108 protein-coding genes (1 of these 108 running past the window's edge) are annotated in these 114,263 nt (G+C 66.9%); 49 read left to right on the top strand and 59 right to left on the bottom strand.

Annotation, left to right across the window (positions count from 1 at the left end):
- Positions 1-159: 159 nt before the first annotated feature.
- Entirely contained in the window at positions 160-1,356 is a 1,197-nt protein-coding gene (locus ACIHA7_RS37175) for an FAD-dependent oxidoreductase (protein WP_397296354.1), read from the bottom strand.
- A 155-nt stretch (positions 1,357-1,511) separates the two neighbouring features.
- On the opposite strand from ACIHA7_RS37175, the gene ACIHA7_RS37180 reads away from it, so the two are divergent.
- A complete protein-coding gene (locus ACIHA7_RS37180) occupies positions 1,512-2,117 on the top strand; it encodes a TetR/AcrR family transcriptional regulator (protein WP_397296356.1) in 606 nt (201 codons plus the stop codon).
- Positions 2,118-2,430: 313 nt separating this feature from the next.
- Here the strand turns inward: ACIHA7_RS37180 and ACIHA7_RS37185 are convergent, their stop codons facing one another.
- A complete protein-coding gene (locus ACIHA7_RS37185) occupies positions 2,431-2,799 on the bottom strand; it encodes a zinc-binding dehydrogenase (protein ID WP_397296358.1) in 369 nt (122 codons plus the stop codon).
- A gap of 141 nt (positions 2,800-2,940) precedes the next feature.
- Between ACIHA7_RS37185 and ACIHA7_RS37190 the strand changes: the two genes are divergently transcribed.
- From ACIHA7_RS37190 to ACIHA7_RS37200, 3 genes are all read left to right on the top strand, one after another.
- Entirely contained in the window at positions 2,941-3,069 is a 129-nt protein-coding gene (locus ACIHA7_RS37190; RefSeq protein WP_397296360.1) for a hypothetical protein, read from the top strand.
- A 556-nt stretch (positions 3,070-3,625) separates the two neighbouring features.
- Positions 3,626-4,396 (top strand): oxidoreductase, encoded by a 771-nt coding sequence (locus ACIHA7_RS37195; RefSeq protein ID WP_397296361.1) that lies wholly within the window; start codon positions 3,626-3,628, stop codon positions 4,394-4,396.
- 55 nt (positions 4,397-4,451) lie between these two features.
- On the top strand, positions 4,452-5,171 hold the full coding sequence (locus ACIHA7_RS37200; protein ID WP_397296362.1) for an SDR family oxidoreductase: 720 nt from the start codon (positions 4,452-4,454) through the stop codon (positions 5,169-5,171).
- On the opposite strand, the gene ACIHA7_RS37205 is transcribed toward ACIHA7_RS37200, so the two are convergent.
- The 3 genes from ACIHA7_RS37205 to ACIHA7_RS37215 all read right to left on the bottom strand — a co-directional run bounded on the left by ACIHA7_RS37205 (position 5,120) and on the right by ACIHA7_RS37215 (position 8,026).
- Positions 5,120-6,046 carry a LysR family transcriptional regulator gene (locus ACIHA7_RS37205; protein ID WP_397296364.1) on the bottom strand — a complete coding sequence of 309 codons (927 nt, stop codon included), beginning with the start codon at positions 6,044-6,046 and terminating at the stop codon, positions 5,120-5,122. The two genes, ACIHA7_RS37200 and ACIHA7_RS37205, sit on opposite strands and share 52 nt — an antisense overlap.
- Before the next feature lie 207 nt (positions 6,047-6,253).
- Complete coding sequence (locus ACIHA7_RS37210; RefSeq protein WP_397296366.1) at positions 6,254-6,433, bottom strand: hypothetical protein; 180 nt, start codon at positions 6,431-6,433, stop codon at positions 6,254-6,256.
- Between the two features lie 354 nt (positions 6,434-6,787).
- Positions 6,788-8,026: an MFS transporter gene (locus ACIHA7_RS37215; protein ID WP_397296368.1), complete on the bottom strand. Its 1,239-nt coding sequence runs from the start codon at positions 8,024-8,026 to the stop codon at positions 6,788-6,790.
- A 965-nt stretch (positions 8,027-8,991) separates the two neighbouring features.
- On the opposite strand from ACIHA7_RS37215, the gene ACIHA7_RS37220 reads away from it, so the two are divergent.
- A complete protein-coding gene (locus tag ACIHA7_RS37220) occupies positions 8,992-9,198 on the top strand; it encodes a sigma factor-like helix-turn-helix DNA-binding protein (protein ID WP_397296370.1) in 207 nt (68 codons plus the stop codon).
- A gap of 412 nt (positions 9,199-9,610) precedes the next feature.
- On the opposite strand, the gene ACIHA7_RS37225 is transcribed toward ACIHA7_RS37220, so the two are convergent.
- Together ACIHA7_RS37225 and fabG1 are read right to left on the bottom strand one after the other, a co-directional pair.
- A complete protein-coding gene (locus ACIHA7_RS37225; RefSeq protein WP_397296372.1) occupies positions 9,611-10,393 on the bottom strand; it encodes a hypothetical protein in 783 nt (260 codons plus the stop codon).
- 311 nt (positions 10,394-10,704) lie between these two features.
- Positions 10,705-11,424, bottom strand: coding sequence for a 3-oxoacyl-ACP reductase FabG1 (gene fabG1 / locus ACIHA7_RS37230; protein ID WP_397296374.1), 720 nt, complete (start codon positions 11,422-11,424; stop codon positions 10,705-10,707).
- Between the two features lie 338 nt (positions 11,425-11,762).
- Here fabG1 and ACIHA7_RS37235 point away from each other — a divergent pair, with 338 nt between their 5' ends.
- Together ACIHA7_RS37235 and ACIHA7_RS37240 are read left to right on the top strand one after the other, a co-directional pair.
- Entirely contained in the window at positions 11,763-12,659 is an 897-nt protein-coding gene (locus ACIHA7_RS37235; RefSeq protein WP_397296376.1) for a TIGR03621 family F420-dependent LLM class oxidoreductase, read from the top strand.
- Between the two features lie 467 nt (positions 12,660-13,126).
- Positions 13,127-13,525: a hypothetical protein gene (locus ACIHA7_RS37240; protein ID WP_397296378.1), complete on the top strand. Its 399-nt coding sequence runs from the start codon at positions 13,127-13,129 to the stop codon at positions 13,523-13,525.
- Positions 13,526-13,902: 377 nt separating this feature from the next.
- On the opposite strand, the gene ACIHA7_RS37245 is transcribed toward ACIHA7_RS37240, so the two are convergent.
- From ACIHA7_RS37245 to ACIHA7_RS37280, 8 genes are all read right to left on the bottom strand, one after another.
- A complete protein-coding gene (locus tag ACIHA7_RS37245; RefSeq protein WP_397296380.1) occupies positions 13,903-14,052 on the bottom strand; it encodes a hypothetical protein in 150 nt (49 codons plus the stop codon).
- 718 nt (positions 14,053-14,770) lie between these two features.
- On the bottom strand, positions 14,771-15,238 hold the full coding sequence (locus tag ACIHA7_RS37250) for a PPOX class F420-dependent oxidoreductase (RefSeq protein WP_397296381.1): 468 nt from the start codon (positions 15,236-15,238) through the stop codon (positions 14,771-14,773).
- Positions 15,239-15,754: 516 nt separating this feature from the next.
- On the bottom strand, positions 15,755-16,366 hold the full coding sequence (locus tag ACIHA7_RS37255; protein ID WP_397296383.1) for a hypothetical protein: 612 nt from the start codon (positions 16,364-16,366) through the stop codon (positions 15,755-15,757).
- A gap of 458 nt (positions 16,367-16,824) precedes the next feature.
- Positions 16,825-16,962 (bottom strand): hypothetical protein, encoded by a 138-nt coding sequence (locus tag ACIHA7_RS37260; protein WP_397296385.1) that lies wholly within the window; start codon positions 16,960-16,962, stop codon positions 16,825-16,827.
- A gap of 89 nt (positions 16,963-17,051) precedes the next feature.
- A complete protein-coding gene (locus ACIHA7_RS37265; RefSeq protein ID WP_397296387.1) occupies positions 17,052-18,266 on the bottom strand; it encodes a hypothetical protein in 1,215 nt (404 codons plus the stop codon).
- A 138-nt stretch (positions 18,267-18,404) separates the two neighbouring features.
- Positions 18,405-18,965: a carboxymuconolactone decarboxylase family protein gene (locus ACIHA7_RS37270; RefSeq protein ID WP_397296389.1), complete on the bottom strand. Its 561-nt coding sequence runs from the start codon at positions 18,963-18,965 to the stop codon at positions 18,405-18,407.
- A gap of 75 nt (positions 18,966-19,040) precedes the next feature.
- Positions 19,041-19,631 (bottom strand): nuclear transport factor 2 family protein, encoded by a 591-nt coding sequence (locus tag ACIHA7_RS37275; RefSeq protein ID WP_397296390.1) that lies wholly within the window; start codon positions 19,629-19,631, stop codon positions 19,041-19,043.
- 215 nt (positions 19,632-19,846) lie between these two features.
- Complete coding sequence (locus tag ACIHA7_RS37280) at positions 19,847-20,437, bottom strand: nuclear transport factor 2 family protein (protein ID WP_397296392.1); 591 nt, start codon at positions 20,435-20,437, stop codon at positions 19,847-19,849.
- Between the two features lie 183 nt (positions 20,438-20,620).
- Between ACIHA7_RS37280 and ACIHA7_RS37285 the strand changes: the two genes are divergently transcribed.
- Positions 20,621-21,073, top strand: a complete 453-nt coding sequence (locus tag ACIHA7_RS37285; RefSeq protein WP_397296393.1) for a MarR family winged helix-turn-helix transcriptional regulator — start codon at positions 20,621-20,623, stop codon at positions 21,071-21,073.
- A gap of 337 nt (positions 21,074-21,410) precedes the next feature.
- Entirely contained in the window at positions 21,411-23,120 is a 1,710-nt protein-coding gene (locus tag ACIHA7_RS37290; protein ID WP_397296395.1) for an SMI1/KNR4 family protein, read from the top strand.
- Positions 23,121-23,202: 82 nt separating this feature from the next.
- Here the strand turns inward: ACIHA7_RS37290 and ACIHA7_RS37295 are convergent, their stop codons facing one another.
- Both ACIHA7_RS37295 and ACIHA7_RS37300 read right to left on the bottom strand, forming a co-directional pair.
- Positions 23,203-24,708 (bottom strand): alpha/beta hydrolase, encoded by a 1,506-nt coding sequence (locus ACIHA7_RS37295; protein WP_397296396.1) that lies wholly within the window; start codon positions 24,706-24,708, stop codon positions 23,203-23,205.
- A 203-nt stretch (positions 24,709-24,911) separates the two neighbouring features.
- Positions 24,912-25,589: a hypothetical protein gene (locus ACIHA7_RS37300; RefSeq protein WP_397296397.1), complete on the bottom strand. Its 678-nt coding sequence runs from the start codon at positions 25,587-25,589 to the stop codon at positions 24,912-24,914.
- A 33-nt stretch (positions 25,590-25,622) separates the two neighbouring features.
- Here ACIHA7_RS37300 and ACIHA7_RS37305 point away from each other — a divergent pair, with 33 nt between their 5' ends.
- Both ACIHA7_RS37305 and ACIHA7_RS37310 read left to right on the top strand, forming a co-directional pair.
- Positions 25,623-26,606, top strand: a complete 984-nt coding sequence (locus ACIHA7_RS37305; RefSeq protein WP_397296399.1) for an alpha/beta hydrolase — start codon at positions 25,623-25,625, stop codon at positions 26,604-26,606.
- Positions 26,603-28,021, top strand: a complete 1,419-nt coding sequence (locus ACIHA7_RS37310) for an MFS transporter (protein ID WP_397296401.1) — start codon at positions 26,603-26,605, stop codon at positions 28,019-28,021. The genes ACIHA7_RS37305 and ACIHA7_RS37310 overlap by 4 nt, the downstream gene beginning before the upstream one ends.
- A 9-nt stretch (positions 28,022-28,030) precedes the next feature.
- Here ACIHA7_RS37310 and ACIHA7_RS37315 read toward each other — a convergent pair whose 3' ends face one another.
- On the bottom strand, positions 28,031-30,259 hold the full coding sequence (locus ACIHA7_RS37315) for an MMPL family transporter (RefSeq protein ID WP_397296403.1): 2,229 nt from the start codon (positions 30,257-30,259) through the stop codon (positions 28,031-28,033).
- A 262-nt stretch (positions 30,260-30,521) separates the two neighbouring features.
- On the opposite strand from ACIHA7_RS37315, the gene ACIHA7_RS37320 reads away from it, so the two are divergent.
- The 3 genes from ACIHA7_RS37320 to ACIHA7_RS37330 are packed head-to-tail and all read left to right on the top strand — an operon-like array spanning position 30,522 to position 39,038.
- Positions 30,522-36,923, top strand: coding sequence for a type I polyketide synthase (locus ACIHA7_RS37320; protein WP_397296405.1), 6,402 nt, complete (start codon positions 30,522-30,524; stop codon positions 36,921-36,923).
- 28 nt (positions 36,924-36,951) lie between these two features.
- Positions 36,952-38,355 carry a condensation domain-containing protein gene (locus tag ACIHA7_RS37325; RefSeq protein WP_397296407.1) on the top strand — a complete coding sequence of 468 codons (1,404 nt, stop codon included), beginning with the start codon at positions 36,952-36,954 and terminating at the stop codon, positions 38,353-38,355.
- Entirely contained in the window at positions 38,352-39,038 is a 687-nt protein-coding gene (locus ACIHA7_RS37330) for a hypothetical protein (RefSeq protein ID WP_397296409.1), read from the top strand. The genes ACIHA7_RS37325 and ACIHA7_RS37330 overlap by 4 nt, the downstream gene beginning before the upstream one ends.
- A 359-nt stretch (positions 39,039-39,397) precedes the next feature.
- On the opposite strand, the gene ACIHA7_RS37335 is transcribed toward ACIHA7_RS37330, so the two are convergent.
- Positions 39,398-40,198, bottom strand: a complete 801-nt coding sequence (locus tag ACIHA7_RS37335) for an alpha/beta fold hydrolase (RefSeq protein ID WP_397296411.1) — start codon at positions 40,196-40,198, stop codon at positions 39,398-39,400.
- Between the two features lie 84 nt (positions 40,199-40,282).
- Here ACIHA7_RS37335 and ACIHA7_RS37340 point away from each other — a divergent pair, with 84 nt between their 5' ends.
- Complete coding sequence (locus tag ACIHA7_RS37340) at positions 40,283-40,957, top strand: winged helix-turn-helix transcriptional regulator (protein ID WP_397296413.1); 675 nt, start codon at positions 40,283-40,285, stop codon at positions 40,955-40,957.
- 221 nt (positions 40,958-41,178) lie between these two features.
- On the opposite strand, the gene ACIHA7_RS37345 is transcribed toward ACIHA7_RS37340, so the two are convergent.
- The 3 genes from ACIHA7_RS37345 to ACIHA7_RS37355 form a co-directional block, all read right to left on the bottom strand.
- Positions 41,179-41,436 carry a hypothetical protein gene (locus ACIHA7_RS37345; protein WP_397296414.1) on the bottom strand — a complete coding sequence of 86 codons (258 nt, stop codon included), beginning with the start codon at positions 41,434-41,436 and terminating at the stop codon, positions 41,179-41,181.
- Positions 41,437-41,567: 131 nt separating this feature from the next.
- Entirely contained in the window at positions 41,568-42,710 is a 1,143-nt protein-coding gene (locus tag ACIHA7_RS37350; protein WP_397296416.1) for an FAD-dependent oxidoreductase, read from the bottom strand.
- A gap of 205 nt (positions 42,711-42,915) precedes the next feature.
- Positions 42,916-43,059: a carotenoid oxygenase family protein gene (locus ACIHA7_RS37355; RefSeq protein ID WP_397296418.1), complete on the bottom strand. Its 144-nt coding sequence runs from the start codon at positions 43,057-43,059 to the stop codon at positions 42,916-42,918.
- Positions 43,060-43,291: 232 nt separating this feature from the next.
- Here ACIHA7_RS37355 and ACIHA7_RS37360 point away from each other — a divergent pair, with 232 nt between their 5' ends.
- Together ACIHA7_RS37360 and ACIHA7_RS37365 are read left to right on the top strand one after the other, a co-directional pair.
- Positions 43,292-43,696 (top strand): hypothetical protein, encoded by a 405-nt coding sequence (locus ACIHA7_RS37360; RefSeq protein ID WP_397296420.1) that lies wholly within the window; start codon positions 43,292-43,294, stop codon positions 43,694-43,696.
- 212 nt (positions 43,697-43,908) lie between these two features.
- The gene (locus ACIHA7_RS37365) at positions 43,909-44,400 is read left to right on the top strand and encodes a MerR family transcriptional regulator (RefSeq protein WP_397296422.1); all 492 of its coding nucleotides are present in this window, start codon (positions 43,909-43,911) and stop codon (positions 44,398-44,400) included.
- Here ACIHA7_RS37365 and ACIHA7_RS37370 read toward each other — a convergent pair whose 3' ends face one another.
- Together ACIHA7_RS37370 and ACIHA7_RS37375 are read right to left on the bottom strand one after the other, a co-directional pair.
- Positions 44,401-45,606: an FAD-dependent monooxygenase gene (locus tag ACIHA7_RS37370; protein ID WP_397296423.1), complete on the bottom strand. Its 1,206-nt coding sequence runs from the start codon at positions 45,604-45,606 to the stop codon at positions 44,401-44,403. It lies immediately after the preceding gene.
- 143 nt (positions 45,607-45,749) lie between these two features.
- On the bottom strand, positions 45,750-46,445 hold the full coding sequence (locus tag ACIHA7_RS37375; RefSeq protein WP_397296424.1) for a DUF2993 domain-containing protein: 696 nt from the start codon (positions 46,443-46,445) through the stop codon (positions 45,750-45,752).
- Between the two features lie 221 nt (positions 46,446-46,666).
- Between ACIHA7_RS37375 and ACIHA7_RS37380 the strand changes: the two genes are divergently transcribed.
- On the top strand, positions 46,667-47,458 hold the full coding sequence (locus ACIHA7_RS37380) for a L,D-transpeptidase family protein (RefSeq protein WP_397296426.1): 792 nt from the start codon (positions 46,667-46,669) through the stop codon (positions 47,456-47,458).
- A gap of 35 nt (positions 47,459-47,493) precedes the next feature.
- Here ACIHA7_RS37380 and ACIHA7_RS37385 read toward each other — a convergent pair whose 3' ends face one another.
- Entirely contained in the window at positions 47,494-48,321 is an 828-nt protein-coding gene (locus ACIHA7_RS37385) for an LLM class F420-dependent oxidoreductase (RefSeq protein ID WP_397296428.1), read from the bottom strand.
- A 239-nt stretch (positions 48,322-48,560) separates the two neighbouring features.
- On the opposite strand from ACIHA7_RS37385, the gene ACIHA7_RS37390 reads away from it, so the two are divergent.
- Together ACIHA7_RS37390 and bla are read left to right on the top strand one after the other, a co-directional pair.
- On the top strand, positions 48,561-49,286 hold the full coding sequence (locus ACIHA7_RS37390) for a LuxR C-terminal-related transcriptional regulator (protein ID WP_397296430.1): 726 nt from the start codon (positions 48,561-48,563) through the stop codon (positions 49,284-49,286).
- 133 nt (positions 49,287-49,419) lie between these two features.
- Positions 49,420-50,319 carry a class A beta-lactamase gene (gene bla, locus ACIHA7_RS37395; RefSeq protein ID WP_397296432.1) on the top strand — a complete coding sequence of 300 codons (900 nt, stop codon included), beginning with the start codon at positions 49,420-49,422 and terminating at the stop codon, positions 50,317-50,319.
- A 20-nt stretch (positions 50,320-50,339) separates the two neighbouring features.
- Here bla and ACIHA7_RS37400 read toward each other — a convergent pair whose 3' ends face one another.
- Positions 50,340-50,909 carry a CGNR zinc finger domain-containing protein gene (locus tag ACIHA7_RS37400; protein WP_397296434.1) on the bottom strand — a complete coding sequence of 190 codons (570 nt, stop codon included), beginning with the start codon at positions 50,907-50,909 and terminating at the stop codon, positions 50,340-50,342.
- A 104-nt stretch (positions 50,910-51,013) separates the two neighbouring features.
- Between ACIHA7_RS37400 and ACIHA7_RS37405 the strand changes: the two genes are divergently transcribed.
- Positions 51,014-52,186 carry an epoxide hydrolase family protein gene (locus tag ACIHA7_RS37405; RefSeq protein ID WP_397296436.1) on the top strand — a complete coding sequence of 391 codons (1,173 nt, stop codon included), beginning with the start codon at positions 51,014-51,016 and terminating at the stop codon, positions 52,184-52,186.
- Positions 52,187-52,236: 50 nt separating this feature from the next.
- Here ACIHA7_RS37405 and ACIHA7_RS37410 read toward each other — a convergent pair whose 3' ends face one another.
- Complete coding sequence (locus ACIHA7_RS37410; RefSeq protein WP_397296691.1) at positions 52,237-52,434, bottom strand: hypothetical protein; 198 nt, start codon at positions 52,432-52,434, stop codon at positions 52,237-52,239.
- A gap of 224 nt (positions 52,435-52,658) precedes the next feature.
- On the opposite strand from ACIHA7_RS37410, the gene ACIHA7_RS37415 reads away from it, so the two are divergent.
- Entirely contained in the window at positions 52,659-53,342 is a 684-nt protein-coding gene (locus ACIHA7_RS37415; RefSeq protein WP_397296438.1) for a TetR family transcriptional regulator, read from the top strand.
- A gap of 16 nt (positions 53,343-53,358) precedes the next feature.
- Here the strand turns inward: ACIHA7_RS37415 and ACIHA7_RS37420 are convergent, their stop codons facing one another.
- Together ACIHA7_RS37420 and ACIHA7_RS37425 are read right to left on the bottom strand one after the other, a co-directional pair.
- Positions 53,359-54,303 (bottom strand): alpha/beta fold hydrolase, encoded by a 945-nt coding sequence (locus ACIHA7_RS37420; protein ID WP_397296439.1) that lies wholly within the window; start codon positions 54,301-54,303, stop codon positions 53,359-53,361.
- A gap of 90 nt (positions 54,304-54,393) precedes the next feature.
- Positions 54,394-55,281: an alpha/beta hydrolase gene (locus tag ACIHA7_RS37425; RefSeq protein WP_397296440.1), complete on the bottom strand. Its 888-nt coding sequence runs from the start codon at positions 55,279-55,281 to the stop codon at positions 54,394-54,396.
- A 472-nt stretch (positions 55,282-55,753) separates the two neighbouring features.
- On the opposite strand from ACIHA7_RS37425, the gene ACIHA7_RS37430 reads away from it, so the two are divergent.
- Positions 55,754-56,083, top strand: coding sequence for a hypothetical protein (locus tag ACIHA7_RS37430; RefSeq protein ID WP_397296442.1), 330 nt, complete (start codon positions 55,754-55,756; stop codon positions 56,081-56,083).
- A gap of 100 nt (positions 56,084-56,183) precedes the next feature.
- Here the strand turns inward: ACIHA7_RS37430 and ACIHA7_RS37435 are convergent, their stop codons facing one another.
- The gene (locus ACIHA7_RS37435) at positions 56,184-56,519 is read right to left on the bottom strand and encodes an Lsr2 family protein (protein WP_397296444.1); all 336 of its coding nucleotides are present in this window, start codon (positions 56,517-56,519) and stop codon (positions 56,184-56,186) included.
- 133 nt (positions 56,520-56,652) lie between these two features.
- On the opposite strand from ACIHA7_RS37435, the gene ACIHA7_RS37440 reads away from it, so the two are divergent.
- Positions 56,653-57,729 carry a threonine aldolase family protein gene (locus tag ACIHA7_RS37440; protein WP_397296446.1) on the top strand — a complete coding sequence of 359 codons (1,077 nt, stop codon included), beginning with the start codon at positions 56,653-56,655 and terminating at the stop codon, positions 57,727-57,729.
- A 1-nt stretch (position 57,730) separates the two neighbouring features.
- Here ACIHA7_RS37440 and ACIHA7_RS37445 read toward each other — a convergent pair whose 3' ends face one another.
- The 4 genes from ACIHA7_RS37445 to ACIHA7_RS37460 all read right to left on the bottom strand — a co-directional run bounded on the left by ACIHA7_RS37445 (position 57,731) and on the right by ACIHA7_RS37460 (position 61,109).
- On the bottom strand, positions 57,731-58,207 hold the full coding sequence (locus tag ACIHA7_RS37445) for a DoxX family protein (RefSeq protein WP_397296448.1): 477 nt from the start codon (positions 58,205-58,207) through the stop codon (positions 57,731-57,733).
- A gap of 271 nt (positions 58,208-58,478) precedes the next feature.
- A complete protein-coding gene (locus ACIHA7_RS37450; RefSeq protein ID WP_397296449.1) occupies positions 58,479-58,826 on the bottom strand; it encodes a hypothetical protein in 348 nt (115 codons plus the stop codon).
- Positions 58,827-59,050: 224 nt separating this feature from the next.
- A complete protein-coding gene (locus tag ACIHA7_RS37455; RefSeq protein WP_397296451.1) occupies positions 59,051-60,169 on the bottom strand; it encodes a serine hydrolase domain-containing protein in 1,119 nt (372 codons plus the stop codon).
- An 82-nt stretch (positions 60,170-60,251) separates the two neighbouring features.
- Positions 60,252-61,109, bottom strand: a complete 858-nt coding sequence (locus tag ACIHA7_RS37460; protein ID WP_397296453.1) for a helix-turn-helix domain-containing protein — start codon at positions 61,107-61,109, stop codon at positions 60,252-60,254.
- A 109-nt stretch (positions 61,110-61,218) separates the two neighbouring features.
- Here ACIHA7_RS37460 and ACIHA7_RS37465 point away from each other — a divergent pair, with 109 nt between their 5' ends.
- The gene (locus ACIHA7_RS37465; protein WP_397296455.1) at positions 61,219-61,704 is read left to right on the top strand and encodes a GNAT family N-acetyltransferase; all 486 of its coding nucleotides are present in this window, start codon (positions 61,219-61,221) and stop codon (positions 61,702-61,704) included.
- 37 nt (positions 61,705-61,741) lie between these two features.
- On the opposite strand, the gene ACIHA7_RS37470 is transcribed toward ACIHA7_RS37465, so the two are convergent.
- The 3 genes from ACIHA7_RS37470 to ACIHA7_RS37480 form a co-directional block, all read right to left on the bottom strand.
- Positions 61,742-62,161 carry a GtrA family protein gene (locus tag ACIHA7_RS37470; RefSeq protein WP_397296457.1) on the bottom strand — a complete coding sequence of 140 codons (420 nt, stop codon included), beginning with the start codon at positions 62,159-62,161 and terminating at the stop codon, positions 61,742-61,744.
- 280 nt (positions 62,162-62,441) lie between these two features.
- Complete coding sequence (locus tag ACIHA7_RS37475) at positions 62,442-63,245, bottom strand: MBL fold metallo-hydrolase (RefSeq protein WP_397296459.1); 804 nt, start codon at positions 63,243-63,245, stop codon at positions 62,442-62,444.
- Positions 63,242-63,811 (bottom strand): ester cyclase, encoded by a 570-nt coding sequence (locus ACIHA7_RS37480; RefSeq protein WP_397296461.1) that lies wholly within the window; start codon positions 63,809-63,811, stop codon positions 63,242-63,244. Before ACIHA7_RS37480 ends, ACIHA7_RS37475 begins: the two co-directional genes overlap by 4 nt.
- 53 nt (positions 63,812-63,864) lie before the next feature.
- Here ACIHA7_RS37480 and ACIHA7_RS37485 point away from each other — a divergent pair, with 53 nt between their 5' ends.
- Positions 63,865-64,560 carry a TetR/AcrR family transcriptional regulator C-terminal domain-containing protein gene (locus ACIHA7_RS37485; RefSeq protein ID WP_397296463.1) on the top strand — a complete coding sequence of 232 codons (696 nt, stop codon included), beginning with the start codon at positions 63,865-63,867 and terminating at the stop codon, positions 64,558-64,560.
- A 413-nt stretch (positions 64,561-64,973) separates the two neighbouring features.
- Here ACIHA7_RS37485 and ACIHA7_RS37490 read toward each other — a convergent pair whose 3' ends face one another.
- A complete protein-coding gene (locus ACIHA7_RS37490; RefSeq protein WP_397296465.1) occupies positions 64,974-65,261 on the bottom strand; it encodes a DUF1330 domain-containing protein in 288 nt (95 codons plus the stop codon).
- A gap of 3 nt (positions 65,262-65,264) precedes the next feature.
- On the opposite strand from ACIHA7_RS37490, the gene ACIHA7_RS37495 reads away from it, so the two are divergent.
- Positions 65,265-66,242, top strand: coding sequence for an AraC family transcriptional regulator (locus tag ACIHA7_RS37495; RefSeq protein ID WP_397296467.1), 978 nt, complete (start codon positions 65,265-65,267; stop codon positions 66,240-66,242).
- On the opposite strand, the gene ACIHA7_RS37500 is transcribed toward ACIHA7_RS37495, so the two are convergent.
- The gene (locus tag ACIHA7_RS37500) at positions 66,229-67,116 is read right to left on the bottom strand and encodes an NAD(P)-dependent oxidoreductase (protein WP_397296469.1); all 888 of its coding nucleotides are present in this window, start codon (positions 67,114-67,116) and stop codon (positions 66,229-66,231) included. The two genes, ACIHA7_RS37495 and ACIHA7_RS37500, sit on opposite strands and share 14 nt — an antisense overlap.
- A 346-nt stretch (positions 67,117-67,462) precedes the next feature.
- Between ACIHA7_RS37500 and ACIHA7_RS37505 the strand changes: the two genes are divergently transcribed.
- Positions 67,463-68,431 (top strand): fatty acid desaturase family protein, encoded by a 969-nt coding sequence (locus ACIHA7_RS37505; protein ID WP_397296471.1) that lies wholly within the window; start codon positions 67,463-67,465, stop codon positions 68,429-68,431.
- Positions 68,432-68,486: 55 nt separating this feature from the next.
- On the opposite strand, the gene ACIHA7_RS37510 is transcribed toward ACIHA7_RS37505, so the two are convergent.
- From ACIHA7_RS37510 to ACIHA7_RS37525, 4 genes are all read right to left on the bottom strand, one after another.
- Positions 68,487-68,891, bottom strand: a complete 405-nt coding sequence (locus tag ACIHA7_RS37510) for an arsenate reductase ArsC (protein ID WP_397296472.1) — start codon at positions 68,889-68,891, stop codon at positions 68,487-68,489.
- Positions 68,888-69,994 (bottom strand): ACR3 family arsenite efflux transporter, encoded by a 1,107-nt coding sequence (gene arsB, locus ACIHA7_RS37515; protein ID WP_397296474.1) that lies wholly within the window; start codon positions 69,992-69,994, stop codon positions 68,888-68,890. Before arsB ends, ACIHA7_RS37510 begins: the two co-directional genes overlap by 4 nt.
- Complete coding sequence (locus ACIHA7_RS37520) at positions 69,991-70,365, bottom strand: ArsR/SmtB family transcription factor (protein ID WP_397296476.1); 375 nt, start codon at positions 70,363-70,365, stop codon at positions 69,991-69,993. Before ACIHA7_RS37520 ends, arsB begins: the two co-directional genes overlap by 4 nt.
- A gap of 79 nt (positions 70,366-70,444) precedes the next feature.
- Complete coding sequence (locus ACIHA7_RS37525) at positions 70,445-70,960, bottom strand: ArsI/CadI family heavy metal resistance metalloenzyme (RefSeq protein WP_397296478.1); 516 nt, start codon at positions 70,958-70,960, stop codon at positions 70,445-70,447.
- Between the two features lie 102 nt (positions 70,961-71,062).
- Here ACIHA7_RS37525 and ACIHA7_RS37530 point away from each other — a divergent pair, with 102 nt between their 5' ends.
- Entirely contained in the window at positions 71,063-71,422 is a 360-nt protein-coding gene (locus ACIHA7_RS37530; protein ID WP_397296479.1) for an Rv2640c family ArsR-like transcriptional regulator, read from the top strand.
- Positions 71,423-71,427: 5 nt separating this feature from the next.
- Here ACIHA7_RS37530 and ACIHA7_RS37535 read toward each other — a convergent pair whose 3' ends face one another.
- Positions 71,428-71,655, bottom strand: coding sequence for a VOC family protein (locus tag ACIHA7_RS37535; protein WP_397296480.1), 228 nt, complete (start codon positions 71,653-71,655; stop codon positions 71,428-71,430).
- Positions 71,656-71,844: 189 nt separating this feature from the next.
- On the opposite strand from ACIHA7_RS37535, the gene ACIHA7_RS37540 reads away from it, so the two are divergent.
- The 4 genes from ACIHA7_RS37540 (at position 71,845) to ACIHA7_RS37555 (ending at position 76,006) form a co-directional block, all read left to right on the top strand.
- Positions 71,845-72,234, top strand: a complete 390-nt coding sequence (locus ACIHA7_RS37540) for a VOC family protein (protein WP_397296482.1) — start codon at positions 71,845-71,847, stop codon at positions 72,232-72,234.
- Complete coding sequence (locus tag ACIHA7_RS37545) at positions 72,231-73,106, top strand: sigma-70 family RNA polymerase sigma factor (protein ID WP_397296484.1); 876 nt, start codon at positions 72,231-72,233, stop codon at positions 73,104-73,106. Before ACIHA7_RS37540 ends, ACIHA7_RS37545 begins: the two co-directional genes overlap by 4 nt.
- Before the next feature lie 176 nt (positions 73,107-73,282).
- Positions 73,283-73,768 (top strand): fluoride efflux transporter CrcB, encoded by a 486-nt coding sequence (gene crcB, locus ACIHA7_RS37550; RefSeq protein ID WP_397296486.1) that lies wholly within the window; start codon positions 73,283-73,285, stop codon positions 73,766-73,768.
- Between the two features lie 183 nt (positions 73,769-73,951).
- Complete coding sequence (locus tag ACIHA7_RS37555) at positions 73,952-76,006, top strand: phosphocholine-specific phospholipase C (protein WP_397296487.1); 2,055 nt, start codon at positions 73,952-73,954, stop codon at positions 76,004-76,006.
- Positions 76,007-76,018: 12 nt separating this feature from the next.
- On the opposite strand, the gene ACIHA7_RS37560 is transcribed toward ACIHA7_RS37555, so the two are convergent.
- Positions 76,019-76,213 carry a hypothetical protein gene (locus ACIHA7_RS37560; protein ID WP_397296489.1) on the bottom strand — a complete coding sequence of 65 codons (195 nt, stop codon included), beginning with the start codon at positions 76,211-76,213 and terminating at the stop codon, positions 76,019-76,021.
- A gap of 174 nt (positions 76,214-76,387) precedes the next feature.
- The gene (locus ACIHA7_RS37565; protein WP_107655522.1) at positions 76,388-76,591 is read right to left on the bottom strand and encodes a cold-shock protein; all 204 of its coding nucleotides are present in this window, start codon (positions 76,589-76,591) and stop codon (positions 76,388-76,390) included.
- 851 nt (positions 76,592-77,442) lie between these two features.
- Between ACIHA7_RS37565 and ACIHA7_RS37570 the strand changes: the two genes are divergently transcribed.
- On the top strand, positions 77,443-79,512 hold the full coding sequence (locus ACIHA7_RS37570; protein WP_397296491.1) for a LuxR C-terminal-related transcriptional regulator: 2,070 nt from the start codon (positions 77,443-77,445) through the stop codon (positions 79,510-79,512).
- 227 nt (positions 79,513-79,739) lie between these two features.
- On the opposite strand, the gene ACIHA7_RS37575 is transcribed toward ACIHA7_RS37570, so the two are convergent.
- Positions 79,740-80,951, bottom strand: a complete 1,212-nt coding sequence (locus tag ACIHA7_RS37575) for an MFS transporter (RefSeq protein WP_397296493.1) — start codon at positions 80,949-80,951, stop codon at positions 79,740-79,742.
- A gap of 74 nt (positions 80,952-81,025) precedes the next feature.
- On the opposite strand from ACIHA7_RS37575, the gene ACIHA7_RS37580 reads away from it, so the two are divergent.
- Complete coding sequence (locus ACIHA7_RS37580) at positions 81,026-81,784, top strand: DeoR/GlpR family DNA-binding transcription regulator (RefSeq protein WP_397296495.1); 759 nt, start codon at positions 81,026-81,028, stop codon at positions 81,782-81,784.
- Between the two features lie 6 nt (positions 81,785-81,790).
- On the opposite strand, the gene ACIHA7_RS37585 is transcribed toward ACIHA7_RS37580, so the two are convergent.
- Positions 81,791-82,303, bottom strand: coding sequence for a hypothetical protein (locus tag ACIHA7_RS37585; RefSeq protein WP_397296497.1), 513 nt, complete (start codon positions 82,301-82,303; stop codon positions 81,791-81,793).
- A 90-nt stretch (positions 82,304-82,393) separates the two neighbouring features.
- Here ACIHA7_RS37585 and ACIHA7_RS37590 point away from each other — a divergent pair, with 90 nt between their 5' ends.
- The 3 genes from ACIHA7_RS37590 to ACIHA7_RS37600 all read left to right on the top strand — a co-directional run bounded on the left by ACIHA7_RS37590 (position 82,394) and on the right by ACIHA7_RS37600 (position 88,504).
- Positions 82,394-82,567 (top strand): hypothetical protein, encoded by a 174-nt coding sequence (locus tag ACIHA7_RS37590; RefSeq protein WP_397296499.1) that lies wholly within the window; start codon positions 82,394-82,396, stop codon positions 82,565-82,567.
- Positions 82,568-82,650: 83 nt separating this feature from the next.
- Positions 82,651-84,021, top strand: coding sequence for a DUF5933 domain-containing protein (locus tag ACIHA7_RS37595; RefSeq protein ID WP_397296500.1), 1,371 nt, complete (start codon positions 82,651-82,653; stop codon positions 84,019-84,021).
- 235 nt (positions 84,022-84,256) lie between these two features.
- Positions 84,257-88,504, top strand: a complete 4,248-nt coding sequence (locus tag ACIHA7_RS37600) for a MupA/Atu3671 family FMN-dependent luciferase-like monooxygenase (protein ID WP_397296502.1) — start codon at positions 84,257-84,259, stop codon at positions 88,502-88,504.
- A gap of 37 nt (positions 88,505-88,541) precedes the next feature.
- On the opposite strand, the gene ACIHA7_RS37605 is transcribed toward ACIHA7_RS37600, so the two are convergent.
- From ACIHA7_RS37605 to ACIHA7_RS37650, 10 genes are all read right to left on the bottom strand, one after another.
- The gene (locus ACIHA7_RS37605; protein ID WP_397296503.1) at positions 88,542-90,248 is read right to left on the bottom strand and encodes a DUF885 domain-containing protein; all 1,707 of its coding nucleotides are present in this window, start codon (positions 90,246-90,248) and stop codon (positions 88,542-88,544) included.
- A 38-nt stretch (positions 90,249-90,286) separates the two neighbouring features.
- A complete protein-coding gene (locus tag ACIHA7_RS37610) occupies positions 90,287-91,795 on the bottom strand; it encodes an aldehyde dehydrogenase family protein (RefSeq protein WP_397296505.1) in 1,509 nt (502 codons plus the stop codon).
- A gap of 53 nt (positions 91,796-91,848) precedes the next feature.
- On the bottom strand, positions 91,849-93,555 hold the full coding sequence (gene ilvD / locus ACIHA7_RS37615; RefSeq protein WP_397296507.1) for a dihydroxy-acid dehydratase: 1,707 nt from the start codon (positions 93,553-93,555) through the stop codon (positions 91,849-91,851).
- Between the two features lie 71 nt (positions 93,556-93,626).
- Positions 93,627-95,036: an AMP-binding protein gene (locus ACIHA7_RS37620; protein WP_397296509.1), complete on the bottom strand. Its 1,410-nt coding sequence runs from the start codon at positions 95,034-95,036 to the stop codon at positions 93,627-93,629.
- Entirely contained in the window at positions 95,029-95,631 is a 603-nt protein-coding gene (locus ACIHA7_RS37625) for an energy-coupling factor transporter transmembrane component T family protein (protein WP_397296510.1), read from the bottom strand. The genes ACIHA7_RS37620 and ACIHA7_RS37625 overlap by 8 nt, the downstream gene beginning before the upstream one ends.
- Complete coding sequence (locus ACIHA7_RS37630; protein WP_397296512.1) at positions 95,628-96,308, bottom strand: energy-coupling factor ABC transporter ATP-binding protein; 681 nt, start codon at positions 96,306-96,308, stop codon at positions 95,628-95,630. The genes ACIHA7_RS37625 and ACIHA7_RS37630 overlap by 4 nt, the downstream gene beginning before the upstream one ends.
- Before the next feature lie 43 nt (positions 96,309-96,351).
- Positions 96,352-97,479 (bottom strand): thiolase family protein, encoded by a 1,128-nt coding sequence (locus ACIHA7_RS37635; RefSeq protein ID WP_397296514.1) that lies wholly within the window; start codon positions 97,477-97,479, stop codon positions 96,352-96,354.
- A complete protein-coding gene (locus ACIHA7_RS37640) occupies positions 97,476-98,591 on the bottom strand; it encodes a class I adenylate-forming enzyme family protein (protein ID WP_397296516.1) in 1,116 nt (371 codons plus the stop codon). Before ACIHA7_RS37640 ends, ACIHA7_RS37635 begins: the two co-directional genes overlap by 4 nt.
- On the bottom strand, positions 98,584-99,168 hold the full coding sequence (locus tag ACIHA7_RS37645) for a biotin transporter BioY (protein ID WP_397296518.1): 585 nt from the start codon (positions 99,166-99,168) through the stop codon (positions 98,584-98,586). Before ACIHA7_RS37645 ends, ACIHA7_RS37640 begins: the two co-directional genes overlap by 8 nt.
- 94 nt (positions 99,169-99,262) lie before the next feature.
- Positions 99,263-99,544, bottom strand: coding sequence for a DUF2277 domain-containing protein (locus tag ACIHA7_RS37650; RefSeq protein WP_397296520.1), 282 nt, complete (start codon positions 99,542-99,544; stop codon positions 99,263-99,265).
- Positions 99,545-100,063: 519 nt separating this feature from the next.
- On the opposite strand from ACIHA7_RS37650, the gene ACIHA7_RS37655 reads away from it, so the two are divergent.
- The 8 genes from ACIHA7_RS37655 to ACIHA7_RS37690 all read left to right on the top strand — a co-directional run bounded on the left by ACIHA7_RS37655 (position 100,064) and on the right by ACIHA7_RS37690 (position 109,828).
- The gene (locus ACIHA7_RS37655) at positions 100,064-101,458 is read left to right on the top strand and encodes a family 2B encapsulin nanocompartment shell protein (protein WP_397296521.1); all 1,395 of its coding nucleotides are present in this window, start codon (positions 100,064-100,066) and stop codon (positions 101,456-101,458) included.
- Between the two features lie 125 nt (positions 101,459-101,583).
- Positions 101,584-102,612, top strand: a complete 1,029-nt coding sequence (locus tag ACIHA7_RS37660; RefSeq protein WP_397296523.1) for a polyprenyl synthetase family protein — start codon at positions 101,584-101,586, stop codon at positions 102,610-102,612.
- 29 nt (positions 102,613-102,641) lie between these two features.
- The gene (locus ACIHA7_RS37665) at positions 102,642-104,954 is read left to right on the top strand and encodes a germacradienol/geosmin synthase (RefSeq protein WP_397296524.1); all 2,313 of its coding nucleotides are present in this window, start codon (positions 102,642-102,644) and stop codon (positions 104,952-104,954) included.
- A complete protein-coding gene (gene ispH, locus ACIHA7_RS37670) occupies positions 104,951-105,904 on the top strand; it encodes a 4-hydroxy-3-methylbut-2-enyl diphosphate reductase (RefSeq protein ID WP_397296525.1) in 954 nt (317 codons plus the stop codon). Before ACIHA7_RS37665 ends, ispH begins: the two co-directional genes overlap by 4 nt.
- Before the next feature lie 45 nt (positions 105,905-105,949).
- Positions 105,950-107,074 (top strand): flavodoxin-dependent (E)-4-hydroxy-3-methylbut-2-enyl-diphosphate synthase, encoded by a 1,125-nt coding sequence (ispG, locus tag ACIHA7_RS37675; protein WP_397296527.1) that lies wholly within the window; start codon positions 105,950-105,952, stop codon positions 107,072-107,074.
- Positions 107,071-108,147, top strand: a complete 1,077-nt coding sequence (locus ACIHA7_RS37680) for a polyprenyl synthetase family protein (RefSeq protein WP_397296528.1) — start codon at positions 107,071-107,073, stop codon at positions 108,145-108,147. Before ispG ends, ACIHA7_RS37680 begins: the two co-directional genes overlap by 4 nt.
- Before the next feature lie 12 nt (positions 108,148-108,159).
- On the top strand, positions 108,160-108,933 hold the full coding sequence (locus tag ACIHA7_RS37685) for a DUF4239 domain-containing protein (RefSeq protein ID WP_397296529.1): 774 nt from the start codon (positions 108,160-108,162) through the stop codon (positions 108,931-108,933).
- Positions 108,934-108,979: 46 nt separating this feature from the next.
- Positions 108,980-109,828 carry a hypothetical protein gene (locus ACIHA7_RS37690; RefSeq protein WP_397296531.1) on the top strand — a complete coding sequence of 283 codons (849 nt, stop codon included), beginning with the start codon at positions 108,980-108,982 and terminating at the stop codon, positions 109,826-109,828.
- Here the strand turns inward: ACIHA7_RS37690 and ACIHA7_RS37695 are convergent.
- A complete protein-coding gene (locus ACIHA7_RS37695; RefSeq protein WP_397296533.1) occupies positions 109,825-110,706 on the bottom strand; it encodes a LysR family transcriptional regulator in 882 nt (293 codons plus the stop codon). The genes ACIHA7_RS37690 and ACIHA7_RS37695 overlap by 4 nt on opposite strands.
- A gap of 130 nt (positions 110,707-110,836) precedes the next feature.
- Between ACIHA7_RS37695 and ACIHA7_RS37700 the strand changes: the two genes are divergently transcribed.
- The 3 genes in view from ACIHA7_RS37700 to ACIHA7_RS37710 are tightly spaced (at most 37 nt apart) and all read left to right on the top strand, a layout consistent with a single transcriptional unit that may run on beyond the window.
- A complete protein-coding gene (locus ACIHA7_RS37700) occupies positions 110,837-112,555 on the top strand; it encodes an acetolactate synthase catalytic subunit (RefSeq protein WP_397296535.1) in 1,719 nt (572 codons plus the stop codon).
- Between the two features lie 37 nt (positions 112,556-112,592).
- On the top strand, positions 112,593-113,855 hold the full coding sequence (gene hemA, locus ACIHA7_RS37705; RefSeq protein WP_397296536.1) for a 5-aminolevulinate synthase: 1,263 nt from the start codon (positions 112,593-112,595) through the stop codon (positions 113,853-113,855).
- Positions 113,852-114,263 carry the 5' portion of an MFS transporter gene (locus ACIHA7_RS37710; protein WP_397296538.1) on the top strand. The gene runs 824 nt beyond the window's last position, so the window shows 412 of its 1,236 coding nt (coding positions 1-412); the start codon lies at positions 113,852-113,854; its stop codon lies off the right edge, out of view. The genes hemA and ACIHA7_RS37710 overlap by 4 nt, the downstream gene beginning before the upstream one ends.

Here is a 114,263-nt window from a genome sequence, read left to right on the forward strand (position 1 = left end):
ACACCCACATGCCACCGAGCGCGCGATCCGAGCGGACGGTGGCCGATCTCGGACCAGTCCCCTACCGGCATCCTCGGAACGTCCGCAACTGCCGATTGTGGGCGTTTGGTTGCTTGTTCACGGCATGTCGCCGAAGCCCGGTATCTCGCTGAGGTGTGGCTATGGTTTCTGTTGCCTGCGGCGATATTCGGCGGCCCTGGTCTGGTAGTTCTCGTGTTCGCGCGCGTGGTCTGGGGGGAGGTGGGGTGTGTCGGGGGATGTCGTGGCGAAGAACCGCGTGAGCGCGGTGTTCGAGCTCACGGCGAGTTCGGCGGATCGTGGGAACATCGCTGTCTCGTAGCGTGTGATCGCGTCGTCGAGATTGTTCTCTTTGTGGATGGCGTGCGCGAGTTCTGCGCCATCGAGTAACGCGAGATTGGTGCCGTGGCCGCCGAAGGGTGCCATCAGATGGGCTGCGTCGCCGATCAAGGTGACGCCGGGGACATGGTTCCAGGTCAGCGGAGCGGGCAGGGCCCAGAAGCTGCGTGGCACGTAGTCGCCGTCGATGTCGGTGAGCAGTGGTCGCATGAGCGCGGACCAGTGGCTGAATTCCCGCAGCAGGAAGGATCGGACGGCTTCGCGGTCGGTGATGTCCACGCCGGCGGTGACGTGCCAGTCGAGTTCGGCGCGGAAGGCGACGTAACCGCGGACCACACCGTTGCTGTTGCGCTGGACGATCACCGCGCGGCCGTCGCCGTCGGAGGAGAACATGTGGCCGTCACCGACGATCGCGGCGATTTCGGGGTGTCTGGTGTCCACGTCATCGAATCGGGCGTCGAGAAAGCAGACCCCGAGGTACTGCGGGACCGCGGCGGTGAGCAACCGACGAACCGGCGACCATGCGCCGTCGGCGCCGATGACGAGGTCGGCTTCGGCGCTGGCGCCGTTGGCGAACTCCAGTCGGTGCGTGCCACCGCCTTGCGGGGTCGCGTGCAGGAGTTTGTGCCCCCAGGCGACCGTGCCGGGACGCAGGTGCTCATAGAGCATGGTCCGCAGTTGCCCGCGGTCGATCTCGGGAGCCGCGTCGTCGCCCTCGGCGGGAGTGAACTCGGCCAGGACGGTGCCGTGGTGGTCGCGGCGGCTTTTGGCCTGGCCCTCGACCCGGGCCAAAGCCCGGAAAGCGTCCATCAGCCCGGCGTCCTCCAATGCGATCTGGCCGGCGTCTGCGTGCAGGTCCAGCGTCCCGCCCGGGTCACGGGAGTCCACGGCGGTGTCCGCGTCGTACACCGTGGGCTGGATGTCATACCCCTGCAGGACACGGGCGCACATCAGGCCCGCGGGGCCGCCGCCGACGATAGCGATACGGGGTGTGGTCATCGCGGTGGTTCCTCTCGAACTTGTTGCGGCGGTGTGGTTGTCGCCGCTGAATGCAGGCCGGGTCGACCTCGCTTCACCCAGCTTAAGTGAAACCGTGCCAAAAGTATATCAGTTCTAGTTTTCAATCTGTTCTACCCATTCGCTAAGGTGGGCACATGACGGAACCAGGACGCCGCGAGCGCAAGAAAGCCGCTAACCGTCAAGCCCTGGCGGACGCAGCACTGAGGCTGTTTCTGGAGCGCGGCTACGACGCGGTCGGCGTGCGGGAGATCGCCGACGCCGCTGACGTTTCAGTGGCCACGCTGTTCAAGCACTTCCCCGACGGCAAGGAAGCACTGGTCTTCGACCAGGACGCCGACCGTGAGGAAGCGCTCGTCGCCGCCGTCCGCGAGCGCCCGACCGGCCAGTCCATCCCCCAGGCGCTGCGCACGCTGCTGCACGACGAGCGCTCTCGACAGGTCCGCACCGACCCTCGCTTCCCCGAGTTCCTCCACCTGATCGAGGCCACTCCGGTACTGCGCGAGCGCGCTCGGCGCATATGGCTGCGTCACGAAAACGCCCTGGCCGCAGCGATCGTCGCCGACACCGGACTACCCGAAAACGACCCCGCCGCCCAAGCTCTGGCTCACTTCGCCCTAGAAGCCGTCAGCCTCGTCCACGGACGAGACGACCCCGAGTGGGCACTCGACCGGATCTTCACCCTCCTCGACACCGGATGGACAGCCACGACACAGGAATCCGCTCGGCACGACAGCACCTGACCACACGACCGCGCCGCAGACGACCTTCGCAGGCCCATGCCGCGGAGCGCGCGTTCGGCCACAATGATCACCGCATCCCTCGGTCGACCCACACGGAGCCGCGGAGCGAACCCCCAGGGAACCCGTTGCGAAACCGGCCCGCAGATCAGCAGGGTCTCGGAACTCGTGGCCAAATTTCAGAATGATTGGCCATAGCGTGGCCAGTTCGCCATGATTTTGAGATTCGGCTCCCTGTTCCGGCTGCTTGATGGTTGATGATCTTCGCCAGTTGTGTTCCGGGGCAGGAGGGTTCGGGCTGTCGGGCGGTCATTCCTCACAGGACGAGCATGAGCTTGCCGCCGGGGTGGCGGGATCGGCTGAGTTCGGCCGCTTTCTGGATCTGGTCGAGCGTGTAGGTGCGGGCGACCGGTACGACCAGGATGCCTTCGTCGGCGAGCCGGGCGAACTCGTCCATCTGGTCGTAGCGGATCTCGGTGGTGATCCGGACGCCCAGATCGGCCGCGGCGGCGAAGTCCGAGACGGTGAGGACACGGTCGGGGTCGCCGGTCAGTTCGATCAAGGTCGGCAGTGAGCCACCAGCCGGGCTGGGCCGGTCGGCGCGGTCGATCCGGCCGCCGGTCGGCGCCGTGTCCAGGGCGCGGTCGACGGGACCTTCGGACAGTGCCCTGATACGTTCGGCCATGCCGTCGCCGTACGCGGTTACTCGGGCGCCGATCTGTTCCAGGGCTGCGGCCCGGGTCCGCCCGGCGGTGGCGACGCACTCGTCCCGGCGATCGAACGTCGCGGCGTCGAACCCGGCAAGGCGCGCTTCATAATCGACGTGGTGCTAGCGATCCACCGGCACGCCATGCCCCGCTGGCTGTCCGAGCCGGACACCACCCTTTCCCAGTCCGTGGCCCTTTCCGCGGCTGAGCTCAGCGAGGCGATCATGGCGCTGGGTCCGACCAGTTAGTTCTGACGGCTCAGGAAATGCCAGCGAATTGCGACAACCACTGCTGGTCACACCGTGAGACAACCAAGAAACCAGCGGGTCACGCAGCCACCGGGTGCCACGGATTCTGAGACCCTACCCGGGTGCCATTGCGTTCCGAATATCAACTGGGTGCTTGGTGCATGTCGGCCATGTTCTTACGGTCGTTCGCCGGATCGGTGGCGTCCGGTGTGGCGAGATGGGCGAAGACTCCCTATCGAGCGCGCACCAGTACGGCTCGAACCCATTGAGCTACAACGGGCTTGGCCGATCCGCCGCTACGGATGGATGGAAGCTCTGCGCGAAGTACCGCAGCCGGAGATCAGCGTTTGTCGACACGAGCGAAAGGTTCGGGGCGGCATAGGAATTTCCTATGCCGCCTACTGAATTTTCGTCTTTGCCTGTTGTTCTGTCGCCGACATACCGTGAAACAGCTCGACCAGGTGGGCAATCGCGATTCTCCGAAGATTCGCACCCGGGGCACATCGCGCTCCTTTCCGTCGAGCCGTCAAATACGCCATCGAAAGGGACAGCTGACATGAGTACGGTCGAGAACGGCTCGGGAACAAGAGAACTCGCGGGAAAGCGGGCACTGGTGACCGGCGGTACTCGCGGAATCGGCGCCGCCGTGGTGCGCCAACTCCTGGACGCGGGCGCCGAGGTGCTTGCGACCGCCCGATCGGAAACGAGCACGGTACCGGAGGGGGCCGCTTTCGTGGCGGCCGACGTGCGGACTCGGGCCGGTGCGGAGACGCTCGCCGCAGCCGCACAAGAGATGTTCGGCGGGGTGGACATCCTGGTCCACAACGCGGGCGGGGCGGGTCCCTACCAAGGCGCACTGGCGATCCCGGACGAAGCATGGCAGGACGCGCTGGACTTGAACTTCATGGCATCGGTGCGGCTGGACTCGCTGGTGGCACCAGGGATGCGGGACCGGCGTTCGGGGATGATCGTGCACATCTCCTCGGCCGCGGTCCCCACGGTGGCGCCGCCGTTCCTGCACTACACGACAGCGAAGGCGGCATTGGAGAACTACAGCCGCGGATTGGCTGCGGAGTTGGCGCCGTTCGGAATCCGGGTCAACACCGTATCTCCCGGCAGAACCGCCACCCCTGGCGGCGAGGCGACGCGGGAGCAATGGGCACGCCTGGATGCGGGGCCGGGGCAGGACAACACCACCCCGCCGCTGGGGCGCGATGGCCAGCCCGCCGACATCGCCCACGCGGTGCTTTTCCTCGTCTCGCCGCGGGCAAGCTGGCTGACCGGAAGCAGCATCGTCGTCGACGGCGGCGAATTCCCGAGGGGCTGAACAAGTTCGGAAACAACGGAGGAATCCCGGCATGGATGTATACAACGACAAGAATGTGGTGATCACGGGCGGCGGCAGCGGCTTGGGGTTCGCGCTGGCGAAGCTGCTGGTGAAAGGTGGAGCCCGAGTGGTGATTACCGGCCGCTCGCAGGCCGGCCTCGACACCGCGCGCGAACGACTGGGCAAGAACGCGATTGCCGTCCGAGGCGATGTGTCCGCACTATCCGACCTCGATGCGCTGGCGGAGCGGGTAACGGCCGAACTCGGCACGATCGATGCCCTGTTCGTCAACGCCGGCATCGCCTCCCTCACGCCCTTCGGGTCGACAACGGAGCAGATGTTCGACGAGCTGTTCTCGATAAATGTCAAAGGCGCATTCTTCACAGTGCAGAAGCTCGCCCCCCTGCTCAGTCCGGGCGCAGGCGTTGTCCTCACGACCTCGAATGCGAACGTCCTGGGTTTGCCGGACACCAGTGTCTATGCGGCGGGCAAAGCGGCGCTGCGTTCGATGGCCCGCACCCTGTCCCGCGAACTGCTTCCGCGCGGAATTCGGGTCAACGCAATCAGCCCCGGCCCTATCGACACGGGAATTCTGGAAAACACGATGACCGCGGCGGCCGCCGCACAATTCAAAGCCGAACGGGTCGCGGACAATCCCATGCGGCGTTTCGGCACGCCGGACGAGATTGCCAGGGCGGCAGCATTTCTCGCCTTCGACGCCACCTACGCAGTGGGCACGGAGTTCGTCGCCGACGGAGGTGTCACCCAGCTCTGAGGAGGTGGGTACCAGCTCTGCGCCCGCAGGAGTTCGAGCAGCGCCGCCTCTGCCGGACCTGCGTCGCGGCGGACCACGGCGACGACCGGCTGGGAGACGGCCGGGAACACCGGGCGTGCGAGGTGCTTGTCTCCGCGAGGCACCGCCGAGGCGGGGACCAGGGTCGCTCCCAGGCCATGGGCGGCCCAGCGCACGGCCGTCGCCGTCTGGGATACGCGGGCGGCCGTGGTCGGGGTCAGCTTGTTATCGCGCAGCACGCCGGTCAACACACCATCGAGCGCGCTGTCACGGTCGAACCGCACCCACGATTCCCCCTCCAGCTCGCACAGCTCAACCCGCTCCGAGGCGAGCAGCCGATGCCCGGCGCTCAGCACCACGACGAACTCTTCGTACCCGAGGTGCTGGGCGTCGGCGGGGCCACGCTCGCAGGCCGCCATCAAAGCGAGGTCCAGCACGCCCTGGCGACACAGCCGCTCCAGTTCGGCTGAACTCGGCTCCTCGAAGACAGTGACCTCCAGCCGCGGAAAGCGCCGGCGCAGCGCGCTCAGCACGACCGGCAGCTGCCGAGTACCAAAGCCCATCTGCGCCGCGACCACCAACTCCCCCACCAGCTCCTCGGCACCGCCTCGCGCCGTCGCCCGCGCCCGCCGCGCCGCACTCACCGCCACCTGCGCCTCCCGCAGAAACGCACGACCCACCACGGTGGGCACCAGTCCGGCCGGTGTCCGCGCGAACAGCGTCACGCCCAGTTCTCGCTCCAGGTTGCGGATCTGCTGCGACATCGACGGTTGAGCGACATGCAGCAACTCCGCCGCGGCCGTCACCGACCCCGCTTCGGCCACGGCCAGCGCGTACTCGAACTGACGAAGGCTCATCGGCTCCGCCCCTTTCCGGTTGGACCATCACCCAGCCCGCTGTAATCGCTGCAACAACAGGTGCTACAACACCGGAGGCAGCGCGTTTACTCCACGCCTGCTACGACGTTCCACCTTGAACGAACATCCGCATCGTCGTCTCAGCGTCGGCAACCCGCACCGACTTTCGGGAGCGAACACGATGATCGGCTCCGTGGGCGACGGTCTTCACCACATCAGAAAGATCGCCGCCAGGCCCACGACGTAGCCGATGATCATCGCGGACGCACCACCGAGCACCGCCACAAGCCAGGACTTGCCGCGCCGCCGAAGTGTCACCACCACGAGGGTGGTGAGCACGAGAATTCCGATGAGCAAAGCTACGGCAGGTGCGTGATTGGAGTCCACGGTGGTCGAATCGACTCATCGCCAGTCGATGTTTCACCGAGCTGGGCGGCCAGGAGATCACGGCCGAACTGGCTATGCCCAGCAGAGGTGTGCGCTCATGCCGCAGGGCCCGCGGCCTACGGATGAGATCTACTGTGGCGCAGGGCATCTGACAATGCCTGAGCGCATCCGGTGGGGAGAACACTCTGGCAGCAGCCGACTGCCGCGTCGGTCACGTTCCGGGCTGGGTGCGATTCGGTCGAGCATCGATGATGTCGACATGCTTTGCCTCGGGAGATGCGGGGCTTCACCTGGCAGCTCCACGCCCGGAAGTTTCCGTCCGGGCGCGGAACGGATCCCACGTCGTGGTCGGCGTCAGCGTGCGGGCAATCCCGTTGACTGGTGGGGGTGAGAGGACGCCGCATCGGTACGGCTGGAACGCTTTTCGAGTACGACGAGCGGGACGGTCACCAGCGCCAGGGCGGCACCGATCCAGGGGATGGCGGTGATCGATGCGCCCGCGCCCAAGGCCGATCCGGCCAGTAGGGGGACGAGGCTGATTCCGAGTTGGAACGCTGAGACCGTGGTGGCGCCCGCGAGCGTTGGGGCGTCGGCGGCGAGGGCGAACACGCGGCCGTAGATTGCGGGGTTCAGGACGAATCCGGCGACACCGAGCAGCAGCACGAGGGGAATGACGACGAGTACATTCTCGGCTCCGACGGCCAGAAGTATCGAGGCTGCGGCGATGCCGGTGGCCCCGATGAGCATGGCGCGGTGTGGTAGGCGATCAGAGATCCGCCCACCGACCGCCAAGCCGAGGTAGGAGCCCACGCCGAACAGGACCAGCACCGGTGCCACCCAGATTTCACCGAGTCCGGTGACCGTGATGAGGAGCTCGGCCAGGTAATTGAACGTGACCATGTAGGCGGCGGTGCTCAGCACAGTGATCGCGTAGACGAGCCACAGCCGGGTGTTTCGCAGTGTGGCGAACTCGGTGCCGATGTCGATGTTCTTCGCCGCCGAGGTCGGCGGCATAATCAGACCGACCGCGATCGCCGCGCCGAGCGTGAGCGCGATCACCAGCCAGAATCCGCCCTGCCAGCCGGTCCGGTAACCGATCAGCGTGCCGGCGGGGCCACCGAGGATCATCGCCAACCCGAGTCCGCTGACCACTACGCCCGATGCGCGCGCTGCCCGATCCGCCGGCACGAGGCCGACGGCGGTCGACGCCGCGACCGCGAAGAATCCAGCGTAGGCGAGCCCCGCGGCGAAGCGCGTGACCAACAGTGCCGGATAAGTACCGATGATCAGGCCGATCGCGATGCACGCCGCGAACCCCACCTGCGTCACGACCAGCGCGATGCGCCGGGGCCAGCGGAGACTGAGAATCGCGAACGGCGGACCGCCGACGACCACGCCGATAGCGAAGCTGGTGATCAGCCCGCCCACAGCGGCCACGCTGACATCGATATCGGCAGCGACCGCGGGCAAGACGCCCGCCAGCAGGAACTCCGCGCTACCCATGGCGAAAAGGCCGAACGCCAGCAGGTACACACCGACTGGCAGGAATCTCGTCTTCGCGGCGTTGCCGGCTTCGGATACGTTGACACTCATCGGTTTTCATCGACTTTCACTCGAGCTGAAGGACAGATTCGAGCGTGCGTGACCCACTGCGAATGTGGCAAAAACTGTTGCTGAATCAGGAACAGGTAATCGACTTCGACTTCGGATCGCGGAACCCGGCGGATGTGCGCAGGGGTAGCCAGCCTGCTGGCCGCGGCGACTCTCGTCCGGTCCGGAGGTCTGCGTGTAACCGATACCGCCACCGAGGCTGCGGTTGTGCCGGGATGTTGTGCTGGACTTCCCGAAAGTAGAAGCGGTGCTGGTGGATGCGCCTCACCATCGGAGCCCGCAGCTCTCACTGGCGGGGAACGCACGCACATGCCGATGAGCGTGCGTTCGGTGACAGAATGTGCCATGGGGCGCGATCGGCTACCGCGTCTTCGGCGGCATGGCTCAATTCCTAGCGCCCGCACACCCCCCGATCAGCCCACCGAGCCGTACCGGCATCATCACCGGCACGGGACGGTCGATCACCTCCGCGTTCGCAACTCCCTATTGCCTACCCTTTCTTCCCCCCGGCCTTACCCTTCCCACCCGCGAGCTCCTTCCCGGACTTCGATTCCTTGCCGGTCATACACTCCTTGAACTTGCTGTAGTTCTCCGACGACGTGACGCACTTGGTCGTGGTTGCTTCGGCGTCTGCCGAAGCGTGTCCGCCCTGTAGGACACTCATCAACGTCATTGCCGCGATTCCGGTCAAGACCGTGCCGGTGAACTTCCGGGATATCCGCATTACATACCCTTCTAGTTGATTGAATGTCAGAACCGTTAAGCATCTGTAGTTCGAGGCCGTGTGGTAACCGGATGGGGTACTGACTAATCCGCACATGCGCTCACGATCGGTACAAGGGTGAAGGGCACAGTTGTTCTTGCGGTCGGATGTACGGAGCGGGCCCGGTCCCGGCGGGAATTCGACTACGGCATCACCACTCTGGATCGTGAGTTCGATGAAGTCTGTGAGCAGGTCGAACGTGGCCTGGAACAACAAGCCGTCCTCGCCCGGCCTGAACAGCTTGACCCCTGCCCAGCGCGAAGCGATCAGCCTGGCCTACTACGGCGGGCGAACCTACCTCGAAGTCGCCCACTACCTCGGCATCGGACTGCCCACCGTCAAAGCCCGCATCCGCGACGGACTCCACCGGCTCAAACGCCGCATCCGATAAACCGCCCCCACAGGGCGTGGAGGGTCACCGATCCACGGGGCGGTCGGTGCCGAATCTGGTTGTGGTACTCCTGCTGTGGACGCACGATCCCCATCGGGGTGTGCCTGTTCGGATACGAGCTGCCGAGTAGGTCACCTCCTCGGCAGCGCCCATTCCAAGCCAACCACGCCACGCAAATGTGCCGTGAACGCTGTCCGGGGTAGCACCGACCCGGTGCGGACCGGACAGGGCAGATCCATGGGACGCCAACGCACGAAAATGCCGCTGAGCGCTCGGTCGGCGCGCTCGTAACCGACGCTGCAGCGACGCGCCCTCATGCGATTTCTGGTCGGACGACGTTGGGTGCGAGGGGAAGTCGGGGACGGTCCAGCTATCTGTGCCGAGCGCTTATCATCCTGGCTTCGGTCGGTCATCAGTCTAGGTAGGGCTGGTCACCTTGGTAGAGCGGACGCTGATCACGGCGCTCCAGCGCGGCCATCGCCCACTTCATCTCCGGATGCTCGGCTACGCTAGGGAAATGGTCTCGGACCTCTTCCGCCGTGATCGGTGGTGCGTCCACCCGCGCGATGCGCAGAACGGTCGGGGCGAGTCCTTCGGCATGGTAGGCGGCGAGCTTGTGGTGTCCGTCGAGAACGAAGCCACTCCATAGGTTTTCGGCGCCGGCGCGCAGGGTGATGACCACTGGGCGTGCGCCCTGGCGGATTGCTGTGCGATACCGCTCGACCGTCCCGGTGCCGGTCGGCGGCCACTGCTCGGTCGGTGTCAGCCAGTCCTCCAACGGGTAAACACCGCTCGGTTCGTCGGGCTTGGGTTGGCTAATGCCCCACTTCGTCGAGCTGTACCAAGCCTGGAAGCCTTCGACGATCCGGTTGGTTACCGGTTCGGGGGATCGAAACTCGTAGCGGCCGACGGCCATCAGCGTGAGCAGCGGCGCGAAAATTTCGGCGAAGCTCCCGTTGCTGTAGCCCTCGGTGGTCAGCTCACGCATAGCCTGCAACTCTTCGGGCCGGGGCGCACGCTCCGGCGCTCGCACGAACAATCGGCCGATGCTGCCGGCGAAATCGGCTATATCCAGCCCCGCTGCGGCCCCACCCAAATAGAGCAGGCTTTGACCGTACTGCCCGTGCGATCCGCAATCGCCCCGGACATCGATCACTCCCACACCGTCTGTCACGTCGACTACCTCGATGTTCACCTGCTGGACCGTACCCTCCGACGACTGTCGAAAGGGTCTGAGCCATCGCGGAACTAGAACTTGCGGCGGACCATGAAGGTAGCGACCGCGCGGGCAGATCTCCCGGGACACGTCCGAACTATGGCGAGAACCAATGTCGCACGGCCGCGCTCGCCAATGCCGGTGCGTGTGGCCAGCACCGCGAGATCTTTTGCGCCGCAGTACATCCTCTTCTGCCGCTGGGCGGGCGTTGGTTAGTCGATCAGATCGGTTGGCTGGCAGGGCTTCCCAACGTTCGGTATTGCCGATTGCGCGAGGTATTACAGGTTGTATCAGTGGCCCATGCCCATGCCGCCGTCGACCGGGATGATGGCACCGCTGATGTAGGCGGCTTCGTCGGAGGCAAGGAAGCTGATGGCCGCGGCGACTTCGTCGGGTCGGCCGATACGCGCCGCCGGTATCGCCTTCAAAGCGGCCTCGCGCGCGTCGTCGGATACCTCTTGCTGAGTCATGTCGGTATCAATGAACCCCGGGGCGACCACATTGGCGGTGATGTTTCGTGACCCGATCTCGCGGGTGATCGCGCGAGCCATGCCCACCAATCCCGCTTTGGCGGCCGCGTAGTTCACCTGGCCGGGAATACCGGACTGACCGGCGATCGAGCCCAGGAAGATGATCCGCCCGAACCGAGCCCGCAACATCGCTCGGTTGGCTCGCTTGGCGCAGCGCCATGCACCGGTCAGGTTGGCATCGAGCACGCTGGTGAACTGCTCCTCGCTCATCCGCATCAACAAGGTGTTGTCGACCATGCCGGCATTGGCGACCAGCACCTCGACCGGTCCGTGTGTGGCTTCGACTTCGCTGAACGCCGACTCGACCGAATCGGTGTCGGTGACATCGCATTTCACGCCGAGCAGCCCCTCTGGGACGCCAGATCCCCGGTGGGTGACAGCCACCTTGTGTCCGTCGGCGGCCAACCGTTGCGCGACCGCCAGACCGATACCGCGATTACCGCCGGTAACCAAAACAGACCGAGAGATGAATGTCGACATGCCATCAACCTATCCGGACCACGCGTAGGGTGTTCGAAGCGACGCCGACTGCGGCACAAGCATTCCTCATGAGCCGCTGGGTCACGGCGGACGATCAACTGGGCGGTGGCCATGCGGGCCCGCGCGATCCGGCTGCTCGGGGGGCGGCAGTGCTGGATGTCAGCCGGTCTCACAAACGTCCGCCAATTCCGCTGACCGTACTGGACGAACCTGCCCGGGGGCTGCGGTGGAAGATCAACTGGGAGTAACGGTCCGGGGCTGACAGAACGCCACCCGCGCAAGGTGCATGCAAGATCGACGCAAGCGTCGACAGCGCCGCGGTGGGTAGCGTCGACGGAGTGAAAGATGATCGAGAAAATATGGCACCGCGACCGTTTCGGTTCTCTGTCGGCATCGGCGGGGCTGATTCGCGCGCCGAGTGGCGGAAGAAGGCACAACAGGCCGAAGATCTGGGCTACGACGTGATCACAGTTCCCGACCATCTGGGCATGATCTCGCCGTTCCCCGCGCTAATCACCATGGCGGAGGCGACCGATCGCGTGCGCGTCGGCACCATGGTGCTGGACGGGGCCTTCTACCGATCAGCGTGGCTGGCCCGCGATGTCGCGAGCGTGGCGCAACTGACCGACGGGCGGTTCGAATTCGGGCTCGGTGCCGGACCAGATTTCGCGAAACCCGAATTCGACGCCCTGGGGCTGCCGTTCCCGAGCGGGCGGCGACGTATCGAGCACCTGCACAACCTGATCGTCGAGACCAAGGCGCTGTTCGCAGGCGATCACCAACCGCCGGTGCGTCACCGCATTCCGCTACTGGTGGCCGGAGGCGGCGAGCGCCTGCTGCGGGTGGCCGCCGAACACGCCGACACCATATCGTTGGCAGGGATACCCGTCGATGCCGATATCGACTCCGACGCGATCGGCAACGCCGCGCTCGGCCGCCGCTCCCAGTTCGTCCGTGACGCTGCCGGAACACGTTTCGCCGAAATCGAACTGGGACTGACGGTGCAGGCGGTAGAGGTCGAGGGGCACGGCGAGGTCGATCTGACACTCCCGCGCATGTTTCAGCCCACCTTCTCCGATGCGCAGCTGCGCCACCTGCCCGGGTTCCTCCACGGGTCAGCACGCGGCATCGCCGACACCCTGCGCCGTTACCGTGACGAGTACTCCGTCAGCCATTTCTCGGTCAACGAGGCGCAGATGACCGCGCTGGCGAAGGTGATCGAAGACCTTCGCTGAACGCTGCGACATGGCGCCGGTCGCACTGACCGAACAGGCCAGCCGGAATGTCGGAAGCTTTAACGCCCCGAGACGATCCGGGGCCAGCGAAACATCCTCTCCTGCCGACGAGCGAATGTGCGGAGGGGCCACTGGGGTGGTTACGCGGGCCGGCAACGTCTTTCATTTGGCGGTTATCTAATCATGCGAAAATCCGCTGGTGTGGTCGATGTCAGGCAGTCCGGATGGGTGAGATGTTGTGTAGTAACACAATTCTCGAGAGCTATCGGGTGATCGTCTGTGGCTGCACGTCACCTTCGCGCTAACGAATAAGGGCTCGTGGATAACCTTTCAGGGAATCGTGAAGCACCGACGCAGTGCCGCATGTCGTTTTATACTCAAGAGTTAACGTTTTTCCCACCAACGGTTTTGAAAAAATGGGGGTTACCGTGCGTACACGCAACTTACGATCATCGCAGAGAGCGGCTGTGGTCGTATCGACGCTCGCGGCTGTCGCGGGTTTGACCCTGGCCGTGGCGCCTAACGCGGCCGCCGACGAGACGGCCACGTTCAGACTCGTCTACGGTGCGACCTACTTCATTGGCACGATCGAGTTCTACAACCGGTCGGTTCTCATCGCCGGCAACCTCCGCGGCCTGAGTACCGGTTGCCGCCGGGGATGGGCTTTTGCAGAGAATGGCTCGTGGCTGGACTACAACAGCACAAGCGCCACGTGTACGGGGCCCGTTTATCGGGAGATCCCGCTCAAGATCGACGTGCCGGGTGGTGTCGCGAAAGTCGATGTCCACCTAACGGAGGCCGACGGCAACACCCTTGCGGACTGCACCGTCCTCCGCGGAGAGGAATACTGCTTGCCACTAGAATGACCGATGTGATTTCCGCCGGGCAGCGGGGGCGAAGCAGCCGGATGCCGGATGTCTCGGCCCTTCATACAGGCGGGCGTCTCCGTCGGCACCAGTACAGCGGTCGACTCGGCAAGGAGCGTCGCAGCCACCTGGTCCGCCGAAGTCGGAAGAGTAGTGCAACAAATGAATATGTGCGCTCCCACCGGTTGGACCTCCGACGGCCGATTGAGACACCCCACCTGGCGCGGGCTCCGACCGGACAAATCCGCCTCACCAGTCAAACGGCCGGAATAGCATTCGCTGGCCGAAGGTCAACGGGCAGAGATCATCTCGGCTGGCAGGACGTGCGGTGGTGCCGATTGTCGAGTGTTGAAGTTCAGGCTGGGAATTCGTAGTTCTCAATCGCGAGTCCGCAGGATCTTCACCGAATCCGGTTTACCGACCGCTTCCTTCGACCGTTCGACGGCCCGCTCCTCTTCCTCCGCCGCGCGGTCGGCGACCCTTTCATCCCTGACCTCCCTGGGGCTGTCGCCGTTGGCGTCGGCCATGGCGTCGGCGGCTGCGGAGGCGGCGTCCTTGGCGGCTTCGGTGGCGATTCGGGCGGCGTCGGCGGTGGACGCGGGGCCGGATGCGAGCCCGGCTGGATGAAGTAGCAGTCGATCCGGCCGGCGGGGAGGCTGGTTCTCTCCTCGGTGTCCTGTGTCCGCGCTGGCGGATCGAGCAGGTTTCGCGGTTCTACGCGAGGACGTTTTCAGCAGGCTTGGTCAGCGATTTGGCTGCAAAGGGCCGCAGCCCATCCGTGTGGCGATCGGCACCGAATCTCTTGTGGCACTCCTGATGCGGACGCACGATCCGATCCGGTGCCGTTTCGGATACGAGCTGGCGAGGAGGTGCCTGGTAGGTCACCGCCTCGCCAGCGCCGAACCGAAACCACCAACTCGACGCCTCGCGGCGGACCGACGAACTCTACGGACCCGGCGCGAAATTGCTTCCATCCGCAACTGCGTCCGCGCGGTCGGCGTACTGGCGCACCGTGCCGCTGGGCGCGCGTTCTGCGCCGGAGATCCACTGCGGCGCTGAACGTCCGGTATTGCCGATTACGTGTTGTCGCCGCACGGGGCCTGGCAGGTAGGTAGCCCTTCGAACTGCGGTGCGGGCGTTGGTTGATGGCGGCGATCAGACATGGTCGGCGACGACCTAGTCACCATCGGAAATGATTGGTTCCGTCGGCAAGGGTACGTGGTGTCGCCGAGGTCGATCGAAGACTCAGCCTCCGACAACATGATCGGGCTGGATGTGCAGGATCACCCGCTCGACACCCCGCCGCTCCTGGTAGGGGTAGGTGTCCTGACCCAGGTATTTGTGCGCCAGCTGGTCGAGGAACGTCTTTTGTGGATCGAGCTCGATCTCGACTACACGGCCGCGCACTTCCAGATAGCGGTAGGGGTCCTCTGGGTCGAGGATTGAGACCGATACCCGTGGGTCCCGCCGGATGTTGCGGTACTTTTGCCGGTCGGTGCCAGTCGAGATGAGCAGTTGACCGTTCGCGGCGTCGAACCACACTGGATGTGACTGCGGCTCGCCATCCGGCCCGAGCGACGAGAGGTGCGCGAAGCTCTTCTTGTCGAGCAAATCGATGTGGCTGTCGGGGATCTCGGCACGCCGCGTCTTGTTCCCAGTGAGCCGGTTGATGCTGTCGATATCGCTGGCAGCATCCCGGATGATCTCGGCCATTATTTTCTCCCTACCGTTGCGAATATGGGGCCGGTGAACTCAATAACAATGTCGCGCCCCTGAAAACGGACTGTGTTGCCCCGAACAGGCAGAAACCCAGACCCTGGTCATCGGCGCAGGTTTCGATGGTGTGCGGTCATCCAGAGTGGATCCCGTCAACACGATGTCGCCGCGCATGGACGGAGTCTCACACAGACCACCGACAGGCAAGGCGACTCGAGAACCTGCCTGCCCTCAGGCCGGACATCTACCCTCGCAGGCAGGCGCATCGCCCGGACCGGTCCTTCCCCTCGCCCGAAGACGATCCCACGCACATGCCGCGGAGCGCGCGCTGGTCGATCGCTCAGATACGTTGGTCGACAAGGCTTCCCAACGCACGCAAATGCCGATGAGCGCGCTTGCCTGACGTCGGCGTTGCAGTGTCTGCGACTGGAACGGCAAACGCAGGGGTCGTCGCACCCGCAGTGAACTCAGAAGCCCGCGGCGCTAACTCGGGGGCGGGCAGACGCAGAAGCCTCAAACCCGAACATAGATCGCCTGATTGGGATCTACCAGCGTCGGTATCGCGGGCCCGTTGCCGAACAGGATGAACACCGCCGGTTCGGTCGCATCGGGCAGGGCTCCATCGTAATGGGGTGCCCCCGCTCGGCGGATGGCATATTGCCCCGCGGTGACCGGCTGGGTCGAGGCGAGGTCTATCCGAGTACTCGCACCGATGTTCCAGGCTCCCGACACCCCGATCGAATGCCGATCGACCGGGTAGACGTGCGGGGCACTCATCCACCCAGGAAACCAGCGGGCATAGCAGACGTAGAAGCCGGGATCGCTGAACATGCCAATGATCGGCGCGTATTCCCAGCTCTGCGGTGGGGCTCCCGGCGGCGGCCGCCATCCGCCCTCGGCGATGTCGACGATGGTCGTGCCCCATCCCGGTGACCGACCAGGAACGACCGGGTCGGCAGGCGGGCCGAACAGACCGCCGGGATCCAGCGGTCCAGCGGTCGCGTCGGGTGCCGAGAGCCCGGCCAGCACCGGAAGCAGCAGGGCGGGCAGGGTCAACGCGTCACGTCGACGCAGGGACGGTGCTGAAGAATTCGGTTCGGCCTTGCGGTTGTCGGGCGTGGTCATACCGGCCTCCTGCGGGAAGAGGGGGAGGTTTCCGAACTCGGGCAGACGAACACGGATCGACGTCACCGTACGGCTAGATATTCGTCCAACTAGCAGCTCTGGATGGGACGGCGCGCCGCTTCTTCGACAATTCGAGATGTCGACCACCGACTCCGCATCGAGGGCGACACGTTCACTTCTCAGCGATGAGGGCGCATCTCGGGCTGGATAGCTCGTCTTGGCCGCGTCACACGCACAGCCGGTGCCGACACCGCTAAACGTCCGATATTGCCGCGGGGCGCGCTGAGCGATACGGCCAAACCGCGGCAGGCCGAACGCACTCTCCTGCCGAATTACGTGCCGTTCTGCCGAGCCGGATCAATTCGTGCCAGCGCCCTGCGTCAGCGAAGAACGCCCGCCGCGCGCGGGGCGAGGGTTTGGTCCTGCCTCCGTCGCCTGCGCGGACTGTTGGGTTGTGGTCAGTGGAGCCAGGTGAGGGCGGCGGTGGTCATGGCTTTCCCGCCCGCGGTGATCGACGGTTCGACCACCGGGGCGTACCTTGCGGTGTGCAGGCCGGGGATCCCGGTGGTATTGCGCCCATCGGCGTAGTCCTGCATGAACTTTCGTGGGTCGGTGTCGCTGTCGCCGAACAGGGCCGGGTCGAGGACCCCTGAGAACCAGTAGCAGATCGGCCGCCATCGTGCGATCAGGTCAGATTGGTGAGCCCGTCGATAATCCGATCGGTCAATTGCTGTTGGCGCGCCTCGGTGATCCCGTCGACCGGTTGCAGCACACTGATGGTCAATCGGCCGCCGTAGGTGTACACGAGATACATGGCTGCGTTCGTCGGGAAACTGGGGCTTGCCAATCGAATGTCGGTAATCGCAAGCTCCGCAGGCACTTTCAGTTCGGGAATCCGCCCCACATTGCCGATGTAGGAAATCGGCGGAGCAGCGGCCGCCAACTGCGGTGTCGGGAAGAATCCGATACTGGAGTACACGGCCTGGCCGTCGGCCACGCGAGCCCTGATATCGCTGACGACCGTCTCACCCAACCGCAGCGGCGGGTCGTCGGGGCCGACCAACTGGCCGGTGATCACGTTGCCGATGCCGTTGGTGATATCGAGTACCTCGATCGGGAGCGGCAGTAACGCGCGGAAGTCGACCGTGGATCGGACCAGCATCGGCACCGATCCCGTGCGATCGATCAGACTGCGTTCGGCCGCGATCACCGCACCGGCAACGGCCGCGTGCATGGTGGTACCGCGCGCACGTACGGCCTCGATAATCCCCGTCGTCCGGTCCGCGTCCAGCTGCACGGTAGTGAGCCGGGCCAAGCTGGTCGCACCGGTCAGATGCGTTGCGGGACTCTGAAATTCGGTCGGCGGCAGCTGGGGTGGATGCGCGTCGTGCGGATCGAGCAGTTGCTGCGGCCCGAACGGTATCGGCCGCGGCGCGGCCGCGCTCAGTTCGCCGACTTCGACGAGCGCGGTGTAATTCGCCCACACCTCCCACACCAGCGCAGCGGCGGCGTTACCGTCGGCGATCACATGATTGAACGTGAAAGCCACCGCCGCGATGTCACCGCGCCGCACCACCTGAAGCCGAGCTACATGCTCGGACTGGTCGAGCGAATCCACGGGGGCACTGAGGAATTCGTCCGGATCACCGTCACTGATCTCGAACGGCAAGGCGTATGGCTCCTGCGGTTCCAAGTAGTAACGGTCCCCGGCCTGCCCAATCCGCGCGTACAGCACCGGGTTACGGTCGGTCAACGCGAGGAATGCCGCGCGGAGTAGATCGATGTCGAGTCGACCAACCGCCAGCATGCCGTATTTCAAGACCGCTCGCCGTTCGGCGAAGTATTTCTCGAGATCGCCGAGTGAGCGACGCGGCCCGGCCGGTCTCAATATGTCAGTCATTCCATTGCCGCCTTTCACTTCGCGGTGACGGGGCCACGACATCGAACATTCCGCTGCGCGCGGACCATGCCCCATCCGGGTTGCCCACCGCCAGGCAGCGTTGGCGGCGATGGACAACCCACATGGGAAAACTCCGTCTCAGACAGCCCGTCGATGATCGACGGGATCGGGGCGCGTGCGCGTGGTCGTCTCGATGTCGACCTGCAGGGTGTTGAGCAGGATGGCGAGGCCGGAATAGAGCGCGACCACGATCATCAACTCGACCACGGCCCGATCGTCGAGGTAGCGGTGCGCCTGGTCGAAAACTTGGTCGGACACGTCTCCCTGGTTGGCCAATGCGGCGACGACGAGGCCGAGCACGGCACGTTCGGCGTCGGTGAACACCGGATCGGTGAGCCTTCCCGCGGCGAGTGCGTCCCGTTGAGACTGGGTCACGCCGACTTTCTGCACCAAGCCCTCGTGCTGGGCCGCCTCGTAGGCGCAGTGGCAGTGGTGCGCGATGAGCAGGATCACCATTTCCCGCAGTCGGGGGTCGAGTGCGGATTCGGCCAGCATGGCGAACCGGGTTTCGAGCACAGGCCCGACCACGGTGTCCGCGTGCGCCAGCATCCGGTCGATATTCGAATCGCCGAACAGTTTCACCTGCGCCCGGACCTGCGGCGTCAGGGCGGCGAGATCGCCATACGGCAAACGAGCCATCAAAGCCTCCTTGTGATACCAGCGGGTCGCGACCGCTGCGATCGGGCGCCTTCGGCTTACGGTCGTCCGGGGCGGTTACAGTTCGAGCCCGGGCGGGAGCAGCAGAGCGTCGACATCCATGCCGTACAACAGGTTCGAGATGCGCCACAGGCCGTCGCTGGTGCGCTGGAAGCCGAACCGGAGGAACTCGAGGTGGGCGAGCGCGGGCGCGGCGTCGTCGGCGATGACCGACGGCATATAGGCGTAGGCGATGGCCCGGTCCTCGGCCAGGTCGCCCACCACCACGTTGGTGTAGATGTGGCGTGGTTGGCGGGGGAAGTACGGCCACACGGTCGTCAGTTGGTCCACGACCGCGGACAAGCCCTGAACCGAAGGCAGCTCTTTTCCGCCGCGGAACTGTCCGGCATAGACCGATTGAAAGACGACATCGCTGGTCAAACAGTCCGCTAGGGCCTCGCGGTCGCCCTCGTCGAAGGCCCAGCCGTAGCGGGCGATCCGATCGGCGATCATCAGCCGATCCAGCGCATCACCGGGCTTCCCGATGACGGCCGGTGGCAGAGCGACCACCCCCGCGGTGCTGGCCCAACCCATCGGGGCCCCCGCCTCCGGGACTGCACTGCCGTCGCGGGAATCGGTGTGCTCGATATCTTTTGTCGTTTCCGTCATCGGTATTACCTCCGTGGTTGAAATACAGCGATATTTCTCGGAATGGTGAATTCACTGGTGCCACACCGTCTTCTGTGATGTCGGCGGGTTACGACTGCTGCGAGCCGACCACGCGGGTGTAGAGGGTGATGATGCGGTTATTGCCAGGGCTTCCGCGCTGGCCCGAGGGCACCCAATCCGTGTCGACCCGGATCGGGCATCCTCGTTCGGGGCGGTTACAGGTCGACCCCGGGCGGGAGCAGCAGAGCGTCGACATCCATGCCGTAGGTGAGGCTCGAAATGCGCCACAGGCCGTCGCTGGTTCGGCGGAATTCGAACCGCATGAACTCGCAGTAGGCGAGCCGGGGCGCGGCGTCGTCGGCACTGATCGACGGCATATAGGCGTAGGCGGTGGCCCGGTCATCGCCCAAATCGCCCACCACGACGTTGGTGAAGATGTGGCGGGGCTGGCTGGAGAAGGCCGACCACACGGTCGTCACCGTGTCCATGAACGCCCCCACACCCTCGCTCGCGGGCAGCTCCGTTCTGCCGTGGAACTGTCCGGCATAGACCGATTGATACGTGACATCGCTGGTCAAACAGTCCGCCAGCGCCTCACGGTCGCCTTCGTCGAAAGCCCAACCGTAGCGGGCGATCCGATCGGCGATCATCAGCCGATCCAGGGCTTCGCGGGGCTCGCCGACGGTGGCCGGCGGCAGAGCGACCACCCCCGCGGCGCTGGCCCAGCCCATCGGGGCCCCCGTCCGAGGGACAGCGCTGCCGTCACCGTGGTCGGTGCGCTCAGCATCTTCGATCGTTTCCGTCATCGGTCTTACCTCCTTGACTGCGGTGCATGGAAGTTTCCGAGGTTCGATGCAAATTACTTTATAGCCAAAACTGTTTTAGCAATATGTGACCCTCAGTACACTCACCTGCCGTGTGGCGGAAACCGGCATACACCGGCATGATTTATGATCGAAGTACTTTTGCTGCGAAATAAAAGGAGAACGGTGTCACTGCAGGAGACCGCCGATCGGCTCGATCGCGTGCTCGGACCGTTGCGCCGAGTGCTCGGGCGCTACATCCGGCGCACCGGCGAGGTCACGGATGTGTCCGAGAGCCAGGTCGAGCTGTTGCGTGCCCTGCCCGAGCACGGCACGATAGGCCCGCGGCTCGTGGCCGAGCGGATGCGGGTGGCCCCGTCGACGGTCAGCAATCTCGTCAAGGGCCTGGCGAAGGCCGGTCTCGTGGAACGGGTCAGCAACCCCGACGATTTCCGCGCCGTCGGACTGTCGCTCACCCCCGCCTCCCGCGAGATCCTGGATCGCTACAACCAGTTGAGTTCGACCGCTCTGGCCAGGGCGTTGCAGCAACTGAGCGCACGTGAACAGCAGGCCTTGCAGCGGGCGCTGCCCGTGCTGGAGAAACTGGTGGCCGTGCTGGAAGCCGAGAACGGCGCCTAGCCGGGGGATCACGCGAAAATCCTCGCCACGAACGCAACGCTGTCGGGCTTCGGCGGCTACTACCAACAACATCCGATAATCAGCGAAGACGTTCTACAGCAGACGGCTTCGGCTCATCTCAGCCACTGACTTCAGTCGACAAGAGTGCGCGCTCATGCCGCAACCCGCGCGTTTCAAACCTCCAGCGTGATGCGTGAAAGACCCACAGGCTGGGCGATTCTCGACCGGTGGCAGGTCCGGCCAGCGTTGCGCCGATCAGCGCGCCGCCAGGGTGGGGACGGCCGAGTCGGTCTCCGGAGGGGGCAGCGATGTCATAGGTGGATGTGATGATCGGACAATGTCCGTCTCCCCCATCGAAGAATCCCTGCGGCGGATCGACTCCTGGCTCGCCGCGCACGCACCGCGCACCTACGCATCGCTGCGGCCTCCAGCCGCATCGGAGGCCATCAGTGCCGCGGCTGCCGAACTGGGGGTGGAGTTCCCGGCTGATCTGGTCGCGTATCTGCGCCATCACGACGGAGTCTCCTCCGGGGAGGGGAGTTTCAGCTTCCCCGGCTATCAGCCCTACACTCTCGCCGAGATCCTCACCTCGAGCCGGATGCACCACAAAGTGTGGGCCGAGCACGGCGAGGACCCGCCGATCGATGGCTACCGGCACCAGGATTTCGTCACCTTCGCCGGCGACGTCACTGCGGCCGCGTTGGTCGTGGACTGCCATCGAGGCGAGTCGTTCAGCGCAGTGGGTGAGCAGGAGAAGTCCGAGGGCGCGAGCTTCGGAAACTGGGCGAGCCTCGCAGCCTTCCTGGAACAGGTCGCTGACTCTCTGGAGGGCAGAACCGTCATGACCGTGGGGCTACCGTACGTCCCTGTCGCCGACGACGGGATGTTGCTGTGGGAGTTCGCTCCCGAGCCCAGATCCGAGCCCCAGTCCGTGCTCGGCCTCGCCTCCGCCGCTGCCGACCCGGTCGTCGCCGCGCCGCAGCGGCCGATCTCCCGTGCGAAACCGACGAAGAACTGGCCGAGCGGATTCGACTCGTTCTGTCTGACCTTCGCCCAAGGCTTGGACGAGACCGAACTCCTGCGCCGGTTCGGAGCGTTGCCCGAGACCCGGCAGCCGCGGGGGCGAAGTAAGGCCGGGGGTGGGAACAGCGCGCTGCTGCCGGTCGTGCGTGTGGGAACCCACGACGGTTGGGCGTTCGGCTTCCAGGAAGGTTTCCATGGTTTCGAGGGCACGCGTGTCGAGGTGCTGCGCCGTGCGTCGCGTGGCACCCGCGCGATGTCGGTGAGCTACTCGACCCAGACCGGTTCGATCGTGGTGTCCCTCTTCGACAACGGCGAACTGGTGACAACTTACGACACCCGATCGGCCGTCGTGCCCGACGGCACGCGCGACCCGTTCGAGGTCTTCCCCGGCCTGCCGCCGCACGACGAGTGGGCGGCGCGCTGGGATCCGGACCGGGGGTGCGTGTCCAGCCTTATGCCGCCGCTCGGTCAGGAATCCACACCCGAGCAGCGTCGCGAACAGTTGCTGGCGGTGTGTGAGGCGGTCGTTCGCCGCTGTGGCGTCCCACTGCCCCCACCCGGCCTGAACGGGGACCTCGACAGCGCGCAAATCCTGCCCCTGCTCCCCGCCGACGGCAACCAGCGGGTATCCGTGCCTGACCGGTTCGCCGCTTTGGTCGACGCCGCGACACCCGAGCACCTACGCCGCGTACTCGCCACACAGATGACCGCACTGGCCGCCGAGACCGGGCTCGACACCTACGACGAGGTCTCCGCCGCACTCCCCCTGCTGAGAGAGGACGATCGCCCCGGCATCGCCGACGATTCGGCCCTGGAGCTACGTCTGCGCCGCGTGCATGCCGAGTCCCGGGTGATGCGCTCCGTCTACGACGACCAGGTTGTCTGGCAGAACCGCGCCATGGCCGCCCGCGCCATGGCCGACGCGCTCCGCCTACCGGTTCGAGAAGCCCTGGGCTTGGTCGTGGTCCTGCGTCAGGACCCGCATTGGCGGCAGGAGTTTCGAAAGCAGCTGGCCGATAACTGATTTGCTCGGTGGTGATGGGCTCGACATCGACTCCGGCCATCGGTCGAGATTGGCAAGGTGGCCAAATCAGCCCATTTCGAGACTATGAGCTCTTGCGGCAGGTGATATCGCCCGGTGCGGTCAGCTGCTCGAAGTAGGCGAGGACAAGCTTGTCCACGCAGTGGATTCCGCGCAGGAATCCGCTGTGCCCGGGACCATCGTTTGTGATGAGCGAAGCGTTCAGGGCGCGAGCCAGATTCACTCCGCCCTGATAGGGCGCTACCGGATCGCCAGTGGTGGCGACGACGAGAACCTTTGGCAGAGCTTCGATCCCGGATATCTGATGCGGCTTACTGGTCGGTTGCTCCGGCCAGAACGCGCAAACATCCAGTGGCGCTTGACCTTGGAAGCGGCCGGTATCGGCGAACGGCGCCGCGTCGATGCCGAGCTTGATCTCCTCGGCGGCCTTTGCTCGATCCGTCGTACGCGGTTCGTCGAGGCACCGAGTTGCCTGCCCTGCCGAGCGGTCGACCACGCCGCGGAACTGATCCGAGAGTTCGAGCAGGGTATCGCCGTTGCCGCCGGCAAGCTCGCGCAGCCCCGTGGTGACCAGCGGCCACAGCTGGGGGATGTAGAGCGAGTAGATCACTGCGGATAGTCCGTTGAGATAGTTCAGTCCCCGCGAGTCACGGGTCGCCGCGGGCCGATCCAGGAGCGGGTTGATCAGCCTGCGTAGCCGGTCGGTCGCCGCAGCGCTGTCGGTTCCCAGCGGACAGGCGCTCTCCTGGACACAGCTGTCGGCATATGTCTGGAATGCCGATTGCAGCGAGGCATTGGTTTTGACCGGGTCGGACATCCGGGCCGCCGGATCGAGTGAGGCGTCGAGCACCAGGGCGCGCACCTTGTCGGGGAAGCGTTCGGCATAGCTCGAGCCCACTCGCGAACCGTAGGAGACGCCCAGTGCATTGAGCTGGTTCGCACCGAGCGCGGCCCTGATGATATCGAGATCCCGGACTGCCTCGCGGGTGCCGAGATGTCCGAGCAGCTCGGTACCCGTCTTCGCGACGCATTCGGCGACGTAGTCGCGATTGTCCTGCTCGGACCTCGCGACTCCGGTCGGCGACATATCCGTCATCGCCCGCAGCTGTATCGCCTCGAGCCGTTCCTGCGAGACGCAGCGCACCAGCGGGGTGGATGCGCCGAGCCCGCGCGGGTCGAAACTGACGACATCGAATTTCACACCGAGCCCCGACTTCCCGAAGACCGTGGGCACGCCGAGCCCAGGCTGGCCTGGACCGCCTGGGATTACGACCACCGCCCCGATCCGCTTCCCACGCGCGGCCATCCGTGAAACGGCGATCTGCGCGGTATTGCCCTCGGGCTTGTCGTAGTCGATCGGCACCCGCACCCGCCCGCACTGCACCTCGTTACCGGTATCTTCGATGCCCGCGAACCCGGCGCACGACCCCCACTCGACCCGCTGGCTGTAGTACTTGCCGAGGTCCGGTTCCGCACGTGCGCCTTCTGGTGTGGCGGTGCACGCGGCAACCAGTGCGCCGCAACCGAGCACCACCAACAGCCGCATATTGCGCGCGCCAATGAATCTCATCGAAGTCCCCTCCTAATTGTCCGATTATCGCTCGCACCCCAACGATCCGCCCCGGAAAAATGAGTTTTGTCACGAGGCTCCGGCACTAGAGTTTCCGAGCAATGCGTATGGGGTGCAGTTGGATTGGGCGCCGAGCACACGGTGCTCAGGATCTTGCGCCGGCCGGGAACGGCGAAACTGATCTCCGACCACCGGCGAGGACATCACCGGCTTGCCGACGGTTGGCAACTGGCAGCTGGTTCGGATCGCCTGTGGCCGCGGCTATTTGGAGAAGTCAGGTGCCCACCTTCGTCGGTCGAGCCCTCGAAGCCGATGTCCGCGGCTTTGCGGACCACGCTGCTGCCGCCGCCGACCAGGTAGCGAGCGCTGATCTCGGCAGCACCGCCGGGGCTCCTGACGCTCGCCACCACCGCCTTCAGGCCCTGCTCGAAACCGAGCAATTCACACTCGCTTTCGACGGCCCCGGACGGGCCGGGCTGGGTTGCGATGGGGTTCTTCGGCGGAACCGGCAGCAGGGAGCAATTCATGCGCGGCATCTGTGCGCACAGTGACGGCAGGTCGCGGCCGCAGCATTCGACCGCGCCGTCGGGGCGGGTCAGTGCCGCCGTACAACAGATCGACCAGGCGACCCCGATCGAGCGGACCGTGCGCGCATTCGCCCGGACCAGCCAATCACCGAGCTGAAGCAGATGGCTCAGACTCGGAAGTCCATCGGGAAAGGCTCCGAGTTGAAATGCGAATACCCGTCCATCACGCGCGAAACGGTGATCCTGGTGGATGCCTTTGTGGACCCACTCGATGAAGACCCCGCCCTGACTGGTAACGGCCACAAGAATGTTCGGATACCGAGCGTGTCCGCTGTGCATGTTCTTGACTGCCAACCGGAGCCGTCTTATCCCGGGGCAGGAGTGGTCATGGTCGAACAATTGCGGCGAAGGGGCATAGTGCTTGTTGCCGCTTCGTTTTTTCTCGCTTGCGTATCGATGATCGCGCCTGCCCAGGCGGACTCGTCCCGCATCGTGGGCCTTCGCCATGGGCTCGGTAGCCGGATACAGCTCGAGGTGTATTCGGCGGCGATGGAGCGGGTGGTGCGGATGACGTTGTTGCGGGCGGCGGATCCGGAGGCACCCGCGCCGGCCTTGTATCTGCTCAACGGCTCCAGTGGGGGCACGGATGGAAATTGGCTCGACCGTACCGATGTCGCCGAGTTCTTCGCCGACAAGCAGGTAAATGTCGTTGTCCTGCTGGATGGCGCGGGGAGCTATTTCACCGACTGGCGGGCTGATGATCCGATACTGGGGAAGCAGCGCTGGGCTACCTTCCTGACCGCGGAGTTGCCGCCCCTGGTGGACCAAGAATTCCGCGGCACCGGCGCGAACGCCATCGCGGGGGTGTCGATGGCGGGTACCTCGGTGTTCCAATTGGCTTTGGCCGCACCGGGGTTCTATCGGGCGATCGGCTCCTACAGCGGGTGTGTGCAGACCAGCGACCCCAAGGGGCAGGCCATCGTCCAGGCCGTGGTCACCACCCAGCGCGGCAACATCGTCAATATGTGGGGGCCGCCGAGTGATCCGGCCTGGCGGGCGCACGACCCCTATGTGCACGCCGACAAGTTGCGTGGCACCGCCGTCTATGTCGCGGCCGGCACCGGGCTGCCTGGACCGAACGAGACCTTCGAGGGCGCGGGCGGCGACCCCGTGATGCTGCTCTACCAGCTCATGTTCGGGGCACCGATAGAAGTGGTCGCCGCCCTGTGCACCCGCCAGTTGCAAGAGCGGTTGCGTGCGGCGAACGTGTCCGCAACCTTCGATCTGCGACCCACCGGCACCCACTCGTGGGGCTACTGGCAAGACGATCTGCACAAGTCCTGGCCGATGTTCGAGGAGGCGCTCACATGACTCGCGGCGAAGCGGCGGTGGCCCTCGGCTCCTTCGGGGCCTGCCTGATCTCGGTGTTCATGCAGATGATCGACGTCACCATCGTGACCACCGCGCTGCCGGTGATCACGGGAGAGCTCGGCGCGTCGCAGTCCCAGCAGTTGTGGTTGGTGGCGGGATATTCGCTGGCCTTCGCCTGCGTGCTGCTCAGCGCTGCCCGCCTCGGCGCGATCCTCGGTCGTCGCCTGATGTTCCTGTGGTCTGCCGTCGCTTTCACCCTTGCCTCACTCTGGTGTGGAATGTCGGACAGCGCAATGGAACTGGTGGTGGCCCGGGTCGTTCAGGGGGTGGCGGGGGCGGGCATGGCGGCGCAGACGATCGCGGTCATCACGGCCGCTTTCCGACGCGACCATCAGCCCTACGCCTTCGCCGCGTACGGCGCGACGGCCGGGTTCGCGGGCATGCTCGGCCCGATCGTGGCCGGGGCGCTGGTCACCCTGAATCCATTCGGACTGGGCTGGCACGTCATTTTCCTGATGAACCTGCCGCTGGGTGTCCTCGCCATCGGCTTGGCCATGAAGTACCTGCGGATCGGGCCCGCGCCACAGCGGCCACCACTGGATCTGCGCGGCTCCGCCATCGCCACGGCCGCGCTGTTCCTGCTGCTGTTCGCCCTGTCGGACAGCCAACACGGCGGCTGGCGACCGGCGCACGGTGCCTATCTCGTGGCGGCCCTGACGCTCGGCGGGCTGTTCGTGACCTACGAGCGGGCGACCAGGCGGCGCGGCGGCATCGCGCTGGTACGGCTGGATCTGTTCGGCGACAAGGGATTCGCGGTCGGCTCGGTGCTGGTGACCATCTTCTTCGGGTTGTTCACCGCGTTCGTGTTCACCGTGTCGATCCTGCTGCAAGATGTGCTGCACTTCTCCGTGCTGCGGACCGGCGCCGCCATGACACCGTTCGCGATCGGTGCCGGCGTGGGTGCCCTCATCTCGCCGATTCTGGTGCACCGCTTCGGCATTCGGGTGCTCGCCGCGGGTGTCGCGTTCTTCGGCTGCTGGGTCGCGGTGGGGGTCGGCTACCTCTACATCGGCGACGGCGCGGTGAACCTCGCGCTGGTCACCGGCCCGGTGTTTCTGGCGGGCTTCGGGGTCGGGGTCTTCGGTGTTCCGCTGCAACCGATCATGCTCGCTGGCTTGGACGACCGCGATATGGGTGAGGCGTCGGGTCTGCTGCCCACCGTCGAGCAGATCGGCAACTCGGTCGGGCTTGCGGTGCTCAGCGCGCTCTTCTTCCGGGCGCACACGCTGACCGGCAGTATGACCATGCTCTCCGCGATCGCGGTCACGGCTCTCGGGCTCGGTGTGCTGACCCTGGCGTTGCCCGATCGCCGGACTCTCGGGGCGACGCCGTGGAGCCGCAATACCGCCGCCTGATCCGGTGCGCTACCGGCGCGACTCCACGGCGGCCGCCGACTCCGCGGACTCGGCGGCCGGTTCGTCGACGTCGACTCGCGGCGCCGCGGTTTTCGACTCGCTCCCAGCTGATCTGACGTGGCGCAGCGGGCCGGGTGCCCACCAGTAGAACTCACCGAGCAGCCGCATCGTCGCGGGCACCAGCAGCATCCGCAGGACGGTCGCGTCGATGACCAGCGCCGTGACCATGCCGATCGCGATGTACTGCATCATCACCAGATCCGAGAGCGCGAAGGCGCCGCACACCACGACCAGAATCAGCGCGGCGGCGGAGATGATCCACCCGGTACGCGCGATACCGACGCGCACTGCCTCGGTGTTCGCCGCCCCGCCGCTGCGTGCCTCATGGATCCGGGCCAGCAGAAACACCTGATAGTCGGTGGACAGGCCGTAGATCACCGCAATGATCAGCACCAGAACGAGCGCCATGATCGGCTGCGGGGTGAAGTTCAACAGCCCGGCGCCGTTGCCACCGACGAAGATCCAGGTGAGAACGCCGAGGGTGGTGCCGAGCCCGAGCAGGTTCAGCAACCCCGCCTGCAACGGCAGCACCAGCGAACGGAAGGCCAGCACCATGAGCGCCGTGGTCAGCAGGAAGACCAGCACGACAACCCACGGCATCCGGTTCAGTAGTGCGTCCACACTGTCGCGTTCGATGGCGGATTGGCCGCCGACCAGCATGCTCGTACCCGGCGGCAGTGGCATGGCACGCAGGTAGTCGATGGTCGCGTCCGCCGAGCGCGCATCCCGCACGACCGTCGAGGTCGTGAAGACGCCGAGCTGGGACGGCGCGTGCAGCGGCGCGGGGAAGGGCGCTTTCAGGCCGGGCGCCTGGTTCGCGGTGTCCAGCACCGTGTCCATGTCGGTGTCGGCGCGCGTGATCACCACGAGCTCAACCGGATTGATCTGACGCAGCGGGAACAGTTCGTCGAAGTGCTGCTGCGCGAGCCGGGTCGGATGCTCCGGCGGCAGGAAACGCTCGGAGATGCCGCCGAACGCGACATCGCGCACCGGGGCGATGAGCAGCACGAGGATCGTCACCACCGGCACCCCCACCAGGATCGGCCGCCGCATGACCCACCCGGCGATCCGGCCCCACGGGTTGTTCCGCTGGTCGGTATCGGCCCGACGGGCATGAAATCGATTGAAGCCCAGCCAATCCACGCGGCGGCCGAGCACGGCCAGCATGGCAGGCAGCACGGTCACCGAGATCGCCGCCGCGAGCGCGACCGTCGCTATCGCGCCGAGCGCGAACGAGCGCAGGAACCCCTGCGGCAACAGCAGGATCGCGCCCGCCGCGGCCACCACGATGGTCGCGGAGACCACCACCGTGCGACCCGCGGTCGCGACCGTGCGTCGCACCGCGTCGGGTACGTCCCGGCCTGCGGCCAGTTCTTCCCGGAACCGGCTGACGATGAACAGTCCGTAATCGATGGCCAGGCCCAGCCCGATCATCGAAACCACCGGCGAGACGAAGGAGTTGACCTCCATGAAGGTGGTCAGAAACCGAACGATCCCCCACGCGGCGAGCACGGTCAGCCCGCCGACGGCCAGCGGCAGCGCCGCGGCGACGACCCCGCCGAAGAGGAAAAACAGCAGCAGCGCGACCGCCGGGATCGCGATCAGTTCCATGCGGCGCTGGTCGTGGGCCATGGTGTCGTTGAGCGCGAGTGCGACCGGTTGCCCGCCCGCGATCTCCATCTCGACCCCGGGAAGCGTCAGCTCGTCGGCGATCTCGCGGTAGTTGTTCAGCACGGTGGTGTCGTCGTCGCCGCGGACGGCGATCGAGGCGAAGGCGTGCTCGCGGTCCTCGGTGCCGAAGATCTCCGGCACGGCCAGACCGGTCTCGGTTTCCCAGTAGGCGCCGTTGACCGCGATGATTTCGTCCGGGAACCGTTGCGGCAGGCTGTCGAGGTGGGCGGTGACGGTGGCGGCGAAGCCGGGATCGTCGACGGTCGCGCCCGCGGGTGCGTGGAACAGCAGCAACAGGTCGGCGACGTGATCGTTGCCGAACGCGTGGTCTTTGAGTCGCGCGGCTTTCGCCGACTCGGAGCCGGGATCGTCCCAGCCGCTGACGCTGAGGTGGCTGTGCAGTCCGAGGCCGTAGACGCCGAGCGCGAGCAGGCCGCCGACCACCAGGACGAGCACGCTGAACCGCCGCCGGACGAGCAGATCTATCCAGTGGGTGAACTCGCTCAACTTCGCAGCCTTTCCGACCCCGCGATCCTGGCCCGGCACACCGGCCGGTCACGTGAAACATATGCGATCGCAATTGGTTTCACGCCGCGTCCTCGGGCGTGCTCGAAATTCCACAAACTTGTCGCGACCAGATTGTGAGGTGTCCCTGAAACCGAGAGCGCCGCTGTGATGACCGTTAATGTAAGCGCATTGTCAGCTGCGCCTATTCACAGGGTGCCGGAAAATGATTGGTGCTCAGCCCGTTCCGGCCCGGGAGGATGTCATGTCGGATATCGCGATTGTCGGAATCGGTTGCCGTTTCGCGGGCGGGATCGACTCACCGGACACTTTCTGGGAATTCGTCCTCGACAAGCGCGACGGGGTGATCGATATGCCCGGCGATCGCTGGGACTATCGCCGCTATTACGATCCGGAACCGCGCACCCCCGGCCGCAGTTACACCAAGCGCGGCGCGTTTATGACCACCGATCCCTGGGAGTTCGATCCGGACTTCTTCGGCATCTCGCCGCGCGAGGCCACGGTGCTCGACCCGCAACAGCGCCTGATGTTGGAGGTCACGTGGGAGGCGCTCGACGACGCGGGGATCGCGCGGCGCGCCTCAGGCGGCTCGGTCGGGGTCTACGTGGGTGGATTCGTGGTCGACCAATCGGTGATCGGTGTGGTGGGCCCCGCGCTGTTCCACACCGACATGCACACCCCCGCCAGCGCGTCCTACACCATGCTGTCCAACCGGATCGCCTACGCGCTCAACCTGGTCGGGCCCGCGATCACGGTCGACACCGCGTGCTCGTCGTCGCTGGTGGCCTTCCATCTGGCGTGTCAGGCGCTGGCGAACGGTGACTGCGCGGTTGCGCTGGCGGGCGGCGTCAACGTCATGTTGCAGCCGGAGACCTTCGTCCTGATGTGCAAAGGCGGTTTCCTCGCCGCGGACGGGCGCTGCAAATCCTTCGACGCCGGCGCGGACGGCTACGGGCGCGGCGAGGGCGCGGGCATGGTGGCGCTGAAGCGGCTCGACGACGCGGTGCGCGACGGCGACCGGATCTATGCCGTGGTCGAGGCGACCGGCGCCAACCAGGACGGCCGCACCACCGCGATCACCGTCCCGAACGCCGATTCCCAGGAGTCCCTGGCGCGCGCGGTGTGCACGCGGGCCGGGCTGGCACCGGAGTCGATCACCTACGTCGAGGCGCACGGCACCGGCACACTGGTCGGAGATCCGGTCGAATTGCGCGCGCTGGGAAAGGTTTACGGCGTCCCGGACAAACGGACACGCTCGCTGGGCGTCGGCTCGGTGAAGTCCACCATCGGGCACACCGAGGCAGCGGCAGGCGTCGCCAGTGTGATCAAGGCGGCGCTGGCCATCCAGCACCGCACCATCCCGCCGCAGGGCTGGATCGACAAGCCCAACCCCGACATTCCCTTCGACGAGCTCGGCCTGCACGTGCAGACCGAGGCCGAGCCGCTGCCCGCGGACGCCCCGCCGATGACCATCGCGGTGAACGGTTTCGGCTACGGCGGCACCAACGCGCACGCCATCCTGCGGGAATACCAGCCCGCCACCGTGGTCGAGGCCGCGGCGGCGCCCGAACACTATGGCGTGCTGCCGATTTCGGCGCGCAGCACCGCCGCGGCGCGGGCGCTGTCCGGCCGGTTCGCCGATCTGATCACCGCGGGCGTGGAACCGCACCGGCTGGCCGAAGCCGCGTGGACCAGGATGGCGCACCACCAGTTCCGCACCGGCATGCTGCTCGGCGACACCGACGAGCTGGTCCGTGACCTGCGCGCGTTCGCGGGCGGCGAGGGCCGCGACGCGGTGCGCACCATCGTCGCGCGCACCACCGAGCCGGTGTTCGTGTTCTCCGGCATGGGCCCGCAGTGGTGGGGTATGGCCCGCGAACTGCTCTGCGCCGAGGGCGTTTTCGCCGAGACCGCCCGGCAGATCGATGACGAGTTCCGCGCGATCGCGGGCTGGTCGATCATCGAGGAACTGCTGAAGCCCGAAGAGCACTCGCGTGTCACCAGCACCGAGGTCGCGCAGCCCGCGAACTTCCTGGTGCAGGTGGCGCTGGTGCGCGAACTCGCGCGGTACGGCATCGAGCCCGCGGCCATCGTCGGCCACAGTGTCGGCGAGGTGTCCGCGGCCTACGTCAGCGGCATGCTCTCGCTGCGCGACGCGGTCCTGGTCGCCTACCATCGTGCCCGTCTGCAGGCGAGCACCGCCGGGTCCGGCGGCATGCTCGCCGTGGGCCTGTCGCGCGAACAGGCGCACGAACTCGTCGCCGACGATCCTCGGGTCGATATCGCCGCAATCAACAGCGCGAGCTCGCTGACCCTGTCCGGCGACGTCGACCGACTCGACGAGATCGGTGAAAAGCTCACCGAGGAAGGGGTTTTCGCGCGACCGCTGCGGGTCGAGGTGCCGTATCACAGCCGGTTGATGGACCCCATTCTGGCCGAGCTGCGCGACGTGCTCGCCGAGCTCGAACCCCAGGCACCGCACGTGCCACTGGTGTCCTCGGTCACCGGCGAGCAGGTGACCGGACCGGACTGGGACGCGCAGTACTGGTGTGCCAACGTGCGCGAGCCGGTGCGTTTCGCCGACGCCATCGGCACGCTCATCGCCGAGCGCCGGGTCTTTCTCGAGGTCGGTCCGCACCCCGTGCTGTCGGGCAACATCCGCGAGACACTGCTCGGCGCGGACGTCAACGGCACCACAGTGCCGACGCTGGATCGCAAGCAGCGCGACTCCGACAGCATCCGGCGCACCCTCATCGGCCTCTACGGCGCGGGCGTGCTCGACCTCGACGCGCTCTTCCCGCCCGGGCGGGCCGCGACGCCGCACGTGCCGCTGCCGCGCTACCCGTGGCAGCGGACCCGGCTGTACTCGGCGTTGCCGCTGTTCGAACAGGCCAGGCTCGGCACGCCCGGCAGTTACGCCATGCTCGGCGACCCGGACATCGAGGGCAGGCCGGACTGGCTGCTGCAGGTCGGTACCGAATTGCTGCCGTGGCTGGCCGATCACGTCGTCAATGGGGTCAAGATCATGCCGGGCGCGGCGTACCTGGACGCGGCGCTCAGCGCCACCGCGAAACGTCTCGGCGTGGAACGTGTTGCGCTGGAGCAGGTCCGGTTCGTGGCGCCGCTGATCATGGGAGCGCCGGATGTCCCGCTGGTCTCGCTGACCGTGGAGGAGGCCAGCGGTCGCTTCCTGATCCGCTCGCGTTCGGCCACCGGCACCGCGTGGACGCTGCACGCGACCGGCCGCATGCTGACCGGCAGTTACAAGCAGACCCGGGTCGAGGTCCCGGATGTCGGGGCTGGCGTGGACGTCGACCCGAAGCTGTTCTACCGCGGCCTGGCCGCGGCAGGCCTGCAGTACGGTCCGTCGTTCCAGCGCGTGCTGTCCGCGCGGGTCGGCAGGGACGCGGCGACAGCGATCGTGGACGGCGGCATCGCCGCGGGCTCCGGCCATTTCGCCCACCCCGCCGTCGTCGACGCCGCGATGCAGACCGCGGCGCTGTTGTTCGCCGAATCCCGGGTCGACGAGGGCACCCTGGTGCCGGTCGGCGTCGGATCCGTGCGTGTGGTGGCGCCGCTGCCCGAGCGGATCACCGTGGTCGCCCGGCGCGATCCTCGGGCGCGGCTGCGGGCCGACGTGGATCTGCTCGATGAGGAACACAACCTGGTGATGCGGTTGGGCGGTCTGCAGATCGGCGCGCTCACGCCGGGCCAGGATCCGCTGCGCCGGATGGCCGACTTCTTCTACATCGAGACCATGCGGGCCAGGGATCCGCTGGATCCGACCGCGCTGCCGCAGGATTCGGTGAGCACGGTGGTCGTCGCGCTCGGCGACGCCGAGCGCCGGGCGCGCGCACTGACCGAGGCGCTGCCCGGTGCGCGGCTGCACCGTGCCGTGCCCGGCGACGAGCCAGCGGCCGGCCTGACCGAGCTGCTGGCGGCCGCGCGCGCCGAGAACACCCAGCGGTTGCACGTCGTCGTGGTGGCCGACACCGCCGCGGACGACATCGACCAATTGTGGACATTGCAGCGGATCGCCGTGGCGGTCAACGGCTTCGCCTACCCCGAGCAGCCCGAGCAGGCGGCCGAGCGGTTCGCCGACGGCCAGTGCCACGCCACCCTGGTGACCGAACGCGCGTTCGCGATACCGGACGATCCCGCCGTCGCCGACCCGCATCATGCCGCCCTCGCCGGCGCGCACCGAGTGCTGCTCAACGAGCAGACCGCACTGCGCTGGCGGTTGATCGACGTGGCACCCGAGACCGAGACAGCCGACCTGGTCACCGAACTCGCTGTCCCCGGGGCATTCTGGAGCGACAACACCGACGAGGTCGCCCTCCGCTCCGACACCCGGTGGACCCCACTGGTGACCAAGCCGCTGCCCGATCGCCTGGAGGCGCTGGACACCGCTGAACCACTGACCGACCCGCAGGCCAACTTCGCCTTGGAGCTGCCCCGCACTCGCGTGCTGTCGGCGCTGGCCTGGCGGCAGTGCCCGCGCCCGGAACCGGGACCCGGCCGGCTCGAGGTCCGGATGAAGGTCATCGGCCTGAACTACAAGGACCCGCTGAAAGTCATCGGGCTGCTCGGCGAACGCGAGCTGGCACCGACCTACTTCGGCACCGTGCCCGGCATGGAGGGGGTCGGCGAGGTGGTGCGGGTCGGGTCCGGCATCACCGACCTCGCGGTGGGCGATCTGGTCGCCATCGCGACCAAGGGCATGATGCAGCGCTACGTGGTGGTCGAGCGGGCACGGGCCATCCCGCTGCCCGCGGACGCAGACCCCGCGTACTGCACGAGCACCATCGCTTTCGGCACCGCCGAATACGCACTGCACGATCTGGCGCGGCTGGCACCCGGAGAGACGGTGCTGATCCACGGGGCCGCCGGCGGCGTCGGCACGGCCGCCATCCAGGTCGCCAAGGACCGGGGCGCGCGGATCATCGGCACGGCCAGCACCGACGAACGCCGCGCGCACATCCTTTCGCTCGGCGCCGATCACGCGCTCGACTCGCGCTCGCTGAACTTCGTCGACGACGTGCTCGCGCTCACCGGCGGCAAGGGCGTCGAGGTCGTGCTCAGCAGCGCGCCCGGTGAGATCCTGCGCCAGAACTTCAACGCCCTGGCCGAGTTCGGTCGCATCGTCGAGGTCGGCAAGGCCGACATCTACACGGGCGGACTGCTCGAGCTGGCCAACTTCGACAAGAACGTGGCCTACTACTCCATGGATCTGGACCGCTTGGTCGCCGCCGACGCGGAACGGTTGATCGCGCTGCTGCAGCGGGTCTACGAAAAGGTCCTCGCAGGCACCTACACGCCGCTGGCCTACCGGCTGTTCGAGACCGACGACGTGGCGAGCGCGTTCGAGGAGACCATCCGCTCGACCGGCCTGACCCGCATCGCCCTGCGGATGGATTCGGCGCTGCCCGCAGTGCGGCCGCATCTGCCGCAGGTCGACATCCACTCGGACGGAACCTATTTGATCACCGGCGGCTTCGGCGGATTCGGGATGGCCATCGGGCGCTGGCTGTCCCTGCGCGGCGCGCGCAGGCTGGTGCTGGTCGGCCGCGGTGGCGCGCGCACCGAGGAAGCCAGGCGTCAGCTCGCGGCCTGGCACGCCGCCGGTGTCGAGGTGCTGCAAGAGCTGGCCGACGTCACCGATCCGGACGCGATGGCGGCGATCGTCGGCCGGGCCGATGCCCCCGACCGTCCGCTGCGCGGTGTATTCCACGCGGCCGGTTCGGTCGCCGACAACCGCCTGGACGCCATGACTCGGCAGGAACTGGACATCGTGTACCGCCCCAAGGTGCACGGCGCCAGGGTGCTGCACGAAGTGGTGGCCGACGCCGGGATCGACCTGGACATGTTCGTGCTGTGCTCCTCCGGCGGTTCGATGTACGGCATCTACGGTCAGTACAACTACTGCGCGGCCAACGTCGCGGTGGAGACCATGGCCCAGGAGTGGGCCAAGGCGGGCCAGCGGGCACTGTGTGTCGGCTGGGGGCATCTGTCCGGCGCGACCGGCGGCATGGCTGCCGACGAGACCGCGGTCAAGTACCTCGACCTGGTCGGCTTCGACCCGATCGACATGGCCGACGCCACCGCGTACCTGGAACAGACTCTGCGCCTGGGGATTTCGCGGGCAGGCATCATCCCGACCGACTGGGCCAAGCTGACCGGCACCTTCCCGCAGCTGACCCGCACCGGGCGCACCATCGCGCTGGCGCAGGTCTCGGCCAAGGACACCTCGGAGCTGGCCCAGCTGCGTGCCGAGGTGGCCGCGATCGACGAGGGCAAACGCGGCGCTTTCGTGGCCCGCAAGATGGCCGAGGAACTCGCCGTGGTGATGGGCGTGCCGGTCGAATCCATCGATATGACGGTTCCGGTGCCCGAACTCGGCCTGGACTCGCTGATGGCGGTCGAGCTCGGCGCCCGGGTCACCAAGACCCTCGGCATCGACCTGATGTCGCTGCAGATGGGCCGGTCCTTCAGCCTGGAGCAGGCCGGACCGAAGGTGGCCGAGCTGATCCTGGCCGCGGAGTCCGCCAAGGCACAGTCCGCACCGAACCCGGCCGCGCTGATCGGTGACGCGCGTGCCAACGGTGCCGCCGAGGCGGTTCCGGTCCCCGTGGGGGCTCCCGCATGACCGGCCGTCGTCGAAAAGAGGTTGTGGCATGGTCGATTTCGGCCTGATCGATGAATGGGAGCCGGCGCCCGGCCGGTTGACCACCTGGACGGCGTCGCCGGAGTCGGCGGCCCGCGCCCGGCTGGCACCGGTCCACCCGGCCCCGCCCTCGCACCAGCAGGAGCAATACCTGCGACTGGCCCGCAGGCACGCCGCCGCGGAGTTCCGGTACTCCGGGCTGTGCCTGGTGACCGCCGAGATCCCGACCGGCGAGCTGAACCGGCACGCGATGACCCGCGCGGTCAACGCATTCCTGTTGCGGCACGACACCTTCCGGACCTGGTTCCGGATCGGGGCCGACGGCGCGATCGTGCGGCACCTTGTCCCCGAGGCCGACGTCGAGTTCGTGCCGATCGACTGCGGCTGGGTCGACGATCCGGACACGGTCCGCGACCACGTGCAGAAAACGACGCCGGGACCCTTCGACTGGGACTGCTTCACCTTCGGGGTGATCGAGCGGGACGATTCGACGACGCTCTATCTCGCGTTCGACCATCTGCACACCGATGGGTTCGGGCAGTACCTGTCCGGGTTCGATCTCGCCCTGCTCTACGCCCGCGAAGTGTGGGACGAGACCCCGGACCTACTCGCGCCCGCGGCCAGCTATCTCGACTATTGCACGGCCGAGCGGGCATACACGGCAACCATGTCGCTCACCTCGCCCGGCGTGCAGAAATGGCTGGAACTGATCCGGGGCAACGGCGGCAGCCTGCCCGTCTTCCCGCTGGATCTGGGCAAACACACCGGCCCCTATACCCGCAGTGCCCACCGCACGGTGACGCTGTTCGACGAGGACACCGCCGTTCGCTTCGAGCGACGGTGCCGCGCGAACGGCGCCGAATTCGTCGGCGGCATCTTCGCCGCGGCAGCCCTGGCCGAACGCGAACTCACCCACAGTGACTACTACTTCGGCATGACACCGGTGACCACCCGCAGCACCGCCGCCGAGCGGGCCTCGGTCGGCTGGTACGTCACGCTGCTGCCGGTGGCGTTTCCGTTGGGCCTGTCCAGCTCCTTCGACCGGGTCGTGAAGCTGGCCCAGCACGCCTACGAGAACGGGCTGCGCCTCACAACCACCTCCTTCCAACGGGTGATCGAACTACTGCCCGCCGACTCCGATCTGGACCTGAGCCCGGGCTGGGCGTGCCCGATGATCTCCTACGTCGACACCCGCGAACTGCTCGGCAACGAGTTCTTCGACACCGCCTGCTGCGGGCTGTACACCAATCGCGCCGCCTCCGAACAGGTGCTGATCTGGATCAACCGGCTGGCGTCCGAGACCACGCTGAGCGTCATCTACCCGGACACCACCGTGGCCCACGAATCCGTCGAACGCTATGTCACCCGACTCCGGGCGGAATTCGCGACCGCGGCCGGGCAGGAGAACCGATGAGCGCCCTGATCTTTCGCGATCCCGGCATTCCTGACGGGGAGAAATCCGTCTACACCGTCGGGGTCGCTAGCCAGCCCGCCACGCTCGACATCATCAGCGTGATCGGGCACGATCGCGACGAGTACCTGTCCATCATCCAGGCGAACTCCGGCGACGGCGCCTTCGCGATCACCGTCGAGCAGCGGTTCCAGCGGACCGATGACCACATGCGCGCGGCGGGCTACCGGGCCGAAACACGTTCCGGCGCAACCGTAGTCAGCCGCGAAGAAGCGCACTTCATCGACACGACACACCTGCAGCTCGGCGAGGGGATCGCCCCCTTCCCCGCCGAACTCATGCCACTCGCCGGTGGGTTGACGCTGCTGCGCGGCCTCCACTTCACCGAAGGTGCCGAGACGGACGTCGCACTGTGGCTCGCCTTCTCGGTACACATCCCGGTGTGCGTCAAGGTCGAACACCGCACCGTTGTCGACGCTCCGATCGGCCCGATCGATTGCTGGCAGCTCCGCCTGCGGCCCCGGCTCTCCGGCCTGAACCCGATGCTGGAGAAGATGCTCAGCGGATTCCTTCCCGCGGCGACCGTGCACGTCGAGGCGGCGCCGCCACACCGGACGGTCCGGTTCAGCTTCCCGACCGGGCCGAGGCCATGGGATCCCCGCGGGGTGATGGAACTGGTTGCCTGAGAACAACGAACCAACGAGGCCGGAACTCGTCCCTTTCGCCGGCCCTCGGTGCCGCCTTGTCACCACTGCGCGGTGACGTTGCCCTCGATCTCCGGTATGTCAGTGCCCGCGTAGCTATCTCCAGCCCCGAGGGATCCCAACCCATCCATCGGGCGGTCGGCACCGAATTGTGTCGTGGTACGCGGTGACGTCCGATCACGGTGTGCCGGTTCGGATACGAGCTGCCGAGGAGGTGCCGGGTAGGTCACCTTCTCGGCAGCGCCGATCCGGGCCTGGTGAACGACCGCCTGAACCCGCACCGATGTGCGTGTGTTTCGTCGCTGTCGGGACCCGGTGAATCGGTCATCGGTTGCAAAACTTCATTGGGTGAAGAATTCCACCAGGACAGCCGCGAACACCGACGGATCGGCGACGTGCGACTGTCCCTCGATGATTCGACGCTCGGCGTTGGGCAGTGCCGCGGTGATGGTGTCTGCCGCGGCGTCGAAAAAGCCGGGTTGTAGGCCCTGCATGTGCTGGTCAGGGACGCCCCCCGTCGCTACCAGGGCGGGTTGCATCACGCGGGCCAGTCGGGTGACCGGCGGGAGTCCGTCGCCGAGGCAGGCCGCATCGTAGGCGAGGGTGGGAGCCAAGGCTCTCAAACCAGGCGCGAATGGCGAGTTACGTGCGGCGGCCACCTCGTCGTCGGACGAGCCGGCCAGCCGCATGAACAGCTCGACCGCGTCCCAATGCCGCCCCTCGGCCAGTGCGACCGTCAAGTGGTCGACGTAGGTCGACCAGTGCGTGGCCATCATCGCGTCGCTCATGTAGGGCACCTCGTACACCGCGATCCTGTCGATCGCCAAGCCGGCGGCTGCGGCTTCCAGCGCCAGCGCGCCACCGGAAGAGGCGCCGAACACGTGCGCCGAACCACCGGCGGCGCCGATCAGCGCCTGGATGTCGTCGATCTCGCGCGCCACGGAGTAGGGAGGAGTGTCGCCGCTGCCGCCGCGACCTCGGCGTGCGTAGTTGTACACGGTGAAGTGTCGCGCCAGCTCCGCGGCGATCGCCGCGTTCTCCGAGCCATCGTCGAGGCCGCCGCCGACGAGGACGACCGCCGGCCCCGCTCCGCTGCGGTCGTAAGCGATCACCGTGCCGTCGTTCGATCTCACCTGTGCCATCGAACCTCCTACCAGTACCGATCAGTCACTCCTATCTTAGGAGTGGTCGCTGCGAAAAAGCAAGCGCTTCTATAGAATGGCCTGATGCGTGGCTATGACGATCCGTGCGGCATCGCCCGAGCGCTGGGCATCATCGGAGAGCGCTGGGCACTGCTTGTGGTGCGCGAACTACTACTCGGTCCGAAACGGTTCAGCGACCTGCGCCGCGGACTGCCCGGTATCAGCGAAAACGTTCTGTCACAACGCCTGCGCGAGTTGGAACACGCGAACCTGGTGCGCAGGCGCAGGTTCGCACCAAGCAGTACCTCGGCCTACGAACTGACCGACCGTGGTCGTGAACTCGAGCCCGTACTGACGGCACTGCGCAGATGGGGCGAGCATGCCCCCCTCGGCGACACCACCCGGCCGGAACTCGGAGTCGACGCCCTGATCATCGCCTTGACGGGCAGGTTCACCGTTGACGAGGCGGCCCCCCGGGACGCGATCGTCCATCTGCGCCTCGACGATGACCACTTCCGGCTGACGATCAAGGACAGGCAGCTTCTGGCCAAACGTGCCGAGGTCGACGACGCCGACGCCACCATCACCACGACCAGGACGACTCTGCAGTCACTCGTATTCGCCGAACGCACAGTCACCGACGCCGAACGGTCAGGCGACCTGACCATCACCGGCGACCGCGACACCGCCGAGCACCTGCTGCATTCTTCCCAACCCAGCAGTGGAAGCACATCCGGCTTATGGCAACCAGGCAACTGATCGCTCGGCACCCTCGACAACCTTTGCCGGGAACACATGCCGCTGCGCGGACGTCCGGCGCGTCGGGACCGACTGCGGCGCAGAACCGTTCGGTATTGCTGCGCGCAGGTCAGTGAAGCTGGTGAACTTGCTGCGCGATTTGCTCGAGTCCCGACGGGTGGACCGCCAGTCGATCCCGGGCCGGGCGAGTAGCGTCCTGTTCGCCCCGCTCGGACGGATTGTCAGCGCGCGGAACCGCTTTCGATGAATTCACGGATGAAGCAGAGCGGGCAGATGGGGTCGAACGGGGCGGTGATCCGGGTCGGGGTGGGTAGTGCCACCGAAGGACCGTTCGGTGCGGCCGCAGCGAGTGCGGGCTGCATGGCGAGCGCGACAGCAAGCGAACCACCGACAATGACATTCAGCACGGGACGGTACAAGAGATCCTCCACGTTGATGCGATAAGCCGTGAGGGTAGCAAGGCCCGTCGCTGCGGTCATGCCCCCAAACCAGGCGGAGCGCAGCCGGTGCAGCTCTCGCTCCGAGGGAGCTGGAGATGTTGACGAACGAGCCAGAAGATGAGGATGACTGGGACACTTTCTGCGACAACAACTTTCGCACCGCGGTTCCATCACCCGCCCAGGAGCGTGGCGCGGGGGTTATCGAAGAGAGTGACTACGCTCCGCGGTGCGTCCGGGCCGTAGAAGATCTCCAGGTTCCGTGCCGAGTGGCCGGCGACCTCGCTACTGCGCGGGAATAGCCGCGCTTCGTAGGCGGCGAGCGCGACCTCGGTGTCGGGTTGCTCGACCAGCTTGCCTGCCAGGTCGGCACCGTCGTACATGGCGAGGTTCGCGCCCTCGCCGGCAAAGGGTGACATCAGATGCGCGGCGTCGCCGACGAGCGTCACGCCAGGCGTCCTGTCCCATTCGAGCCCGACGGGAAGGGCATAGATGGGTCGGAGTAACGGTTTCGTGTCGCTCGCTGTCACGAAAGCGGTGAGCAGCGGTGACCAGCCGTCGAACTCGTCGCAGACCTCACGGAGGCCGGCGGCAGGGTCGCCGAAGTCGATCGATCTCATCCACCCCTCGGGCTTGTTCAGCACCACGTAGCCGCGCACGAGCCCGTTGGCGTAGCGATGGACGGTGATGCCTTTGCCCGGCCCGGCCGCTATGAGAGTACCGCTGCCGATCGCGGCCACGCTGGCCCGATGGTTCGGATCGCCTGCGGCAAGGGCTATTTCGATGAAGCAGGTTCCGCTGTAGCGAGGCGTGACAGGGGTGAGCAGCGGACGCACCGTCGACCAGGCACCGTCCGCGCCGATGACAATGTCGGCGCGCGCGGCGGAACCGTTCGCGAACGTGAGGTCGCAACCACCTTCCGGACGGTGCCGGATCGAGGCAAGCTTGTGGCCCCACCTGATCGTCTCGGGCGACAGCGAGTCGATGAGCAGGCGCCTGAGCTCGCCACGATCCACCTCCGGACGGGCCGAATCGGGGTCTGCGGGTCGGTCGAAGAGGATCGTGCCGTGGCGGTCGACCACGCGTTTGGCGTCCTCGCCGGGGCGGACCAGAGTGCGGAAATCGTCGTACAGACCGGCTGCGCGAAGCGCGACCTGTCCGGTCTCTTCGTGGATGTCGAGCAGGCCGCCCTGCGCGCGGGTCGTCGCCGAAGTCTCGCTCTCGTAGATCGTCGTGGCGACACCGTGAGCCTGAAGCACCCGGGCTAGCGTCAGCCCGCCCAGTCCCGCTCCGACGATGGCGATGGTCTTCTGCATACTGCGCTCCTCAGTTGTGCGCCGGCACGCGCCGGTGCTGGTCAGCGCCGGGAGCGGACGGGATGCCCGATCTCGGCAAGGAGACGCTCATCGATCATGCATCGATGTATGCGCGATGTTCGGCGGCGGCTGGATCCGCGGAGCATCGTTTTTCGCGACCTTGGCACTCTATCGTGGCATCCGCCTCGCTGGCGACCGGGGACGCCTATGGCGTGAGGGCCTCGGCCGGGATCCAAAAGCCGTGGATGCCGCCGGGGACCCGGCGGGGCAATTGGACAGCGGCGACGGTGCTCAGCTCGTGAGCGTCGCGGACGAGGAGTTCGGAGGCGTCCGCGGGTCGCAGGCCCACGCCGCGTTCCACCACGCACTGCTGACGGGCTGCGCGAACCCGCGCACCCGACCAACCGAATCGGGGCGAATGAATGAAAGCGTCTGCGGCAGTGCCGAACTTGGGGAGCCGGACCCGCACATCGAGAACGTGGGCGGGGTTCGGCAGCTTCTGGTCGTGGCCGGCCTGGCGGCGAACGGCATGCGGCGGTCTACGGCGGCCGACTCCCGAATCGCGGACTACGCTCGCTCGCGTGACCGCCCTGAAACTGCGAGCATCCGACGCGAGCGGACAGACACTGGAGGATCCGACCGACACCCAGGTGCACGACCTTTTCGCGTGCCTGAACGCACGTTGGCCGTTCGCGATCGTGGACAGGCTCGATCGCGAACCGATGGGCCAGTTCTACTTCCAGATTCACCTCGATTACGTCGGCGACCAGAACCCGGACGCCGACGAAGAGGTCGACGTCGATTATGACGTCGAGTTCCGGGACGGTGGCCCGGACAAGCACTACCGAGCCAGGGTCGCCGGGGCGTATCGCGTCGACGGAATGGATCTCGCGTACCTCGTGTACACGGTGTATAGCGCGTGGCGGGCGGAGGACCCCCGACTGGAAGATCTGCTGTCGTGGGAACTGCTGAAATCCGACAGCTGAGCTGATGCGCTGGCGGGCCCCGCCAACCCGGCACTTCAGCCGGACTCGGGGGTCGAGGAACATCTGCCGATTCCGGAGGCGGTCGGTGCCGAATTGTGTTGTGGCACGCAGTGACACACGATCATGGTGTGCCGGTTCGAACGTGAGCTGCCGGGCAGGTCGAGTGCGCGACCAACCCGTAGCCCGCAGGGGTCTTAGTTAAAGTTGACTTCATGTCTAGGTCTGCTCAGGAGCCGGTGACCTTCTCGATCGGCGAGGTGGCCGCGCGGTTCGGCATGGCGGTGTCCGCGTTGCGGTGGTGGGAAAAGCAGGGGCTGCTGATGCCGAGTGCGCGCGCGTCGGGGCGGCGGCGGTACGACGCGGCGCTCGTCCGGCGGATCGCGCTGATCCGGCTGTTGCAGCAGACAGCGCTGATGAGTCTCGAGGAGATCCGAACGGTGCTGAGCGGCGAGGATGACTGGCGGCAGGTTGTCCGGGTGCGACTGGCCGCCTGCGCGGAGCAGCAGCTTCGGTTGCAGGCGGCCCAGGCCTACCTGTCCCACACGTTGACCTGCCGACGCGACGACCCGATCGACGGATGTCCTTACCTCGCTGCGGAGATCGACGGTTATCTGGAGTCTCTCGGCGACCGCGCACCGTCCGGGCGCGGCGTCGACCTCGGCGCTGCGCTGACCGAGCTTCCACCGGACAGGCAGAAGATGTAGTCAGCCGGATCGCCCCAAGGGCCGAGCACCGGTTATCAGGGCACGATCGGCGTCGTATCCATAGAGCCAATCGAACCGGCTGAGGGTGAATCTGCGCATGACCGCGTCGCGAGCGCGCTGCCGGATGCCGTCGGGCAGTTGGAACAGATCGCCGTTGCGGATGGATCGTTGCTGGACGGTGGCGGTACGGGCGTGCCGCGCTCGCTCGTAGCGACGCAGCGCGTCCGGCGCGTCCGCTGCGGTCACTCCTTCGAGGCTGCGGCCCAGCACCCAAGCGTCCTCGATCGCTTGGGCCGCGCCCTGGGCGAAGAAGGGCAACATGGGGTGCGCCGCGTCGCCGAGCAGGGTGATCCGCCCCAATCCGGTCTTCTCGAGCGGCCGCCGATCGAACAGCGGCAGCCGAAGAGTCGTCGTCGCGGCCGAGAGAATAGTGTGCAGAGCGGGATCCCAGCCTGCCGTCGCGGCGGCGAATTCTTCGACCGCGCCCGCACGAGTCCAGGACTCGGTGTCCGCTCCGTCGGCTGGCACTGCTGCCGCCAGGTTGAGCAGACGGCCCGCGGAAATCGGATAGCAGACAACATGTTTGCCCGGTCCGAGCCACATTCGCGTCGTGGGCGGCTCGGCCAGGTGCGCGACAGCCTCGGCGGGAACCAGAACGCGCCAGGCCGCCTTCCTGGAGAAACGCGGAGCGCCGGAATGCAGGAGCCTGCGAAGCTCGGAGCCGAGACCATCGGCGCCGATGACGATGTCGGCACGATGATCGGTACCGTCGGCGAACCGCAGATTCACCCCGTCGTCGTCCTGGTCTACGCCGACACAGCGGTGGCCAGGACGGATGACTCCGTCGGGTACGGCATCGATGAGCGCGCGGTGCAGATCGGCGCGGTGCAACGTGTAGTACGGGGCACCATAGATCTCGGCAAGCCGGCTACCGGCGTCGACTTCCTTGATGATCTTTCCCGTACTCCACCGGCGGATTTGCAGGCGGACCGGTTCGACCGCCACGGCGGCGAGGGCGTGGGACAACCCGAGGCGATGCAATAGACGGGTGGCGTTCGGCCCGATCTGGATTCCGGCTCCCAGCTCGCCGAGCTCACCGGACCGTTCGAAACACACCACCTCGTGCCCGGCCCGCCGCACCGCGAGCGCGGCGCTGACACCACCGATACCCCCGCCGACGATCGCCACTTTCAAGTGCGAAGTCACGACGGTCTACCTCTTTTCGACATGGTAGAGATCCATACCGCGACTTTGTCAGCTGAAGTCGACTTCAGGTCAAGGGCCGCTCTGCGCCGGTCGAACGACCGTACCGAGCAGGTCGGCGAGATCACCTCGCGAGGCGGACCTGCTCACTCCAGGTTGGAGAAGTGCACGTCGTGGGCGGTGGCGGTCACCTGGAGGCCGTCGGCGCTCGGTTGGATGGCCGTCAGCCGCGCACCGAGCGGCAGCCGCTGCAGCGGCACGGTGAAGGTGAGGGCTCGGCGCAGCATCGCCAGGGAAATCGTCGGTCCGCCGGCCGCGTGTTGCACCGAGACCGGAGTGACCTCGATGCCGTTGTCGGTCGGTGCGACCGTGACGATGACCGTCGCGGGCACCCGGATACCCTCCACCGAAAACGTGCCCGCGACGCGCAGGCCGTCGGGGCTGTAGGAGATCGACTCCACTCCCGAAGGCGCGAAACCCCGCACAGCCTCATAGGGCACAACGGCGGTGGCTGTTGCCGCGGCCGCGACAAGGTTCGACGTGCGTTTCTGCAGAAGATCGTTCAGCGGCGCGGACACGTCCGTCAGCTTGACATCGAGGTTGTGGACAGTGAGGCCCTGTCCGGTCCAGTCGCCGACCCGGATGTCGATGTTGCGATAGTTGCCGTCGACAGCCTGCGTCAGGAACGGAAATCCGCCGATGTCGACACTCGGTTGGTGCGCAAGGTGGTAATCGGCGGCGACCTTGCGGCCGATCTCGTTCTGCGCCATGACGACTGCGACCCGGTCGCCGACGACCAGCGCGATCGCCAGCACAACGATCAATATCAGAAATGCGCGCATGCGCTCACCCGCTCGGCCATCCCACCATCATGCTGTGATCGTGGCCGGGCTGCCGCCGACGCCCCCCATCACCGGCGGGTCGACCGCCGCGAACGCGATCTCCACCAGTACCCGGTCGTCGAGTTCGACGGCGGAGGCGCGAAGGTCCGCAGTGCCGCCGCAGACACCGTCGGCGACGGGGTGGAATGGCCGAATCGCCTGAGGCGTGGGCGAGTCGCCGTGTGGAAAGACGATCGGTCACTAGGCTGCTGTTTCGGCGTCCGCTAATCCACCGGCGTTCAGGGAGGTCGAGGACAATTACGGCGCGCCTGCGAAATTCACGTCTCGCGGCGTTTATTTTGTGCGTCGGAGCGGCGCTGACCGTCGCCACTCCCCCGGCCGCTGCCGCAACCAATCCTTGCCAGGCATTGAGTGACGGTCAGTCGCGATATCAGGCTGGGACAGCGCAGACCATCCTGTTCGCGATCGCCGCCGATTACGGCACCGCCGTGGTGGACGTTGTCGCTTGCGTCAAACGTGGCACCGCCTGGCAGCGGATTCTGGTCACCGCCGGGCATATCGGCCGCAATGGCTTTGCCGAACCCAACGCCAAACGCGAAGGCGACGGCAAGTCGCCCACTGGTTCCTACCCGCTGACCGAAGCGTTCGGCGTGGCGAATCCCGGCACCGAGCTGCCCTACCGCACCCTGCGCAACGACGGCGCCTGCTGGGGTTCCACCAGCGGCGACCACCGCTACAACACCTATTACTCGGGCACCTGCCTGCCCGCCGACGAGAACCTCTCCGAGCTCATGCACGCCGGCCCTTACGAACAGGTCGCAGTCATCGACTACAACCGGCCGCCGCACTCGCCGATCGTCCATGGCAACGGCTCGGCGATCTTCCTGCACGCCGGCTCGGGTCCCACCGCCGGATGCGTCGCTCTCGCGCGTCCGGACCTGGAAACCGTCATCAAGACTCTGCGCCCGCACGACCGAATCATCATGGGGCCCAAGCGGGTTCTCTTCCGCTAGCACGGACGCCGGAGTCCCGAACGATACTGAAGGCATCACCGCAGAGTCAGGTACCGATCGACGAGCTTCGCGAAATCATCCAGTGTGCGCAGACTTTCGTCTTCCGGGCGGGTCGGCAGCGAGATCGTGACGCGCTGCACCCCTGCCTCGGCATAGGCGTCGAGGATCGCGGGATCGGGTGCCACACCCACCACCGAGACAGGCAGATCATTACCGTTGAACGGAGCCAACTGCGCCGCAATCGCGGTGGGATCGGTCAGCGCGACGGGGATCCAACCGACACCGTGCCGCACCGCCCGTTTGGCTGCGGCCTCGCCACCACCGATGAAGATCGGCGGGTGCGGTTGCTGGACCGGTTTCGGCCAGGCGTACATCGGGTCGAAATCGATGAAACGGCCATGGTATTCGGCGAGATCCTTGGTCCAGATCTCACGCAGGGCCGCCAATTGCTCATCGAGCAGTGCGCCGCGGGTGCGCGGATCGGTACCGTGATCGGCCATCTCTTCCCGATTCCAGCCGACACCGACGCCGAATACGAAGCGGCCGTTGGAGATTCGGTCGAGTGTGGCGACCTCCTTGGCGGTGTGGATGAGATCGCGCTGGATCAGCAGGGTCACCCCGGAGCCGAGCAGCAACTTCTCGGTCACCGCCGCGACGGCACCGAGGGTGACGAACGGATCCAGCACGCGGTAGTACATCCGGGGCAGCTCGCCACCGCCCGGGTACGGAGATTCCCGGCTGGCGGGGATGTGCGAGTGCTCGGCCAAGAAGAGCGACTCGAACCCCCGCTCTTCCAGCGCCTGGCCGAGCTTCGGACCGCTAATCCCCTCGTCGGTGACGAAGGTGTTGATACCGATCTGCATGCGGCAGTTCAACCGTCACCCCACCGTCGAATATTCCGCGCCCACGCATCCGAGACCCTCGGCAACAGCGCGGCTCCACAATGTGGCCGATGGCCAATTGTCGCAGCCGTTCGCGAAGACGGTGAGCGTGCAGGTTCGGTCAGCGGTCCGAGATCTTCCGCTCCATCGCTGACCGGGCCATTCTCAGGCGGCAGAGCCGGATTCCGTTCGGCGAAACACAGGACTGTGCCAGGGGGTTGATGACAGTGCAGCCCGCTCCCCAGCGGCGAACCTTCGGACCCGAGCTTTCGGTCATCGACGGCATCGGCTCGACCTTGTCCGGGACGCGCCGGTTGACCGTGGTGCTCGCCGATGATCACGCAGTGGTCCGCGCCGGGTTGCGGTCGCTGCTCGGCTCCGTCGACTGGATCACCGTCGTCGCCGAGACCACCGCCGACGGTGCGTTGCGCGAAGCGGTGCTGAACCGCCCGGACGTACTGATCCTCGGCCAATGGCGACAACCCGAAAGTGCTGCTGTCATCGGCGAATTGGCGCGCTCCGCGCCGGACGTCGCGGTGCTCGTGTTCAGCGTCGCCGAGGACGACGAGTCGGTGTTCGCCGCCTTGCGCGCCGGTGCGGGCGGCTATCTGCGCAACGCCGCGGACCGCGACGACATCCTGCGCGCGATCTGCGCGGTCTCCGCCGGGTGGGTGGTGCTCAGTCCGCACATCGGGGCCAGGCTCGCCACCATGCTGGCCAACTCCGGTCAGCGCGTCCGGTCCTTCCCGGAGCTGACCACCAGGGAGTTCGACGTGCTGAGCCTGGTGGCGGCGGGATGGTCGAATGCCTCGATCGCGGCCGAACTCGAACTGGCGCCGAAGACGATCAGCAACTACCTCTCCCGCATCTTCACCAAACTGGGCGTGGCCGATCGGGCCAACGCGATCGTCCGCGCCAGGGACGCGGGACTCGGCCGCAAATCCTGAATCATCTAGCGCACCAATGCCTTACGAACTCACCTTCAGCGCCGCCGCAGAGCCGCACCGACTCGTCCACCACGGACCTGCTATGACTAGTTGTGCCGCAGCCGACGACCCGGAGTCGACAAGTGAGGTGACCATGACCGAGAACATCACGCGCCGAACCCTTCTCACGGCAGCGACGCTGCTGCCTTTGGCGGCCTGTGCGACCACACCCAACACTGCCGAGACCAGAACCACTACCGCACAAGCCCCGGAACCGGACCCCCGCTGCACCGAGCTGGAACAACAATTCGGTGCCCGCCTCGGCATCTATGCCCTGTCGACCGGAACGGGCCGCACGCTGACCCACCGCGCGGATGAACGTTTCGCCTTCTGCTCGACCTTCAAAGCCCTCGCCGCAGCCGCCGTGCTGCACCACAATCCGCTCACCCACCTCGACAAGCCCGTCACCGTCAGCAAGGCCGATATCCGCTCGATCTCACCGGTCACCGAACGACGCGTCGACACCGCGATGACCATCGGCGAACTGTGCGACGCCGCGGTCCGCTACAGCGACGGCACCGCGGGCAATCTGCTGCTCGACGACATCGGCGGGCCCGCCGGACTGACCGGCTACCTGCGCGGACTCGGCGACACCGTCAGCCGCATGGACCAATACGAACCGGAACTGAACCGAGACCCGCCCGGTGACGATCGGGACACCACCACACCGCGCGCCATCGCCGCCGATTACCAGCACCTGATCCTCGGCTCCGCGCTGCCGGAAGACAAACGCGCCATCCTGACCGATTGGCTCGTCCGAAACATGACCGGCGCCAAGCGAATCGCCGCCGCGGCCCCCGCCGGCTGGACCATCGCGGACAAAACGGGCACCGGCGACTACGGCCGAGCCAACGACATCGCCATCGTCTGGCCGACCACCCATCCGCCCCTCGTCCTCGCGATCATGTCCGACCGCTCGGGCGGCTACGACGCCGAACCCAGCAGCGAACTGATCGCCGAAGCCGCACGGCACGTATTCAGCACCCTGGTCTGACGCGGTCGACCGGACCTCAGTCAACCTCCGGCGTTTTTGCGCTGATTGGCATGGAAGCGCGCCTTCTTCTGGCGATTACCGCACGTGTTCATGTCACACCATTTGCGGGTTCGACTTCGGCTGGTGTCGAAGAAGGCGGCTCGGCAGGTCGGCGATGCGCACAACGCCAATTTTCCGTCTCGTTCGCCCGCGATGATGCTGATCGCGTCGGCGGCGATTACGCCTAGGGCATCGGCTACGCGGGAAGGCGAGCTGAGGCGCCACTGGCGCTCGCCTTCGGCCGTCAGGACGGCCGCGGCTCGACCCTGAATGCTGCAGTCATTGATGATCCGGACGGCAGCCGCAGGAAGAGTGTCTTGGTTGGCGGCCGCTGTCGCCGCGGCGTGAATCGCTTCCCGCAGTTCCCGAGCGAGTTCGAGCTGGGTGGTGGTGCAGGACCGCACGGCGAGGCCGTTCACCGCCAGCCAGTCGGCAAGTCGCTGGGGCGTGGGTATGCGCTCCACCGCGTCGCCACGACGCTCCGTCAGCGTCGCCGTGAAGCTGGTCGCCAGCACGCTACCGAGGCGGAAGTCGGGGAACCCAGCAGGCATGGAACCACCTTAGCCGGTTGCATCGGGCCACGGGGAGATGTTAGAACCGTCTTAGCCGGTTCACGGAAGGTGAGAGCCGGCTCCCCCGACGGCCAGGAGATCTCATGCCCCGTCCCACCAGCGACGTGCACGCATTCCAAGCCAACGCCACCGACGCCGACCTCGACGATCTGCGCGCGCGACTAGCCGCGGCACGGCTACCGGAAGCTGAGACGGTCTATCGCGCCGCACCCGACCCGCGCCGATGGGATCAGGGCGTTCCGCTCGCCAACCTCGTCGACGTCGTGCATTACTGGCGCACCGAGTACAACTGGCGGTCGTTCGAAGCGCGCCTCAACCGCATCGGCCAGTTCCGCACGACCATCGATGATCTGGGAATCCACTTTCTGCACCGCCGATCCGCACGCGCGGATGCCACTCCACTCCTCTTGACCCACGGCTGGCCGGACAGCATCGTTCGATTCATCGACGTAATAGCCGAGTTGGCAGATCCGAAAGACGCAGCCGCGCCGGCGTTTCACGTCGTGGTCCCGTCACTGCCGGGCTTCGGATACAGCGACAAGCCGACCACTACTGGGTGGGGAACCGAAAAGATCGCGGCCGCATGGGTGGAACTGATGGGAAGGCTCGGCTACCGCGAGTTCGCCGCCCATGGCGGCGACTGGGGCGGCAATATCACCACGGTGCTCGGCGGCCGGTTCCCGGCGCACGTTCTCGGCATCCACACAACATTCGCGGAGGCGCCGCCCGGATTGTCGATGGACGACCTGACCACGGTCGAACGCGGCTGGATCGAGGAAACCCGCGACTTCTGGCGCCACCGCGCGGCATACGCGAAACAACAGGCCACCCGACCGCAGACCATCGGCTACTCGCTCGTCGACTCACCGATCGGATTGCTCGCCTGGATCCTCGACAAGTTCGCCGAGTGGACGGATACCGAAGACAGCCCGTTCGAAACGATCTCCATAGACAGCGTGCTCGACGATGTCACCCTGTATTGGCTGACGCGGACCGGCGCGTCGGCGGCCCGGATCTACTACGAAAGCCACAATTCGCTGGACCCCGAACTCCGGGTCGACGTCCCGTCGGCACTCACCATGTATCCCCGCGACGTCGAGAAGTGCCCGCGCCCTTGGGCGCAGCAGCGATACCGACAGATCGTCCGATGGAGGACGCCCGAAACCGGCGGCCATTTCCCGTCATTGGAGGCACCCGAGTATTTCGTCAAGGACCTGCAAGAAGGTCTCGCGGCGGTGCTGGCCGCTGATCGGTAGTCAGCCCGGTCGAGCAGGACGTCAGCGTAGATGCGCGAAAGCCCGGCAGGTCAGGGGACTCGGGTGACCTCCGCACCCGTCGCCACCACCTCGAACTCGTCACCCCCGAGGTGTTTCACCTGCTCTCCCGAGGCCAACTCGTAGGTGATGATCGGCGGCGATCCCGGGACAGATACCGCGTGCTGATACTCATTGACCGGAAAGACTCGTCCCTCAGCGTCCCTGACCTGGAACTGCCCGACCAGCATTGCGCTCACTAGCCTGTCCCCAATCGCATTGTCCAACACCAGATTCAATGAAATCTGGGTCAGTACAGCATCTTACGCGTGTCCGCGTCCCCAGCGAAGCGTTGTACGGACATCGGCAGGGGCTCGCATTTTTCTTGCGCAATCGGGAATAGACTGACTGCCGGTAAGCGCAAGACGACTTGCATCGACCACAGGTAAGCAGATTGACGACACCGGAACGAATCTTGACGGCAGCGCGGACGCTGTTCGCCGCCCGCGGCTACCGAGCCACCCCGATGCAGGCCATCGCCGATGAGGTGGGCATAACAAAGGCTGCGCTCTACTACCACTTCGATTCCAAGGACGCGATTCTTCATCAGCTCACAGTGCCGCTGCTCGACGAATTGGAGGCGGTGCTGGCGGCGGCCGAGTCCGCCCCGAGCCCCGCAGAAGTGCGCTGGCGCGCGATCGAAGGCTACGTCGATGTGCACCTGGACCATCGGCACACCCTCACCATGCTGGTCCGGGACATGACCTTGCTGGTCCAGGCGCCTATCGCCGACCGTTTCCGCGCGGCTATCGCACTGGCCAACGAGCTGGTCGCCGGTCCGGGTAGCGGAATCGAGAAGCGGGTGCGCGCCGCCCAGGTGGTCGCCGGCCTGGCCGATCCGGTGGTGTTGTTCCGCGACGAACCGGCCGAGGTGCTGCGACGGTTGATACTCGACGGCGCGCGAGCGCTTTTGGGTGCGCCGGTCGAGCCCCGGCCGCGGGGGCGAGCCAGAGGACGCAACGGCGGGCGGCGCGCGAAGCTCTCCGCCGAGGAGGTCGGTCAGGCGCGCACCCTAGGGGCGGACGGCGTTCGAGTCGAGGAGATCGCCGCCCGGTTCGAGGTGTCGAGGGCAACCATGTACCGGATTCTCAAAAACTAAATGCCGTTCCGGAGACTCAGTGCAGGAACGCGGCCAGCAACGGAATGGTTTGCGCAGGGCAGTCCTCGTGGACGGTGTGCCCGCAGCCCGCGAGGGTGGTTGCCGTGGCATTCGGCATCCGGGCGGCCAGCGCGTCGGCCTGCGAAGCCGGCAGCCAACTGTCCTGTGCGCCCCAAATGACGAGCGTGGGTGCGGTGACATCGGCCAGGCCGGTGTCGGTGAGCCGGAAATCCAGGTTGCGCCACAGCGACAGGAACCCGGCGCGATTCGCGGGCCGGGAGAACGGCGCGTAGAGCTCGTCGATCACCTCCTCGGTGACAAGGTCCTGATTGTGGAAAGTGCCGCGGATGCTCTCGGCGTAGAAGGAACGGGTGGTGAGGTTCGTGGCCAGCTCCCCGAGCAGCGGTGTAGTGAACAACGGTGTGACAGGGGCCTTTTCGGCATCGAGCCCGGGTGAGTCGAGCAGTGCCAGCCGTTCGACCCGGTCGGGATGCTGCTGAGCGAAGTACAGACTCCACGCACCACCCCAGGAGTGGCCGACGATCGCCACCCGGTCCAAGCCCAGGGCGTCGAGGACGGTTTCGATGGCCTGCGACATCGCGGGCAGGGTGTATGCGAAGTCGTCGCGGTGCAGTTCGGTGAAACCCTGGCTGGGCAGATCCACGGCATAGACAGTGTGTTCGGCGGCCAGCGCCGGGATCACCTCACGCCATGAATAGCCCCACAGCCCGCCACCCGCGACAAGCAGCACGGGAGAGCCGGAACCGGTGCGGGTGTAGTGGAATCGGGCCAGATCGGTATCGACATACCGCGACTCCACGCGAGTCAGATACTCGGATCGGTAGTCCGAGGTCGGCGGCCCGCCCCAGGCGTGAGCGACGAGGACCGCGGTGCCCGCGGTGATGCCGAGCAACGCGGCCACCGAGAGAGCCAAACGCCGGAACACCATGCCAGATTTCATGAGGGAACCTTTCGACTAGCAGCTACCGAACAAGACGAGCCAGCAGTCGAGGTTGTGACGGGGTGTGGGGTAGCTCACCGCGTCGGCGTCTCATACCGCTGCCGTGCTCCGGCGATAGAAGTCGATCTGATCGGCGACCACACGGTCGCGCAAGCCCGGGTCGGTGTAGAAGCTGAAGTGGGTGCCCGGGTAGACGGACAGCTCGCCGCGTGGTGCGCGCTCGGCCAGCTCCCGGCTGGTCTCCAGCGGTGTCTCCCGATCGTGTTCGGCGGCACAAACCAACAGCGGACACGCCAGCCGTGCGGCAGCCTCTGCGGGTCGATAACGCATCATCCGCAACAGACCTCGTGGGGCTACGGTATTGCGCCACAGCGTGTTTCGGTCACCGGCCAATGCCTGGATATGCCGATCGGCCTCGGCGCTCGCGGCGACGGCCAACTCGCCTGGGTGGCCCACCATCGGGATGTAGTAGGGAGCCAAGCCGAGGACTCCGCGCAGCGCATCCCAGACGATAGCGGCCAGCAGTTTCACCGTGGCGCCGGTCGAGCGGCCCTCGACCTTCTTCGGGAATCCGTTGAACGGGATCTGTGCCACCACCGCCGCGATCCCGGAATCGGCTGCGGCCACGGTGATTACGTGCGCACCGCCGAGCGAGTTTCCCCACAGCAGCACCCTGCCGGGGTCGACACCGCGGTGTGCGCGCGCGAAGTCGACGGCGGCCGCGATATCGAGGAGTTGGCCGTCGATCTCGGGCAGCTGGCGCGGCTCGCCGTCACTGTCGCCGAAACCTCGGTAGTCGAACACCAGCGCGGCGAAACCCGCGGCGACGAAACGCTCGGCATGGTCGAAGAGGCGGTCCATCGTTCCGCTGTAGCCGTGGCAGAGCACGACGCACGGCGCGGCGGCCGACGCATCGGGCAGGTAGAGATAGCCCCGGCACAGCACCCCGGAAGAAACGAATGACACCTTGGTTCGCATGAGCACCATCCCTGCAATATTCGACCGACTTTCCGTCAGCACTCTAGCGAAGAGACTTACCCATGGTAAGTGATTTCGCAACCTCGAACGCGAATAAGCAGGCAATAGTGGAAGGTTCGATCATCTCGAAAACTAATGATTCTGAGATTTGTTTTTGATACAACCTTTCGCGCACTGCCCGACGCGCGGCCGAGCCGGGCAAACATTCTGCGGCACTACCGAAGTCGGGCAATCGTCCAGCTCGGCTACGCAGCGGTCGGGCAGTTTAACCGGCAGTCTTAGCGTGAACAGCGGAAACGTTTATCTTTACCGCCGCGGCGCGATAGTCTTTGCCCCTCTTGAAGTTCCGCGAGCAAATGCGTGGATCGACCCGCGCCCCGCGCGCATTGCGATGTACAGTTCAACTACTTTTCCCGAGTCCCGAAGCGCGGCTCGCTGCCTCTGGGTGCCGTCTCTGGAGTGATATATGCCGATGAGTAGCGATAAGTCCGATATGCGTTCGGCGCGAAAGCGTACTGATTACGGGCCGAACGCCGCCGCGCCCAGCCTCGGTGGCGGGTCGGGCAAGCCGCCGGATCTGATGGGCCAGTGGGTGAAGTCGGTGACGTCCGGCCGGGCGACCGCTCAGCGGCTGAGCGGAGAATTCCCGACGGTGTCCGCTGAGGTGATCGACGCCGCGGTCGCTCGGGCACGCGCCGAACTGCATCCGTTCCTGGCCGATTCGCTCACCGAAATGACCGAACTCCTTGCGCGCGAACGCATTCGGCGCATCGAACGGGCCACGACCAGCCGTCCCAGATGAGAAAGCCGCGCCCGAAATGGCGCGGCGAATTCGACGGGCGGGCTCGGCAGGGAAGAACAAGGTCCCCACGGCCGAGCCCGACTCGGCGATTCCGATGGACTTACATGCTCGCCTTCTTGTAGGCGTCCACCACCTCGGCCGAAATCCGCCCGCGGCTCGACACATCAATACCCTTCTGGCGTGCCCATTCACGGATGACACCCGTCTGCTCGCGGCCTGCCGTCGGCTGCGAACGGTTGCTCGTACCCCGCGGCGCACGTCCGACCTTGCGGGCCGTCGACGTCCACTCCGCGAACAGACCGCGCAGTTGCTTGGCGTTGACTGCCGACAGATCCATCTCGTACGCCACGCCGTCCAAGGTGAAGTGCACTGTTTCTTCGGCCTGGGACTTGCCGTCGTAGTCGTCGACCAGTGTCACAACGACCTTGCGTGCCATGGAGTTTCCCCTTCGTAGAATGCTGGAATGTGTAGAAGCGACAATCGTAGACCCACGCAACAACCCGTGGTCGCCGCGGTTCCGCGTCATCGCTGTACAGATCGGCACAACCGAACCCGATAGGAAAATATCTGTGGCTGACACCGCCGGCACCGACGCCGTTCGCAGGCATGATCCCGCCGTGCGCGGCTTCGCCAGCGACAACCATGCGGGGATTCACCCCGAAGTGCTCGCGGCGCTGACCCTGGCCAACGGCGGCCATCAAATCGCCTACGGCGGGGACGAGTACACCGCCCATCTCCAGGACATTTTCGCCGGGCACTTCGGCGAGCGAGCCACGTCCTACCCGGTATTCAACGGCTCCGGCGCCAACGTCGTTGCGCTGCAGGCGCTGCTGCCGCGCTGGGGCGCGGTGATCGCGGCGGAGTCCGCGCACATCAACGTCGACGAATGCGGCGCGCCGGAGAAGCTCGCCGGAATCAAGATTCACACCGTCGCCACCCCCGACGGAAAATTGACCCCTGAACTGGTCGACCGGCAGGCATACGGCTGGGGCGACGAGCATCGGGCCCAGCCGTCGGCCGTGTCGCTCACCCAGAGCACCGAGTCCGGCACCGTGTACACCGCCGACGAACTCCGCGCGATCTGCGAACACGCCCACGAGCGGGGCATGCTTGTCCATGTCGACGGCGCCAGGCTGGCCAACGCGGCCGCCTCGCTCGGTGTGCCGTTCCGCGCGATCACCACGGATGTCGGCGTCGATGTGTTGTCGTTCGGCGGCACCAAAAATGGCCTGCTGCTCGGCGAGTGCGTCGTGGTGCTCAATCCGGAAGCCGTCCGGGATATCCGTTATCTGCGCAAGATGTCGCTGCAATTGGCGTCGAAGATGCGTTTCGTCTCGGTGCAGTTCGAGGCGTTGCTCGGCGGCGATCTCTGGCTGCGCGGTGCCGCGCACGCCAATGCGATGGCCCGGCGCCTCGCGGCCGCGGTCGCCGGTATCGACGGTGTGCGGATCGTGCGCCCGGTACAAGCCAACGCCGTCTTCGCGATCCTGCCGCGCGAGGTGACCGAGCGACTGCAGAAGCGCTATCGCTTCTATGTGTGGGACGAACGCACCGGCGAGGTCCGGTGGATGTGCGCCTTCGACACCACCGCCGACGATGTCGACGATTTCGCCGAGGCGATCGCCGACGAGATGAGCCGGGTGTGAGCTAACCGCGCGCGTTCGCGGGGGTTGCGCGGCGCATGGAGCGGCCTGTTCGCCGCAGCAGCACCGTGTCCACCGCGAACGCGCCGGGACCGATCATGGCGATGAGGAAGAACGACCAGCAGAACAGCACAGCGGTCTCGCCGCCGTTCTGAATCGGCAGAATCGCATTCTCCTTCACGTGCACGAGCAGAAATGCGTAAGCCATCGCGCCGGAACAGAGCAGCGCGGCGATGCGGGTGCCGATACCGAGCGCCACCAGCCCACCCGCCCCGATCTCGATCACCGCCGCCCACCAGCTCGGCCAGCTGCCGACCGTCGCGACATGACCGCCGTGCGGCGCCACCGGCCAAGCGAACAGCTTCGAAAGCCCGTGCGCGACGAACGAGAGCCCCACCAGAATCCGAAACAAACCGAGCACAATCGCACCGCGACCACCTGGGCCGGACCCAGCATTCGCATCGGCAGCCAACAGATGCATGACACAACCTCGAATCCGAAACGCGGATGATCGCCAAGTGCCACCCGTATCTGTCACTACGATCCGCAGCGACGAACGGTTCAGCAACTGGGATCCGCCGCACTACTGTCCCCAGTTCGTTCGCGAACGATTGGTCGGACGATCAGGAGGAAATGGTGATGGCATCGTGCGAGAAGCCAACAGCCTCATTTCCTCGTGATCGCCTGTCCAGTTTGATATTTCAGGAAAGCCGCCGGCGCGGTCCAAGCCGGACCGCGCCGGCCGCCTTGTGTCAGCCTCGCGGTTGCGGGACGGCTCGGTATACGAGCACTGTATTTCCGTCCGCCAGCATGACTCCCATGATGCCCCGGGACTGTGCGGTGTCGGCGACGAAGCCGGAGAAGCCGCCGGGCAGCGGACCGCGGCGGATCGAGGAGTCGGAGTCCTCAGCCTCGAAGTCGAGATCGAGGGTGACGTAGATGGCGTTGCCCAGCAACGGATCCAGCAGTTGCGGCAGCGGGGTGTTGGCGAGGGCGGCGGTGTCGGATTGGTTGAGATCCACGCCCATGACGCCCAATTCCGGGTCATGGAACGGTTCGAGTGCCGCCGCGGGCCCGGCTGCGGCACCGACCCCGAACATGGCTAAGCCGAGTGTTGCGACAGCAGTACGAATACGCATCGTCAAGTACTCCAGTTATTCTCTGCGCCAACCGAAATGGTACTGGCCCCAGTCGCGTCACAGATCGACGCGACGGATAGAACATAGCAACGCACACAGTCGAATCGGGTTCCTACACAACACCTCCACAACAGCTACACATTCGTCGGCTTGCCGCCCACCCCAGCTTGCTCGAAGTGCAGCGGTCAACCACGCAGCACGAGCTGGGTGAAAGCGCTGAGGGCGTCATCGATGGGGTGCGGCTGGGGCTGCTGCGAGGCGCCGATTCGGTTCCAGCGCTGCATGTTTACCACGAGGGACATCTGGCGTTTGCCGTCGGCGCTGGTCATGGATAGCGCGCCGCCACCCCAGACCGAGCCGTCGTGACCCCAGTAGATGCCGTGGCCGGGCACCGTTGTCTTGTGCAGGCCGAGACCGTAGTCGATCGTCTTTCCCTCGAACGAGATGACCGGAACGCTACGTTGCATCTGCGCCAGCGACGCGGGGCTGACGATCTCACCGGCCAGCAGCAGGCCGAAAAAGCGGTTCAGGTCCGCGACGGTCGAGATCAGCGAGGCCGACGGACCAACCCAGGACATGTCGAAGACGCTGTAATCGACTGGCGGGTCGATCATTCCGAACCACGCCTCGTAGTGCAGTGAGTGCGGTCCGTTGATGTACGGTCCGTCAGGCAGCTCGGTGTCGCGCAGCCCGGCGCGCTCGATGACGTTGCGGGTGATGCACTTCTCCGCAGAGGTGCCGGTGATCAACTCCAGAAGTTGGCACAGGAGCAGGTAATTGGTGTTCGAGTACACGCCCGGCGTGCCACCGGGAGTTCCGGTAGCAGGTGCCGAGACTCCCATCTGGATCAAGTCGGTCGCGTGAAACTTGGTGAACCGGTGGTCATTCAGGCTCTTCGGTGTCGTTTTCGCCACGACGGGAAAGCCGGCCAGGGACGGGTAGGCGTACGGGAGGTATTCGGCGAGACCGCTGGTGTGGTTGATCAACATCCGGACCGTGATCGCCGCACCGCGTTCGCCGGGAACCCACTGCGGCAGGTAGTGACCGATCGGTGTATCGAGCGCTATCTCACCATTGTCGACCTGTTGCAACACAGCGGCGGCGGTGAATGCCTTGGTGACGCTGCCGACGCGGTGTCGCATGTCGGCCGTGATGGGGCGGCCGGTGGCGACATCGGCGACTCCGGCTGCGCCGCGCCAGATCTCGCCGTCGTCGCGCACCTCGGCGAAGAGTCCGGGCATGCCCGCGTGATACACGGCCGTCAAGGCGGTCTGGAGCTGCGCGGGGTCGAGGGGTCCGGTCACGATAGGTGTCCTCTCACTGTCGATAGGGTCGCCGCTTGCTCGCCGACGCACCCGAGGTGAGCACCCACTATCGACCGACAGGTCACGCTCGGTATTGGATAAAATTTCCCCAGGATTGATACCGCTGCTGGGCGATGGTGGGCAGATAGTGCGTCTTCAGCGCCCCCGGCGTGTGGTTGGAAAATGTCGAGATGTCTCGACACAGGTGGGCCTGATCGGTGTACCCGCAGTCCGCCGCGACATCGCCCGCAGGCCGCCCTGCCAGCAGACCGTCGACGGCGTGCCGGAACCGGACCAGCATCGCCGCCCGCTTGGGCGTCAGGCCGATCTGCGACTCGAACCGCGCCCACAGCCGCTTGTTGCTCCATCCGACCGATGAGGCGAGCGCACCGATCTTCACTTGGCCGCGGGCGGCGAGTATGCGATGCCAACCGGTGAGCACCTCGGCGTCAGGCGTCCGCGTCGGCCTATCGCACTGCGCCAGAAACGCTTTCGTCAACGCGAACCGCTCGTCCCACGCACGGGAAGAGGCGAGTTGCTCGCGTAGTAGCCGAGCCCGCGGTCCCCACAGGTCCGCGAGGTCGACGGCACCCCGGCCCAAATCGGTTGGGGCAACGCCCAACAGCGAGTACGCCTGGATGGGCGACAAACGAACCTCGATGCATTCCGCCCGCTCGCTACGAACGCGCATGGGCTCGATGGGCAGCCCGGCAACGAAACCGTCGAGCGAACGCCGCCCACCAGCGTCGTCGACGATCAGCTCGCGAGCCCCGAATCCGATCACCACCGTGACCGCCGCCGTCCCGGCAACCCGAAGATCCAACCCGTTGCCTGCCACGTCGCGATAGCCGATCATCGCGGCACCCCGCGGCACGGCCTCGGCGGGGCCGGCGAAGTCCCAGGCCGGCTCAGGTTCACGGCCGAAGTCCACAGCTTTCACCCATCCAGGCTACGGCTCTCTGCCCGCACCGGTTGCGGTCGACGCCCAGTCGATGATTCCGCCAGCAAATGAGTGGGAACCAGGCGCGATCCCCGATAGCTTGTGGCTCATGTTCGTTCGCGAGTACACACCCGACGACTGGCCGCAGGTCTGGCCCATCATCCGGGAAATCGTCAGGGCCGGCGAGACGTTTACCTACGACCCGGCGATGACCGAGGAGCAGGCGCGCGAGATCTGGACGGTCGGCCCGCCCGCGATCTGCGTCGTCGCCGTGACCGATGCGGGGGTGGTGGGTACCGCGAATGCGTATGCCAATCGGCCCGGCCCGGGTGCACACGTCTCGACCGCCAGCTTCATGGTCGCCGCCGAGGCCCGTGGCAAGGGTGCCGGAACGGCCTTGGTCCGGTTCGTGCTGGAGTGGGCGAAGGAGCGCGGGTTCGCAGGCATGCAGTTCAACGCCGTAGCGGAGTCCAACCACCGGGCGGTTGATCTTTACCAGCGGCTGGGGTTCGAGATCGTCGGCACCGTGCCAGGAGCGTTCCGCCATCCGACCCTCGGCCGGGTCGGTCTGCACGTCATGTACTGCGAGTTCTGAGTGAACGATTGCCGCGCATCCGCCCGCCGAGTGCACATCAGAAGACGAAGCCGCGCAACACCAGAAACCGCATACCGCCGACCGCCGCCATGACCACGACAACCGCGCCCGACTGTGCGACCTCGCCGAGGCCGGGAGCCCAGAACTCGATGCCCGCCAGCGCCGCGGTGCTGAGCAACAGGCCGATCAGCGCCAGCCCGCCGCCTTCCCACTGCGCGGTGAACCAGCCGACCCGGCCGGTCGCGTGGAAGGTCAGTCGCCGATGCAGTTCGTTGGCGATCACCGTGCTGACCATCGAGCCTGCGACATTGGCCACCAGCGGGCCGCACCCGTTCATCGCCAGGAACAGCAAGACGTACGCGATGTTGCTGACGCCGCCGACCAGCGCGAAGCGGATCAACTGAGCGACGACATGATCACCGCGCAGCACGCGGGAGACTCGGTCGAGCCATTCCACGCGCGGTATCGAGTAGGAACCCGAGCCGATGCCATCGAGGATCGCCGTGTTCCCGTATGCATTCCGAAACCCAGAAGCCGCAATAGCTGTGCTGTTCACTCGACTACCGTGGCCGGCCCGGCTGACACTGACCTGACGTCGAACTGACATACCGACTGACACGGCATAAGGCCTGGTCGAGCCAGCCAAGTGCTACCGCCATCACGCCCGGGCAGTTCGGCTACGGCCGCGCCGTCATATCCTCGAAGACGCCGACCGGGTCCGTACTTCCAGGTTTCGGCTACTGGGCGGGGTTGGTCCGAAGTGCCCGCTCGAACAGCTGCGGGTCGTGCGCGTTGACGAGCAGGACATCCGGCTCGGCGGTGGACCAGAGTTGGCTCAGGTGTTGATGGTTGGCCTGGACCTTGGGCCAGTCGAAAGCCATCATTCGTTCCATCGCGGTCAGGGCTTTGGGTGCGGAGTTGGTGTCGTCGAGTTGGCCGCGGTGGTAGAAGGCGTCTCCGGCGTGCAGCACCCAGCGATCGCCTGCGTCGACGGCGATCGCGGCGTGGCCGCGGGTGTGGCCGGGGAGGCTGATCAGTACGATGCCGTCGGTTATGTCGGTGAGTTCCTTGGCTGCGGCGAATCCGCGCCACGATTCGCTTGCCGCGGGGTCGTGTTCGACGAGCCGGGGTCCGTGGGCGCGGTGTGGGGCCAGGTAGCGCTGTTTTTCGATCAGTGTCGCGGGGTGTTGAACCGCGAGTGCCTCGGTGCGTGTCAGATGCACTTGCGCCCAAGGGAAGTCGGCCAGTCCGCCGACGTGGTCGGCGTCGAAGTGCGTGATGACGATGTGGCGGACGTCGTGCGGGTCGAACCCCATGCGCTGGATCTGGTTGATCGCGGCCTCATTCGGGTCGAATCTCGGACGGACGAAGAAGCGGCCGGGACCGAAGCGTTGGCCCGGGGCTCGAGCGTCGTGCACACCGAGGCCTGAATCCACCAGGACGAGACCGCGTTCGGTTTCGATCAGCAGGACGTGGCAGACGAGTCCGCCGGGGGTGGCGATAGGCCGCATGGTGCCGCAGTTGAGGTGATGGACCTTCATGACGATCGGTCCGACAAGTCGGCGCGTGATGTGTTGATCAGCAACGAGTTCGGATTGCTCGACATCGCCAGCAACCCGCGCAGCGCGCGCACGACCAGCGGCCACTTGCGTGGGTCACGCAGGTTCACTCCGCCGATGAGCTGTTTGAGCATCGACAGCGCGTCGAAGTAGATGCGCTCGACGATCAGGTTCTCGTTCTCGTCGAAGACGAAGTAGGCCGTCATCCTGGTGCGGTGCGTGGCGCCGGTGGGCGGGATGCCGCCCAGCGGGCCCGAATGTGTTCCGAGCAACCAGAATTCGACTATCACCGCGTCGGCGCTGTGCCGCAGCGCGATGATCTCGTGGTCCTGATCGGGGAAGGCGACGCGGGTGTCGTGGTAGTAGCCGCGCACCGCCGCGTCGCCGTCGTGCACGGTGAGCGTGGGAATGATTTCGTAGTGCGGGTGCGGGAAGGTGGCCAGCACGTCGTCCCACTGCTGACGCACCTCGTCGTGGAAGTGATCGAGGACAAGCTTTTCGCGGGCGCGCAGCACCTCGCGAGGCGGGATGGCGAAACGGTCGGTCATGGCGAGAGGTAGATTAAACCCACAGTGTGGAAATAATCAAGAGGTGGTGAGCAATGACCGACGTGACCCCGACTCGCGCAGACCCGCCGCGCCGAGGGCGGCCGCCGAAAGCTCAGGCGCAGTTGTCGCGCGCCGCGATTCGAGACGCAGCACTCCAGGTCATCGACGACGAGGGCAGCGGCGGGCTGACCATGCGCTCGGTCAGTCGCGTGCTCGGCGTGGACGCCAAGAGCCTCTACCACCACGTCGCAGGCAAGGACGATCTGCTCGACGCGGTCGCCGAGCACGTACTGGAGCAACTCCGGATTCCCGCACCGACGGGCTCGATCGAAGCGGACCTGCGGGCCCTGGCGCACGAATTTCGCCGCGTCACCCTCGCCCACCCCGAGGCCGCGACCCTCGTCCTGACCCGCCAACTCTCCTCATCGGGCGGACTCGCACCGGTCGAAGCGCTGCTCACGGTATTGCACAGCGCCGGAGCCACTCCCGAGGACGCCGTCCACCTGCTGCGCACACTGCTGGCCACGCTGATCGGCACCTTACTGCGCGAGGTGTCCGCCGGACCCCTCTTCGGCACCAGCGACCCTGACGAAATCGCCCGACGCCGACACACCCTCGAAAACTCCGGGCTGCCCCAGGTCGCCTCCGCCGCACCACATCTGGCGCGCTACGATCGCGATCGAGAGTTCGACTACACGCTCGACCTCATCATCGACCTCGTCAACGCCCGGCTCGGTCCCCGGAAGTAGACCCGAATACCCCAGCCTCCACATTCGAACCGTGGCCGCACAGCCAGCGCCGGAACCTCGTTGAATCAGCCAGGGAGGTGCTCGCAGCCTTCGCGAGTGCAGTAGAGACTACTGACCGGATTTTCCTGACCGTTGGCGAACAGCGAGACATCGACACGATGAACGCCACCCTCGGCCTTGACGAAGAAGCGATAGGCGATGGGCTCGGTGCGGCCGGGTTTCGCGGTGGTGCAGCCGCCGCCCGCACCGAGTTCGCCCGCACTGCCCGAGTAGCAGATCTTTCCGACGTTGCCGGCTGCCTTGAACCAGCCCGAGGCGTACGCGGAATAGCCTGAGCCCCAGCGCCTCTGATGCCACTACAATATTCGTGAACCCCACCGATGCATCCCCGGTCAGCAAGTGGGGAAGCAGTATCACGCAGTTTCGCCGGCAACGACCTTCACGGTCGAGTACTTCCGCCGAAGCTCCTTGAGCGGCTGATACTCCGGCGAGTCCCAGAACTCCTGAAGTGCGGCTCGGGACGCGAACTGGTGGATGACCAAGGTCGAAGGGCGCCAGTCTCCTTCGAGCACCAGGGCGTTGTCGTCGAGCAGGAGGTTGCGGCCACCGGCCTTGTCGATGAGGGGCGTCACCCCGTCGATGTACTGCCGGAAACCTTCCGGGTCGGCAATGTCGAGATCGATGACGACGTAAGCGGTCACGATGTGTTCAGCGATGTCATCGCGACGATGCGAGCCGGGCAGGCGAAATTCACCCGGACCCGGCGAAACGGTCCGTGGGGCAACCGATTCGGCCCCTACCCGGGTGCCGGATTCCACCTCGTCCTGCGCGGCAGTTGCTGGCTGCTGCCGGTGGACGGCACACCGATCCAGCTCGCCGCAGGCGATGTCGTGTTCCTGCCGCACGGCAGCCTGCACGGCGTCAGCGACCGCCCCGGCCGAGCGGCGGCAACGCTGCCGCTCGGCCCGCAGCCTGGTCCCGGTCTACTCGACGACTTCACCGAAGCCGCCGCCCCCGGTGACACGCTGCTGCTGTGCGGCGCCTACCGGCTCGACCGCGGCCAGGCGCATCCGTTCCTGCGCGCACTGCCGGAGATCGTCCATCTCCCGGCCAGGCCCGGCCGCCACCCGGCGCTGCGCAACGCCGTCGACCTGCTCGCCGCCGAATTGACCGAGCCCCGCCCCGGTTCCGACGCCACCCTGCCCGCTCTGCTCGACCTGCTCCTGGTCTACCTGTTACGCGCCTGGCTGGACGAGGAGGCCGCGCACCGCCCCGACTCCGGCTGGTTGGCGGCGCTCACCGACCCTACGGTGGCCTCGGCACTGAACCACCTGCACCGAGATCCCGCGCGCCCATGGACCGTCCAGGAACTCAGCACAACGATCGGGATGTCGAGAACCGTTTTCGCACAACGGTTCACCGCACTCGTCGGCCAGTCACCGATGGCCTACCTGACTTGGTGGCGACTGAATATCGCGGCTCGCCTGCTGCGCGACGGCGACGCGCCATTGGCCACGATCGCCCAACAGGTCGGCTATACCTCGGAATTCGCCTTCTCGAATGCCTTCAAGCGCCACTTCGGGGTAGCCCCTGGCCGTTTCCGGCGAGCGCAACGCGCTCCTGTCGACCCACCCACACCCGAGGCCGCCCGCGCACCCGTGCGCGCGACTATCGGCGACTGAAGCGTTCCACCAGCCGAGCGTAGCTATCGTGCCCGTGACCCGCCTCCAGTGCCTCGGCGACGAGGTTTCTGGTGTAGGTCGGCAGATCGAGGTCGATTCCGCGCGTTCGACTTTCGGCGATCAGATCCTCCAGCGAGGGCAGATGATGCTGGAGTGCGCCGTACGGTGTGGCGAACTCCGCGCGATCGATTTCGTCGGCGAGCATCGGGAACAGTGATGGCAGCGCCGACAGCGACGGCTCCGCAAGCTTGCCGAAGTCGCCGATCCGCAGACCTGCGTTGCCGAGAAGCGCTGCGGCGTGCAGGAATCCGTTCAGCAGACCCCACATGATGTCGTGGACGGCCATCCCGTACAGCACGGCGACACCCGGGTCGGCCGAGACATGGGTGGCGCGACCGCCGAGGGCCCGGAGCAACGCATCGTATCGGTCGAACACGGGCCGAGGACCGCCGTAGAACACCACCGCATCCGGTGAGCCGACGGCAGGAGCAATGGTCATGATCTGGCCGTGCAGGTAGTCCGCGCCGAACTCGGTCGCCAATTGCCCGGTGGCCCTGGACTCTTCGGACGTGCCGTCGGTCAGATCGACCACAGCTCGCCCCGCCAAGGCCGCGCCTGCCGCACGCAACAGCTCGGCCGCCACCGCGCCACCCTTGACATTGACGATCACTACCTCCGCCGCGCCGACGGCCACCTCCGGCGTCGCCGCCCATCGCGCCCCCTCGGCCACCAGCGGATGAGCTTTGCTCTCCGACCGGTTCCACACGGTGACCGAATGACCGGCCGCCAGCAAAGCGGCGGCCAGCGCCGACCCCATCTCACCCAACCCTAGAACCGCGACCGACACCGCTTCTACGTTCTCATGTTCACTCACGAAACATGACGCTAGAAGCTCAACCCATCTTCAGGTCAAGCGCAGGAATCGATCAATAGCCGGCAAAAGGCGTACGGACCACGCCGGTCCGATCTCACCCCACAGTCCGATCTCATGTCATACCAGGGGATTACGAGTAACGAGGTTCGAGCGGATAGTTTCGGGGTATCGACAGCGGCGCTCCGTCATCGACCGGCCAACGGGGTCGGCACAAGAGGTGGTGTCGCAGGCTCATCTCTCAGGAAGATCTATGACGACACCTGCCTTGGTCCCCGAGTCATCGCCCCGGTCAGCACACCGCGGCGATTACGCCCGTCTGTTGCGTCGGATCTCCGAAGCGGGGCTGATGGACCGACGGCCCGTCTACTACGCCGTGCGGCTCAGTCTCGTGGGGGTCGCGTTCGTGGCCGGGTGGGTGGCCTTCGTCCAGATCGGCGATTCGTGGTGGACGCTGCTGGTGGCGGCGTTCATGGCGGTGGCGTTCGCGCAGATCGCACTCGTCATGCATGACGTCGCACACCGCCAGGTCTTTCGGCTACGGAAGCCGACGGAGCTGGTGGGACGACTCGTCGGCAACGCGGGCATCGGCCTGGGCTACGGCTGGTGGCAGGACAAGCACACGCGCCATCACGCCAACCCGAATCACGAGGAGCTCGACCCCGATGTCGCGCCCGACATCCTGGTCTGGTCACAGCAGCAGGCGAAATCCAGCCGTGGTCTGCCGCGGCTCATCGGAAGGGCGCAGGCGTACCTGTTCTTTCCGCTCCTGTTGCTGGAGGGCCTGAACCTGCATGTGGCCGGTGTGCGTGCGCTCAAGGATCGTTCGGTGAAACACCGCGGCTGGGAGGGCGCACTGCTGTTCGGCCACTTCGCCGTCTATCTGGCCGCATTGTTCGCGGTGCTGCCCGCCGACAAAGCCTTGGCCTTCTTCGCCGTGCACCAAGGCCTTTTCGGCCTGTACATGGGCTGCATCTTCGCCCCGAACCACAAGGGCATGCCGACCCTGACCGGCGACGACCGCCCCGACTACCTGCGCCGCCAGGTGCTGACCTCCCGCAACGTGCGTGGTGGCGCGCTGACCGACTTCGCGCTCGGCGGGCTCAACTATCAGATCGAGCACCACTTGTTCCCGAGCATGCCGACCCCGAATCTGCGGCACGCCCGGTTGATCGTCCTCGACTACTGCAATGAGATCGGCGTGCCTTACCACGAAACGGGCCTGATCGCCTCGTACCGCGAGGCGCTGCGACACCTGCACCACGTCGGCGCGCCCCTGCGCAATCCGGATGCCGAAGGGCCACAACATAATCACTGAAACACAAGCTCGGCATCGAAAAAGCAGGCACTCGCTCCGCAGCGGGTGCCTGCCATCACCGCACAGGTAACAGTTCCTCGATGAGTTTCTCCACACGCCAACGGATTTCGTCGCGGATAGGCCGGACGGCGTCGATGCCTTTGCCCGCCGGGTCGTCGAGCTTCCAATCGCGGTAGTCGACGCCGGGAAAGTAGGGGCAGGCGTCGCCGCAGCCCATGGTGATGACCACGGTGGACGCTTCGACCGTATCGGGGGTAAGGATTTTCGGTGCTTGGCCGGTGATATCGATGCCGACCTCGCGCATGGCCTCGACCGCGGCGGGATTGAGGGTGTCGCGGGGCGCGGACCCGGCGGAACGGACCTCGATCGCGTCGCCGGCGAGATGGGACAGAAAGCCTTGAGCCATCTGGGAGCGTCCGGCGTTGTGCACGCACACGAACAGCACACTGGGCACGGTCATGATCGGGTCACCTGTTCGGTCTCGGCATGTGGGTCCGTGGATACGTTGGAGCGGAAGCGTTTTCGCAGAGCAAGGGACACATAGACCAGGCCGACGAGAACGGGCACCTCGATGAGCGGGCCGACGACCCCGGCCAGCGCTTGCCCGGAGGATGCGCCGTAGGTGGCGATGGCGACGGCGATGGCCAGTTCGAAGTTGTTGCCCGCCGCGGTGAACGCGAGCGTGGTGGTGCGCGCGTAACCCAGGCCGAGCAGCGCGCCGAGGGCGTAGCCGCCGCCCCACATGAGTGCGAAGTAGGCCAGCAGCGGGACGGCGATGCGTACGACATCGAGGGGCTGGGCGGTGATCTGCTTACCCTGCAGGGCGAACAGGATCACGATGGTGAACAGCAGCCCGTAGAGCGCCCACGGCCCGATCGCCGGCAGCAGGCTCGACTCGTACCAGGCGCGGCCCTTGGCTTTCTCGCCGAAGCGGCGGGTCAGGTATCCGGCCAGCAGCGGAATTCCGAGGAAGATCAGTACCGATTGGGCGATCTGCCACGGCGAGGTGTCGATCCGGGTTTGCTCGAGGCCCAGCCAGCCCGGCAGCACCGACAGGTAGAACCAGCCGAGCACCGCGAACATCACCACCTGGAACAGGGAGTTCACCGCGACCAGCACGGCGGCGGCTTCGCGGTCACCGCAGGCCAGATCGTTCCAGATGATCACCATCGCGATGCAGCGCGCCAGCCCCACGATGATCAGCCCGGTGCGATATTCGGGCAGATCCGGCAAGAGCAGCCAGGCCAGGGCGAACATCAGCGCAGGCCCGACCACCCAGTTCAGGATCAGCGAGCCCGCAAGCATGCGCCGGTCGCCGGTGACACTGTCGAGCTGGTCATAGCGCACCTTGGCCAGCACCGGATACATCATCACCAGCAACCCGAGGGCGATCGGCAGCGAGATCCCGTCGATCTCCACCGCGGACAGCGCGTCACCGAGCCCCGGAACCAGCCGGCCGAGCAATAGTCCGGCCACCATGGCCGCACCGATCCAGACCGGCAGGAACCGGTCGAGTGTGGACAGCTTGCCGACGACAGCGGGCGGGTCGGTCGCGGCGCTCACGCGTTTGCCACCAGACCGGCCTCCGCCGCCAGTACATCCGAAAGCCGTTGCAGCGCTTCGGGAACCGCCCGGTAGTACACCCACGACGCGCGACGTTCGCTGGTCAGCAATCCCGCCTCGCGCAGCACTTTCAAGTGATGGGAGATCGTCGGCTGGGTCACGTCGATACCGTCGGACACCTCGCACACGCAGGCCTCGCCGCCGGCTCGGGCCGCGACCGCGGACAACACCCGCAATCGCACCGGATCGGCCAGCGCCTTGAACTGCGCCGCCAGCTCGACGGCGGCCTCAGCGGTCAGCGGCTGACGAGCCTGCGGGGTGGGCGCACACCCGGGTGCGGCCATCGGCAGCGCGGGTCCCTGATTCGACATGCATCGATATTGACGGATATCGAATCAGGAACGCAAGCGAACTTCCGGTGAACTCACCCACCCCGGCGCGAGCTGCCGATCAGCAGCAGCCCGCGCCCGACGCGACCGCCTTGTCCTTCGCCTCGGCGCCGCAGCACGCCCCCTCGGCAGCGGCCTCCTCGGCCGTACCGCAGCACACCGCCGTCGCCTCGGCGTCCGTGGTCGCGAGTTCGGGTGCGGTGCCGAAGGTTTCGCTGTCGGACAGCACCGTGTACACCTCCCACCGCTCGGCATCCGGGGCGGTCACCCACACCTTGTCCTGGGTGGCGAAACAACAGGTCGTGGCGATCTGCTCCTCGGTGAACAGCCCGGCCTGCGACAGTCGCGCGATCTCGCCGTGCACCTGCCCGGAGGATTCGACCTCCACACCGAGGTGGTTGAGACTGCCGCCCGAACCGGGGTTCTCGATGAGCACCAGCTTCAGTGGCGGTTCGGCGACGGCGAAGTTCGCATACCCCGGCTTGCGCTTGGCCGGCTCGGTGTTGAAGAGCGTCGAGTAGAACGCGATCGCTTGATCGAGGTCATCGACGTTGAGTGCGAGCTGAATACGGGACATGGCAGCAACCTCCAGGTTGTGAGACATATATCGAAGAAGTGGTACGACTGAGTCTGCACCACCTTTTCGACATATGTCAATAAGCTCGGTAGAGTTGTCGGCATGCCCAAGGCACTGCCCGTGATCGACATGTCCGCCCCGGTGTGCTGCGCCCCCGTCGCTGCCGGACCGGTCGACGACGCCGCGGCTCTGGAGGTCGCGCTCCGACTGAAAGCCATCGCCGACCCGGTTCGCGTGAAGCTCATGTCACTGCTGCTCACCTCCCCGCACAGCGAGGAGAACACCGGCGATCTCGCAGGCACCGTCGGGCTCGCCGAGTCCACCGTCAGCCACCACCTCACCCAGCTGCGCAACGCCGGACTGATCGTCTCCGAGCGGCGCGGCATGAACACCTACCATCGCGCTCGCCGAGACGCCCTTTCCGCGTTGTGCCTCGTGCTCGATCCGAACTGCTGCCCCTGAGCCGCTTACCCGCGCGAGGAGATCTGCTGCACGCCCCAGCTGTTGCCGTCCGGGTCCTCGAAGAAGAGGAAGCCGACGTTGCCGAGGGGATCCGTTGTGGGCGAAGGGTTTTGGCCGAGCACCTGGATATCGCTGACCGCGACACCGCGCGCCACCAGTTCCCGGTGCGCCTGCTCGATATCGGGCACGACCAGCTGGAGACCTTTGACCGAGCCCGGTTCCATCTTCGGCACCGCGCCTTCGCCGATAACTATGAAGCAGCCGGTCCTTCCGAAGGGGTACAGACCTCAGCGGTAGGGACGGTCCGACGGCGCGAAATTCATCGTCGCGCCCAGCCCTGTTACCTTCGCCCGCCGCCACTCGTCATAGGTGTGTCGGCCCAAATGCACAGGGTCGACGCACCGACGAAACTGGAGAACACGATGCTCACCAACATTATGTACGTGACGATCAACGTCACCGATCAGGATCGCGCGCTGGAGTTCTACACCGCGGGGCTCGGCCTGGAGAAGCGGATCGACTTCACGGGGCCCGAGGGACGTTTCCTCACCGTCGGGGTTCCCGATAGCCCGGTACAGATCATTCTGTGGCGGCATGCGGCGGGTTCGGGGCAGCCGGGCGAAGGGGAACAGTCGGCACCCGGCACGGTCGTCCTCGAATCCGATGACCTGCGAAAGGATTTCGAGATCCTGCGCGAGCGCGGCGTCACGTTCACCCAGCCCGAGCCCGAGGATTACCCGTTCGGGATCCGCGTCGAGGCGAGAGACCCGGACGGCAACCGGATCTCGCTCCGTCAACCGCCGAAGCCGTGACCGCCCACCCCAGCGGCTCGATAGCCGAAGCGTTCGAGGCCCAGCGCGATCGGCTGCGCGCCGTCGCGTACCGCGTGCTCGGCTCGCACGCCGACGCCGAGGACGTGGTGCAGGAAGCCTGGATGCGCCTCGTCCGCCAGGACGCGGCGACCATCGGCAACCTGGCAGGCTGGCTGACCACGGTGGTCGGCCGAATCAGCTTGGACCTCTTGCGCTCTCGCCAGGCCCGCCCCGAAACCCATTACGGGCAGGAGTTTTCGGACTTCGTGGTGACGCCCGACGACGGCCCCGCGCCGGACGAGCAAGTGGCGCTGGCCGACTCGGTCGGCCTCGCCCTGCTCGTGGTGCTCGACTCGCTCACCCCGAGCGAGCGGCTCGCGTTCGTCCTGCATGACATGTTCGCGGTGCCGTTCCACGAAATCGGCCACATCCTGGGCAAATCCGCCGACGCCAGCAAGATGATCGCCAGCCGCGCCCGCCGCAAGGTCCAGTCCACGGACCGGGCGGCGGGCCCCGGCCGCGAACACCACGACGTCGTCCAAGCCTTCCGGGCCGCCGCCCTCGGCGGCGACTTCGAAGCGCTGCTGCGCGTCCTGGACCCGAATGTGCGGCTGACCGTCGACACCGCCGACGGCGTGGTCGTCAGACTCGGCGCCACCGAGGTCGCCGCAGGCGCCCGCATGTTCTCCGGCGAGGCCGCCCGCTATCGCCGGGTGCTGGTCAACGGCGTCCCCGGCCAGATGTCCTGGCGCCCCGACGGAACTCCGCTGTCCGTCATCGTTTTCACGGTCGTCGAAGCCCGGATCACCGCCATCCATATCGTCATCGACCCTGCCAAGCTCAGCTCGATCCACTTGCCTGCCCCGGCCTGAGTCGGTGTCGGCCCGGACACCCGATGCTGTGCGGTAGCGGGGACCGCATAGAATAGGTGGTGCGGCGGTGGGGCTCGCCGCTCCGGGCACCGGATCCGGAACAACCGCGGCATCGCCGGCCAACAGTCCCTACCCCATCACCCCGCTTTCGGGCGGCTATGGAGTAGGAGACAGCTGTGCGCATCGAACCGCCGCCGACCCTTTCGGTCGAGTCCGACATCGACCTGCGTGACGTCGAACAGCAGCACGGGGCTGGGAACCAGCATGGCGCGATACTCGCCGTTGTCGCCGTCGGCGGCGCGCTCGGAAGTGTGTCCCGTTACGGCCTGACGCTGGCCTGGCCCACACCGCCGGGCGGGTTCCCGTGGGCGGTGTTCACCATCAATGTCGTCGGCAGTTTCCTGCTCGGTGTGCTGATGGTGGTGGTCACCGAAGTCCGCCCGGCGCACCCGCTGGTCCGCCCGTTTCTCGGGGTCGGCGTACTCGGTGGTTTCACCACCTTCTCCACCTACACCAACGACATTCACGGGCTGCTCGACCTGCACACGGTCATCGTCGCCGTCGCTTACCTGGTCGCCACGCTGGTGTTGGCGTTGACCGCCACCGCCCTCGCGGTCACTTGTACCCGTGCGGCAGCACGCCTCGCCCGGGCTTCGCGGTGACCAACGCATCCGGCGGGCCGTCGAGAAGTACTCGGCCCGCACCGCTTGGCCCTCGCCCCTTCGGCTCTCCGCTACGGCATGTTTACTACCCATTTGCTTCCGGCCGAAAATATCGGGGATGGTTATAGCAATCGAACATTCTTTACTCTGCACGTCGACACCTGTCGGATCGAGAGGACTGCTGTGCCCGAGGTAGGTCCAGGTTTTCCCAGGCGAAAATTCATCGGTGGGGCGCTCGGTGCGGCGGCGTTGGGCGGGGGATTGCAGGGCTTGCCGTCCGGCATGGCCGAGTCGTTCGCGGCGCCGAGCAGCAAAGGGTCGCTGGACGACGTCGAGCATGTGGTGATCCTGATGCAGGAGAACCGTTCGTTCGACCACTATTTCGGCACGATGCGCGGGGTGCGCGGACTGGGCGACGCCACCGCCGTGATCAAGGCGGACGGCAACAATGTCTACTTCCAGCCGGATCCGGGCCGCCCCGACGGCGGCTACCTGCTGCCGTTCCACGTGGACACCGCGGTGGTCGACGGACAGGACCTCGGCGACCTGCCGCACGGCTGGGACGATCAGCACCGCGCGGTCCGCGGCGGCTGGAGCGACGGCTGGACCGCGGCCAAGGGCGAGATGGCCATGGGCTATTTCACCGAGGCCGATATCCCGTTCCACCGCGCGCTCGCCGACGCGTTCACCGTCTGCGACCACTACTTCTGCTCCGTCCTCGGTCCCACCACACCCAACCGGCTCTATCAGTGGACCGGAACCATCGATGCGGCAGGACAGTACGGCGGGCCCGCGATCAACAACCCGGCCAACTACAAGCCGGTCTATCGCTGGACCACGTATCCGGAACGCCTGTCGGACAAGGGAATCAAGTGGAAGGTCTACGCCAACGACGAGGTGGGTGACGACTCCGGCGGCCACCCCTTCGTCGGCGACTACGGCGACAACCCGCTGTGGCTGTTCCACGCCTACCACGATCCCAAGAACACCGAGCTCGCCGCGCGCGCAAAGGTATTCGGCGAACAGAACTGGAAACCCGATTCGGGGCAGGGCAAGAAGGTCGACCATGTGCTGGCGGACTTCATCGCCGACTGTTCCGGCGGACGCCTCCCTCAGGTCTCCTGGGTTGTCGCCCCCTACGGCTACTCCGAACACCCGGCCGCCCGCCCCGCCGACGGTGCCGCCTACACCCAGGCCGTACTGAAAGCGTTGTGGGGCAATCAGAAACTGTGGAACTCCACCGCCTTGCTCATCAACTTCGACGAGAACGACGGCTTCTTCGACCACGTCCCGCCGCCGATGGCACCACCCGGCACACCCGGCGAATACGTCAACGGACAGCCTATCGGCCTCGGACCCCGGGTACCGATGCTGGTGATCTCACCGTGGAGTCGCGGCGGCTGGGTGAATTCGCAAGTCTACGACCACACTTCGGTGATCCGCTTCCTGGAGAAGTGGACCGGCGTCGAGGAACCCAACATCTCCGCGTGGCGCCGCTCCATCTGCGGTGATCTCACCGGCTGCTTCGACTTCGGCAAGACCGACGCCACCGTGCCGAGGCTGCCCGACGCCGATGCCCTTCGGGCGCAAGCCGATGCGACGCAGAGCAAACTGCCCAAGCCCGCGCCGCCCGCGGTGGGGAGCCAGCGCCCGCCTGAGCAGGAATCGGGCACCAGGCCCGCCCGGCCCCTGCCCTACGCCGCCGTCGCGTACGGAACGCTCACCGCCGCCGGCGCACTGACCACGACCTTCCGCAACACCGGTGCGGCCGACATTCAGCTGGCGGCGTATCGAGCCGATGGGCGCACCGACGGACCGTGGCGCTACGACGTGAAATCGGGTGCGACCGTCACCGATACCTGGAGCGTCCAGAGCTACCCCGACAAGAAGTACGGCATCGCGATCCACGGACCGAATCGCTTTCTCTGGCGGATGAGCGGCACCTCGACCTCGCCGCTGGAGGTGACCGCCGCCTACTCCGCCGACAACAAATTGCAACTGTCGATGACGAACAAGGGCACGGCACCGGCCGTGGTCACGGTCAAGGCGAACAGCTACCGCTCCGACGGGCCATGGACCTTCACGATCGCGCCCGGAAAAACCACCACCGACACCTGGAACGCGCTCAAGTACGGCAACGGCTGGTACGACCTCTCGCTGACCGTGGACATCGACCCGGCCTACCAGCGCCACTTCCGCGGGCACATCGAGAGCGGCAAGCCGAGCGTCACCGGCTGAGCCGTCGCCCCGTCACCGGCGATGCGCCGCGTCGTACCACTGATGCGGAATGGACCAGTCCCAGCACTGCGCCGACGGCCGGGGCACGGGGTTCGCGCGCGCCCATTCGGTGTAGCAGCGGGCCGATCCACCGGCGCACGCGCCGCACAGGACCAGGCCACCCAGCACATGGCGCCACAGCAGGCGGAGTGAGATGCGTCGCCGCATTGCGACCTCCTCGGCGGGAAAGCGGTTCCGAGCAGAGGCATTGCCTCAGGTCCGCCGACGATACCGCCGCGCCGGGCGCTGCGGACGAGAATCGCGGGACCGCTCCCGGAAACGCACGCCGACAACGCAAAAGCCCCGCACCCAGTGGGTGCGGGGCTCTTTACGCTGCGCCGATCAGATTGCGCGGACGTCCTGGGCCTGCGGCCCCTTCTGTCCCTGTCCGACCTCGAACTCCACGCGCTGTCCTTCTTCAAGGGACTTGAATCCCGAGCCGGACACGGCGGAGTAATGGACGAACACGTCAGCGCCGCCACCGTCTTGTGCGATAAAGCCGAAGCCCTTTTCGCTGTTGAACCACTTCACACTGCCTTGAGCCATTGTGTTACTTCATCTTTTCTGTAGATGAGCCAAACGAATCAGGTCGATAAGCTTGATCTCACTGGACTACCATGTCACGGATCGGCGGGAAACCCTACGAAATAGCCCGGTATGTGAGCTAACCGACACTGATCGGCTGTGCGACGGGCTGCCCGTTCGGCCGCGTGGACCGCCCAGTGATGGGTGGCAACATCTTGCGGCCCAAGGCATTTCGATCGGACCCCGGCACGCTGACCTGGTCATACGCTCCTCGCAGAACGTCGGTTGCAGCGCACGCATCACCTTCGGCACTGTCCGACACGCCTCAGGGCTTACTCCGCGCCGCCCGGACCCCTGCCGGTTGGTGTCGCGGTCTGTGATGACGTGCGAGCTCCGCATCGTCGAGGACGCGCGGCCGCATCCGCATTGGAATCAGGGAATACCGGAAAGCAGTACCGACCAGCTTCATCACCGGCACGATATTCGACCCCATTCGGCGCTACACTTTCAATGGAAATCGTGCGCACTTCATCCTGATCCACGGCCGGCCATTGCGCGCACTGTAGAAGTAACCGACCGTCCAGCACCTGGGCCCGCGGGTGGCTCGCGATCACCGCGCACGGCGCCGACCAGCGCGGATTCGAAACTCGTTCATTTTTCCGGAAATATGACAGGGTGTTGCCGATTCGGATGCAGAGTGCCGTGGAATCTTGACAGTCGTGTTCGGCATGGGCTGCACTGTGTGACGCAAGATTGGGTGGGGAATGCTAGCCGATCGAGGTCGACCACGTTCCCGCATTTCCCTGTGGAGCGACCCTCACCTATTTCAGCAGGGCGATCGGCGCGACACGCTGGAGGCACAAGTGAGTCGAATGCATTCCACAAAACATCCGAATTGCGCGGCCGGGTCCGCGCTGCCGCCCGGAGTCGCGCTGCACCGTCCCGAACGCCACGGCTCGAATGGCAACGCTCGCTTACCGATCGGCGATGTCGCCGGGTCGCGGATCGCGCAGGCGATCGCCGTACTCGATGAGTCCGCCACTCCCGCCCGCGTCGCCGCGCTACTCGAGACCGTGGAATCCGCCATCCAGCCCGCCCTCGGTCGCCTGTCCGCAGCAGGCTTGATCGACGCCACGACAACCCGGTTCCATCAACCCGATTTTCGCGAGCGCGTGCTCCGGCACATTGCGGTCGACGCGCGAAAAAGTCTCTTCCATCGGGCCGCCGGACTACTACACCTCGACGACGAGGCTCCGCCAACGGTGGCCGAATTCCTGCTCGGTGCCGGCTACGCGCGCTACCCATGGGCATCGGCGGTGTTGCGCGCCGCCGCCGACGACGCGATGTTGCAGAACCAGATCTACCGCGCGCTCCAGTGCCTGACGCTCGCCTATCGCGTCAGCTCGAGCGCCGCCGACCGCGCGGAACTCTCCGGGCGCGTCTTGTCGATCGAATGGCAGGTCAATCCCTCCCCCGCTACCAGAAGCTACGCGCGAACCACCGTTGCCGCCCGGACCGGCCTGCTCGACAGGCACATGCTGCCCTTCCTGATTCGCTACGAACTGTGGCACGGACAGATCGATGACGCACGGGTCGCCCTCGAGGCACTCGAACGCCCGGCGACCACCGACTCCAACTCCGATGAGGTCGCCTTTCTCCATGCCTGGCTGGCCTATACCTATCCGGATGTGTCGACCCACGGCCCGCGCGAAATCGAACCCGCTCAGGACACCGGAGCCGATGCCGCGTCGGCCGACCGGCAGGGCACGACAGTGCTGTCCGCGATCACCGCGCGAGAATCGTTCGGCCGCATCACGATTGCCGCTCAGGAGCTGTTGACCGAGCATCGGTTGAACCCCGCGACCGTCGAGCCGCTCGCCATCGCGATCGACGGACTGGTGCACGCCGAACGGCTCGACCTCGCCCAGACCTGGTGTGATGTCTTGCTGGCCGAGGCGAATGCCCGCTGCGCGCCCACCTGGCAGTCGGTATTCGCCGGGTTGCGCGCCGAGGTGTCGCTGCGCCGCGGTGACCTGACCGCGGCCGAGCACTACGCGCAGCGCGCGTTGAATCAGGTGGCCGCCAAGAATCTCGGCACCTGGATCGGCAGTCCGGTCGCCACCCTGATCCGCGCGCTGACCGCGGCCGGGCGGTATCGCGAGGCACAGGCACAGCTCGATCGGGCCGTGCCACCGCCGATGTTCGCCTCCCGGTTCGGACTGCGTTATCTGCACGCCCGCGGCCATCTTCATCTGGCGACGCACCGGTTCTACGACGCCATCGAGGATTTCCGCACGTGCGGTGAGCTCATGCAGCGCTGGCAGCTCGACCTGCCCGTGCTGGTGCCGTGGCGAAACGATATGGCGCAGGCGTATTCGACCATGGGTGACATGGACAACGCGCGGACCTACGCGCAGCTGCACATCAGTCGGTTGGGGCGCGCCGACGCCCACCGGACCGGCGGTGTTTCGTTGCGTCTGCTCGCGGCGGCGAGCACGCCGCAGGACGGACTCGCCCTGCTGCACGAGTCGGAGGCGATCGCGCGGGCACACGACGATCAACTCGAAATCGCCGTGGTACTGGAGGATCTGGCGGAGGCGTATCAGCGAATCGGGGAGGCGGATCGTGCCCGCACACTACACCGCAACGCCGACCGCCTGGCCCGCCGGTGCGGCACGAAACCGTTGTCCGGTAGTGCCGCAGCCGAGGGCCCGCCCGTCTCGGTCCGTTCGCCGGCGGAGATCCGGACCGCTCTGAGCCCCGCCGAGCTGCGGGTGGCCACGCTCGCGGTGAACGGCGAACGCAACCGGGACATCGCCGATCAGCTCGGTATCACGATAAGCACCGTCGAACAACACCTCACCCGAGTATTCCGAAAGTTGCAGGTAAGCAGTCGATCCGAGTTGCGCTTCGCGATGCGCACGGATGATCTGCTCAGCTGATCGTCGGCGCGAACCGCACGCCTGCACCGCGGGCAGCGAACTCGCCCATCTTAGTGACGAAGCACAGTCGGGTTGTCCGGTGGTCAGATGCAGCGCGTCGCGGTGGCGCGGGCGTATGCGGGCGCCCACCGCCAGCACGAGTTAGGGCTGTGACCGGCCCGCAGGGCGACAACATGATTCACCACCGCCAACAATGACGACCTCAGGGCAGCACCATGATGATCGCCTTATGGAGCCGGGAGTTTAGTGGGTGGGCTGGTATGGGGTGACGGAAGTGGACTGTGCGGTTGAAGTTGGTTGGGGCGTAGGACGTTGGCGGTGGTTGCGGCCAGGACGCAGAAGGCTACGGGGAGTAGGAGGATGATGTTGAGGGGGGCCAGGTGGGTGAGGGGGCCGATGATGGCGGGGCCGGCTAGGACGCCTAGATAGCCGAGGCCAGCGACGCGGGCTACGTTGGCGCCTGCGGCGGCTCGGTCGGCATGGCCTGCGGCGCTGAAGAGTTGAGGGACGCAGCCGGAGAGGCCGGCGCCGAAGATGGTCCAGCCGAGCAGGGCCAGCGGGATCCAGGGCGAGAGGGCGGCGGCCAGCAGGCCGAGGGCGGCGAGGGCTGAGCCATAGCGCAGGACGGCGACGGGGCCGAAGCGGGTGGCGACGCGGTCGGCGAGGAGTCGGCCGACGGTCATGGCGGTGGCGAAGGCACCGTAGGCCAGGGCGGCGGTGGCGGCGGGTGCGGCGAGCACGTCGCGCAGGTGCAGGGCGCTCCAGTCGTTGGCCACGCCTTCGCACAGCATCAGCAGCAGGGCGAGACCTGCGAGGAACCAGATGCGCCGTGGTGTGGTCCGCCGCTCCCCTACCGCGGAAACCTCGGCGGCGGAAGGCTTTTCGGTTCGCAGCAGGGCGGGTGCCGCCGCTGCGGCACTGAGGAGGCCGAGCAATGCCGCGAGCCCCAGCGCGGTCGCGGGGCTCCAACCCCAGCTGAGCGTGCGGGCACCGACCAGCGCAGCCAGGACACCGCCGAGCGAATAGGTGGCGTGGAACGCGGACATCACGGATCGCCGGTATTCGTGTTCGACCTGGACGGCGTGGGCGTTCATGGCGACGTCCAGGCAGCCGTTGCCGAATCCGAGAGCCAGCAGCGCGGCCCCTAAGGTCCAGGCGTTCGTCGACAGTCCGGGCAGGACCACCGCGGCCGCGCACAGTGCCGCGCTCACCGGGACGACGATGCGGGCACCGAATCGATCGGCGAGCGGACCGACCAGCCGCATGCCGACGAAGGCTCCCGCGCCGAGCAGCAGCAACAGCCAGCCGAGCGTCGCGTGCCCGATCCCGACCCGCTGCTCGACGGCGGGAATGTGGACGACCCAGATCCCGATCAGGAAGCCGTTCAACGCGAAGTAGGCGAACGTGGCCAGTCGAGCGACCCGCAACGATCTCTGCATAGTTTCGAACATAACGCACATGTTTAATGTTCGAAAGATTGATTTTCTAACACGACCAGTGTTCTATAACAGCTGTGGCGAGCGTAGACCGACTGAAACAGATCACCGAAGCCGTGCGCGAGGCGGGCCAGCTCGGGGTGGCCGAACTGGCCGAGCGCACCGGCGCCTCGGAGATGACCATCCGCCGCGATCTGGAGACTCTGGCGAGCCAAGGCGTCCTCGAGCGCTATCGCGGCGGCGCACGCACCCTGCTGCTGCGCGGCGAAGAACCCCCCTTCGCCATGCGCGTGCACGAGGGGCTCGAGCTCAAGCGGCGCATTGCCGCCGAGGTCGCCGGGCTCATCGCCGACGGCGAGTCGGTCGTGCTCGACAGCGGCACCACCTGCCTCGAAGTCGCTCGCGCACTGGCACACCGCCGCCTGACCGTGCTGCCACTGTCGTTGCACGCGGTGAACGCGCTCACCGACGCACCCCAGCTGACACTGCTGGTGCCCGGCGGTAAGCCGCGCCCCGGCGAGCTGGCCTTGACCGGCCCGCTCACCCTGGCGTCGCTGGCCGCCTTGCGTTTCGACACCGCGATCCTCGGCTGCTGCGGCTTGACCGCGGCCGACGGACTCACCGCCTACGACCTCGACGACGCCGCCGTCAAACGCACCGCGATCGCCTCGTCCCGCCGCGTGATCGCGGTCGCGGAGGCCGCGAAGCTCGCTCGCACCGCCCTCGCCTTCGTCGCACCGGCCGCCGCCCTGCACGCCGTCGTCACCGACCACACCGCCGCGCCCGAGGACACCGACGCGCTGGCCGCCGCTGGCGTCACGGTGCGGAGAGTGTGAAAAGCCTCAGACGATTTCGAGGTCGTAGGTGACCTCGACCCAGAAACCACCGGGCTCGTACTCACCGCCGAGGGTGAGGATGTAGTCACCGCGACGGAGATCGTCCAGCCGACACCAGAGCCCCCAGGCGTTCGCCCGGTAGCGGCCCGCCGGACCGAACGGCGCGTCGGGCACCGCGTCGACCAGGAACGGGCTGCGGTTGGCGACTTCCCGCAGCGGCAAGGAGACCCCGTTCAGCTCGGCGTGCCCGCTCGCCGTGGGAATCACCGGAACCCGCCGGGCGAACAGCGACGACTTCTGCAGGATATTGAAGGCGGGGAAGAAGATCGGACGGCCGAACGGCACCGCGCACTTCCTGCTGACCTTGCCGCCGAACGTGCCCGCCAGAAACCAGACGTCCGCGGGCTGCTCCTCACCCGCGAATTCTCCGGTCTCATCACTGACCGGATTCCGATCGGCGGGTATCGCCATGGCCCACTGCCACCATCGAGCCGCGAACTCGATGTCCCTACTCCGCATAGCCACCCACCTTGATCAACAAGCCTTGAACGATGGTCAGGATAGCCAGGTGCCCCGTTTGGGCCCGAGGCCGCCGGGTAGGCGGGGGCCATGACTGTGAGAACGACACATCGCGCCACGAGGCCGCGTTTGGAGCGGGGCACAGCATCACTCGAATCGCTGCTCAACGCGATCGTCACCGCGGGCGTGGTGATCATCAACTCGGTCGGGGCGACCGCGACCGCGAGCCTCGGCATCATCTCCGCTCTTGCCCTGGTGCTATGAGCCGGTAGGTTGCCGCGCCCGCGTGGGCGGCGCGCGTTCACGCGGGCGCATGGTCACGTTCACACCGTGTTTACGATGTCCGAATGCTTATTCACGACGCGCCGGGAAGTTCGCCCCCACCCGCCGAGCAAGCGGGCGCCGCGCGCCTCCCGGAACGTCGCGTTCGGTCGTCGGTCATCTGGTGTGGCATCGCCGCCGCGGTGCTCGTGCTCGTGGCGGGCGAGCTCATCGCCGCGCACATCAACGCGCTCGGCCCGCTGACGAGCCTGTTCCGCGATTACGTGGGCAGGCCGAAGTCCGCGACCACCTCGTGGGCGGGGTTCCTGCTCGCGCTCGTCGGCGTCACGACCCGCGTCCGGGTGACCGCACTGGCCGCGGCGATCGCCATCGACGTGATCTTCGTGGTGATCCGGGCGGTCGAGGGCAGGCTGTTCACCGTCGGCAACGGACCGACCATCGTGCTCACCGCGCTCGCGGTGATCGCCGCGGTGCGCTGGTCCGGCGAGCGACGCCGAACGGCCCTGCGTGCCATCACTTTCGGTGCCCTGCTGATCCTCGCGACCAAGATCGGTGAGATCTGGCTGGACATCACCGCGTGGGTCTGCCCCAGGGTTCTCGATCCCTACGCGCAACTGGCCGACCACGCGCTCGGCAATCCCTCCTGGTTCGTCGGGCATGTGCTCGACATCGCCGGACCGGTGCCGCTGGGTGTGGTGCGCTGGGTGTATTTCGAGCTTCCGGTGGCGGCCATCGTCGTCGCCGTCTGGCAGTTGCGCAACGTGACCACCGGCGAGTGGCCTCGGCACCACCTGGTGCGAACCTTCTTGGCGCTCGGTCTGATCGGGCCGCTCTTCTATGTGCTCTTCCCTGTTGTCGGGCCGATTCTCGCCTTCGGGCCGCAGGGTAACGGCCTGGAGATCGCCGACGTCTGGCCGGATATCGTGCCGCCGCTGCCGTTTTCGGTCGGACCGATGCCGTTCGACGGCATCACGCCGCGCAACTGCATGCCGTCACTGCACACCGCGTGGGCGCTGTCGCTGTTCATCCACTCCCGCCGCGGCCCGCGGTGGTTGCGCTACGGCGGCACCTTCTGGCTGGTCTGCACCCTCATCGCGACCCTGGGGCTCGGTGCCCACTACGGCGTCGATCTCATCGCGGGCGCCGCACTGTGCCTCACCGTCGAGTCCGTCCTGCGCGACCCCGACCGCGGCTGGGACCACTACCGAATCCGCGTGGTCGCCTTGGGTATCGCCACCTTCACGGCCACCCTCCTCGCCACCCGCTACCTGGCCCCCACCATGGCCGCCCACCCCCTCCTCGCCGGCTTCGCCCTGCTGGCCATGCTCGCCGCACTGTCCGCCACCTTCTACGCCACCTGGTTCGCGCCGACCCGGCCCAGGAAAGGGCAAGCGTTGGAAACCGAAGCAGCTGTCGAAAGTTCGGTGCTGCGCTGAGCTAATGCGCTGGCGCGGGCACGGGCACGGGCACGGATCGGTGGCGGAATTCGTCGTGCCGTGGTCCGTGCCGAATTACCCGGTTCTGGTGCCCGATGTTCTGAGGGCTTGTTCGGGTTCGGGGGTGCACGTTCACTGGTCGTGGATTATGTCGAGTCGAGACGAGTGATCGTGAGACCTGTGCGCTGCTGGCCGGTGCGCCGCCTATGCCCACGGTTGCGGGGTTGGAGATGCGGTGGCCGGGCAGCGTGGGACGACTTTGCTGGGGATACTGGGCGATCGGGCGGCGGAAACGCCTGATCGGGCGGCGTATACGTATCTGTCCGATGGCGGTGCGGTGGAAACGCTCACCTATCGCGAGGTGTACACCGCGGCGGCGGATCTTGCGACGAAAGTGCGGTCGGTCGGTGCGCCGGGAGACCGGGTGCTGGTTGTCTCGGTATTCGGGCCGCAGTTTCTGACGTCGTTCTTCGCTTGTATATCGGCAGGGCGAATTCCGGTTCCGATCGCGAATCATCAACCCGGAGCCGTCTTCTCGGATATGTCGGCGTTCGCGGCGTTGGCGGTGGATTGCGCACCGTCGGCGATCCTGGCACCGCGTGCGGTGCTGGATCAGTTGCGGGCGGCGAGCGCGCAGTACCCGCCGCTGGCCCGCCTGGCCTGGCTCAGCAGCGACGAACCATCGGGACACCTCCTCGACCAGACCTACGCACCGGCTCCCGACGAAACCGCTTTCCTGCAATACACATCCGGTTCGACGCGCGCACCGCGCGGAGTGATGGTGAGCCACGCGAACCTGACGCACAATCTCGCCCTGATCGAGGATGCGTTCGGGCACACCCCGGAGAGCAAGGGCGTCATCTGGTTGCCCGCGCACCACGACATGGGGCTCATCGGCGGGCTGTTGGAGCCGCTCTACGCGGGCTTCCCGGTGGTGCTGATGTCGCCGGAGGCCTTCATCCGGGATCCGCTCACCTGGTTGCGCGCCATCTCCGAGCACGGCGGAACCACCAGCGGCGGACCCAATGTCTGCTACGACTACAGCGTCCGCCGGGTGTCTGCCGAGGACGCCGCCGCGCTCGATCTGAGCAGGTGGGAGGTCGCGTTCGTGGCCGCCGAGCCGATCAATCCCCGTGCGCTGCAACGCTTTGCCGACCATTTCGCACCGGCGGGCTTCCGGCCGGAAAGCTTGCTGCCCGGGTACGGTCTGGCCGAGTCGACGCTGTTCGTCAGCGTGACCCCGCGCGGTGCGGGTGTGCGGTCGACGCAGCTCGCCGGGCGTGACGTGGTCAGCTGCGGGGTGGTCTCCGGCGGCAGCGCGATCATCGCGGATCTGGACGGGCACACCCGCCTCGAACCCGGTGCGATCGGCGAGATCTGGCTGGCCGGGCCGAGTGTCGCCGACGGGTATTGGGGCAAGCCGGCGGAGACCGAGGAGGCGTTCCATGCCCGGCTGCCCGGCGATCCGGCCACCTACCTGCGCACCGGCGATCTCGGGTTCCTGCACGACGACGAGCTTTTCGTGACCGGGCGGGTGAAGGAACTGATTATCATCCGTGGCCGCAATATCGCGCCGCAGGACGTCGAATGGTCCATCGAGACGGCGCATCCCGCACTGCGCCGTGGGCGGTGCGCGGCGGTCGGACTCGACGTCGACGGCGATGAAGCGCTCGCAGTGCTGCTGGAGGTCGACGCGGAGAAGCTCGATGTGCGCCTCGAGGAGCTGGAAACCTCTATCCGGCATACGATCTCGCACACCTACGGGCTGGACACCCATCGCGTCGTCTTCCTCTCCCCTGGCGAGTTGCCGAGGACGACGAGCGGCAAGGTGCAGCGACTGAAAGCCAGAGACATGTTTCTCAGCCATCCCGAAAACACGGCGGCAGAGTCTTCTGTGCTCGACCAACTCACCCAGTGGATGGCGGACCAAGTGGGTGTCGAGCCCGCCACCTTGGATGTCGAGAAGCCGATGACCGCGCTCGGGCTGGATTCGGTGAAGGCCAGCGAGTTCGGCGCTTATGTCGAGCGCCAGTTCGGCTATCCGGTCTCCGCCGAGAAGTTGTTCCAAGGGCTGACCGTCGCCGACCTGGCGGCTGAAATCATCGATCAGGTTTCAGGTAGGGAGCCGATGCCCGAAATCGTCACTAGTGTCGAGTCGCCCAGCTCGCCAGTCGAATTCAGTCTGTTCTTCTTCGCCAGCGACGCGGACCCGGAGAACGCGAACCGATACGGCCTGTTCCTCGATTGCGCGACCTTCGCCGACGAGCACGATTTCCGCGCGATCTGGTTGCCTGAGCGGCACTTCCATCGGTTCGGCGGGCTCTTCCCCAATCCGGCGGTACTGGGCGGGGTCCTCGCGCGCACGACGCAGCGGATTCGGATCCGCGCGGGCAGTGTCGTCCTGCCGCTGCACGATCCGGTGCGCGTCGCCGAGGACTGGTCCGTGGTCGACAATCTCTCCGGCGGTCGCGTCGACATCGCGTTCGCCACCGGATGGAATCCCGACGACTTCGTCTTGGCCGCAGCGGATTACCCCGACCGCGAACAGGTGATGCTGTCCGGTGCGGACAAGGTCCGGCGGCTGTGGCGGCGGGAGGCCCTCACCCTGCCCAACGGCGCGGGCGAACAGATCGAGGTTCGCACCTTCCCACCGCCGATCCAACCGGAGTTGCCGATGTGGATCACCTGTAGCGGCGGGATCGGCCGCTTCGAACAGGCCGGGGAGCTCGGCGCCAATGTGCTCACCGCGCTCCTGTTCCAGGATGTCGACGAGTTGCGCACCAAGATCGAGGCCTATCGCAAAGCCCGTGCGGCGCACGGGCACGACCCGCAGGCCGGCCATGTCACCCTGATGCTGCACACCTTCCTCGACCCCGATGAGCAGAGGGCCAGGCAGGTGGTCGAGCAGCCGTTCAAGGACTACCTTCGCGACTCGGTCGACCTGTGGCGGCGGGGCGCGGAACCGTTGAACAACTTGAGCGAGGCCGAGCAGGATCGGGTGCTCGACTACGCGTTCGCTCGGTATTTCCACACCAGCGCTCTGCTGGGCACACCGCAACGTGCTGCGGAACTGATCGACGAGTTGGCCGCGGCAGGCGTGAACGAGATCGCCTGTCTTGTCGATTTCGGGGTCGACCAGGAGCAGGTGCTCGGCGGGCTACGACATCTGGCCGACTTGCGAAAGCTGCGTACCACCAATACAATTCAGCCAATCCGCACGACTGCGCCAACCCGCCCGGCCGCACAGCAGGACCTCGGCGCGTCCATCCGCGACCGGCACGCCTTGGCCCACCGCAACAGCGGCGGCGTCCTGGCCAAGGCCCGCGATTTCGACCTCGCCCGCCGTTTGCGCGCGGCCGACCTGTTGCCGTTCTATCCGGACCTGAGCGCCTCCGACGGCGCCACCTGCCGCTACGAAGGCCGCGAGCTGATCATGCTCGGCTCCAACAACTATCTCGGCCTCACCGCAGACCCACGGGTCAGGCAGGCGACCGCGACCGCGGCACTCCAGGACGGCCCGAGCGTCACCGGTTCCCGCCTGATGAACGGGTCGACCCCGGCGCACGGTGCCCTCGAACGCAAACTCGCCCGCTTCCTCGGCCGCCCGGACGCACTCCTGTTCACCACCGGCTACCAGGCCAATCTCGGCTTCCTGTCGGCCTTCATGGGCGCGGGCACCGTGCTGGTGGTCGACGAGGAGTGTCACGCCTCCATCTATGACGGCGCCGCCATCGGCGGCTGCAGGCTGATCCAGTTCCGGCACAACGACATCGCCGATCTCGACCGCAAGCTCCGCACCGAGCTCGGCGGGCTCCCCGCCATGGTCATGGTCGACGGCGTGTACTCGATGTCCGGCGATATCGCCCGCCTGGCCGAGATTCGAGACGTCTGCGACCGCCACGACGTACCCCTGGCGGTCGACGACGCCCACGGCCTCGGCATGATCGGGCTGACCGGCCGCGGCGTGGAGGAGGAACTCGGCCTCCCCGGCGTCGCGGACATCCTCACCGGCACCTTATCCAAGAGTCTCGCCTCCGTCGGCGGCTGGCTGGCCGGCCCGCACGACCTGATGGACTGGGTGCGCTATTACGGCCGCGCCCAACTCTTCTCGGCATCTATCCCGCCCCCCGCTGTCGCCGCCGCGGCCGCCGCGCTCGACATTCTCGAAGCCGAACCCACCCGCATGACAAAACTGCGCGAGCTCTCCGCCCACTGGCGCAAAGGCCTGTCCGAGTTGGGCTTCGACACCGGAACCTCGCGCACCACGATCGTCCCGGTGTTCATCGGCGACGAACTCCGATGCCTCCGCTTCGCCAAACACCTTCTCGATGAAGGCGTCTACGCCAACTGCGTGCTCGCCCCCGCCGTCCCCGCCCACCGCGCCATGATTCGCACCACGGTCACCGCGGTCCACGAAACCCACCACCTGGACCGCGCTCTCGCGGTCTTCGCCAAGGTCGGCCGCGAGTTGGCGGTCATCTAGCTGGGGGCCGGCGAATTACCGAGCGGTGGAACGGCTCTCAGAGTGCGGCGAGTTCGGTGACGAGATCGTCGAGACCGAGGGAACCTTGGGACAGGGCCGCCATGTGCCAAGCCTTCAGGTCGAAGCTCTCCCCGCGGGCCTCGGCGGCGGCTGCCGCGGCGGCGCGACCGCGTAGCCAGGCGCGTTCGCCGAGTTTGTAGCCGATCGCTTGGCCCGGCCAGCCGAGATAGCGGGTGAATTCGCTGTCGAGGTAGTCCTCGGTTTGCCCGTAGTAGCGGCCGAAGAACTCTCTGGCATTGCCGGGCTCCATCGGCTCGCCGGGGCGGTACGGCGAGTCGGCCGGGTAGTCGAGGCCGACGTGCAGGCCGATGTCCAGGATGACGCGGAGTACGCGCAGCATCTGCACGTTGAGGTAGCCGAGGCGGTGGCCGGAGTCGGTGAGGTAGCCGAGTTCGTCCATCAGTCGCTCGGCGTACAGCGCCCAGCCCTCCGAATTGGCGCTCACGTTGCCGACGCTGACCTGGTAGACCGAGAGCTGGTCGGCTACGTAGATCCATTGCGCGAGTTGCAGATGGTGGCCGGGGACGCCCTCGTGATACCAGGTGGAGATCAGGCTCCACACCGGGATTCGCGTGCGGCCGAGCGTGGGTAGCCAGGTGCGGCCGGGACGGGTGAAGTCGAGCGAGGGCTCGGTGTAGTACGGCGCGGCGGCACTGCCGGGCGGCGCGATCATCGACTCGACCCGCAGCAAGGGTTCGGCGAGGTCGAAATGGGTGCCTTGCAGATCGTTGATCGCTGTGTCCATCAGGTCCTGCAGGAAGCGGCGGGCGTTCTCCGCACCGTCGAGAGCCTGACCCTCTTCCTCCAGCCAGTGCATGGCCTCCATCGGCGTCGAGCCCGGCAGTACCTTGTCCGCCTCGGCCCGCATCTGGGCGTCGACCTCGTGGAATTGCTCCCACGCCCAGCGGTACGCCTCGTCGAGGTCGAGGTCGGCACCGTTCCAGTAGCGGGCCCAACGCTGATAACGCTCGCGGCCTACCGCGTCCGGAACGCCGACAGCCTTGGGGGCGTAGTCATCGCGCAGCCAGTCACGCAGCTCCGCCACGGCGGCTGTGGCCTCGACCGCGGCCGCAGCCACGTCGGCGCGTACCGATTCCGGTGCCGCGCCGGCGAATTCGCCGAACCAGCCACCCGGTTCGTCCCCCACCCACTCGCCCAATTGCTGGACGACGGTGCCGACCTGCCGAGGCGCGGCTTGCAGTCCGCGATCGATGCCCTCGGCCAGGGTGGACCGATACTGGCCGACCGCGGTCGGCACTCGGCGCAGTCGACGGCCGATGACCTGCCACTGTGCCTCGGTGTCGGTCGGCAGCAGAGTGAACAATTCGCGCAGCTCGTGCACCGGCGATGCCAGGTTGCGGATCGCACGGAAATGTTCGCCTGCGTCGTGCACGGCCAGTTCAGCCGTGAGGCGCTCACGCAGCAGCTTGGCGCAGCGGCGTTCGACCACGTCCGGGAAGCCGTCGGCAGGCTCGGCGGCGTCGAGCTCGGCCAAGGTGGCCCTGGCGAGTGCGGCGGCCGCATCGAGACCGGCCGGGGAAAGGTCGGGGAGGCGATCGTCGTCGAGGTGGCGGCCCAGGCGAGCTGCGACCAGCGGATTGTGCTCGGCCAGCGCGTCGACGTAGGCGTCCGCGATGCCGCGCGCGGTACGCGTGGGGGTCGAACCGGCTGTGGTCTCGTCCATTTCACCGACTCTGCTCGAAAGAGACGCTCATGGCAAGGTCAGCCGCGACCGTAGAGGACTCGGGCCAGCGTGGCGAGCACCCGATTGTCCAGCGGGCGGCGGGTGAACGTCGTCGTCCGCACTGGACTCGAAAAACGCTGGCGAGTAATGGCTTTGGCAGCGGTCCACTCGCGCAACCCGTCCGGCCCGTGGATGCGGCCGAAACCGGAGTTGCCGACACCGCCGTACGGGAGCGCGGGCACGCCGGCGTAGGCGACCACCGAGTTGACCGACGTCATCCCGGAGCGCATGCGCCTGGCGATGTCCATGCCGCGGGCGCGGCCGAATACCGCACCGCCGAGGCCGAATCCGGTGGCGTTGGCCTTTTCCAGCGCCTCGTCCATGTCGGCGACTTTGGTGATGACCAGCACCGGCCCGAAGGTCTCCGCCCGGACGACCAGAGCGTCTTCCGGCACATCCACCAGTACGGTCGGCTGAATGTAGCGCGCACCGATCCCGTCGAGATCGCCGACCACCGCCCGGCCACCGCGCCGCACCGCGTCGGCGATGTGCTGCCGGACGACCTCCACCTGCTCGGGCATCGTGATCGGGCCGATCGGTTGTCCCGCACCGGCTTTCAGTTTCCCGGCAATCGCGACTACCTCGGCTACGAACGCGTCGTAGACCCGCTCGTGGACGTACGCGCGCTCCACCGAGATACACACCTGCCCGGCATTGCTCATCGCGCCCCACACCGCCGCGTCGGCGGCCGCCGCCAGATCGGCGTCCTCGTCGACCACCAGCGCGTCCGAAGCGCCCGCGTCGACCAGCACGGGGGTCAGCGTCTCGGCGCAGGCGGCCAAGACTTTTCGCGCGGTGGGCAACGAACCGGTGAAACTGATCTTGTCGACACCGGACCGGCACAGCGCCTCCCCGGTCGCGTCGGCTCCGGTGACGGTCTGGAACAACCGATCGTCTCCGGCGACGCGACCGAAACTCTCGGCCAGCCACTCCCCGATCTGCGGCGTGTACTCGCTGTGCTTGAGCACCACGGTATTTCCGCCCGCGAGCGCGTAGGCGGCCGTCCCGATCGGGCCGAAGACGGGAAAGTCCCACGGCCCAAGGATGCCGATCACGCCGAGCGGCCGATACTCCAGCCAGGCCGCCTGATTCGCCATGAACGGCCCGGACGCCACGCGCCGCGGGCCGAGCACTTTGCGCGCGTGCTTGGCGGCCCAGTCGATGTGCTGGACCGCGACGATCACCTCGATGGTCGCGTCGGCCCGCGACTTTCCGTTCTCCGCGTGCACGAGATCTTCCAGCTCGCCGCGGCGCCGCAGCAACGCCGACCGCCAAGCGGTCAGTACCCGCCTTCGCTCGTCGAACCCGGCCTCGGCCCACGACGCCTGCGCCGCGCGGGCCCGCCGGACCGCCGCGCCGACCTCGGCGGCGGAGTGGACCGGGTAGGTGCCGATCACCCCGCCGCCCGCCGGATCGAACGACGCGAAACTCTCCCCGACCGCGGCGGTGAAAGCCTCGACCGCCACCTCGGACTGTCTCTCGATCACTCTCGCAGTGTTATCGACCGCTCCGCGGTACGAAAGACGTCATTCGAGGGGGCTCAGCCGCAGACGGCGCCGTAGGACGCCGAGCCGACCAGCTTCGCATACTTGGCGAGCACGCCGCGGGTGTAACGGGGCGGCAGCGGGCCCCAGCCCGCACCGCGGCGGGCGAGCTCGTCGGCCTCGACGAGCAGGTCGAGGGTGCCCGCGCCGACGTCGAGACGGATCTGGTCACCGTCGCGCACGAACGCGATCGGTCCGCCGTCCACCGCCTCCGGTGCCACGTGTCCGACGCACAGTCCGGTGGTGCCGCCGGAGAACCGCCCGTCGGTGAGCAGCAGCACGTCCTTGCCGAGCCCGGCGCCCTTGATCGCCGCGGTGATCGCGAGCATCTCGCGCATGCCGGGACCGCCCTTGGGCCCCTCGTATCGGATGACCACCACATCGCCCGCCGCGATGGTGCCGTCCTCGAGCGCGTCCATCGCCGCCCGCTCACGGTCGAAAACCCTTGCGGTGCCGGTGAATACATCGGAGTCGAAGCCCGCCGACTTGACCACGGCGCCGCCGGGTGCGAGCGAGCCCTCGAGGATGGTGATGCCGCCGGTCGGGTGGATCGGCGAGGTCATCGCGCGCACCACCTTGCCGTCGGGGTCCGGCGGCGCGATCTCGGCCAGGTTCTCCGCGACCGTCCGGCCGGTCACGGTGAGGCAATCCCCGTGCAGCAGACCGGCATCGAGCAGTGCCTTCATCATCACCGGTACGCCGCCGACCCGGTCCACGTCGGTCATCACATGTCTGCCGAAGGGTTTCACGTCGGCGAGGTGCGGCACGCGACGGCCGATGCGCGCGAAATCGGCCAGCTTCAGCTCGACGTTCGCCTCGTGCGCGATCGCGAGCAGGTGCAGCACGGCATTGGTGGAACCGCCGAAGGCCATCACCACGGCGATGGCGTTCTCGAACGCCTCCATGGTCAGGATGTCGGAGGTCGTGATGCCGCGCCGCAGCAGCTCGACCACCGCTTCGCCGCTGCGTCTGGCGTAGCCGTCGCGGCGGCGGTCGGTCGCGGGCGGTGCCGCGCTGCCCGGCAACGACATGCCGAGCGCCTCGGCCGCACTGGCCATGGTGTTGGCGGTGTACATGCCGCCACAGGCGCCCTCGCCGGGACAGATGGCCCGTTCGATGGCGTCCACGTCCTCGCGGCTCATCAGGCCGCGCGAGCAGGCGCCGACCGCCTCGAACGCGTCGATGATCGTCACCTCGCGCTCGGTGCCGTCGGACATCTTCGCGATGCCGGGCAAGATCGAACCGGCGTAGAGGAACACACTCGCCAGGTCCAGCCGGGCGGCCGCCATCAGCATGCCGGGCAGCGATTTGTCGCAGCCGGCGAGCAGCACGGAGCCGTCGAGCCGCTCGGCCTGCATCACCGTCTCGACGCTGTCCGCGATCACCTCGCGCGAGACCAGCGAGAAGTGCATCCCCTCGTGACCCATCGAGATGCCGTCGGAGACCGAGATGGTGCCGAACTGCATCGGATAGCCGCCACCGGCGAATACCCCGTCCTTGGAGGCTTGGGCGAGCCGATCCAGCGAGAGGTTGCACGGGGTGATCTCGTTCCACGAGGAAGCCACCCCGATCTGCGGCTTCTCCCAGTCGTCGTCGCCCATCCCGACCGCGCGCAACATGCCGCGAGCAGCGGTTTTCTCGAGGCCGTCGGTGACGTCGCGGCTACGTGGCTTGATATCGGTGACGTTCGGATCAGTGGACACGATCCCCCATCATCCTCTCCCTGCCGTGCGAGCCGACCACCCCACGCCCGAAACCACGCAGGGCAGGCACGCTACTGGGCGGAGTCGCCCTCCGCGTGCGCGCGCCGATCGGCGGCGAGGGCTTCGGCGAGGGCGCGACGGTCGAGCTTGCCGCGCGGTGTGCGCGGCAAACTGGGCAGCGTCAGCAACTGGACCGGGATGCTGGGGCTCGGCAGGGTCGCGCGCAGGTGCCGCCAGATTTCCTCGGTGGTCGGGGCGTCGGCGTCGACCACGATCGCGGCGGCCGGGGCCTCGCCCATGCGGGCGTCGGGAATGCCGAGGCAGGCGGCTTCGGCGATGCCGGGTAGCGCGGTGAGCGCGGCTTCGATGGCGGCGGGTTCGACGTTCAGTCCCGCCCGGATCAGCATTTCGCTCTCCCGGCCGAACAGGCACAGCCGATTGCCGGTGACCGTGCCTCGGTCACCCACCGTCATCCAGCCGTCGACGGGTCCGCCGGTCACGCCGAGTTCGGTCAGGTAACCGTCGAACAGCATGTCGCTGTGCACGAATACCAGGCCGTCCCGGATCTCGGCTTCGACGCCGTCGAACAGTTCGCCCGCCGACTTCTCGTCGGCGTCACCGAGTCCCCGGTCGAACGACACGAAACTCAGCTCGGAGGCGCCGTAGAAATGCACCAGCGACGCGTTGGGCAGGACCGCTTGCAGCGCTTGCCTTCCCGTGCGCGGCCAGCGAGCAGCCGAGGACAGCACCTCGCGGACACTGCTGATCGGGCCGGTCCCCGACCGCACCACGTCCCAGGCGATGGTCGGCACCGAATAGAGATGTGTCGCACCGTCGTTCAGCGACTGCATGACCGGTCGCAGATCCACCGTCGCCCCTCGGGTGAGCGCGTGCAGGGCGCCGTACAGGAAGTGGGTGTGATCGAGCACGCCCGGCGCTGCCACCAGATCCCCGTTGCCGATGTCGAAGGTCGCGTCGGAGCGATCGAGGGTGCTCGCCCATGACCGCTGGTCGCGCACGAACAGTTTTGGTGCGCCGGTGGTGCCGGAGGTGATGCCGACCAGCAGCTCGGTGTCGGGTCGAGCCCGGCCGGGCACTCCCGCCGATGCCAGCGTGGCGGCGGTCTGGATCTCCCCGTCGAACCCCATTTTCCGCAGCCTGCGGTGCTGCGGCGCCGACGCGACGACGGCACCGGGTTTCGCGAGCTCGAGTACCGCCGTCAGCTGGTCCGCCAGCAGATGCCGGTGCAGCAGCACGATACTGACCCCGGCGTACGCGGCGGCCGTGACAGCGACCAGCGATTCGACATCCGAAGTCGGCAGCACCGCAACACGATTCATGCCGCCGAGCCCGGCAGCGGTCCGGCTTACCCGGAACCAGAACTCCTGATAGTCGACGCTCTCAGGAGCGGATATCACGGCCGCCGTGGCCGGATACTCCGCGGCGCACCGGGCGATGCGCTCGGCCAGCAGCTCACTCATCGTCCACTCCTCGCGCGGCCAGCGCGTCACCCATCGCGTCCGCGGTGCGCAACGCCCGCACCAGCACCGGCGTCACCAATGCCGTCATCGACCATTGCAGGCCGCGGGCCCGCCGCGCCTCGCCCACCTCGTGCACGATGCCGGCCAGCAAGGGCACACACCGAATAGCAAGGGCCAGTAGCAGACCGACCCGTTCCGGGTCGACCCCGACCCGGCGCAGCGGCCCGAGCGCCCGCGTCACGGTGTCGAGCAGGTCGGTCACCCGGGTGGTCAGCGTGACCAGCGCCGCCAGCGCCACCGAGATCAACAGCACGCCGCACACGACGACGGCCCGCGCGGGCGAGGTGATCAGCACCTGGAACACCGCGATGATCAGCAACATCCACACCATCGGTCGTAGTTGCGCCACCGCCACTCCGAACGGAATGCGCGCCAGCGCGAACAACCCGGCGACCACCACCCCGACCACGCCGACCTGAATCGGGCTGCGCACGAACACCGTTGCCGTCACGATCGACACGATCAACAACAACAGCTTCACCCCGGCGGGCAACCGGTGCAGCAGCGAGTCACCTGGCCGGTACAGCCCGATCATTCGACCAGTTCCCGGTAGGCGGGGACGGCGGCGGCCGGCGTTCCGTCGAACGCCACCAGACCGTCGTCGATCACGATGACCCGCTCGAAACTTTCCAGCAGTGCCAGCTGGTGCGTCACCACGATCACCTGCTGGTCCATCGCGTCCAGCGCGTCGGCGACCACCCGGGCGTTGCGTAGGTCGAGCAGGGTGGTCGGCTCGTCCGCGATGATCACCTCGGGCCTGCGGATGAGGACCGCGCCGATGGCGAGCAACTGCTTCTGCCCGCCGGACAGCAGGTGCGAGGGATGGTCGCCGTGTTCGTGCAGGCCGAACCGGACCAGCATCTCCTCGACGCGCGCGGCGATCTCCTGTTTGCGCAAACCCGTTCGGCGCAAAGAGAAAGCGAGGTCTTCCGCGACAGTCGGCATCACGATCTGAGTGTCCGGGTCGGTGAACACGAACCCGACCTTGCGCCGCACATGCGCGCCTTTGCGTGCCACGTCGACACCGTCCACGGTGACGGTTCCCGACGCCGGGGTGAGCAACCCGTTGATCATGCGCGCCAGGGTCGATTTGCCCGAGCCGTTGGCGCCGATGATGCCGACGCGACGCTCCGTAATCCGAAGATCGATGCCGCGCAACACTTTTCGCTCACCGAAGTGATGACTCACCGACGAGAAGACGATCTCACTCATGACTGCGCCTCGATAACCCGTGCTGCTCTCGCCGACTCCACCTTCACGACACCCGCTCCACCAGCATGGCGATCCCCTGCCCGCCACCGACGGCACACGCCGCAAGCCCCAGCCCTGGCCCGCCCTCGCACAACATCTGGCTGGCCAACCGCACCAGCAAGATGGCCCCCGACGCGCCCCACGGATGCCCCATCGCGATGGCACCGCCCTGCGGACAGATCTTCGATTCGTCCAATCCCAGTTCGTCCGACACCGCGAGCACCACGGTGGCGAACGCCTCGGTGATCTCGACGATCCCCAGCTCCGCCGCGTCGACCCCGGTGCGCCGCAACAGCTTCCGGATCGCGGGCACCGGCCCGAGACCGGGGTACGCGGGATCGGATCCGGCCACCGCCGACCCCACTATCCGCAGCGCGGGCAGGCCGGCGGCCAGCGCCTCGCTGGTCACCGCCAACACCGCCGCGCCATCGGAGATGCCGCAGGAGTTGCCCGCCGTCGCCGTCCCGTCGACGCCGAAACTGGGCCGTAGTCGCGCGAGCCGAGCCTCGGTGAGCCCGGCACGAATCCGTTCGTCGCGCCGTACCGCACCGATCGGCACGATCTCCGCCGAGAAATCGGTCGCCGCCGCGAGGGCGTGCGAACGCGCCGCATAGGCGTCCTGCCGCTCTCGGCTGATGCCGCGCACGCGCGCGAGGTCGTCGGCGGCCACCCCCATGTCGGGGTCCGGAAAGCCTTGTGGTGCAAAGGGGGCCCGGGTGTAGCGCACCGGCTCGGCGTCGGCGACCGGCGGCCAGAACCGCCACGGCGCGGTGCTCGCCGACTCGACGCCGCCCGCCAGGATCAGCTCGTCGGCTCCGCTGCGCACCCGCAACGCCGCCTGCATCACGGCGTCGAGACCGGACCCGCATTGCCGATCCACCGTGACACCCGGCACTTCGACACCGAGCCCCGCCCGCAACGCCGCGATTCGCGCCGGATTACCACCGGGTCCGAGGCAGTTGCCGAGCACGACATCGTCCACCTCGGCGTCCATGCCCGCGCAGCGCAGCGTCGAAAGCACCTCGCGCAGAACCGGCGCCGCCAGGTCGGTGGTGGTCAGTTCGGCGAACCCGTGCCCGGCATTGCCGATCGGCGTCCGACGCGGCGCTACCAGAACGGGGACCGAATTCATGCCAGCAAGTCTTTCAGCTGACCTCTGGCCACTTTCCCGCTGGCCGTCCTCGGCAGCGTCGGCAGCGGTATCCAACGTCGTGGCATGGCTTCCTTCATGAGCAGCCCGCGCGCCTGCGAGCGCACCGCATCGATCCCGACACCGTCGAGTTGTACTGCCGCCGTGACTATCTCGCCGAACACCGCGTGCGGCGAGCCGATCACCGCGACCGCGGCCACCCCGTCGAGCGTCCCGAGGACGCGTTCGACATCCTCGGCAACGACCGTCGTGCCGCCGACATTGATCGCGGACTCCCCGCGCCCCCGGACCGTGAGCTCGCGATTCGGCCCGAGCTCGGCGAGGTCGCCCACGCCGCACCATTCGGCGGCGCCGAGCACACGGTACGGGGTGCGGACATAAAGCAGTCCGTCTCGGATATCGGCATCGACGCCGTCGAGCAGCCGCAGCGGCTCGGGCACCCGCCGTGCCGCGACGAGCGAGACCTCTGCGGACCCGTAGTACTCGACGATCTCCACGCCGTCGGCCGCCGCTCGCGCGCCGTCGTCCAGGGCTATCCCCGCCACGATCGCCGTGCGCAACCTCGGTGCCTTACCCACCACGTCCCGCAGCACCGCGGGCACCGCGTGCACGACCGTGGCCCGCGACGGATCGTCGGTGACGCACGCGCCGCGCCACAGCGCGTGCAGCGCGCCGAACAGGTGCATCGTCGCGTGCAGTGGACCCGTCAGGAGCACGCGGTCGGTGGCCTCGACGCCGGTGATCGCGGTGAAGGCCGGGAAACTGTCGAACCAGGACGCCGCGGTCCTGGCCAGCGGGCGCGGGCGGCCGGTGGAGCCCGACGTAGTCACGAGAAGGAACGCCGAGGGCGGTATGTCCGGGCGCTCGGGGCGCGCCTCGGGATTCTCCACGAGTACCGGGACACCGCGCCGAGCCGCCGCGCAGACGCAGATCAACGCATCAGGCACCGGCAGCGCCGACGCGTCGTAGACGGGCGCGCTGTCGCGTTCGATCCACTGCTCGATCGCCGCGTCGAGTTGGCCGTAAGTGTAAGTGCGGCCGTCGATGTCGAGGGCAGGCCGATGCTCGGCGCCGCCCAGTTCCGGACTACGCACGGATCAGGCCGGGGTACGCGCGATGCACACCCTTGGCGACGATCGTCGCGACGACAACCTTGGCCAGGTCGCCGGGGATGAACGCGAAGTTGGTGCTGATCGCGTGCGAGAAGTCCAGATCGGTGCGCAGCAACAGCCCGATGGTGCCGAAGAGGTAGATGACGAGGATCCCGCCGAACGCGTTGATCAGCAGGCCGAGGACCAGCGGGTACTTCGGCAGAATCCGAGCGGTCAGCAGGCCGATGATCAGAGCTGCGGGCGCCCAGCCGACGAGGTATCCGGCGCTCGGGCCGGCCATCGCGGTCAGTCCGGTGCGGCCACCCGACAGCAGCGGCAGGCCGATCATCGTCAAGGCGAGAAAGACCAGCACAGCGGCCGTTCCCTTGCGCGCACCGAGCACCGCGCCCGCCAGGATCACACCCAGCGTCTGCACCGTGATCGGCACACCGCTGAAGCCGACCGTGATGGCGCCGGGCAGGCCCATCGCCGCGATCAGCGCCGCGAATACGGCGATCTGTGCGATATCGCGCGCCGAAAAGGCGACCCTCGACCCCCGAGAGTTCTCGACTCCGTCCACGACGACTTCCTCCCACTACCAGCTTGAACGACGTTCAAGATAGCAGGCGCGCCGTTACCGAACTCACGCGCGCAGGGCGTCGGCGAGCGCGCGGTCAGTCGTGCGAGTGCGCCCTGGCCTGGATCCGCGCCTGCACCTCGGGGCGGCGCAGCGGCGGCACCGACTTCGGCGGCACCTTACGATCCGGCAGTTGCGCGAGCAGCCGGGCCGTCACCGCCGCGATGTCGGCGACGGCGGCGTCGACGGCGGGCTGGGTCGTGGCCGAGATACTGGACAGGCCGCCGATCTTGCGTACGTACTGCAGCGCGGCGGCCTGGATCTCCTCCGGCGTCGCCGCGGGCTCTAGTCCCCGCAGGGCAGTGATGTTTCGACACATACCTCGAGGCTAATCCGCCCGCGCCCCGCGCACCTGATACTCGAGCACTCGCGACTCGGCCGGCGACCGCCGACCCGCGCACCACACGGCGCCGTGATTGCGCAACAGCGCGCTGCTCTTGCCCGTCGGTAGCGGGCACCCTGCCGGTCGTCGTGCGGCTCGACAGCCAGAAGATAGCTATCGACCGCAATTTTGTCTCGACTTTCGCGGACCCCAACGAAGCGTTATCAACCGTTGCCCCAATCGAATACGTGTCGTAACCATCCGAATAATAACGACTAATATTCGAATTTTCGCTGCGTCCAACAGGTTCCGCGCCTTAAGATCGATAGCGTCTGAAATGCACTGTCATATAGCAACATTCGCTTTGAGCGACCCGTCCGCACCCGGCCTATCGCCGCCTGCCGACCTGCTGTGCACAACCGTCGAATCTGAACGATCACCTATTCGGACATTCAGCGCCGACCGTCCATGGTGACCATTTCGAGGTGAGGATCAAATATGACAATCGAAACGCCAGTGTCTGCTTCCGCTGAGACCAATGGACGCAAGAGCCTCAGCACCACCGCCGCGCACCAGTTGGCGACCACCACCAAATCCGAACCCCAGATGCAGGGGATCACCTCACGCTGGCTGACCAGAATGCTGCCGTGGACGCAGGTCAACGGTGGTATCTACCGGGTGAACCGCCGACTGACACACACCTTCGGCAACGGCAAGGTCGAGTTCGACGTCGAGGGCTCGCAGGCCAGGGTGATCCCGATGGAGCTGCGGGAAATGGCGGCGCTGCGCACCATCGACGACGAGGAAGCGCTGCGTGCGCTCGCGCGTCGATTCGAGCAGCGCGAATACGAACCGGGCGCCGTGGTCGCCGAATTCGGCTATCCGATGAATCAGGTCATACTCATCGTGCACGGCAAACTGGCCAAAATGGGCTCCGGCGAATACGGCGAACCGACGATGCTCGGCACCCTGGCCGGCGGCAACTATGTCGGCGACGAAAGTTTCACCGACGCCTCCGCCATTTGGCCGGTCACCGTCAAGGCCGTCACCAAGTCCACCGTGCTGGTGCTGCCGCGGCAGGCCCTGGATGAAGTACAGGACCACATACCCGCATTCCGGCAGCAACTGTCGCAGGTGGCGGCCGCCGCCGCTCGACCACAGAACAAACACGGCGAGGCGAACATCCAGATCACCTCGGGTCACGCGGGTGAACCCGAACTGGACGGCACCTTCGTCGACTACGACGCCAGCCCACGGGAGTACGAACTCAGCCTCGCGCAGAGCGTGCTGCGGGTGCACACCCGCGTCGCGGACCTGTTCAACGACCCGATGAACCAGACCCAGCAGCAGTTGCGGCTGACCATCGAGGCGCTCTACGAACGCCGCGAGGACGACCTCGTCAACAGCCCCGACTTCGGGCTGCTGCGCAATTGCGATCTGAAGCAGCGCATCTACTCCGAGTCGGGCCCGCCGACCCCCGACGACATGGACGAGCTGCTCAGCATGCGGCGCAGCACCAAACTCTTTCTCGCGCACCCGAAAGCGATCGCCGCGTTCGGTCGCGAATGCAGCAGGCGCGGCCTGTACCCGGATACCATTGATATCGACGGCAACCGAGTGCCTGCCTGGCGCGGGGTGCCGATCTTCCCGTGTAGCAAGATCCCGGTCAGCACCAACCAGACCACCTCGATTCTGGCCATGCGCACCGGCGAGAAGGATCAGGGCGTCATCGGCCTGCACCAAACCGGGCTTCCCGACGAATTCGAGCCGAGCCTCAACGTCCGTTTCAAAGGCATCGACGATCAGTCGATCATTTCCTATCTGGTCAGTTGCTACTACTCGGCGGCGATTCTGGTGCCCGACGCGCTCGGCATTCTCGACAACGTTCTGGTCGCGCGGCAAGCGGACTGACCCGACGATCAGCGACCTCGATGTCTTCGACGCCGCGGCGGCCGAATGCTGAGCAGCCGCGGCGTTCCCGGTCGTCGGACCCGGATTCGGCGTCCACGACACCGCTAGGGAAGGCGTAAGTGCTGATGATCGAGAGCACCTCGGCGGCGACGAGCCGCCGGGCCACAGAGATTCTGTCCAACGTTCGCGAGCTATGCGAACCGCAACTGCGCGAGGCGATTTCGTCCCTGCCCGAACCCCTGCGCCGAATGGGCGGCTACCACCTCGGCTGGTGGGACGCCGACGGCACCGCGACCCCGCAACCGGTCGGCAAGGCCCTGCGGCCCGCGTTGACCGTCTGCTCGGCCATCGCGTGCGGGGCAGGCCGACGCACCGCGCTCGCCGCGGCGGCCGCGGTGGAACTGGTCCACAATTTCACGCTGCTGCATGACGACATCATGGACGTCGATCAGGTCCGGCGCGGCAGGCCCGCCGTGTGGACGGTGTGGGGCATCCCCGACGCGATGCTGCTCGGCGACGCGCTGCACGCCCTCGCGGTGCGCGTACTGCTGGACGGTCTGCCCGCACCGACGGCCACGGCGGCGGTCGCACGGCTGGAAACGACGGTCATCGAGATGTGCCACGGCCAGCACGCGGACTGCCGGTTCCGCTCGGGCGGGCACGTCGATGTCGAGGAGTACGCGCGCATGGCCATGGGTAAGACCGGTGCGCTGATGGGCTGTGCGTGCGCGCTTGGGGCCCTGTGCGCGCAGGCGGAGCCGACCACCATCGCGGCGATGGACACGTTCGGGCGCGAACTCGGGATGGCCTTCCAGTTCGTCGACGACCTGATCGGGATCTGGGGTGACCCGTCGGTCACCGGCAAACCGGCGAGCGACCTTGCCCGCCACACCATGTCGCTGCCGGTGGTCTCGGCGCTCGGCTCCGGCACCGAGGCGGCCGCCGAGCTGGCGACGATGTTCGACCGCGACTCGGGCGCCGATTCGATGGACACCGCTCGGGCCGCGGCACTGGTCGAGTCGGCAGGTGGGCGGCAGCGCGCCCAGCAACTCGCCGAGCGCCGGGTGCGCGCGGCGATCGCGGCGATCGCCGATCCCGCCGCCGCCGCGGACCTGATGGTGCTGGCAGGCATGGTGTCGCGCCGCAACCACTGAGCCGCGCGCGTCGATCGTAAGGAGATGACATGCAGCCCTTCGAACTTCCCGACTTCTACATGCCGTACCCGGCCCGGCTCAATCCGCACGTCGACATCGCCCGCGAGCACACCCGGGTCTGGGCCGAGACCATGGGATTCTTCGAACCCCAAGAGGGACATCATATTTGGGACGAAGCCGACCTGGAACGGCACGACTACGGCCTGCTGTGCGCCTACACCCACCCGGACTGCGATAGCCAGGAGCTCTCCCTCATCACCGACTGGTACGTGTGGGTGTTCTACTTCGACGATCACTTCCTGGAGCTGTTCAAGCGGACCAGAGACACCGACGGCGCACGGAAGTATCTGGAACGGCTGCGCGAGTTCATGCCGTTGGCCGGCGCGCCGATGCCGGAGCCGACGAATCCGGTGGAGCGCGGCCTCGCCGATCTGTGGGTGCGCACCGTGCCCGCGATGGAGCTGGACTGGCGGCAGCGATTCGTCGCGACAACCACTGCGCTGCTGGAGGAGTCGCGGTGGGAGCTGGCCAATATCACCGAGGGCCGGATCGCGAATCCGATCGAGTATATCGAGATGCGCCGCAAGGTGGGTGGCGCACCGTGGTCGGCCAACCTGGTCGAACACGCGGTCGGCGCGGCGGTCCCGCCCGAACTGGCCGCGACCCGACCGCTGGAAGTGTTGCGCGACACCTTCGCCGACGGCGTGCACCTGCGCAACGACATCTTCTCCTATGAGCGCGAGGTACGGCAGGAGGGCGAGAACGCCAACGGAATCCTGGTGGTCGAACGGTTTTTCGGTTACGAGACCCAGCGCGCCGCCGACGTCGTCAACGACCTGCTGACCTCACGCCTGCAACAGTTCGAGCACACCGCGCTCACCGAGCTTCCCGTGCTGTTCGCCGAGTACGCGGTCGAGCCGCAGGACCAGGCCGCGGTGGTCGCCTACGCGAAAGGCTTGCAGGACTGGCAATCCGGCGGCCACGAATGGCACATGCGCTCGAGCAGGTACATGAACAAGGGCGGCACGGTGGCGGGCGATCCCTTGGCGCGCCTGTTCAAACCCATCGGGCTCGGCAGCACCGCGGTGCACCTGTTCACCCCGACGGCGCTCGGTGCGAACCGGATCAAGAGTTTCACGCGCCCACGCTTCGAACAGGTCGGTCCGACCGCGTTGCCCGAGCTCTACTTGCCTTACCAGCTCAACGTGAATCCACTCGTCGACGTGGCGCGCAAGAACCTGCTGGAGTGGGGCGCGCAGGTCGGCTTCCACGAGCCGGTGGCCGCGCTGGGCGGGCGCGCGCTGTGGCGGCCGGTCGATCTCGCGGAGTTCGATTTCGCGCTGTGCTCAGCGGGTTTGGATCCCGACGCCACGCTCGCGGAGCTGGATCTATCGGCCAACTGGCTGGCTTGGGGCACCTACATCGACGACTACTACCCGCAGGTGTTCGCGGCACGCAAGGACATGGTGGCGGCCAAGCTACAGGGCAAACGATTCGCGGCGTTCATGCCGCTCGATTCCGCGGCCACGCCACCCGCCGCCAACGCGATGGAACGCGCCCTCGCCGATCTGTGGCACCGGACGACCAGCGTTCTCGATGCCGAGCAGCGGCGCGAATTCCACCGCGCCGTCACGGCTTTCCTGGCGAGCTGCGAATGGGAGGTGGCCAACGACATCGCCAATCGCATTCCAGACCCGGTCGACTATGTCGAGATGCGCCGCCGCACTTTCGGTTCCGATCTCACCATGGCGTTGTCGCGATTCTCGCACGGTCACCTGGTGCCGCCGGAGGTCTATCGCACCCAGACGATCCTGGACCTGGAACACACTGCGAGCGACTACGCCACGATGGTGAACGACCTGTTCTCGTATCACAAAGAGACACAGTACGAAGGGGACTTCCACAACGCGGTCCGCGTCATGCAGAACTTCTTCGACTGCGGGCCAGAGGAGGGCGTTGCCATCGTCAACGACCTGCTCACGGCGCGGATGCAACAGTTCGAACGCATCGTCGGCAGCGAATTGCCCGCTCTCTACGACGAATACGAGCTGGGTCAGGACGTGCGGGATTCGCTGGACCGGCGCGCCGCCGAACTGCAGGACTGGATGGCCGGCATCGTGCACTGGCACATCTCGTGTGGCCGCTACAAGGAGGCGCAGCTCGAGGATCGCTATCGTCGCGTGGACGTCCCCGAGGCGCCCGTAACGGCGGACCCGGCCCCCGAGCCGACGACGGCGGTTCCGCACTACCTTCGGCCTACCGGCCTCGGCACCGGGGCCACCCGCCTCGATGGACTGGGTCGCGCACCGGTCGGCCCCGCACTCAGCACGGTGTCGCCATGACCGCCTTGCGTGCGCGGACGGTGCTGCTCGCCGCGCCACGCTCGTTCTGCGCAGGCGTGGAACGGGCGATCGACACCGTGGCGCGATTGCTGGCCGCGCCCGATCGATCGGGACCGGTCTACGTGCGCAAGCAGATTGTGCACAACACCCACGTGGTCGCCGATCTGGCCGCGCGTGGGGCGGTGTTCGTCGAGGAGCTCGACGAGGTGCCGGTGGGCGCGACGGTCGTCTTCTCCGCGCACGGCGTCTCCCCCGCGGTGCGCGAACAGGCCGCACAGCGCGGACTCACCGTGGTCGACGCCACCTGCCCGCTGGTCACCAAAGTGCATGCCGAGGCCCGGCGTTTCGCGGCGCGCGGCGACACCGTCGTGCTCGTCGGCCACGCCGGGCACGAGGAGGTCGAAGGCACCGCGGGCGAGGCGCCCGAGGTGACCGTGGTGGTCGACGGTCCGGCCGAGGCGGCCGCGCTCCAGGTCCCCGACGAGAGCCGGGTCGCGTACCTGACGCAGACCACCCTGTCGGTCGAGGAGGCCGAAGCGACCATTCAGGTGCTGCGCCAACGCTTTCCCGCACTGCACGGGCCGGGCAGCGCCGATATCTGCTACGCGAGCACCAACCGGCAGGAGGCCGTCGAGGCGGTCGCCCGGCACAGCGACGTCGTGCTCGTCATCGGCTCGGACAACTCATCGAACTCCCATCGCCTGGTGGAAGTTGCTCAGCGTCAGGGCATTCCGGCCTATCTCATCGATGACGCGTCCGCGATCTCGGCCGACTGGATCGTGGCGGCGGACACCATCGGACTGTCCGCGGGTGCCTCCGCACCTGCCGCGCTTGTCGACACGGTCATCGAGGCGCTCCGTACCTGGGGCCCGGTCACGGTTCGCGAACTCACCACGGCCGTCGAGGATGTCACCTTCGCCCCGCCGCCCGACGTCAGGCACCTGTCATGAGTACCGCAACGGCCCAGGCCTGGACCGATCCGGCGGAGGGGCGCGATGACCAGCAATGATCTCGGCCTGCCGACGGTACCCACCCGCCATCGCACCCGTCGGTTGAACATCGGCGGCGTCCCGGTCGGTGGTGGCGCGCCGATCTCCGTGCAGACGATGACCACCACCCGCACCGCCGACGTCGACGGCACGCTGCAACAGATCGCCGCGGTGACCGCCGCGGGGTGCGACATCGTCCGGGTCGCGGTGCCGACCCCGGAGGACGCGGCCGCGCTACCTGCCCTCGTCGCTCGCTCGCCGCTGCCGGTCATCGCCGACATCCACTTCCAGCCGCGCTACGTCTTCGCCGCGATCGACGCGGGCTGTGCCGCGGTGCGGGTGAATCCGGGCAACATCAAACAGTTCGACGATCGCGTCGGCGACATTGCGAAAGCGGCGGCGGCCGCGGGCATTCCGATCCGGGTCGGCGTCAACGCGGGCTCGCTCGACCCACGGGTGCTCGCCAAGCACGGCTCCGCGACCGCGGCGGCCCTCGTCGAATCGGCGCTGCGGGAGGCCGCGCTGTTCGAGGAGCATGGGTTCACCGACCTCAAGATCGCGGTCAAACATCACGACCCGCGCACCATGATCGCGGCCAATCGCCTACTCGCCCAACGCTGTGACTACCCGCTGCACCTCGGCGTGACCGAGGCGGGGCCGATGTTCCAGGGCACCGTCAAGTCGGCGGTCGCCTTCGCGATCCTGCTCGGCGAGGGGATCGGCGACACCATCCGGGTGTCCATCTCGGCGCCGCCGGTCGATCAGGTCAAAGCGGGCTGCCACATCCTGCAGTCGCTCGGCCTGCGGCCACGCAAGCTCGAGGTCGTCTCCTGTCCCGGTTGCGGCCGCGTCCAGGTGGATATCCATCGGCTGGCCGGGCAGGTGGAGGCGGCGTTCGAGGGCTTTCCCCATCCGCTGCGCGTCGCGGTCATGGGCTGCGTGGTCAACGGGCCCGGCGAGGCCCGCGAAGCCGACCTCGGCGTCTCCTCGGGTAACGGCAAGGGACAGATCTTCGTCCGGGGCAAGGTCATTCGCACCGTGCCCGAACACCTGATCGTGGAAACCCTGGTGGCCGAGGCGATCGCACTCACCGAGGGCCGCGACGACGCACCAGCGGAGGGGAACTCATGACCACCACGCACGTCGAGCCCGCGACTCCGGTGGATCCGGCGGCGATTCGGACACGGGTGGACGGTGCGCTCGAATACTTCCTGCGGGACAAGGCAACCGCCACCGAACCCGCGCTGCCCGGCGAGCTCACCGAGATCGTGCGCGACTTCCTGTTCGCCGGCGGCAAGCGGATTCGCCCGCTGCTGTGTGTCCTCGGCTGGCACGCCGCGGCAGGCGAAGTGCCGGTGCCGCAGCCGATCGTTCGTGCCGCGGCCTCGCTCGAACTGTTCCACGCCGCCGTGCTGATCCACGACGACATCATCGACAACAGCGACACCCGCCGCGACCGGCCCACCGTGCATCGCGTACTGGCACAACGGCATCGGGATCGCCGCGATCCGGACCGGTTCGGCGCGCATGCCGCCATCGTCCTGGGCGACCTGACGATGGTCTGGTCGGCCGAGCTGCTGCACACCGCACAGCTGAGCGCCGCGCAGCTGGACGACGCGCTCACGGTCCTCGACGGCATGCGCGCGGACGTCATGTACGGCCAGTACCTCGACCTGCTCACCACCGCGCGACCGTCCAGCGACCTCGGCCGCGCGCTGCGGATCATCCGCTACAAGACGGTGTCCTACACCTGCGAGCGCCCACTCCAGCTGGGGGCCGTACTCGCCGGTGCCCGCGGCGGGGTCCGGACGGCGCTCACCGCGTACGCCGGGCCGCTCGGTGAGGCGTTCCAGCTGCGGGATGATCTGCTCGGCGTCTTCGGCGATCCGGCGCGCACCGGCAAGTCCGACCTCGAGGATCTGCGCGACGGCAAGCACACCGCGCTGGTCGCGCTGGCCCTCGAACACGCCGAACCCGCGCAGGCCGCGCAGCTGCTCGCCATGCTCGGCGATCCGGCGCTCGACGACCGGCAAGCCGACACCTGCCGCGAAATCCTCACCGCCACAGCGCGACACCACGTCGAGGCGATGATCCGCACGCGCTGGGCACAGGCCAACCGGGTCCTCGACCACGCGCCGTTCCCCGCCGCGGTCACCCGAGCGCTACGCGATGTCGCCGACGCCATCGTCTCGAGGAACACCTAGAAAGGTCGCGCTATGGACAGTGAGCTCGTACAGCAGTTGGTCGTGCCCCTAGCGGTCGCCGCCCTCGCCGTCATCGTCTTTGTGGTCGGGAATCGGCTGCGGCCCGCCTCGTGGCGCGAGACCGAGGACGAGGCGTCCGGCCACCTGGTGCTGGACCTGATCAACACACTGTTCATGGCCGTGGCCGCCTTCGTCGTGGTGATCTGCTGGCAGCAGTACGACAACGCGCACAACCACACGGTCGCCGAGTCCAAGGCGCTGGTCGACGCCTACTGGGCCGCGCACTCGATGCCGGAACCGGCGCACCAGCAGGTCCAGCGGCTGGTGCACGACTACACCGAGCAGGTCGTCACGGTGGAGTGGCCGGAGATGGACAACGAGGGCAGGCTGAGCCAGTCCACCCAGGACACTTTCGACAAGCTGCGCGACACCGTGCTGGCGATTCAGTCGGAGGATGCCGCGGTCACCGAGGTGCAGGCCAAGGCGGTGGCCGCGCTCGACGCGGCAGCGCAGGCCCGCCACGATCGCGCGATGGACGCGAAGCTCGGCATGCCCGGATTCCTGTACACCGCACTGTGGTTCACCACGATTCTGCTGCTGTGCAGCGCGGTGCTCTCCGGCGTCGAGGTGACCAAACTCAGCGTGGTGATGACCGCGCTGCTCGGCGTCGTGGTCGGCGCGGCGATCGTCGCGATCTACGGACTCGATCGGCCGTTCGCCGGTGGGAACATCGTGTCGAAGGACGCGTTCGAATTGGCGTTGTCCCGCTATCAGCACATTACCTAACCGAATCCTCTTGGCTGCGAATCGATTACGGACGGGATGTGCACGCATGACACCGATCAGAGGATTCGCCGTCGTGACGGCATTGCCACTCGCCGCGGCACTGGTCGCCGGGCCTGCCGCGGTCGCGACCGCCGATCTGCCGCCGCCGGAATGGCCGTCGCTCGGCGAGATCGTCTCGGGCAGTGCCGCTCCCGGAGCCATCGATACCGGAAGCGCTTACTCCGGGACACCGTTGAATCTCGGTCCGATGGGCGGACCCGTTGTGCGCGAATACCTCGATACCGGGAGCGCCGGTATCGGAACCGACACCGAGACAATCGACGACACCGCACCGGAACCGCCGACGGAGCCCACCCCGGTGCAGGCACTGCCCGGTGGCTCCGTCGAACTGCCGGATCTCGACTCCGACGGTGTCCGAACAGCTTGCACGGGCAGCGTCGCCGTCGGCGGCGCCTTGATCCTGCTCGGCATCGTGACCGGCAGCTCGCACGGCCTGCTCGGCTCCAGCGGATCCGCGCTCGGCAGTGTCGTCGTCGGAAGTGCCGCCACGGGCAGCGGGCTGGCCTGCCTGCTGTGGCCGCGCGACATCCTGCCGCCCTATCCCGGCAATCCGCTCTTGCTACCGCCACCGTTGCCGCTGCCCACCCTGCCGCTGCCCGCGCTACCGGACCTGCCGGCTCCCCCGGCCGAGGCTCCACTCACCCCTGAGCTCACACCGGCGACACCGAACCTCCCCAGCCCCCGAACACCGCCTCGCCCAACGCATTCGGCAGAGGCCGAATCGGCCCTCGACCCCGTAGCCTGGAACCCCCTGCAACTGGTGACGATCATGGTGGTCACGGTCCTCACCGCCGTGCGCGGCGTCGCGGTCGTCAGACGCAGGCACGGCGGCTAACTACAGCGACGCCACCAATCGAGGAAGTGCGCGAGGGCTGGGGCGTCCGAGCCGCGCATCCAGGCGATGCGGATGGCGATTTGTGGCGGGTTGGTGCCGAACGGGATGACGACGATATTTTCGTGCGCGATTCGGGTTGCGCGTTTGCGGTCGAGCACGCTGATGCCGGTACCGGTCGATACCAGGTCGAGGACCTGTTCGGCGTCGGATTCCTCGGCAACCAGATTGGGGGCGCCGTCGCCCCAGATGTGGGTGACCAATTCGTCGTAAAAGTCCGGTCCGGTTTGCCGGGACCAGAGCACGATCGGCTCGTCGACGATCTCGGCTATTTCCAGGGTCGCTTTTTCGGCCAGCGGGTGCCCTTTGCACACCACCACCGCGGCCTCCTGGAGCCCGATGAGGTGCGTCTGCACTCGCGGATGGGTGATATTTCCGCGCACGAACGCGACATCGACCTCACCGGATTCGAGCAGGTCGAGATTCCACGCGGTCCACCCGGTAATCGTCGAGACGGTGATATCGGGAAACTCCTTGCGAAAGTCCCTGATACGTTGGGAAATATCACTGTCGGAGCCCGATCGGGTGAAGGCGATCTTCAACTCACCGGCCGTGCCCGAGGCACGCGCGCGCACCGTGCGCTCCAGCTCGGCGGCCGCCGAGAGGAGTTGCTGGGCACCCGCCTGCAAGGCCAAACCGGCGGCGGTCATCACGAAACCTCGGCCGGTGCGGGCGAGCAACTCGACTCCGAGCTCCTTCTCCAACGCCTTGACCTGCTGAGACAACGCGGGCTGGGTGATATGCAGCGACTCCGCCGCGCGACCGAAGTGCCGGTGCTCGGCTACTGCTAGGAAGTAACGAACGCGACGTAGGTCGTCCACGCGGTCAGCCTAGCCAGATAAGACTTCCTTATCAACGGGAAGCAAATACGTATTGGACCTGGCGTTCTGTGTGGCCCGAGACTGTAGCTACCGAACAGTCCGAGCCCCGCTACCGCGAGAAGGTGTTCCGATGCCGACAGTCGCCGCCGCCATAGCCGAGAATCTTCGCGCAAGGCAGATATCCGAATTCTTCGGCCAGAGCCTGCCGTCGCTGCTGGTATTGGCCGCCGAGGATCTCGGTATCCGGCAGATCGTTTACCGCACCGAAAACGCGGGCGGCACCATGGCCGACGGCTTCGCCAGGGTGTCCGGGCATTGTTCGGTCGTGGTGGCGCAAAACGGTCCAGCGGCGACCTTGCTCGTGCCGCCGCTGACCGAGGCCGCGAAGGTATCGATTCCGGTGGTCGCCTTCGTGCAGGATGTGCCGAGTCCGATTCGCAACAAAAACGCGTTTCAGGAAATTGATCACCACAGTCTGTTCTCCGGGTGCACCAAATGGTTCGATCGCCTCGATGACCCGGCCCGCGTCCACGACTATGTCGACGCGGCCTTCCGGGCGGCGACCAGCGGCAGGCCGGGCCCGGCCGTCCTCATGCTGCCGAAGGACGTGCTCGAGCTCGACGCACCGGCGCCGCCCGCGCGGCTCGACCGTCCGGCATTCCCGCTCGACCGGATCCGACCGCCCGAGGCCGCCGTCCTGGCCGCCGCGCAACTGCTGGCCGCTGCCGAACGGCCGCTCGTCGTCGCCGGTGGCGGCGCGGTGTCCGCCGACGCGGGCGCCGCCCTGGCCCGGCTGAGCGATCTGGCCTCGCTTCCAGTGGCCACGACGCCGATGGGCAAGGGTGTCGTCCCGGACACCGCCGATCTGAGCGTGGGCGTCATCGGCAATTACATGGGCCCGCACGGTGTTTCGCACGGCATGCGCGAGTGGATCGCCGGGGTGGACACCGTCCTGCTCGTCGGTTCGCGCACCAACGAGAACGGCACCGACGGCTGGACCCTGTTCCCGCCGGAGGCCACCTTCCTCCACCTCGATATCGACCCGACCGAGATCGGCCGCAACTACCCGTCGCTGCGACTGGTCGGCGACGTCCGGACCGGCGTCGACGATCTCGCGGCCGCACTGCGCGAACTCGACCTGAGCAAACGCAGCGCCGACCGAGCCGCGATCACCGCGCGGATCGCCCGCTCCCGCGCCGAATTCGAGACGGCAACGGCCGCGGTGCGCACGTCGACGCGGCAGCCGCTGCGCCCGGAGCGGGTGGCCGACGAGATCAGCACCCTGCTGCCCGATGACGCCATCGTCGTCGCGGACGCCAGCTACTCCTCGATCTGGGCCGCGAACTACATCCGCGCCACCACCCATCGACAGCGGTTCCTGCTGCCGCGCGGCATGGCCGGGCTCGGCTGGGGACTTCCGCTGGCGCTCGGCGCGAAGGCGGCGCGACCATCCGCGCCCGTGATCTGCCTGGTCGGCGACGGCGGCTTCGCGCACTGCTGGGCGGAGCTCGAGACCGCCGTCCGCGAGCACCTCGACGTCGTGGTCGTGGTGCTGAACAACGCCATCCTCGGCTACCAGAAGCACGCCGAGATCGTCCAGTTCGGCAGGCCGACCTCGGCGGTCGAACTCGGCCACGTCGACCACGCGCAGATCGCCACCGCGTGCGGTGCGCACGGACACACCATCCGCACCGATGTGGAACTGCGCGAAGCACTGTCGAAGGCGATCGTCGATCCGGCGACCACCGTCCTCGACGTCGTCACCGACTCCGACGCCTACCCACCCATCACCGGCTGGGACGCCAACCGCGCACTCACCGACCACCTCGCCGACCAGAAGCTCCACTGACCGACAGATAACACCCTTCGAGAAAACGGAGACCCCCATGGCTTTCGACTACACGGCCTTTTTCGAGCGACGAATCGACGACATCCGAGCGTCGGGCCAATATCGCACTTTCGTCGAGATCGAGCGCCTGGCAGGCCGATTCCCGCAGGCGGTGCACCACCACCGCGACGGGCTGCGCGAGATCACGGTGTGGTGTAGCAACGACCACCTCGGCATGGGCCAGCTCCCCGCCGTCGTCGAAGCCATGCACCGGTCGGTGAACCGCTCGGGTGTCGCGGCGGGCGGATCGCGCAATATCTCCGGCAACAACCACACGCACATCCTGCTGGAACGCGAAGTGGCACAACTGCATCGGAAGGAGGCGGGCCTGACCTTCATCACCGGTTACGCCGTCAACGATGCCGTGCTCGGCGTGCTCGGCAAGGAGCTACCCGGCGCCATCTTCTTCTCCGACGAACAGAACCACGCGTCGATGATCCTCGGCATGCGCGCCTCCCGCGCCGAGCGGCGCATCTTCCGCCACAACGATCCCGCGCACCTCGACGAACTGCTCGCGGCCACCGACCCGGATCGCCCGAAGATCGTTGCCTTCGAATCGATCTACTCGATGGACGGCGATATCGCGCCGATGCCCGAACTGTGTGCCGTAGCGAAGAAGCACGGCGCGCTCGTCTACGTCGACGAGGCACACTCGGTCGGCATGTACGGCCCGGAGGGGTCAGGGATGGCCGCTCAGCTCGGCTGCGCGGATCAGGTCGATCTGCTGATGGGGACCTTCGCCAAAGGCTATGGCACCCTGGGCGGCTACCTGACCGGGCCCGCGCCGATCCTCGACGCCGTGCGCAGTTTCGCGCCGGCCTTCATCTTCACCCTCGCGATGCCACCCGCGCTCGCGGCCGCCGCGCTGGCGAGCGTGCGGCATCTGCGGGAGTCCGACAACGAGCGAATCCTGCTGCACCACCGGGCCGGACTACTCCAAGACCTGCTCGCCGACGCCGAGATCCCCTTGGTTTCCACCGAAAGTCATATCGTTCCCGTCCTCGTAGGTGACCCGTACAAATGCAAACAGCTGGCCGATATCCTGCTCGAGGAATACCGCCAATACGCCCAGCCGATCAACTTCCCGTCCGTCGCGCGCGGCACCGAACGACTCCGGATCAATCCGTCACCGGTGCACAGTCCCGCGGCCGTACACCGCTTCGCCGAGATCATCGACACCGTCTGGTCGCGGCTGAACCTGCCCCGCCGTCCGGTACTCCCGATCCCCAGCCATGCTGCGCTGGAGAAGGTTTCGGTATGAGTATCGGGACGCGGGCCGAGCCACGCCGGAGCCTGCATCCGGCGGTGGAGGCTGAGCCCCCGACGCCGTGGGCTCAGCACATACTTCTCTACGCCGCGTTCTTCCTGATGGGCGCCGAAATGTATCTGGTGGCACCGATGCTGCCGGATATCGCGCGATCGTTGCACGCGTCGGTCGCCGCATCGGCCACCATTGTCACCGCCTACGTTCTCGTCTACGCCGTTGCCGGTCCGCCCTTCGGCATCCTCGCCGACCGGTATCCGCGGCGCTGGTCGATCCTGCTCGGCTCGCTCGTCTTCATGCTCGGCAATCTGGCGTGCGCGGCGGCGAGTTCACTGCCCATGTTGGTCGCCGGGCGTGGCATCACCGGCCTGGGTGCGGCGATCGCGGCCCCTGCGATCTGGGCTT

This window comes from Nocardia sp. NPDC052316, from assembly GCF_044547795.1.
GTDB lineage: Bacteria > Actinomycetota > Actinomycetes > Mycobacteriales > Mycobacteriaceae > Nocardia.

Bases quoted from the DNA above. Each gene is read 5' to 3' on its own strand.
- ACIHA7_RS37635 (WP_397296514.1), bottom strand. From the start codon at position 97,479: ATGAATTCGGTCCCCGTTCTGGTAGCGCCGCGTCGGACGCCGATCGGC.
- ACIHA7_RS37465 (WP_397296455.1), top strand. From the start codon at position 61,219: ATGTTCGTTCGCGAGTACACACCCGACGACTGGCCGCAGGTCTGGCCC.
- ACIHA7_RS37335 (WP_397296411.1), bottom strand. From the start codon at position 40,198: ATGGCACAGGTGAGATCGAACGACGGCACGGTGATCGCTTACGACCGC.
- ACIHA7_RS37290 (WP_397296395.1), top strand. From the start codon at position 21,411: ATGTCCGTCTCCCCCATCGAAGAATCCCTGCGGCGGATCGACTCCTGG.
- ispG (WP_397296527.1), top strand. From the start codon at position 105,950: ATGACCAGCAATGATCTCGGCCTGCCGACGGTACCCACCCGCCATCGC.
- ACIHA7_RS37505 (WP_397296471.1), top strand. From the start codon at position 67,463: ATGGACCGACGGCCCGTCTACTACGCCGTGCGGCTCAGTCTCGTGGGG.
- ACIHA7_RS37685 (WP_397296529.1), top strand. From the start codon at position 108,160: ATGGACAGTGAGCTCGTACAGCAGTTGGTCGTGCCCCTAGCGGTCGCC.
- ACIHA7_RS37265 (WP_397296387.1), bottom strand. From the start codon at position 18,266: ATGACTGACATATTGAGACCGGCCGGGCCGCGTCGCTCACTCGGCGAT.
- ACIHA7_RS37620 (WP_397296509.1), bottom strand. From the start codon at position 95,036: ATGAGTGAGCTGCTGGCCGAGCGCATCGCCCGGTGCGCCGCGGAGTAT.
- ACIHA7_RS37185 (WP_397296358.1), bottom strand. From the start codon at position 2,799: ATGGCCGAACGTATCAGGGCACTGTCCGAAGGTCCCGTCGACCGCGCC.
- hemA (WP_397296536.1), top strand. From the start codon at position 112,593: ATGGCTTTCGACTACACGGCCTTTTTCGAGCGACGAATCGACGACATC.
- ACIHA7_RS37520 (WP_397296476.1), bottom strand. From the start codon at position 70,365: ATGTCGAATCAGGGACCCGCGCTGCCGATGGCCGCACCCGGGTGTGCG.
- ACIHA7_RS37410 (WP_397296691.1), bottom strand. From the start codon at position 52,434: ATGCTGGTCGGGCAGTTCCAGGTCAGGGACGCTGAGGGACGAGTCTTT.
- ACIHA7_RS37430 (WP_397296442.1), top strand. From the start codon at position 55,754: ATGAGTAGCGATAAGTCCGATATGCGTTCGGCGCGAAAGCGTACTGAT.
- fabG1 (WP_397296374.1), bottom strand. From the start codon at position 11,424: ATGTCGACATTCATCTCTCGGTCTGTTTTGGTTACCGGCGGTAATCGC.
- ACIHA7_RS37245 (WP_397296380.1), bottom strand. From the start codon at position 14,052: ATGGCCGACGCCAACGGCGACAGCCCCAGGGAGGTCAGGGATGAAAGG.
- ACIHA7_RS37680 (WP_397296528.1), top strand. From the start codon at position 107,071: ATGACCACCACGCACGTCGAGCCCGCGACTCCGGTGGATCCGGCGGCG.
- ACIHA7_RS37400 (WP_397296434.1), bottom strand. From the start codon at position 50,909: ATGCCTGCTGGGTTCCCCGACTTCCGCCTCGGTAGCGTGCTGGCGACC.
- ACIHA7_RS37325 (WP_397296407.1), top strand. From the start codon at position 36,952: ATGGTCGATTTCGGCCTGATCGATGAATGGGAGCCGGCGCCCGGCCGG.
- ACIHA7_RS37180 (WP_397296356.1), top strand. From the start codon at position 1,512: ATGACGGAACCAGGACGCCGCGAGCGCAAGAAAGCCGCTAACCGTCAA.
- ACIHA7_RS37605 (WP_397296503.1), bottom strand. From the start codon at position 90,248: ATGGACGAGACCACAGCCGGTTCGACCCCCACGCGTACCGCGCGCGGC.
- ACIHA7_RS37590 (WP_397296499.1), top strand. From the start codon at position 82,394: ATGACTGTGAGAACGACACATCGCGCCACGAGGCCGCGTTTGGAGCGG.
- ACIHA7_RS37275 (WP_397296390.1), bottom strand. From the start codon at position 19,631: ATGACGGAAACGACAAAAGATATCGAGCACACCGATTCCCGCGACGGC.
- ACIHA7_RS37215 (WP_397296368.1), bottom strand. From the start codon at position 8,026: ATGAGTGTCAACGTATCCGAAGCCGGCAACGCCGCGAAGACGAGATTC.
- ACIHA7_RS37445 (WP_397296448.1), bottom strand. From the start codon at position 58,207: ATGCATCTGTTGGCTGCCGATGCGAATGCTGGGTCCGGCCCAGGTGGT.
- ACIHA7_RS37270 (WP_397296389.1), bottom strand. From the start codon at position 18,965: ATGGCTCGTTTGCCGTATGGCGATCTCGCCGCCCTGACGCCGCAGGTC.
- ACIHA7_RS37475 (WP_397296459.1), bottom strand. From the start codon at position 63,245: ATGAAGGTCCATCACCTCAACTGCGGCACCATGCGGCCTATCGCCACC.
- ACIHA7_RS37365 (WP_397296422.1), top strand. From the start codon at position 43,909: ATGTCTAGGTCTGCTCAGGAGCCGGTGACCTTCTCGATCGGCGAGGTG.
- ACIHA7_RS37595 (WP_397296500.1), top strand. From the start codon at position 82,651: ATGCTTATTCACGACGCGCCGGGAAGTTCGCCCCCACCCGCCGAGCAA.
- ACIHA7_RS37530 (WP_397296479.1), top strand. From the start codon at position 71,063: ATGCCCAAGGCACTGCCCGTGATCGACATGTCCGCCCCGGTGTGCTGC.
- ACIHA7_RS37305 (WP_397296399.1), top strand. From the start codon at position 25,623: ATGGTCGAACAATTGCGGCGAAGGGGCATAGTGCTTGTTGCCGCTTCG.
- ACIHA7_RS37665 (WP_397296524.1), top strand. From the start codon at position 102,642: ATGCAGCCCTTCGAACTTCCCGACTTCTACATGCCGTACCCGGCCCGG.
- ACIHA7_RS37565 (WP_107655522.1), bottom strand. From the start codon at position 76,591: ATGGCTCAAGGCAGTGTGAAGTGGTTCAACAGCGAAAAGGGCTTCGGC.
- ACIHA7_RS37330 (WP_397296409.1), top strand. From the start codon at position 38,352: ATGAGCGCCCTGATCTTTCGCGATCCCGGCATTCCTGACGGGGAGAAA.
- ACIHA7_RS37425 (WP_397296440.1), bottom strand. From the start codon at position 55,281: ATGCGAACCAAGGTGTCATTCGTTTCTTCCGGGGTGCTGTGCCGGGGC.
- ACIHA7_RS37435 (WP_397296444.1), bottom strand. From the start codon at position 56,519: ATGGCACGCAAGGTCGTTGTGACACTGGTCGACGACTACGACGGCAAG.
- ACIHA7_RS37510 (WP_397296472.1), bottom strand. From the start codon at position 68,891: ATGACCGTGCCCAGTGTGCTGTTCGTGTGCGTGCACAACGCCGGACGC.
- bla (WP_397296432.1), top strand. From the start codon at position 49,420: ATGACCGAGAACATCACGCGCCGAACCCTTCTCACGGCAGCGACGCTG.
- ACIHA7_RS37450 (WP_397296449.1), bottom strand. From the start codon at position 58,826: ATGTTCGGGGTCGGTGCCGCAGCCGGGCCCGCGGCGGCACTCGAACCG.
- ACIHA7_RS37570 (WP_397296491.1), top strand. From the start codon at position 77,443: ATGCATTCCACAAAACATCCGAATTGCGCGGCCGGGTCCGCGCTGCCG.
- ACIHA7_RS37700 (WP_397296535.1), top strand. From the start codon at position 110,837: ATGCCGACAGTCGCCGCCGCCATAGCCGAGAATCTTCGCGCAAGGCAG.
- ACIHA7_RS37250 (WP_397296381.1), bottom strand. From the start codon at position 15,238: ATGGCCGAGATCATCCGGGATGCTGCCAGCGATATCGACAGCATCAAC.
- ACIHA7_RS37385 (WP_397296428.1), bottom strand. From the start codon at position 48,321: ATGCAGATCGGTATCAACACCTTCGTCACCGACGAGGGGATTAGCGGT.
- ACIHA7_RS37175 (WP_397296354.1), bottom strand. From the start codon at position 1,356: ATGACCACACCCCGTATCGCTATCGTCGGCGGCGGCCCCGCGGGCCTG.
- ACIHA7_RS37340 (WP_397296413.1), top strand. From the start codon at position 40,283: ATGCGTGGCTATGACGATCCGTGCGGCATCGCCCGAGCGCTGGGCATC.
- ACIHA7_RS37295 (WP_397296396.1), bottom strand. From the start codon at position 24,708: ATGAGATTCATTGGCGCGCGCAATATGCGGCTGTTGGTGGTGCTCGGT.
- ACIHA7_RS37280 (WP_397296392.1), bottom strand. From the start codon at position 20,437: ATGACGGAAACGATCGAAGATGCTGAGCGCACCGACCACGGTGACGGC.
- ACIHA7_RS37195 (WP_397296361.1), top strand. From the start codon at position 3,626: ATGAGTACGGTCGAGAACGGCTCGGGAACAAGAGAACTCGCGGGAAAG.
- ACIHA7_RS37540 (WP_397296482.1), top strand. From the start codon at position 71,845: ATGCTCACCAACATTATGTACGTGACGATCAACGTCACCGATCAGGAT.
- ACIHA7_RS37255 (WP_397296383.1), bottom strand. From the start codon at position 16,366: ATGACCACGCCCGACAACCGCAAGGCCGAACCGAATTCTTCAGCACCG.
- ACIHA7_RS37485 (WP_397296463.1), top strand. From the start codon at position 63,865: ATGACCGACGTGACCCCGACTCGCGCAGACCCGCCGCGCCGAGGGCGG.
- ACIHA7_RS37260 (WP_397296385.1), bottom strand. From the start codon at position 16,962: ATGCAGGACTACGCCGATGGGCGCAATACCACCGGGATCCCCGGCCTG.
- ACIHA7_RS37420 (WP_397296439.1), bottom strand. From the start codon at position 54,303: ATGAAATCTGGCATGGTGTTCCGGCGTTTGGCTCTCTCGGTGGCCGCG.
- ACIHA7_RS37585 (WP_397296497.1), bottom strand. From the start codon at position 82,303: ATGCGGAGTAGGGACATCGAGTTCGCGGCTCGATGGTGGCAGTGGGCC.
- ACIHA7_RS37375 (WP_397296424.1), bottom strand. From the start codon at position 46,445: ATGCGCGCATTTCTGATATTGATCGTTGTGCTGGCGATCGCGCTGGTC.
- ispH (WP_397296525.1), top strand. From the start codon at position 104,951: ATGACCGCCTTGCGTGCGCGGACGGTGCTGCTCGCCGCGCCACGCTCG.
- ACIHA7_RS37630 (WP_397296512.1), bottom strand. From the start codon at position 96,308: ATGAGTGAGATCGTCTTCTCGTCGGTGAGTCATCACTTCGGTGAGCGA.
- ACIHA7_RS37405 (WP_397296436.1), top strand. From the start codon at position 51,014: ATGCCCCGTCCCACCAGCGACGTGCACGCATTCCAAGCCAACGCCACC.
- ACIHA7_RS37560 (WP_397296489.1), bottom strand. From the start codon at position 76,213: ATGCGGCGACGCATCTCACTCCGCCTGCTGTGGCGCCATGTGCTGGGT.
- ACIHA7_RS37480 (WP_397296461.1), bottom strand. From the start codon at position 63,811: ATGACCGACCGTTTCGCCATCCCGCCTCGCGAGGTGCTGCGCGCCCGC.
- ACIHA7_RS37660 (WP_397296523.1), top strand. From the start codon at position 101,584: ATGATCGAGAGCACCTCGGCGGCGACGAGCCGCCGGGCCACAGAGATT.
- ACIHA7_RS37205 (WP_397296364.1), bottom strand. From the start codon at position 6,046: ATGAGCCTTCGTCAGTTCGAGTACGCGCTGGCCGTGGCCGAAGCGGGG.
- ACIHA7_RS37320 (WP_397296405.1), top strand. From the start codon at position 30,522: ATGTCGGATATCGCGATTGTCGGAATCGGTTGCCGTTTCGCGGGCGGG.
- ACIHA7_RS37690 (WP_397296531.1), top strand. From the start codon at position 108,980: ATGACACCGATCAGAGGATTCGCCGTCGTGACGGCATTGCCACTCGCC.
- ACIHA7_RS37350 (WP_397296416.1), bottom strand. From the start codon at position 42,710: ATGCAGAAGACCATCGCCATCGTCGGAGCGGGACTGGGCGGGCTGACG.
- ACIHA7_RS37310 (WP_397296401.1), top strand. From the start codon at position 26,603: ATGACTCGCGGCGAAGCGGCGGTGGCCCTCGGCTCCTTCGGGGCCTGC.
- ACIHA7_RS37345 (WP_397296414.1), bottom strand. From the start codon at position 41,436: ATGACCGCAGCGACGGGCCTTGCTACCCTCACGGCTTATCGCATCAAC.
- ACIHA7_RS37650 (WP_397296520.1), bottom strand. From the start codon at position 99,544: ATGTGTCGAAACATCACTGCCCTGCGGGGACTAGAGCCCGCGGCGACG.
- ACIHA7_RS37575 (WP_397296493.1), bottom strand. From the start codon at position 80,951: ATGCAGAGATCGTTGCGGGTCGCTCGACTGGCCACGTTCGCCTACTTC.
- ACIHA7_RS37390 (WP_397296430.1), top strand. From the start codon at position 48,561: ATGACAGTGCAGCCCGCTCCCCAGCGGCGAACCTTCGGACCCGAGCTT.
- ACIHA7_RS37625 (WP_397296510.1), bottom strand. From the start codon at position 95,631: ATGATCGGGCTGTACCGGCCAGGTGACTCGCTGCTGCACCGGTTGCCC.
- ACIHA7_RS37525 (WP_397296478.1), bottom strand. From the start codon at position 70,960: ATGTCCCGTATTCAGCTCGCACTCAACGTCGATGACCTCGATCAAGCG.